The sequence below is a fragment of the Hydrogenophaga sp. genome (assembly GCF_019635465.1).
In the GTDB taxonomy this organism is placed as follows: Bacteria; Pseudomonadota; Gammaproteobacteria; order Burkholderiales; family Burkholderiaceae_C; genus Hydrogenophaga.
In genome coordinates, this window is record NZ_JAHBZK010000002.1 from 1 (window position 1) to 115,343 (window position 115,343).

Sequence of the window (115,343 nt, forward strand, 5' to 3'; positions counted from 1 at the left end):
CTCAAGCAGGCCCAGTACAGCCCGCTGCCGATCGCGCTGATGGCGTCCACGCTGTTCGCTGTGAACAAGGGCTTCCTTGACGACATCGAAGTCAAGAAGGTGCTGTCATTCGAGGCCGGCCTGCATGCCTTCCTCAAGGACAAGCACGCTGCTCTGGTGACCAAGCTGCAGAACGACAAGGCGATGGACAAGGATGCCGAAGCCCAGCTGACGGCCGCCATCACCGAGTTCAAGAAGTCCGGCACGTACTGATCGCCCCAGGGCCAACCAGGAGCAGCGATGGCAGCAGGCAAGGAAATCCGCGGCAAGATCAAATCGGTGGAGAACACCAAGAAGATCACCAAGGCCATGGAGATGGTCGCCGCCTCGAAGATGCGCAAGGCGCAGGACCGCATGCGTTCGGCCCGTCCGTACGCGGAGAAGGTGCGCCAGATCACGGGCAACCTGAGCAAGGCCAACCCCGAGTACACGCACCCCTTCATGGAGAAGAACGAAGCCAGCACGGCTGGTTTCGTGGTCGTGACCACCGACAAGGGCTTGTGTGGCGGCCTCAACACCAACGTGTTGCGCGCCTTCACCAACGAGCTCAAGGCGCTGCAGGCCAAGGGTGCCAGCGCGCAGGTCGTGGCCATCGGCAACAAGGGGTTCGGCTTCATGAACCGCATTGGCGCCAAGGTCGTCTCCAGCGTGACCGGTCTGGGCGACACCCCTCACCTCGAGAAGCTGATCGGCCCCGTCAAGGTGCTGCTCGATGCCTACACCGAGGGCAAGATCAACAGCGTGCATCTCGTTTACACCCGCTTCATCAACACGATGAAGCAGGAGGCCGTGGTGCAACAGCTGCTGCCCCTGTCGGTCGACGAGCTTCAGGACGGTGCGGGTGGTCGCGACTGGGACTACATCTACGAACCCGACGCGCCTGCCGTCATTGACGAACTGCTGGTGCGTTATGTCGAAGCGTTGGTGTATCAGGCCGTTGCCGAAAACATGGCGTCCGAGCAATCGGCGCGCATGGTGGCCATGAAGGCCGCCACCGACAACGCGGGCAACGTGATCAACGAGCTCAAGCTCGTCTACAACAAGACCCGTCAGGCCGGCATCACCAAAGAGCTGTCCGAGATCGTCGCCGGCGCCGCCGCCGTGTAATCGCACAGGCCCGCGTCAACCCGAATCCAGAGAAAACAGAAGGTACACATCATGTCTCAAGTGCAAGGCAAGATCGTCCAGTGCATCGGCGCCGTCGTGGACGTGGAGTTCCCGCGTGACCAGATGCCCCGCGTCTACGACGCGCTCAAGATGGAGGGCTCCGCCCTCACGCTGGAAGTCCAGCAACAGCTCGGTGACGGCGTGGTGCGCACCATCGCCCTGGGCTCTTCCGACGGTCTGCGTCGCGGCATGCAGGTGACCAACACCCACGCGCCGATCACCGTGCCCGTGGGCAAGGCCACCCTGGGCCGCATCATGGACGTGCTGGGCAACCCGATTGATGAGCGCGGCCCGGTCGACCAGACCCTGACGGCGTCCATCCACCGCAAGGCCCCGGCCTACGACGAACTGTCCCCCTCGACCGAGCTGCTCGAAACCGGCATCAAGGTGATCGACCTGGTCTGCCCGTTTGCCAAGGGCGGCAAGGTGGGCCTGTTCGGTGGCGCCGGTGTGGGCAAGACCGTGAACATGATGGAGCTCATCAACAACATCGCCAAGGCGCACTCGGGCCTGTCTGTGTTCGCTGGCGTGGGTGAGCGCACCCGCGAGGGCAACGACTTCTATCACGAGATGTCGGACTCCAAGGTCGTGGTGCAGGAAGATCTGAGCCAGTCCAAAGTGGCCATGGTCTACGGCCAGATGAACGAGCCCCCGGGCAACCGTCTGCGCGTGGCCCTGACCGGCCTCACCATCGCCGAGTCGTTCCGCGACGAAGGCCGTGACGTGCTGTTCTTCGTGGACAACATCTACCGCTACACGCTGGCCGGTACCGAAGTGTCCGCGTTGCTGGGCCGTATGCCTTCCGCCGTGGGTTACCAGCCGACGCTGGCCGAAGAAATGGGCCGCTTGCAAGAGCGCATCACCTCGACCAAAGTCGGCTCGATCACCTCGATCCAGGCCGTGTACGTGCCTGCCGACGACTTGACCGACCCGTCGCCGGCCACCACCTTCGCCCACCTGGACTCCACCGTGGTGCTCTCGCGTGACATCGCTGCGCTGGGCATCTACCCCGCCGTGGACCCGCTGGACTCGACCAGCCGCCAGCTCGACCCCCACGTGGTGGGCGAGGAGCACTATGGCGTGGCCCGTTCGGTGCAAGGCACGCTGCAGCGCTACAAGGAACTGCGCGACATCATCGCCATTCTGGGCATGGACGAACTGGCGCCGGAAGACAAGCTCACCGTGGCGCGCGCTCGCAAGATCCAGCGTTTCCTGTCGCAGCCGTTCCACGTGGCCGAAGTGTTCACCGGTTCGCCCGGCAAGTACGTGCCGCTGTCGGAAACCATCCGCGGCTTCAAGATGATCTCCGCCGGTGAGTGCGATCACCTGCCCGAGCAGGCCTTCTACATGGTCGGCACCATCGACGAGGCTTTCGAGAAGGCCAAGAAGATTGCAGGTTGAGCGTTTGGTGGTCGGCGTTGAGCGTGGTCTGGGTACGTCATCCGCTCGCTCAACCCTGAAACCTCAACGCTGAACGAAAGGAATCCCATGAGCACGATTCATGTTGACGTGGTGAGCGCCGAGGAGTCGATCTTCTCTGGCGAAGCCAAGTTCGTCGCCCTGCCGGGTGAAGCGGGCGAGCTCGGCATTCTGCCGGGGCACATTCCGCTGATCACCCGCATCAAGCCGGGTGCCGTGCGCATTGAGAAAGCCGATGGCGGCGAAGAGTTCGTCTTCGTGGCAGGCGGCATCCTCGAAGTGCAGCCGGACGTGGTCACCGTTCTGTCCGACACCGCGATTCGCGGCAAGGACCTGGACGAAGCCAAGGCCACCGATGCCCGCAAGCAGGCTGAGGAAGCCGTCAAGAATGCCAAGAGCGATGTCGACCTGGCCAAGGCGACCTCCGAGCTGGCGGTCATGGCTGCACAGATCGCTGCGCTGCGCAAGTACCGCCAGAAGAAGTGAAGGCGACTTGATGACCGACAAAGGACCGGCCACAGTGCCGGTCTTTTTTTGGGTGGCGGCTGTTCATGCGGATAGGCGGCCACTATGATGGCCCTCGTCTCATTGCCTGTTCTCCATGTCCTCGCTTTTTGATAGCCCGGAACTGGCCCCCGAAGAAGTGGCGGCCCGGCTGTTGGTCACGCCCACCGCGCTGGCCGACCTGACGATTGCCGACGCCCTCAAGGTGGTGGGCTACATGCGCCCCAAGCTGATCAAGGCCGGGACCATCATCATTCAAGAGGGCGAGGTCAAGAGCAACGACTACATGCTGCTCTTGCTGGAAGGCGACATTGCGGTCGAGAGCGAGCTGCCTGGGCTTCACGAAAGCATGGTGGTCAACATCATGGGGCCGGGTCACCTCATCGGTGAAATGGGCGTGCTCGATGGCGCGCCCCGCTCGGCCACCTGCACCGCCAACACCGACATCGCCGCCGCCGTGCTCTCGCGTACCGCGCTGATGCGATTGCTTCGCGAGGATCCTCGCCTGGGCGCCCGCCTGTTGCTGGCCATCTCCAAGCGGCTGGCCGACCGCTTGCGCGAAACCACCCGCAAGCTCAAGACCTTCGCCCAGATGAACAAGGCGCTCCAGCAGGAGCTGCAGGTGGTGATGAACAACCGCACGGGCACCAACCGAAACAACGGCTGATCGTCGTGACAGGCGCGTCAAACGCGCACGATGTCGTCGGGTTGCTCGTTGTGCACTGGCGCTTGCGGATCGGCCGGGAAGTGCGCCACCAGCAATGCCGACACCTCTTCGAGCGCCTGGGTCAGACCGTCCTCGGTCTGGTCGCCGTGTAAACGCTGACCCAGCCGTTCGACGATGGCTTGCCAGGTTTGAGGAGGCACCTGGCGCGCCAGGCCACGATCGGCCACAAACTCGATCGCCCGCTCGGCCAGCAGCAGGTAGATCAACACGCCGTTGTTGTGCTCGGTGTCCCACAACTGCAGACGACCGAACCAGGCCAGGGCGCGGTCGCGGATCACCGGTTGCAGATCGGCGGGTTCACGAATTCTGCGCAGATAGCCGCCAGGCAGCGAGGCCTCGATGAGCAGTCGCACCTCACCCGTATGCCGCACCTCACTGGCGCGAATGCGCATCGCCAGGCGCTCGGCCATGTCATCGGGCACAGCGCGACGGCTGTCGCTGGCGTCCATCCAGCGGTGCCTGAGCCAGCGCCGCCATCGGGCCACGATCGTCATGCGCTCACCATCCGCCCGAGGCACCGCCGCCCCCGAAGTTGCCACCGCCACCGGAGCTGAATCCACCGCCGCCACCGAACCCGCCGCCCCGGCCGCCACCCCAGCCACCCCCGTTGCCCCAGCCGTCGCGCCGACGCGACGTCCCCGAGCGCCAGTTGCCGCTGGGCACTTTGGCCATGAGGGCCACCAACGCACCAATCAGCCCCGCACCGGCGCTCACCCACACCACCGAGGTGATCACCCAGGCCAGCAGCGCGGCCGCTGAACCGGTGAGCGGCACCGCCAGCGCCCGGCCAAAGGCATTGCGCATGAAGCCGGCCAGCATGGGCACGGCGAAGACGAGGAACAACAGCGCGCCGGTCCAGTCGGGCGTTTCGTCGCGTGATGCAGTCGCGTCGGGCAGCGGCAAAGCCTCGCCCTTGATGGCGCTTTCGATGGCATCGAGCCCGGCCTCGATGCCGCCGGCAAAGTCGCCCTGTCGAAATGCCGGCGTCACCGCCTGATCGATGATGCGTTTGGCCAGCAGATCGGGGATCGCCCCTTCGAGCGCCTTGGCCGGTGCAATGCGCAGGCGCCGGTCGTTCTTGGCGATGACGAACAGCAGGCCGTCCCCCACATCCCGGCGCCCGATCTTCCAGGCGTCGCCCAGGCGTTGCGTGTAGTCGGCGATGTCCTCTGGCGCTGTGGTGGGGATCATCACCACCACGATCTGTGTGCCGCGGGCCTGCTCGAAGGCGGCCAGCCGGCCCTCGATGCGCGCTGCCGCAGCGCCATCGAGCGTCTGCGTGAGGTCGATCAGCCGGGATTGCAACTGCGGGACCGGCTGCAATGATTGCGCCCAGGCCAGTCCAGTGGCCAGCAGCCACAGCAGGGCCGCCACAACGGCCCGTTGAATCATGGTTTCTGTGTGCCCGCCGGGGTGCCGAAGTCCACCTTGGGCGGTGCACTGATGGCGGCCTCATTGGCCACGCTGAAGTTGGCCTTTGGTGTGTAGCCGAACACCATGGCCGTCAGGTTGGACGGAAAGCTGCGAGCCAGCACGTTGTACGCCTGCACCGCCTGGATGTAGCGGTTGCGGGCTACGGTGATGCGGTTCTCGGTGCCTTCCAGTTGCACGCGAAGATCCGCGAAGCCCTGGTTCGCCTTGAGGTTGGGGTACTGCTCCACGACCACCATCAGACGGCTGAGCGCGCTGCCCAGTTCGCCTTGTGCTGCCTGGAATTTCTGCAGCGCTGCCGGGTCGTTGAGCAGTTCCGGCGTGGCCTGGATCGACGTGGCCCGCGAGCGCGCGTTGACGACAGCCTCCAGCGTCGAGCGCTCGAAGTTCGCCTCGCCCTGCACCGTGGCCACGATGTTCGGGATCAGGTCGGCCCGCCGTTGGTACTGGTTGAGCACCTCGGCCCACGCCGAGCGACTCTCTTCGTCGAGTCGCTGGAAGTCGTTGTAGCCACAGCCGCCCAGCAGCGTGACGGCACCAAGCAACAGCAATTGAATCAGACGGCGCATCGTTCCCCCTCAGGTGTCGGCAAACGCCGGCCACTATACCCCTGGCCGATGTCGCGACGGCACAATGCCGGCATGCGCAAATCGAAACTGCCCCCGGGCACGCCCGACGACACCGAAGCGATGTTCTACGACGCCTTGCAGCACGCCGACATCGAGCGCCTGATGGCCTGCTGGACCGACGAGGACGACATCGTCTGTGTGCACCCTGGGGGGCCGCGCCTGCTGGGGCACGCGGCCATTCGGGCCGCCTTCGAAGCGATGTTTGCCAACGGCGCGGTGATGGCCACGCCGGAGAAGGTGCAGCGCTTCGATGCGGGCCACTGCTCGGTGCACAGCGTCGTGGAGCGCGTGGCGGTGCTCACCGATGACGGCCCTCAACACGCCTTCGTCGTGGCGACCAACGTCTATACCAAGACGGCGCAAGGCTGGCGCCTGGTGGCCCACCACGCCAGTCCGGGCTCCCGCACCGAGCCCGCCGACCCCGTCAGCAAGCCGCTCCTGCATTGAAGCCCGAACTGCCCAACGCCTTGCAGCGCCACCGGGCACCCTGGTGGCTGCCCGGTGGCCACGCCCAGACCATCTGGCCTGCGCTGTATGCCAAACGGCATTTCGGGCCGGCACCCACCTGGGCGCGTGAGCGCTGGACGGCCCCGGACGGGGATTTCATCGACGTCGATCGCGCGGTCAATGCGGTGCATCCGCGCGCTCCCCAACTGGTGCTCTTCCACGGCCTTGAGGGCAGTTCCGCCAGCCAGTACGCCGTGGCGTTTGCCGACTTCGCCCGCGAGCACGGACTGGCCTACGCGGTGCCGCACTTTCGAGGCTGCTCGGGTGAGTTGAACCTTGCGCCGCGCGCGTACCACTCGGGCGATTTCGAAGAGATCGACTGGATCCTTCGCCGCTTTTCCACTGAGTCGCCCGAGCGCCCCCTGATCGCCGTGGGCGTGTCGCTGGGCGGCAATGCCTTGCTGCGATGGGCCGCCGAACTGGGCACACAAGCCGCTTCGGTGGTGCGGGCCGTGGCCGCGGTCTGTTCGCCGCTGGACCTCGCCGCTGGGGGGCACGCGATCGGTCGCGGCTTCAACCGTCAGGTCTACACGCGCATGTTCCTGCAGACCATGAAGCCCAAGGCGCTGCGCAAGCTGGCCCAGCATCCGGGCCTGTTTGACGCCGGGGCTCTGCGCGCCGCGCCCGATCTGTACACCTTCGACAACATCTTCACGGCCCCTTTGCATGGCTTTCGCGACGCCGAGGACTACTGGGCCCGGGCGTCGGCCAAGCCGCTGCTGGCGCACATCCGTGTGCCGGCATTGGCCGTGAACGCCCGCAACGACCCCTTCGTCCCTGCAAGCTCGCTGCCGCGCGAAGGCGAGGTCGGCCCGTGCGTGACCTTGTGGCAGCCGGCGCATGGTGGCCACGTCGGCTTTGCGCAGTCGCACGGTGCGCTCGGGGTGCCCGGTCATGTGCGCGCGATGCCGGACGCCGTGGGACACTGGCTGCTCGCGCAGGTCTGAACCCATGGATGAGATCGTCAAGGCCGCACTGGCCAAATGGCCCAACGTACCGCACTGCCACGACTGGCTGGGGCTGGACGCCCGCGGCAACTGGTACATGCGCGACGACCGCACCCAGACGGCCGGGCCCTTCCCCCAGAGCAAGGGCTCGCTGCTGCGGCACGACAAACTCATCGCTTTCATCGAGCGCAACTACCTGGCCGATGAGCATGGGCAATGGTTCTTCCAGAACGGCCCGCAGCGCGTCTATGTCGAGCTCGAGGCCACGCCACTCGTGTGGCGGTTGCAGCCCGACGGCGCGGTGTGGTCGCACACCGGGCGGGTTGCGCAGGTGGCATCCAGCTGTGTCGATGAACAAGGGCGCCTGTATTTGTCCACCGATCTGGGCTTCGGCATCGTCCACAGCGCCGACATGCTGCAGGCCGCCGACCGGGTGGAATCGGGAGAATGGACGCCCGAGGATGTGTCAAGCGACGAGCTGCCCAGGCGCCACGGCTATGTGCGCAGCCCCGCGGCCATGAAAAAAGCCGGTCAGTGACCGGCTTTTGTTCGTGCGCGTGAGTGCCCTTATTTGGCCGCGTCCACCAGGTACTGCACGGCAGCGCGAATGTCTGCGTCGGAGGCGGCCATGGCGCCACCTTTGGGGGGCATGGCGCCCTTGCCCTGAATGGCGTGGGTCACCAATGTGTCGATGCCCTGCGCAATGCGCGGCGCCCATGCGGCCTTGTCGCCGGTCTTGGGGGCGCCTGCAATGCCGGCACCATGGCACACGGTGCAGGTCTGCCTGTACAGCGCTTCGCCGGCGCCGGCGGCCACGGTCGTGGCGGCAGGGGCAGGTGCAGCGGCCGGTGCGGGTGCCGGTGCGGGTGCCGGTGCGGCGGCCATCGGTGCCGGTGCAGCAGGGGCGGCGGCGGGTGCGGCCGCTGCAGCCGGTGCGGCGGCCATCTGCGGCTCCTCGAACTTCGCGCCACCGGCGTTGGCCATGTACACCACCGCGCGTCCGATTTCGGCGTCACGGAAGGCGCCACCACCCTGAGCGCCCATGGCGCCCTTGCCCTTGAGGGCCGAGTTCAGCAGCGCTTCGTAACCGGTGGCAATGCGCGGCGCCCATGCGCCAGCGTCGCCGAATTTGGGTGCGCCGGCCAGGCCCGCTTCGTGGCAGGCTGCGCACTGGGCCTTGAACACGTCTGCGCCAGCGGCCAGCGGCCGGTTGGCGTCGCGGATTTCGACCGTGCCAATCTTCTGGATGCGCGTGGCGGTGGCGATTTCCTGGTCGACCGCACCGGCGGCAGGCTTGTTGGCCGAGGTCACGTACATCACCAGGCCGATGATGGTGAACACCGGCACCACGAAGGCAAAGAACGACGTCCAGAGCAGCTGCGCAGGCGTCTTGATGGGGCCGGTGTGGGAATCGTGGGCGTGATCGCTCATGGGGTCCTCAAGGGGGGAGACAGGCGGGCCGGGCCGACCGCTGGATTCGGCCTTCAGGCAAGGCTGGCCGGGCGTCGACGGACAGCCGGCGATTATAGCCAGCGGCCTACCCCCACCAGGCCAAAGCAGAGCAAGCCGCTAGAATGGCGCTCGCCGCGCGGCTGTAGCTCAGTGGATAGAGTATTGGCCTCCGAAGGCTGTCGTCATTCGGGAACCGCGCAGTAGAACGAGTATTGGTCTTTTCCAGCCACGCGGCTGTAGCTCAGTGGATAGAGTATCGGCCTCCGAAGCCGAGGGTCGTGGGTTCGATCCCCGCCAGCCGCGCCAAATCAAGGACTTACGCGCATCGAAGCGTGAGTCAAGCACGAAACCCAGCACCTGCCGCTACCTGGAATCGCTTCGCTTCCGGGCCATGGCTGTGGTTGATGCAATGGTCTTCGAATTGCTGCGCTGCTGGCTGTGGCCCACATCTGGCCAATCGTTGGCCCAGTGGTGGGAAGAAGCTGCTGTCCACACCTGAAGAACGACCATCACCTCCAGGCCCGTGGCGTTTCGCGTGATCCGGCGACGCGGACATAGCCACCTGCCAAGTCGCAACTTCGGCGAGCCAAACGCGAGGCAAAGGCGAGGCAACGTTGTACGGCGAAGGAGCTTGTGCAGCGATTGCCAACCTCAATCGTTGGATGCGAATGTCGGCAAGACGGCGCAAGGGGGCAGCTCTGACGGGCCGACATCGCCGTAGCGCTTTTCCCAGACATAGAAGGTCGCATCGCTGATGCCCATGTTGCGACAGACCTTCTCCACGCGCGTGCCCAGCTCGGCCTGCTTGAGGGCAAGGGCGATTTTCTCCTCGGTGAATTTGCTCGTCTTCGCGACATGCTCCTGCCCCTGCGGGGCGTTCATCATGCCGGGCTTCTCTGCAACAGAACGGTTCGAATACCTAGGACGGGGTCAGTCCACGAGCTGCGAGCCGCCGCTCCCAGTGCTGTTTGCAGAGATCCAGGAAAGTCGGTAAGATATTCTTACCAACCGTAATGGTTCAACTGGAGATCCAAATGGATGCTGCTCTGATTCAGGCGACGCTGGTAGAAGTCCTGCAGAACATACAAGCGACGAGTGAACTTGAGTGCCCACCGCTTGGCGGCGCGACCAAGCCCATCGAAGAGTTGCCAAAGTTCGACAGCAAGATTTGGCCCGTAGCCATTGGCATGCTGGGTGCGAAGCTCGGGATCACAATCGCCAATGATGTAAACATCTTCCGGCAGGACGATACCTGTGTTGCGCTGACGATCGAGCAGATCGTGGCTAAGGTCGTCGCACTCGCAGAAGCGCAAGTTGCGGCAGAGCCCAAGCAGGCGAACGCGCAATGACGGACAGCCCGGATGCCCATCGCTCGGCGATCGCCGAACGCCTGCGCGAGGCCAGAAAGGCCGCAGGTCTGTCGCAGGGCCAGGTGGCCAAGTTGCTGCAGATGCATCGGCCGACGGTTTCTGAGATCGAGGCTGGCAATCGCCGTGTTTCAGCAGAAGAACTTGCGCAATTTGCGGAAACCTACGATGTCACTGTTTCGTGGCTGATTGGCGAAACGGCTGAACAGCTCGAAATGAACGATCCGCGACTCCAGCTAGCAGCGCGCGAATTGAGCAAGCTGAAGCCCGACGACCTGGATCGACTGCTGAGGCTTCTTGCGTCGATGCGCAACTCGGGCACTGATGAGGGAGAGAGGGGGAAATGAGTCCTCAGCTCTTGAACACATCGGCCGCAGGACGAAGAACCCTGGTGATGCAAGGCATGCAGGCGTCGATCGAGGCGCGCGTGAAGGCGGGTTTAGACCTCAAGAGTCCTGCCTGTATCTATGGCTTGTGCGAGGCGCACAAAGTTGCAGTTCGGTTCAACGATATCAACATGGAAGGCATGTACGACCGGGCGCCCAAGCCGCGTATCCATGTCTCTGCCCTCCGGCCCTTGGCAAGAAGAACTTTCACATGCGCGCATGAGTTAGGTCATCACGTTTTCGGGCACGGTTCAACCATCGATGAGTTGCAAGAAGATCAGGCCAATAGCGCAGATCGTCCTCCGAACGAGATCCTGGCGGATGCTTTCGCGGCTTTCGTCTTGATGCCGACGCTTGGCCTGCGGGAAGCTTTTGCGAAGCGCGGCTTGGACCCGAACCGTGCAACAGCCCTCGACATGTACGCTATCGCATGCAACTTCGGAGTAGGCCAGGCGACTCTGGTGAATCACCTCGCATATGGCATCAACATGATCAACCAAGTGCAGCGTGATCGCCTCGGGCGGATCACGCCGAAGATGATTCGTACGGAACTGCTGGGCGAAGTCGTTTCCACGCCGCTCACGGTAGCGGATCAGCACTGGAATTCAGCGACGCTCGACATGGAGCAGGACGCGCTGTTGCTCCTTCCTTCGGGCGTGGTCGTGGATGCCTCAATGCTCGTGCCTGAGCGTGATTTGGCTGCCGGGCGACTTTTTCGTGCTGCAAAGTGTGGCATCACGCGAGTGGCGATACCCGGCACACCATGGGCAACCTATGTCCGTATCGCACGGCGCCAGTACGTTGGTTTGGCTCGATTCCGCCACCTTGAGGAGACTGCAGATGACTAAGCTTCCCCATTCAATTGGCCCGCTCCTCGTCGACGAGCCTGACATTTCGCGGGCCTGGGCCAAGGCAGTGCTTCACGTCATTGATCACGCGGGTCCCGAGATATCACCTCTGATCTTGAGCGTGACTGGCTTCAATGAACGGGGTGCGGTTCCGGAAACACCGGCCATCCGCGAGGCGCTCGATACGCTGCTTGCGGCCAAACGCTTGCGAAGCGTGGACGACGTGGCGTTCACGATCTTTCCGCAGCGCTTGTGGCAGGTCGCTCAGGGCGATCGCGCCGCGCTGTTTCGGTACTACAAGGATGCATTTCCTCGCTACCAGGCGATGAATCCACGGGACAACCGCCGCGGTCTCTACTTCGAGCGAATGACCGGGTACGGGAGCGGCCCCTGCGATGGCAATCAGCTCGAATGGATCCTGTCCCAGTTTGAAGGACGGGAGGGCGTGCGGCGGTCGATGTTTCAGGCGAGCGTATTTGATCCAGCCCGAGACCACGTGGCTGACGCCCAACTCCAGTTTCCCTGTCTCCAGCACGTCAGCTTCGAACCGACCAAGCAGGGGCTCGTCATCAACGCCTTCTACGCGACACAGCAGCTGTTCGTGAAGGCATATGGCAACTATCTCGGCATTGCCCAACTGGGCGTTTTCATGGCCCATGAAATGAAAACCAAGCTTTTGAGAATGAATGTCGTTGTCGGCGTCGCGAAGTTCGAGCGCATCTCCAAGTCTGATCCGGACCTACAACCGCTGATCGGTGCAGCCCGTGCGAGTTTTCCTCTGAAGCATCAAGAGGCTGACACAGGTGATGTGCTCGCGGCAGACGTAGAGATTGCAGCGTGAGGGTTGGAGCCAGCAAGAACTGTGTGTCTTCGGAGAATGACGCCGTGGCCGTTCCAGCACCGACCGATGGTCCGTCGCACCTGCTGCCGATCAAGGTCACTCCAGTGTTTGATAGCTATTGGCGGTTCGCAGTGGAGCGGCAGAACGTGTTCTGCCAGAGGCTGATGGGCAAACCCGCGCCATGGACCAGTGATCCGGTGATCTCCGTTCACAAGTTTACGAACGCGTATCGCGCTTCTGATCGTGTCAGCCAGTATCTGATCAGGCATGTGATCTACCGAAATGATCTCCCACAGTCGCCGTCCGAGGTGCTCTTTCGCACGTTGCTGTTCAAGTTGTTCAACAAGATCGAAACTTGGGAGTTGCTTGAACACACTTTCGGTGGGATCACCTTCAAGAACTACAAGTTCGAGCACTATGACAAGGTTCTGAGCCAGGCGATGAGGGCTGGGGGTCGAATCTACTCGGCCGCCTACATCATGCCGCCCGGAGGTTCCGCTTTCGGGCATACGGCCAAGCATCAGAACCACTTGCGGCTACTGGAACGCATGATGGCTGACGACCTCGCGGGTCAGTTGGCGCAAATGAAGAAGATGCAGACCGCGTTCGAATTGCTTAGAAGTTACCCCACGATCGGGGATTTTCTGGCGTACCAGTTCGTAACGGACATCAACTACAGCGAGGTCACCGACTTCTCAGAAATGGACTTCGTCATTCCGGGCCCTGGTGCTCGCGACGGCCTCAGGAAGTGTTTCAGCGACAGCGCGGGTCTCAACGAAGCGGAACTGATTCGATTGATGGCCGACAACCAGGAGCGCGAATTTGAACGGCTAGGGATCAAGTTCCAATCCCTGTGGGGACGTCGGCTGCAGCTAATCGATTGCCAGAATCTCTTTTGTGAAGTTGACAAGTACGCACGAGTCGCCCACCCCGATGTGGCCGGCATCTCGGGGCGGACGCGCATCAAGCAGAAGTTTTCTCCCACCGGACCCTTGGACCTGCCTTGGTATCCGCCCAAATGGGGCATCAATTCGAAGATCGAGGCGGACCTTTTAGGCCGTGCCAGCTTTAAGGTGGATGAGAAATCTGCGGACAGGTCAACTGCCCAGTCAACCTTGGACTTAGGACGCTCGTAATGAACTTGAACACCTACCAGCGCGAGGCACAAAAGACTGATCGCGTTCCTTCGCGGCGAAAGAGTGGCGATGCAGGAACCGATCTCGTGGTTCCCTTGCTCGGGCTGGCAGGTGAGACGGGCGAACTACTCAGCGAGTACAAGAAGCACCTTCGAGACGGTGATTCCCATCTTCTGTTCAGGGAGCGCGTGGCGGAGGAATTGGGCGACTTGCTCTGGTACATCGCAAACGTCGCTGCGAAGTTCGATCTCAAACTGAGTGATATTGCGGACGCAAATCTGAAGAAGACCCGTGATCGTTGGGGGCCGCAGGATACCGGGGCCCGTGCTTTCGATGCCGAGTTCGAAGAGAACGAGCGACTGCCTCGACGTTTCGAAGTTGAACTCAGCGAGGTCATCGTTAAGGGGCGAACGAAGATTCGGATGCGCGTCAACGGCAAGCAGATCGGTGACGACTTGACCGACAACGCTGATGACCCTGATGGTTATCGATTTCACGACGTCTTCCATCTTGGCTACGTCGCGGTGCTCGGCTGGTCGCCTGTTATTCGGAAACTTCTGAAAAGGAAGCGCAAGAGCGATCCCCAGGTCGACGAGGTGCAGGACGGTGGCCGAGCCCAGGTTCTGGATGAAGGTGTTGCGGCGCTAGTTTTCGACTACGCGAAGGAGCATCGGTGGCTCGAAGGTGTCACCGACTTGGACTACAAGTTGCTGCGTACGGTCAAAGGCGTGACGTCGCTCCTCGAAGTGCGTGAGCGGTCGTTAGGTGAGTGGCAGCGCGCGATCTTGGTCGGATTCGAGGTTTGGCGCCAAGTCCTGAGTGCTGGTGGTGGGAAGATATTGGTTGATCAGGACGCGAAGAGCCTGACCTTTCTTGGTCCACCGAAAAGCGCTCGGCGGAAGCCTGCTCACAAGCCTTGATGGCTATTCGATTGAGCTAGTGACAGGAGGCCCTGGAATGACCGACGCGGCGCAGTTTTTGAACTTTCGGAACGTCGTTGCCCATGGCGTGGATGTTGTCGACACTGCAGATTTTGCTCGCCTCGTAAACAAACAGGCAAGCGACTTCTTGGATCGTTACTTCACGACTGCAGAATTGGCCACCGCGGATGAGGGGGGCGACAGAACAGAAAGACTTGCGTCGCGCTTTGCGGTCAAGGAGGCCGTGCTGAAAGCACTGGGCACGGGTTGGGGCGATGGCATCGCTTTTACGGATGTCGAGGTTGTCTCTCAGCGGAGCGGCGCACCGGCTGTCGTGCTACACCGCCGATTGGTGACAATTGCGAGTGAGCGGGGGATCGCCCATTGGTTGGTGAGCGCCAGTCACACGAGCTCAATTGCGATAGCGAGTGTCATCGCTTTGACTGCGTGAGTTCTGCCGGTCATGTGCTGCACGGGCGCTTTCCGGCTGCGTAAATAGTCGAAGTATTCGCAGACGGGCAGACATGGTTGAGCAGGTTATTACTGGGTCAACACAGCTACTCCCCAGGGCCGCGCTTGCTATCGTCGATCCAAGCATAGAGCACGTCTACGGTTCCCATCTACGCATCGGCGGGCGGCCAGCGCAGTTTTCCGCGGCCCACGCGCAGTGCTTCCACGAGCCTAGTATTGCCTAGCAGCCGCCCTGAGAAGAGGCTAGGTTTGGGATCGACCGCTGGCTTCTTAAACGCGGCGACCCGCTGGTAGTCGGGGGATGTCAGCCAAGTTCGTCCATCCCCCTCGTTGGTGACGATCCGATAGAGGCCGGCGGGTGGGGCGTCATCTATGTCGAGCAGACGCTTGTAGCGTTCAACGGACCACTTCTGAATGCCACTGCTCAGAGCTTCCGTTCGAAAGCGTGCCCATAGTGCAGCAGTGTCAGGCGTTGGCCAGTCGCCCGCGTCGGTGTTGGCTGTTACCTCGTCGGATTCGAGCCAAGCTCGCATCTCTGCCGGCGTGACGAAGACGGGCAGGGCGTCTTCAATGGCCGCCATGGCAGCGCGTCGTGACGGCAGGCCCGCACGGATCAGCATTGCCATCATGAACTGCGGGACACCGGTCTCGACCGCTGCCGCTGCGCCGCCCGCCACCTTGTCCGGCGACCAGCCGAGGGACATGCGGCGGGTGCGAACGGCTTCCAGCGCCCAAACCAAGCGATAGGTGAAGGCCTCTTCGATCGCTCGCATGTTCTGCGGACCGATCTTGGAAACTTCTTCGCCGGACACCCAGCGTCGAAGGATGTCCTTCCAGTTCGCTGGTAGCGCGTTCGCCTTGTCAGGGATGAAGGGGCGCATGAAGAGCAGGCGCTCGCCTAGGCCGCCGAGCGCGCTAGCGAGCTCACTGAGATCGCCGCTCAGTGCTGCGTCGTCGGCTCGATCGAGCAGTTCGGCGAGTTCATCGGCCATGGCGTCGATGGCGAGGCCAGCTTCGAGCCCAACACCCATTGCAAAATGTCCGCGCCGAGCCTGTGTCGTTGTGGTCTTCCAGATGAGGTCGGCGCGTGCTTCGAACACCTTCTTGTGCACAGGCGCGACATCCTCTTCTTCGCGAGCGATCTGACGGGCCCAAAGCGAACCCTTAAGCGCTTCGTCCAGCAGCTTCGGGAGATCGGCGCGATCGGCATCCAGCGCTTCAACTAGGCCGAACACGGTCGCATCGAGGCGCTCTACAAGCTGTGACAGTGGCTCCTCGTCGATTGTTTCCTCTTCATCGTCTTCACCGCCTTCCTCATCACTTTCACCACCGTCAGGGTCGTATTCCACGGCAGTGGCGAGGCGCTCGGCCACCTCGGCTTCTTCGTCGGGTGATCTCCAACCCTCTCGGGAGTTTGCGAGGTACTCCCATGCGTCGTCGCGATCAAGCACGCCCTCGCGCGACAAGCGCTCAAGGATCTCAGCAACGATCTGGATGAGTCCGCTCTTGAGGGTGCGTGCTTTAGCGGAGTCAACCAACTTTCTCCATTCTCTCATTCGCCAGTTGGTCCTATCGAACATGACGTGGACGATTAGGCCCTCGACATCGACGAAGGCGCGCCCGGCGCGTCCGGCGACATTCGCGAACTCCTCGCCCTTGATCTTTTCTCCAGCCCGATATAGCGCAGGCACGAGCAGAACAGCAGCGTTGAGATTGAGCCCCTGTGAGAGCGTCGGTGAAGCGACGATGACCTTCAGTACGCCATCGGAGAGGAGGATTTCAAGCTCACGTAGGAACGGACTCGGCAGGCGGCCATGGTGAATTGCGACACCGACCTTCAGGCTAGCGACGGCTGGATGATTCTCGCCCAGCCATTCTGTGCCGACCTCCAGCGCACGTGCGATTGGCGCCTCGTCCTCCAAAAGGGGTTCGAGATAGCCGCGCTTGCAGAGATCAACGACCTGCTTGCCGTAGCTCTCCACCCAGTTGGCCTGGGTGGAGAAGATTAGGGTGCGTTTGCCCTGGCCGGCGAACTCCCATGCAGCAAGGAGCGCAAGGTGCGAGTTCTTGCGCGGATAGGGATTCTTCTCCCTGCCCCGCGCGGGCCTCTCCTCGACGAACTTGTCAAGGAATGGACCGTCGTCGTCGAGGTCGAGTCGCAGCAGTGCATCCTTGCGGCGCCAGGTCAGCGCGCCGAAGCGCTGGCGCGTGGGACGCCAGTCTGAACGCACAGGTTCGCCAGGTTCGTCGGAGCGTATCCAGGCCGTGAGATCGTCAAGTTCGTCACCGCTCGGCAAGATCGCGGAGAGGCAGACGATCCGGCGTTCGGCCGCGTCTGCGCGTCGCAGCAGGCGTTGCACGAGCGTCTCATAGCGGATCTCGCGCTCGCTCGGCCCAATCATGTGGCCTTCATCGAGGACGATCAAGCCGACGTCATCGATCAAGGACGGGTCACTTCGCAGTGCGAAGTCGAGCTTTTCGGGTGTGGCGATGATGATCTCTCGGGAGCGGAGGGCGTCCTCATCGCCCGCTGACAGGCCGCTGGCCCCGTAGAGTGAGGAGACGCTGAACCCAAGTGGCGCGAAAGTCCTTCGGAAAGAACGCTCGGTCTGAGCCGACAACGCGCGCAGCGGCGTGACGATCAGGACCCGGCGTGCTGAGGACAGCGTCATCAGAGCTGCGATCTCGGCGACGCGTGTCTTGCCCGCGCTGGTTGGCAGGGCCACAACCAAGTCGTCCGTCATGTCCGTGGAACGAAGGGCGGCTTCGCGCTGCGAAGGCCATAGCTCCACTTCTGAGGTCTTCCGGGCGTAGAGCGATGAGATGAACAGCCGACGCAGATCGGGGTACTTTTCTTCCGTCCCCTCGGGTGGTTCGGTCGGCAGCCTTTGATGAAGCGAGTGCTGCCACAGGTCGTCGATGAGGTGGCTGCATAGCTTCGAAATCCACCACAAAGGGACGTTCTCGGCGTTGTCGGCCAAGCTGACAGCTGCTGCGAGCAGGTCCCGTGCACTTTCGATCGGCTCCTGTTCGCCCGTCTCAAGTGCAAAGTCGAAGAATGCTAACGCCCGGCAGATCGTCGTATTGAGGATGGTGGACAAAACCTCGTCAATGTCGGGATCGTCGCCGCCAAGGGCCTCGGCCATCTGCTTATCGCCGTGGGCCTCGTTGCCAAGCCAATCACGAACGAAACCGCGCAACTGGCCAAGGTCGCGCAAGATCAAGTGACAGATGGCCGTTTCGCCCAGCGTAGCGTTGAGCTCTTCTGCCGTCTCGTTGAAGAGGGAGTAGGCCACGGCCGAGAAGCCCGCTAAGTGATAGGCAGCGGCGGCAATGGTGCGGCGGAAACCTCGATCGGGCGCCTCAGGATCACCATTTCGAACCAGAGCTTCGAAGGCGTTGGCGGCCCGCTCGAAAGCCTTGTTCGTCAGCTCAGACGCACCGGCTTGAGTGCGCAGAGCCATGGCGCCTCGAAGTAGAGCGAAGCCATGCTCGGCGAGATCGGTTTCGATGGTCGCGCCCAAGGCAGGCGCGTTTTGCGGTAGCACGCCTGCCTCCCGCATCAGCGACCATGCCGCGCCGCGATATAGGAGGCGACCGAGAACTCCGTCGACGGTCGCAGCGGAGAGGAAAGCGGTCAGTTCGTCAGGCGTCTCCAAGATCTTCCGCCTCCTGGTACATGGCCGCGATGAAGTCTTGGTGATCCTCGACGTGGATGTTTACAACGTAGTGGTCGCGGTTGGTGCCAGCAGCGTCCAGATCGTCCTTCAAGGAAGCATGAGGGCCGTTGCCTGACACGGTGAAGAGCATGTGGTCAATCCGATCGGCGTGAAGGGAATTGAGACCCACTTCGTCGCGGAGATCGCGACCCAGCGCGTTGTCGTCAGGGTCGTCGCTTTCCAGCAGGCGATTGGCAACGAACAGCAGAGAGTCCGGCGTGCAACGGCCACTGTCACGGTCGAGCACTTTGCGAGCACTGGCGACCGTGGATTTGCCAAGCTTCTTGTTGCTTTTGGCCTCACCCTTCAGGAGCCAGACCTTCTCGCCGCGGTAGCCGGCGCCGATGAAGTCATCGCCGCGCATGGCCATGTTGCGGCCGTCCTTGTAACGGAGCCGGCGCACAGGGACGCGAAGGCCGATCTCTTCCTCGACCAACTCGGTTGCAAGGATTTCGCCAAGATCGCCCGAACGACCCTTGTCCGTCTGAGGCATTGCCGCGCTCAGAATCTTGGCGGCGACCTTGTATCCAAGTCGCTCTACGTCATCGGCAATGAGTTCGAGCCGGTCGTAGTGCGAGCGAATGGTCTCAGCGAGGTCATCGCGAATTTCGTCGCGGCCACCATCTTTCTCGACATAGGTCCAGTAGTGCTTGCGCTTGTTCTTTTCTTTGGTGGACTCGCACCACCTCTCGTATAACCCCACGGTGTCCCTCCATTAGTGGCGCCTGATCCCTGATCGGCGGATACTGCTCGCCACCGGGATGGTCGTAACGATTTTGCTAAGTCAGTATGCGCGCCTTGCGCTTTTGCGAACATTATTGCAGTTTGATGTGGCCGTGCTCGGATAGTCCAACCTGGTGGAGGAAATAAAGATGCTTTGACGCTTTAATGGGCGTGACGTCAAATCGAATGCCGCCGTCGGCCGGCCGATCAAGATCCCGAAATGCCAGCGCCCTCCGTAGCGAAGAGCGTTGGAATTAGATCGGACCTCTCCACCAAACAGCTTCAAAGGCAATCACTCGCAGTGGCTTTAGATCTACTCTGCGTAGGTGAGTGAGTTGCGCAACTTCTTATCCACCTGACACAAGGTGCACGGCACTCAATGCGCCGGCGGGAGGCGGTCCATCACGGCCATCATCACGTTGCAGGCCTGCTGGAAATTCTCCTGCTGGCCGACGATCCCGTACTGCCACTTCACGCCGTGGAACAAATTGTTCCGATATCTGTAAACAATCAGCAGAATAGCTCCGAGGATTTTGAGGGCGTCATCCTCCGCGCCGCTTATCACTCTGGCCACGAGCTCGCCGTTCTTGAGGCTACCTTCTTCGAGGTGCAGCCCCTCGAAGAAGTGCGTGAAGTGGCCGTCCTGGTAGTACCGCTGGCGGAAGTATGTCAGCGGTCCTTTAAAGACATCCATGTCCAGCTTGCCAACCTCGAGAAGCCGCTTGGGGATTCTCAAGAGTGCCAAAGGCGTCGCCCGGGTGTTGCAGACGGAATTTTCGAACGCCGACCACATCAGGGAGAACTGCTGGATGACGTGCCGCTCTTGGTCGCTCAACTGAGCGTAGCCAGGGACGCGTAGCGCGAGGAAATCGTTTGGGTTCATGAAATCGATGTTCGTCAGACGGCAACCGTACTGCAGGAGCAGATCACCTGAATGGTTTCGCAGCGCTAGTTTGGCCATTGAGCGAGCTGTGTATGCCACGAACGACCATCGATGCACGCAGTGGATGTCCGCAATGTCCATCGTGACTGCCGCGCATATCGGGCCCTTCACTTTGCACGATGACCGCTTCGTGGTGATCAGTGTGAGTTCGTCCTCGCTCAGGCGATGACCGCGAACGCTGCAAGCAAGCCTTTGAGCGCTCACTCACTGCGTGCGTCGCGAGACTCGCCTGGCGGTGGTCGACGAGTGACTCACTCCAAAGTGAGTTTCCAGATGGTGGTGCACTCCGGTTCAAGGGCATTCAAAGCGCGTCCATCAGTTCTTGAGCTAGCCCAACACGAAGCTGCCTCAGTAGCCCCCATGGTCTTCGCACCATTGGGCGCTTGTCGGACGTTAGGGTGCGACTCCATTGGCCGGCTTGATCTGCATACAGGTGTACTTGGTTTGCCTTTCGCGCTGCATGCACAAGCGCTGCTTCCGGGGGAAGCAAGATTCTTTGTAGTCGCGGGAGCTTTGCGGACATGCCCAGACCTGCAGGGTCGAAGTCAAAGTAGGCCCAGACGGATGCGCCACTGCTTTCGATGAAGCGCGCGACAACGTCGGCCCTCAAAGTCCGGTCCCCGCGGAATACCGCCAGTACGGCCTTGCCCTCGTAGTCGATCCAGCGGTTTCGCTCGAGAAAGCGCAGGCTCTCCAGGTTCTCCACCACGAGCAGAACGTCGGCGCGCACTCTGAGCGCCTGCTCCAACGTTAGCACCTGGTAACCCTGGGTGGCCACGGGAAGGCCCTCGAGGGCGCAGTGGCCGTGGGCAGCCTTTACGGCGATGGAGTCCTCGTGAGGGGCCAGTGTGCCGGCCTTTTCTCTGGCCGGGTTGTTCCGCGCGGCCTCTGCACGTCGTAGTCCAGTGCTCGGTGCCTCGATCGGGACATTGGCGTTGACCAGCATCTGGCGCGCCCGGACAGCGTCCGCCTCGGTGAAGGTGAACCGGCTTCCAATGTGCTCGCCCATGCCGTAGTGGTGGCCAAGCGACCTTGAGGTAGAGGAGGCGCTCTTCTGCCCCGAACCCTTGGCCACCAGGTCCTGCAGAAAGGCGATCTCGTGGGAGGTGTAGGTCATGAACTCAGCGATGCCGCGCCTGAAGTCAGGGGGGTGGTTGCGTGAGGATTGGTCACGATATGGGCGTAGGCATCCGTGAAGAAGTCGTTGAACTCGCCGGGTGCACGCGCTCGAGCGAGGACGTCGACCTGCAGTCCGGCGGACGCGATCTGCGCGCAGGCGTAGAGCAACCATTCCTCATCCGTCACCGAGTCTTCCAGGTCGTAGGTCTCCCCATGGCGCTCACGCCATTGGAGGAGAGACACGACTTGAGGGTCGCTGATTGCAGGGTTGGCCCGTATAAAGTCAACGTATGCATCGATGAGTTCATCGATCGGCTCGACGACGGGCTCGACCATCGCCTGCGAGGTGGCGATCACCTCGGGTGACTCGAGGGGCGCGGGTTTGGGCGCTGTGGTGACGGGTGGAAGTCGCTTGGCTGCAGAGAGTACGCCATCGGTGACCACGGGGTCGCTGTCTGCGACGTCCACGTTCCAGGTGGTGAAAAGACCCGCCGGGATGGCCAGCTTGGCAGCGACCTCCGGCTTCACATCGAGCTCGAAGCCCTCACTCATCCGGTTCTTGGACAGCCACAAGGCCACGTTTGCCAAGTTTCGCTGGCGCTGCTCCATCTGACGCAGTGAGAACAGGTTCTTGGAGACCACGCGCTGGATGTCGCCGATGCGGGCGGTCCAGTCGGCCAGACGGGAGAGGACGCGCACGTTGAGCAGGCTACGCACCTCGGGCAGGTGCAGGCCGATCGCCTCGTTCGCCATCTCCTGGACCCTCGCGTCCAAGGTCACGATCTGGCGACTGAAGCGGCCGATCTCCTTGTAGTAGAAACTGTTCTCCCGGATCTTGCCTGCAACGGACTCAACGTCACCGAAGTTCGTCGTCACCTTGGCGCCCAGCATCAGCAGGTTCTGGTCCATGAGGAAGCCGATTCGCACCACCGCCTGGTCCAGCCTGTCCATGGCCCGATCCGCGTCGCGAACTGAGCCTTCACGACGGAAGTCGCGCAGGCTGTCGAAGTCTTGGCGCAGCTGCCGGATGGGCGAATCCAGTTGCGCGAGCTGACGGAACGCTCCATAGCTGCTGACGACGTAGTCGCCGATGAACTCGCGAAGCAGTGGGTTGAGGTAGTAGGTGTCCTCGTCCACCGGCATGAGCGCGCGCATGCGGATGAGGGTCTCAACCCCCTTGTTGCGCTTCCCACCGGTGGAGACTGGGCCACGGATTGCTTCGCTCACCAGGTCGCTGTGGTCCGACAGCGCCTTAAGCAGCTGCTGGATCGGGTTGAGCGGCTCACTCACCCGAGGCTCCCCTGCGGCCACCATCTGCCGCGGCTGCGCGAAGCAGATCCACCTGGCGATCCTTGTCGTCATCCTCGTCGGCTTCCGCATCGGACAGAGCGGTGTCGGTGAGTTCGGGTACGTTTTCCACCAGGTACTGCATGACGGCATGCAGATGATCGACCTTGCCCGTGATCTGGTAGGTCTCCGTGGAGGCGTTGGAGACGATCAAGTAACCCTCGGCGCGCAGGCGCTCGAGCATCTTGCGCAGCAATTCGTTGTTGGAGAGCCGGGCATCCGCCCCCGGGATGCGCAGCTCACGCAGGCGGCTCACCAGGGTGGTGTCCTCGTTGACCTTCAGCAGAATCTCGGCGAGCTGCACATATTCGCCAGGAACCCCGCGAAACCCGTCCTTGGTCAGGCGAACCAGGTTGAGCATCTCCACGAGGAGTCCGTAGACGTCCCGAAAACGCGCCAGGTCGGTCTTGACCTTGGCCACCTGCTCATTAGTGTGCACCTGTAGTGGTGCTACGAAGAAGGCCCCGTCATCGCCCAGGCGCGCCAGGCGCCGGTCCAGGCTCTGCAACCACTGATCAACCTTCTCGGCCTCGCCAGGCTCCACCAGGTCCGCGTAGGCTTCCGGGAAGGCGTACTGGCACACGAAGTTGCCAGCGAGCAAGGTGGCGAGGGTCTCAGGCTTCATGGCCGGCTTCCGACGTCGCAACTGCAGCTTTGGGCGCGGGGCGCGCCGCCGGCGCAAAGAGCCCGATCGATCCGCGGTCCTTGAAGACATAGCGCCGGGCGAAGTGCCGGAACTCGGCGTGGGTGAGGGTGGGGGAGGCCGTCACGGGATCGATGCGGTTCTCGCGCAAGGTGTCCATAAGGCCTTTGAAGTTGCCCGGGTCGAACTTGCCCACCTCGTCACTGATCCAGGGGATGTAGAGGTCGTTGTCGCCCCGGATCATGTTGAGCATGCCCACCAGGAGGCTGATCAGGATGATCGCGTTGATGCCGGTGGAGGAGATGTGCTCCAGGTCGGCCGGCCGGCTGAAATGACGCGTTTGCCCGTTGACAGTTACGCTGCCCTTCAAGTCCACGTGGGCGGCCAGGTCGAGCTCGACTGTCGAGTCCTGGCGCAGCAGCTGCAGGAACTTGGTGAGCGCGGCCGCCGTGTCAGCCGACGGCAGCTGGGAGCGGTCGTTGACCGCCAGACTCGTCTCGTGCTCACGCGCTACCCGGTCGATAGCATCGATCTCCCGCATGAAGGAAATTTCTCCGAAGTTGGAGACGATCTCAACCTTCAGGCTCTCGATGCGGTGGAACTGGGCAACGTTGAGGCCCCTCTGGAACTCCTTGTTGAAGTTCCGAACCTCACTCTCGAAGCGCGAAATCACCCCACGGAACTGGTGCACTTGATTCAAGATGGTGGTGACATCATTGATGACGTTGGGCAGCACTTGGCGGCGGAGGCCGGCGTAGATGGTGCAGAGCTCGGCCGCACGCCCCGTGGGTGTCATGTCAGCAGGCAATGCGTCCAGGCTTTGCTGGACGTACTCGGCAACAGAGCTGGCCTGGCCAATGAGTTGATCGCGGATGGGGCCATGACGCCGGCGCACCAAGGTCTCGCTGTCTTCGACACGCGCTCGGGCGCGATTCAGGCGTGAGCGCAGCTCATCCAGACGCAAGTCGGGCTCGGGCTCCCGGGAGGTCGTCTCGCTAAGGCCGAGCTCCTCCAGGATGACCACCAGGGTGCTGACTTCTTCGTTTAGCAGGCGCTCGAGCGACTCCAGGCGGCCAACCTTCTCGGCGAGCGCAGCCCCCTCCTGCTTGGCCTTCTTCTCGTGGGCCGACAGGTCGGCCTGGGCCTTGGTCCGAGCCCCTTCCGTCTTGGTGGCGGCCGTTCTGAGGTTGGCGAGGATCTGGTCGCCGCCTTCAATGAGCCACTGGCGCCACAGTTCAACTGTGGGGCGTCGCTCGAGGATGCGGTTGATCTCCTCCTTGAGCGCCCTGGCATCACTTCGACGTGCGGCGAGCACAATAGGATCGACGCCCTCCGCCTTCAGATCGGCATCACGCTGGGCCTGCAGCGCGTCGACGCTTGCCTTGCCTTTGGCAAGCGCTTTAAGTGCGCGCTCTTCTATGGAATCTATGGCCTGCGTGGTGCGGGCCCTGAGCTGGGTAAGTTGGGCATCGAGGTCCTTTCCCACCTGCTCACGATCCGATCGATTCCCCTTCTGGGAGCGCTCGAGTTGAAGGCGGAGGGCGGCGAGCATGTCGCCAACCTCTTTGACGAGGGCGGCTCCATTTCTTTTGATCTCAGCGATCTCCTGATCGCATCTATCGCTGGCCGCCTTGGCTTCCAGTTTCGCCTTGTCGAGGCGGTTCTGTGCAACGGCCAATTCACCTTCGGCCTCGCTTCTGGCCTTCCTCGTGGCTTCCAGAGTCTGGGCTGCCGTGCCGAGTGCCCGTTTGGCTTCTGAAAGCCGGGCCTTTGCCGCAGAGTGAACCCCTTCAGCGTGCGCGAGTGCCTCGCGAAGCTGTTCGTCGTCAGACCAATCTGGCTGGGAGATTGGGGCGGTGTTGAACTGCCAGCCATACACCACCTCCTGATCCGCGCCAGGGTTGTACGTGGGTGAGAGGTCAGTGCGCGAGAGCAAGGCTGGGTCAAGGATTTTTGCGATGCTTCTTTTCCAGGCGTCGTCGGGGCTTGCTCGCAAAACGCTCAGCAGCGTGCCGTCGTCGGGGGCTAGGCGCGCCTGGGCTTGCGTCACGCGTGCTGCGGCCTCGTTAAGGCGTTGCTGCGCCTCATCGACGCTGCGCTCAGCATCATGCTGCTCGCGCAAGGCGCGTTCCCATGCCGTTTCGGCCGATGCACGTGCGCTCCTAACATCGGCGAGCCACTGCATGGCATTGATCTGGGCTTCCTGGGCTGCCTTGAGCTCCTGTCCGGCCGCTTGACTTGGCTGGGCAGCCGCGACCTGGGCCTGAAGTGTCGCCCGCTCGTCTACCAGCTCTTCGATCCGGGGCTTGAGTTCAGCCTCAATGTCACTGAGTTCAGCGGCCAAGGCGGCCTGCTGGTCCGCTGCTGCCTTTCGAAGGCCATCTGCCTCGACGTCCGATCGGGACCTCACATCTTCTTTCGACGCACGGATCTTCTCTGCCGCATCCCTGGCCGCGTCGTTCGCCTCGCCGATCAACTCGGCGAACTTGCGCTCGATACTGGAGGACTTGCCCGACATCTCGTCCGCGCTGGCCTCGAGGTGGCGCAGATCCACCTGCATCTGCTCCACACGTTCGAGGGCATTGGCCCAGTCCTTCACCTCGCTCAGATGCAATGAGTTCCTGCGTGCCTCTTCAGCACGAACCTTGTTGAGTGCATCGTTGTGTGCGAAGCTGGCTTGCTCGGCCGCGGCCAGAAGGGAATCGTTAGCCTTCTGGCTCCTGGTGTTGTGCTCGTTCAGTGCCCCTCGCGACCCTTTCAGCGCGCCATTGGTGACCAAGAGCTTTTCCCGACGCAACTTCAGAGCCGGTGCCACCTCCTGTCGCACGGCCCGAAGCGATGCCTCGGCATTGCTGAGCTGCTCCAGGGCCTCACGAAGCAGGTCTACTTCCTTCTCCATGCTGAAGGCCTTTTCCAGGGCACCGCGATCACGCAACCAGTTGGCGATCTGATCTTTACTCTGCCGCAGGGTGACCTTCTGGCGGCTAGGGGCGTCCCCATGGGTGCTCAACCGCTCCTGCACGATGGTGATGGCCAGTCGTACGAAGTCCTTGAAGTCCAGCTTTTCCTTGGCCACAGCTGCGATAAGGCGATCCAGGTTGGTCAGGCGCGAGCCAAAGCCATAGACAGTGCTCAGGCGTCGCAGCTCCTTGGCGTCCTGCGTGCGAGCCTCGGTCCCCAGGATCACCGCTCGGTACTCGGCGATGTCGAGCAGCTTGGAGCACTGAGCGCCCATGGCGATGTAGGCGTCGCGCATCTGCCCGTCGTCGCAGAAGATCTGCCGTCCCTCTTCGTTGATGCGCAGGAAAGCCTCTTCGCAAAACCCGCGGGTGATGAAGCGGTAGACCGGACGGTGGTCGTTGTCACCCCGGCGAAGCACGGCGCAGCGCACGTCGTGCTCTTCATCGCTGCCACGCTGGTACTCGAAGACGATCGCGCTGTACGGCATAGGCAGCACGAACTTGAGCATCGGCTCTCGACCACCCACGGTTTCTGTAATCTGGCTGGGCAGAGTCCCAAAGAACAACGGGAAGAGTTCCAGCGTCGTGGTCTTGCCCACCGCGTTCTCGCCGGTGATGGACGCTCCATCCCGTGGATCGATCTGGTTGATGCTGGCCGAAGTGGCGTTGCCGCTTGTGCGTGTGTTGACCAGCAGCATGCGGCGTAGACGTGACGTCAAACTAGCTCCCTCCCCTTTGCGTTGTCTACCGGCTTCTCGCTCCTGAATTTGATCTTGCTTACGCGTCGTCCGGCACGTACTCAAACAGATCTGCGACACCGACGCTGAAGTACTTGCAAAGCGCGTTGATGGCGTCGAGATCGACCCTGGTCGCAGTTTCCTGATACAGCAGCGTAATGGTGTTCCGGTGAAGGCCGGTGTCCCGCGCAACATCGCTGATCTTGAGCTTTCGCTCCCCCATCACGCGGGACAGGTGGCACTTGATCACATCACTCTCCGTGGCTTTTTTTCACTCAGGATGCAAAAAAGCACTTGACAGTGGCATTTAGGCGTCCATAATGTCGTCCAAGATGACAAAAAACGATCCATCGAGCGTTTTTGACATCTGAATTGTCGCATTGGATGAAAGGAGTGACCAGTGTCTACAGCGACCTACCTGACCACGGACGAGCTTTCTGCTCGGATCAAGTACGACAGCCGAACGATCCGCGATCGGCTCAAGGACAGCGTTCTCATTGAAGGGCGGCACTACATCCGTCCCTTTGGTGGTCGCAAGACGCTCTACATCTGGGAGCACATCGAGGCCGATATGGCGATGGCGTCATCTGGCGGCTCCGCCAACATTCCGCTTGCCAATGGAGGCATGCTCCATGGGTAGCATTCGCCGCCTCGACAGCAAGGGCACGCTGTTCCTTGACTTCCGGTACGCCGGACAACGTCTGCGCGAGTACACCGCTCTCGCGGACACGCCGATGAACCGCAAGCGCCTGCAAAAGGCCCTCGAGCGCATCGAAGGCGAAATCGCCCTCGGCACGTTTGACTACGAGAAGACCTTCGGAAAGCCGCTTCCAGCCAAGTCTGGCCAGACGGACTCCGAAGCTTCGAGCAACGACGCTGAAGCTGCTCAGCCCACCACGCGCAGCGGCACGCCCTTGTTCAAGGACTTCGCCGACATGTGGTTCGCCGAGTGTGAAGTGTCCTGGCGCCGCAGCTACCGTGTCACGCAACGGGGATCGCTGGACCAGTACCTGATCCCGTACTTCGGGGACAAAGAGGTCGGCCACATCACCAAGGCAGACGTTCTGGCTTTTCGGGCATCACTCGCCAAAGTACCCGCCCGAAAAAGCCTCTCCACGCTGTCCAACCGTCGCATCAACTCCGTGATGAAGCCGCTGCGCCAGATCCTCAACGAGGCGGCCGACCGGCTGGAGTTTACGTCCGCGTTTCGCAACATCAAGCCGCTGAAGATGAAGAGGAGCGACGTCATGCCTTTCACACTCGAGGAGGTCCAGCAGATCCTCACGACCGTGCGGGCCGACTTCCGCAACTACTTCACCGTGCGCTTCTTCACCGGCATGCGAACGGGGGAGGTGCACGGCCTGAAGTGGAAGTACATCGACTTCGAGCGTCGCCTGATCCTGGTTCGCGAGGCCATCGTGATGAAGGAGGAGGATGAGCTCAAGACCGATGGCAGCGTGCGCGACATCCAGATGACCGACCTGGTGTTCGACGCCCTGCAGGCGCAATTCAAGGTCACCGGAAAACTCTCCGAGTTCGTCTTCTGCAACCGCAAAGGTGAGCCGATCGACAACCAGAATTTTCTGAATCGGGTCTGGTCGCCGCTGCTGCGCCATCTCAATATCCCTCACCGCAGGGCTTACCAGATGCGGCACACGGCAGCCACCCTGTGGCTCGCCGCGGGCGAAGCGCCGGAGTGGATCGCGCGCCAGCTCGGCCACACCAGCACCGAGATGCTGTTTCGGGTGTACAGCCGCTACGTGCCGAATCTGACCCGCCGTGACGGCTCGGCGATGGAGCGGCTCTTGAAGCAGCACATCTCTGTCGCCCCGGTGCAGGGTCTGGTGGTGCGCCTGCCGGAAGAGGCGGCCATGCTGCCCGCGGCACAGCAGGCTGGGGCGCACGCTGCATCGGCCGAGTCCGCGGCCAGCGATGCGCTCGATCCGTCGGCTCTCGTGTCGCAGCCTGGCGCGCCGCTTCAGGATGGGCAAGCCAGCCCGGCGCCGGCGGCCAACGAGGCGCAAGCCTTCGAAGTGCTGCCTGCGCCGCGCCGCCGCAAAGGGGCATCAAGTGCGGAAAGCCGGAATCGAACCGGCACCGATCCGGGCGATGCGGAGCTTGCCGCCTTGCTCAGGCCACCCCCGCTGCCGCCGTTCCTGAGGCACGGCTCATAGCGCAGCGCTGAGCGCCCAGGCGCTTTTCTCGACCAACGAACCCTTACCAGCTGACTGATTGACCGGCCGGACCGATGTGTCCGCTGCACCGGTGAGGCGAAGCCTTGCCCGAAACAGCCCCAAGACAACGAGAACACGTCGAAACAGCCGCTCAGAACAGCCCGATCTGCGAACCCGAAACCCGACTTATCCCTTCATCACCAAGGACCCAGACCATGAACTCGAATCTCAAGACCACCGCCCAGATCAACAACCCGGCCGTTGACCAGGCAGTCCATGGCCTCACCGGCCACATCCAGCCGCACGGCGACCTGGTGGCCCACGCCCTGGCCATGCCGACCATCCTGCATGAGCTCTCCAAGAATATGGGCGAGTTCGAGAAGGAGGTGCGCAGCCAACTCTCGGCGCGCCTGAACAAGCAGGCAGCCAACGACAAGGCCAATCCCGAAAACTCCCCTCGCTCCGGCGCCAGCGCTGGCACGGACGCCGGGGGCTTCGCACCCTACGCCGTCTCCCCCGGCGAAGAGATGCCCAACCTGCTGGGTGAACTCGCCGAGCCCGGCTCGGTGTTTCGCATGAACACGCTGCTGAGCGCCGCTTTCCCGTTCGGCCCAGTGGGCCCGTACATGAACCAGAACGGCCAGATCTGCCAGCGCCGCGAGGGCAGTGTCTCGATTGCCCTGCTCGGCAGCGGTGACCAGACGCTGGTGCTGCCCACGCCCTCGGACCAGACCGAGATCGCCCAGTCTGCTTCTCCGCGTGTGCGCTGGATCCGGGCCACCAAGACCCGCGTGCCCGGTGTGCCGGCTGATGCGCTGCTGGTCACGGGTATCGATCAGCCGCGCTCGGGTCGCGGCTCCGGCCCCTGGTTGCTCGACCACCTGCGCCTGTCGGAGGGCATCACGGCCGACCTGAGCCACGCCGTCCTGAGCCTGAAACCCGCTCACCAGGCGTTCTTCATGGCGGCGATTGCCCGGGCCGACATCGAGCAGGCCCTCGTGGCGCTGCTGCCGGAGGTGCGTGCGCGCAGCGTGGTTCACCCGTTGGCCCTGGGCGTGGTCGCGGCCGAGCAGGTCAACTCTCCTGAGCTGACCCGCGACGAGACCTCCCTTGTTCGCCTGGCCTGCCTGATCGCTGAACTGGGGGCTCTGCACGCAGCACCGGATCTGGTGTCGGGTGGTGGCTATTCCTCGAGCGAAGCCCTAGCGCGTGAACGTGAAGCCGAGCGCGCTGCCCACCCGCTGACCCAGCTCACGCTGCGGAGCCTGCTCACGCGCTTCATCAACATGGAGCCGATGAGTGCTGAAGGGGATGACCAGGGGGGAATGAAGGAAGCAGTCAATGAAGGCGTCTGGCTGCAGTTGCTGCTCAGTGATACCGTGCACCAGCAGTACCGCATCGGCAGCAAGTACGGCCCGCTGGGCAAGAACCCGGTGAACCCGCGGTTTGCGCTCATGGCTCAGACCTTTGGCGATGCCATGCGGCTCGCGCGCCGCGAAGCCTATGCCCGGCTACGCGATGCTGATGCCGAAGCCCAGCAGCCGCTGCCGCTGGAGCCCGTGCCCACGCTGGTGACGGCGGCGCTGGCGCGGGCTCCAGGTGGAGTGGTTGAGCTGGGCGTGCAGGCCGATACGGCCGGCTCCGCCGACCAGGCCAACGCAGACGTCGACGAAGACCAGTTCGCGCTCGACCTGGACGAAGGCCCGCTCACCGACATGCCCGAGATCGACGACAGCGACGTCGATGACTCTGCGCGGCTGTCATCCCTGGCCATGTTCTCAGGCTTGGCCCGAGGGCCGACGCCGGTGCGCATCCCCGACCACGAACGCCGCGCCTACGAAAACCGCTCCATCCCTTGGCCTCGCCCGAGCCTGGCCTGGGCGGCCGGCATGCTGGACGGGGATGGTTGCGTGGCCATTGTTCGGCAAACGTATCCGAACCGCTCCAGCACCTACCGCTTGGTGGTGCAGGTGACCCAGAACGACCTGCAGACCCTGAAGCACTTCCGGGTGTGCGTGGGCGTGCCCGCCCCGATCCATGAAGTCAAACGCCGCATTGGCCACAACCGGCAGGTCTATGCCTTGATGTACTCCGGCCCCAAAGCCGTGCTGGTGCTGCAGCGCCTGGCAGCCCACCTGGTGCGCAAGCGTCCAGAGGCCGAGGTGGCCCTGTCCTTCATCGAGAAAGGGCAGGTAGGCCGGCGCTTCGGCGGTAGGGGTGTGCCTCCCTCGATCGAGCAGATCCGCATCAGCCACTACAACAAGCTGCGCGCGTTGAAGTGAGACCGGGGAGAGCAGACATGACCGACCCCAAGAAGACCGATCCCGAGACCCCCGACCCGATCGGACCAGGCGTGTCGATGGTTGACGCGGTGAGCCCGTACTTGCGCCCCAAGCCGGATTGGGTGCTGGCCCCGCAGGCCAGGCGCCGACCGCCCAGCTTCACCGCACCTCCTGCGCAAGGCCGCTCGCGGCTGCTGCAGGATGGCAACTTCGTGAGCCTACCCCACTTCGCCGACAACTACGAGTACGAGCTCCTGCTGCCTCCTGGCGTGGCCGAGCAGTTCAAGAAGCTCAAGCAGCGCCTGGAGAAGGAGGCGGCTGAATCGCTCGAGACCGACGAACACGGCAAGCACGTGGGTCGGCCGGAGGATCAGGCGCAGCGAGAGAGAGCGCGAGAACAAGAGCGTGAGCGAGAGCGAGAGCGACAGGAGCTTGCTGCCAAGGCAGCCGAGCGAGAGCAGCAGCAAGCCCGGGAGAAGATGCAAGCCGAACTGCGTCGCATGGGCTTCAACCCGGATCAGGGCAAGCTTCGGGCCCAGATCGAGAAACTGCCCCTGACTCAGCGCCTGCGGGTGTACAGGGAGGAGGACGTTCAGCGCATGGCGGCTTCGGCGCAGAGCGTGGATTCGGACGCGAAGAAAAGGAACGAGCCGCTGGGCTACCTGCTCAAGGCCCGGGGGCCCTGGCGGCGGATCGGAAGTCCGGCGTCGGTGGAGGCGATCCTGGCGCTGCAGGAGGATCACCCACACTTCGGTGAAGTCATCCAGTTCGTGGCGAACCATGTGGCGCTGCAGAAGATGCGCTTCGGGGCGGACGAGACCGAGATCGGGCAAGCGCTCGCGAAAGGGAAGAAGGCCAGAGCAGGGAAGGGGGCGGGCAAAGGTTCAAGCTCGAGCCTTGAGGCGGCAGACCAGGTGAAGGCGCCGGTGCCACCGGTGCGCTTACCTCCCGTGCTGCTCTACGGCCCACCGGGTGTCGGCAAGACCCACTTCTGCGAATCCCTGGCCAAGGTGCTCGGGGTGCCGGTGCGCCGCCACCCAATGGATCAGGCCGAAACCTCCGGGGCGCTGCTTGGCTCGGACGCTGTCTGGGGCAACTCGCGCTATGGGCTGGTCTTCGATCTGCTTGGCCTGGGTGAGTACGCCAACCCACTCGTGATCCTGGATGAGTTGGACAAGGCACAGACGATGGGCAAGACCTCAGGCGGGTTCTCATCGCCAACCGGGGTGCTGCACTCGCTGCTGGAGCCAGTCTCAGCCGCACAGGTGCGGGACATCAGTCTGGACCTGGAACTCGATGCGAGCCAGCTCACCTGGATCGCCACGGCTAACTACCCCTGGTGGGTGCCGGCCACATTGCGATCGCGTTTCAGGGAGTTCTTCATCATGCCGCCAGGTGCGGAGCAGGCGATTCAGCTCGCACGAAGCGTGGTGAAGAACGCGCTGACGGCGGCGGGGTTCGGGATAGGAGAGCCGGATCGGCGAATCGTGGTAGCGCTGGCGCACCTCAGTGCGCGGGAGATTTTTCAGGTCACAGTGATGGCGGCGGGCAGGGCGGCCGCCAAGGGATACACCGCGGTGCGACTAGAGCACCTGCCTGCGGCGGTGCTAGCTGAATCTGATGAGACAGGCCGTGGCGGCAACAACAGTGGCAAGGCGTCTATTCATTGATCTGACGACATCCGCTCTGGAACGCGAGAATACATAACTGGGGGCGAGCCCTACCAAGTTGAATCCACAGCGATCAGCGCGATGCTTCAGATACCAGTTCTGTTAGTGCGCACACGAGATCACCGGGAGTCCTGATTGGGTGCAACTAGTCTGGAAGCTCTCTAGTGAACCAAGGCGTCGTACTCCGGAACGCGGACGGACGCAGCAAGACGAAGGCGTTGGCTACCAGCCCTTCGTCCGTCTGCACCGAAAGCATGGCGTCTGCGGGTGGACGCCGGTTCTTCAGCAAATGCCATCGGTGCTCACCCCGAATCGTTCTGTGCCATATCAACTGGAGTCGAAGGCGCAGCGAGTCGCCAAGGACCAGGATCCGACTGCGCGGGTAAATTTGGTAGGGGACACCGGCCCTGGTCAGCAGCTTGCTGATGTCGCGTTGCAGCCGGTCCCCGCTCTTTCTTTACTTGACCCGCGTGCACTCGCGCTGCGCGCGCGCTAGATGGCCAGCTTCTTACGCAGAACCAGCAGAAGTTGTTCCTTGTCCCGATGCAGCCGTCCCCGCGAGCACAGGCTGCGCTGCCCCCTTTCCCAAAGCTCTTGAGAAACGATGGGCTCGATCAGCTTGTTCGCTCGTGTCTGAGAAGCCCTGCACTCCTGTTTGCTCGTGCTGCATCGTCCCAGACAGCGCTTCAAGCCGAGCGAGCGACATACCGTACCGGCCTTCACAGCAACCAAAATAATAAATCTTTTCTACTAAGTAAAATCCTTAGGCGATATATCGAAAAGAAGCTTGCACATATCGAAACGCGAACGTACATTGGACGCAATGAATAGTGAAGCGAGGCTTTTTGTGCAAGACATCGAGAAATCAGGTGGATCAGAGCGAAAGAGACAGGGCGGGCGATCGGATCGAGAAGAGGGCGCTGCAGTTGGGTCACTGTCTCGGGGGCTCCAGATCCTGGACGTCCTCACTCAAGCGCCCGGTTGGCTCTCGCTTTCCGACATCGCTGCAGAGACGGGCCTTGACGCCAGTACTGCGCATCGACTGCTCCAAACGCTGATCGAGAGCGGCCATGCCGTACGAGACGACGCTCTCAAACGCTACCTGCCGGGCCCTCGCACTCTGTCGCCCCTTTCGCTCTTCCACCCATTAACGCAGCTTCGTCGCGAAGCCTTGCCTGTCTTGGAGTTCCTCCAGTCGCAGATCGGAGAGACCTGTGCGTTCGTGCTTTTCCTCGGCCAGGAACGTCTGGTAGTCGACTTCGTGCGCGGTAGTCATCCGCTGTCGCCGTACTACGACACGTGGCTGAAGAGCCCGCTGCACGGTTCGGCTTCGGGAAAGCTGTTGTTGGCATGGATGCAAGAAGCCGAAAGAGCGGAGTTGTTGGGCCCAGGGCCCTACCCGGCGCATACAGCTAAGACCATCACGTCACCAGAAGAGCTCGAGGGCGACCTGAAGCTGGTGCGCCAGAGGGGGTATGCGGTTGCGCGTGAGGATGCTTACGAGAGCTTAGTCGCGCTAGGCGTCCCGCTGGCCTTTCAGCGCGATGCGCAACCGATTGGCTGCCTTGTCATCTCCGCAGCAAGCAGCTCTCTGGGCCCTGAAGCCGAGCCGAAGGTTTCAGAGCAACTTCGTGCCGCGACCACGCTGCTTATGAACGGAGCGCCGACGATGCAGGTATTTCGCCAGTGGACGGCGCGAGGTATCCGACGAGGCTCCGCCACTCTGGCTTAACCCCTTCTCGTTAGAAAGCACGATATGACACGCAACGCCGTTCAGTGGACCAGTCCCCCCCAGCTGCCTGCGGACCACTACATCGACTCGCAGGTATATACGAGCCAGGAGATATTTGACGAAGAGCGCGAAAAGATCTTCGCGCGCACTTGGAAGTTCATCTGCCACGAGAGCGAGTTACCCAACCCGGGAGACTTCAGATCTGTGGAGCATGTTGGTATCCCGCTAGTCGTGGTGCGCGGACCGGACGGCACGGTGCGCACCTTCGTCAACGCATGTTCGCATCGTGGCGCGAAGCTGGTGAATGAGCCGCGAGGCAATACGAAGCACTTCACCTGCTTCTTCCATCTCTGGTCGTACGACACGGGTGGGCGCTGTATCGAGATCACTCGCGAAGAAGGCTACAAGCACTGCGGCTTGACCAAGGACGATTGCGGGCTGCGAAAAGTTCGTACGGAAATCAAGCTCGGGATGGTGTTCATCAACATGGATGACCAGGCCGAGGATTTCGACACCCACGTTGGCAATGCCATGGACGACCTATTGGAGCCGATGGGTACCCAACCAATGGAGGTCTTCCATTTTCACCGCGTGCTTATGCATGCCAACTGGAAGCAGTGGCACGAGACCAATATGGAGCTTTACCACGAGTGGGGCCACGTAGTAAACCGCACGACCAGTGTGGCGGTTCCGGGTTACCACGATCGCAAGTGGAAGATCCATCCCAGCGGCCATGGCTCTCTGGAGCCGCTAAAGGTGCAGTACAGCAACTACAAAGGCTGGGATCAGCGCGAGAACCTGACGCTCCCGGGTCTGTCACCTGGAGAGTTCCGCGTAGTAGACCTGTTCCCGAACACCACCGTGATCGTCCGAGCGACAACGATCCGAATCGACACCAGTATCCCAATTGCCCCCGGCATCACTCTTCTCGAACAGCGTGGACTGGGTGTAAAGGGCGAGTCGGCACAAGACAGGGCGCACCGCCAGCACCACCACAACCAGTTCTGGGGCCCCTTCGGACGCAACCTGGCCGAAGACGTGATCTTCGTAGAAGCGGTAGAGCGAGCGAACCGGCACGGTGGTGCGCGTTTCGGAATCATCGCCCGACACGAAGAATTGAAGTCGCAGGACGATGAAATCATGCGCGCGTACTACCGAACCTGGGGTCGCTATATGGAGCGCGAAGCATCAAACCCGTTGGGCGCACGCGAAGGACAAGCAGTGCCTGTGGCGCGCCGCGCCTGAGAGATGAAGACCAAATGAACAGTGAAGCAATTGCACGAATGATCTATGGTGCCGCAATCAAGCTGGACGCCGAGGACTTCAAGGGGTTCATGCGCCAGTGCGGCGACGATTTTAGATACTCGATTCGTAGTTATAGCCCGGAGCTCGGTCAGGAGATGGTCTGGCTCGAGCACGATCGAAAGGGGATGCAGGACCTCTTCGCCATGCTGCCAAAGCATGTTCGTATGACAGGGCGATTCAAGCGTCATGTAAGCGTCTACTCCGTCGATAGGGATGATGACCGCCATGCCCGTGCGCACTCTAGCGTTCTGCTCGTGCATACCGATATGGAAGGCAACTCCAAGCTCTTCGCTGCAGGGCAATACGAGGACCTTATCGACACTGCAGGAGATACACCCCGCATTCTCGAGCGTGTCGTCCGCTTAGAAACCCGAAACCTCGGACCGGGCGTGCACGTGCCTGTCTAGGGAAGCCCCCGTTCCGCCTCTTCCTCCCCGCGCGCGTTCGTGTGCGCGTGCGAATCATCACACCAACGTTCTTAGGAGACAAGCATGCGCCAGACCCAACCCCTTTCCAGAGCTGATCAGGTCAACATCGCTCGACGCTTCGGACTGAAGGCTGCCCTGTTTGCAACTGCCGCGGGTGTGACCGGCGGAATTGTGCCGGGCCTTTCGAACTTCGTAATGAAGGAGGCCAATGCGCAAGAAAAGGCCAAGTATCGATTGCGCTTTGGTGCAAGCGTAATTTCGCCGACCAACGAGGCCTATCTACGCACTGGTGTTTATGACTTCGTCAAGCTCGTGGAGGAGAAGTCGAACGGCGAGGTGGCTATCCAAGTCATTGACAAGTCGCAGGGATGCGCCGAGACCACCTGCGGCGAACGCGTGATCAACAACGTCCTGCACATCGGGTCTTCATCGCCGCAGAACCTCGGTTCAGTGATGCCGTACTCAATCGCACTCGACTGGCCCTTCCTGTGGCGCGACCGTACGGAGTACCTCAACTTCCTGTTCAGCAAGGAGTCGAATCGACTCTACCGCGACGTTCTCCGCAAGGCCTACAACGTCGTCCCGCTGTATGGAAGCGGAGAGATGCGTAACGTGATGATGGGATTGAAGTACTCGGGCAAGCCAAACATCGTCAGCCCCGCCGCGTTGCAGGGCGCCAAGATCCGCATCACCAACAGCGAGATGATCTCGGGCTTCGCGCAGAGCATGAAGATGAATCCTATCCCCTTGGCGTGGACAGAGCTCCTCGAGGGCTTGAAGTCCGGGGTTGTGGATGCGGCGGAGACATGGCCTGGCGCGGCGGTGGGTTTCGGCATGCAGAGCGTCCTGGCGCAGGACGTCGGGGTGGAGTTTTCTCCAGGTTTCGAGATGGTGTTTATCTCCGCCAGCACGTTCGACAAGTTTCCAGACAAGATCAAGACCGTGTTCATGGAGGCGGCGCACGAGACCATGCGAACCGCTTACGACGGTGTCACGGAAGCGCAGAACAAGCTGGTGGGTAATGGCGCGAATCCATCAGCGGATGCTGTCTATGCCAAGAGCAACATCAAGCATTCCCGGCTAACGGAGGCACAGCGCGAGGAGTTTCGTGCCATCGGAAGCGTCGACAAGAACCCGCAGATCTACGACGCCACGCGCAAAAAGTTGGATCAAATTGCTGGTCTTGATGTCTACGGCGCGATGAAGGAATCAGCAGCAAAACTTGCTGGCAAGCCCCTTCAGCCGAACAAGTGGTGGGTTTGACTCCCATGGCGCCCATTGCAGAAGCCGCCGCGACGACAGTGGCTCCTCCGGCCGAAGGTCAGCAAGAGGGAAGGGGCTTGGCAGGCGTGATTTCACGAATCGATCGCGTGCTCGGGCAAGCGGAGAGTGGAGTCATCCTAGTGAGCTACGCGACACTGATCGTCATTGTCGGCGTCGAGACATTGCGGCGTGCGCTCATTGGCGCACAAGAGGTATGGGGCCCGGAGATCGCGCTCTATGCATTCGTTTGGCTCTCCTGGTTTTCCATGGCCAAGCATGGGCGATATGGGACACACCTGTCATTCTCAGAGCTTCGGCAACGCTTGCCGAAGAACGGGCAGCGGGCGCTCGAGCTCATCGACTGCGCGCTCTGGGTCGCAATCGGGGTGATCATTATCGTGACCTCATGGGGTGTGGTTGAGAATCAGATCAAGATGGGGCAGACGGTATTTGGCACGCCGATTCCGCTCGCGGTGGCAAGCCTCGCTGTACCGGTTGGCTGGGCTTTCTCGATGGTTCGCATCCTCCAGCGAGCAGCCATGGTCCTATTCGCATGGGACCGACTCAAGGCTGAGCGTGGTGGCTTTTTGAACCTGTAGGACTTGGCAGGACAAAACCATGACTCTCACCCTAATCTCGCTCGCCGCGGTCCTGATGTTCGCACTGGGAACGCCAATAGTGTTGCTAATTGCGCTTTGGGTTGCTGCAACATCCTACTGGGTGATCGACTTCCCGCTAACCAACATGGGGCTCTCGGCACTCGACTCACTGAAAAGCTTCGCGTTCCTAGCGGTCCCGCTATTCATCTGCACTGGTGATTTCCTAACCGCGGGCGGTCTTTCGCAGCGCCTTGTCGGATTGTCCAAAAGCTTGGTTGCGTTCCTGCCAGGGCGCACCGCTGCCACTGCCGTACTTGCCAGCGGCATGTTTGCCGCGGTGAGCGGATCCAATGCGGCCACAGCCGCAACCATGGGTCAATTGGTTGGGCCGGAGATGAAGAAGGCTGGTGTCGCGCCTGGTCTGGCGGGGGCGATCGTGGCAGCCGGCGGGACCCTGGGCGTGGTCATCCCGCCAAGCACCATCTTCATCATCTATGGCATCACCATGGGCGTATCGCCGGTTGATCTCAACCTTGGGGGCTTGCTCCCCGGTGTTCTCATGATGGTACTCATGATGGTTTTCTGCGTATGGCTCACACGCCGAAGTGAACTCGCAGACCGCTTCGTGCCCCTGACCTTGTTGCGCAACATCGGCCGCGAAGCGGCAGGCGCTTCGCTAGGCTTGGTGGCCGTCGCGCTGCTCTTCTTCGGACTGTATCTAGGCTGGTTCAGCTCCACCGAGGCGGCGGGGGTAGCCACCATCTACTGCCTGCTGGTGGGCCTGTTCGTGACGCGCAAGATCGGCTGGCGCAACATTCCGAGAATTCTGCAGGCCAGTGCCGCCGTCACAGGAATCATCGCGCCTATGGTGGCCTTCTCGCTGCAGTTCCAGCAGATCCTCTCGGTACTCGAGATCCAGAGTGCCGTGCAGGAACTCCTCTCAGGGCTGGCCGCGAGCCATGGGCCGGCCATGACCATGGTCGCCATGATGGCAATCGTGTTGGTGGTTGGGTGCATTACGGAGTCCGTCGCAGTTGTCCTGATCCTGGCGCCGATTCTCGGTCCTGTCGCTCTGAGCTTGGGCATGGACCCGATTCAATGGGGCGTTGCGTTTGTCATCGGCACTTCCATTGGTTTCATCACGCCACCGTACGGTCTCAATCTCTTCGTCACGTCAGCCACTATGGGCATTCCTTACGGTCAGCTTGTCAAACGCATCTTGATCTTCCTGGTGCCGCTGCTGATCGCCTGGGCTGCCATTGTGTCCTTTCCGGCACTCACGCTGTCTTTCCTGCCGAACCGTTGAATTGGAGTAACCAATGAGTGAAAGTCAAACGCGCAATGTTCGCCAACGCATTCCCGTCGCCATCCTGGGCTCGGGCAACATCGGCACCGACCTGATGTACAAGATCTGCCGTAACAAGGCGTTCGACCTGCGCCTGCTGGCTGGCATCGATCCTGAATCCGAAGGCCTTGCGCGAGCCCGTGAACTCGGCTGCCGGACGTCTACGGATGGTGTCGAGGCGATCTTCGAAGAGGAGGGTGTGCAGATTGTCTTCGAAGCCACTTCGGCGCGAGCGCATATCGCCAATGCACCGCGGTACAAGGAGGCGGGCATCTTCGCGATCGACTTGACACCCGCCAAAGTCGGGCCAAGTGTGGTCCCCTGCGTCAACGGGGACAGCCGCTTCGACGCGCACAACGTCAACCTGATCTCGTGCGCAGCGCAGGCCACCATTCCGATCGTGCACGGCGTCAACCGCGTTGCGAACGTGAAGTACGCTGAGATCGTCGCCACAGTTTCGAGCCGAAGCATCGGACCGGGGACCCGGCAGAACATCGAGGAGTTCACCCTGACCACGCAGAAGGCGCTTGCTGAAGTGGGTGGAGCAGGTAGGGGCAAGGCCCTGGTCGTGGTCAATCCTGCCGATCCGCCGCTCATGATGCGTAACACCGTCTACACCATGGTGGACGGTGACGTGGACGAGCAGGCTGTGACGAACTCCGTGTTGGAGATGGTCAAGGCAGTGCAGAAGTATGTGCCCGGCTACCGTCTCACCGTGGAACCTTTCCGCCGTGGTGATCACTTCATGATCGGCGTTGAGGTCGAAGGCGCTGGCGACTTCCTGCCGGCCTACGCCGGCAACCTGGACATCATCAACGCGGCGGCCGTAGCTGTCGCGGAACGCTTCGCGGCGACTTTGAACTGAGGAGATGTAGTTGGCCAAGATCACATTTGTTGACGTCACGCTTCGCGACGGCAACCATACCTATCGACACCAATTCACGCCGGAGATCGTCGCGGCGACGGCGGCGGCACTGGATCGGGCAGGCGTCGACATCATCGAAGTTGGCCACGGCGATGGCCTGGGTGGCAGCAGCCTGCATGTGGGCCGGGCAGCAGCGAGCGACGAGGAGCTGCTTCGTGCGGCCTGCCGAGTGGTGAAAAGGGCGAGGATCGCGATTCTGCTGGTTCCGGGCTTCGGCCTCTTCAATGACTTGGAAATGGCGGCAGACGCTGGCGTGAAGGTCGCTCGCGTAGCCACTCATTGCACCGAAGCCGATATCACCGAGCAGCATCTTCGACGGGCGAAAGACCTGGGAATGTTCACAGTCGGCTACCTCATTTCCGCCGGGATGGCGTCGCCTGAGCAACTCGCCGAAGAGGCACGCAAGCTTGAGTCTTACGGCGCCGACTACGTGAACCTTGCGGAGTCGCAGGGCCACCTGGTGCCGACCGAGGTCGCTGCCCGGGTGCGCGCCGTGCGCGGCGCGGTCAAGATTCCCATCGGCTTTCACCCACACAACAACCTGGGCCTCGCCATCGGAAACATTCTTGCCGCGGTGGAGGAGGGTGCCAGCTTCATCGATGGAAGCCTCAAAGGGTTTGGCGGTGGCGCTGGCAACGCGCAGACCGAGGTGGCGATCACTGCGCTAAAGCGTGCCGGTCACGAGGTCGGGGCCGACATCTTCGGCATCATGGATGCGGCCGACGTCTTCAGCAAGCAGGTGGCGCCGCAGCCGATGCCCGTGATCGACAATGATTCGATCCTCATGGGTTATGCCAACGTTTACGGCGGCTACATCCACCCGGTCAAGCACGCGGCGGAGCGTTACGGATGCGATCCACGAAAGCTGGTCCTGCGTCTGGGCGAGCGCAAGGTGGTCGCGGCCCAGGAGGACGTGGTGATCGAGGAAGCCCAGCGGCTCGCCCACGGCATCCGCAAGGCCGCGTGATTTCCCCGAGGTACGGCCGCGATGGGACACACGGTGGAGATTCGCAACGACAGCGGCTCGCAATTGTTCACCTGCGTTTCGGGTGAACGGCTGCTGTACGCGGGGTTGAGCGGCGGGGCCGACCTGCCCTACGGTTGTGCTACTGGCACCTGTGGGAACTGCAGGGCAACGCTGCTGTCGGGGGAGGTCGAAACCTTGTGGAAAGAGGCTCCCGGCAGTCGTGCACTGAAGAAGGAAGGGGAGATCCTGCTTTGCCAGTCGACGCCGCTGAGGAATTGTGTCCTGGAGGCAAGAGCGGGAGACTCTAGGCATCAGCGGGACACCCCGATGACGCACCAAGCTTCCGTGTCCTCGGTAGCCCGCGATGAGGATGGGCTCGCCTGGGTCGTGCTTAAGTTGCAGAGGCCCATGCGCTTCCTGGCGGGCCAGTTCGTGCTCGTTTCGATTCCAGGCGTGGAGGGCTTCCGGGCGTATTCGCCAGCTCATGACGGCGCAGACGTTGTCGAGCTCGCCCTGCTCGTGCGTGAGAAGCCAGGGGGAGGCGTATCGCCACTTCTCTGCGGGCAGCAGCAGGTGGGCACACAGGTTACGGTCTTCGGGCCGCTTGGAACGGCGCACGTTCATCCCGCGCAGGACCATGACATGGCTGTCCTTGTCGGTGGATCCGGCGCGGGCGTCGCGTTGTCGCTGCTCGATTGGGCGAAAGCCACAGGGCATCTTTCGCGGCACCGCTTGGACGTGGTGTGTGGCCTGCGGACGCTGCGTTCCCAGCAAGTGATCGAGAGGCTGGTCGAAGCAGCGAAAAGTGCTTCTGAGAACTTGCGCGTCGTGGTGGCGCTATCAGATGAGCCGGCGGACGCGGACTTGCCTCAGGCGATTCCGGGGCTGACCTACGAACGTGGTTTTGTACACGAGCTGGCGTCTGAGCTTCTGAGCACCGAAGAGTGGAAGAAACGCGCCGTCTTCGTCGCCGGGCCGCCTCCCATGGTCGAAGCCAGCATGCGCATGTTGCTCCTACGCGCAAAGCTGAGTCCGACCAAGATCCGATATGACAGTTTCTCCTAATCCCAAATCATGGAACCAGATAGCACACAAGAGGACTGGCAGGTTGCCTGCGATGCCGACGAGTTCGAAGGCGAGGAGTTGCTCGAATGCCACTCGGGCGGCCAGCAGATCCTGTTGGTTCGCACCGAAGTCGGCGTGGTCGCGTGCCCCGCGATCTGTCCGCACATGGAGGAGCGGCTCGCCCACGGCATCGTGGACGGCAACGTTCTTACATGTTCCAAGCACCTTTGGCAGTGGAACCTTCTCAGTGGCGAACCGGTCGGGCTCGCAGAAATGCCGCTTCAGGTCGCCCCAGTTCGTCTGGAGGCGGGCAAGTACGTTGTCAATGTCCAGAAACTCAAGCGCTTCGGCGACTCCTCGTGCAGCTGACACGTAGCGAAGAGCCGCTTCCTGGTTTGTCCGTCAAGGCGGTAGAGGAACCCTCTATCCAGAGTGCATATGGGTGGTGGGTTGCCTTCGTTACGCTCGTCATCGCTTCGATCAGTTTCGGTGCGGTGACCAGCATTCCGGTTCTGCTCAAACCGCTCTCGAGTGACTGGCAGGCAGGGGCCAGCACGATCGCACTGATCCACACCTCTGCGATGTTCGGTGCAGGTGCGGGCAGTCTGCTGCTCGGGCGCATGTTGGATCGGTTCGGCTTCTTCTGCATCGCGGTGGTGGCTGCGCTGGCCACCGGGATAGGCTTGGTGGTCGCCGCACGGGCTGAAAACCTACTGACACTTCATCTGGCCTATGGCCTGCTCGTAGGTGGTATCGGGCAGGGCGCCTTCTTCAGTCCTCTGGCGGCTGCAGTGAGCCAATGGTTTGACCGACACCGGGCGCTGTCGATTGCGATCGCCGCATCTGGTCAGAGTGTCGGCGGGCTGACACTGCCGCCTCTGCTGCGCTGGAGTGCGGAGCAGTACGGATGGCGCCAGGCCATCGAGGGCTATGGGATTGTTGCTGGGGTGATCCTCCTGGCCTGTGCGTTCGCATTCCGCCGGGCACCGCCGCAACCCGCCTCGCATGGCAGGACCGCAGAAAAAGGTGTCGTCAAAATCGACCGTGCGGGATTCGCACTCCTGGGACTGTGCATGGCACTCTTTAACCTCGCAACCTTCATTGCGATCGGCCACTTGACTGCCTTCGGCGAAGAGATCGGCCTTGCGCCCGCCACGGCGGCTGTCTTTGTGTCGGTCATGCTGGGCGTGACGTTGCTGTCCCGTCTGTCAATGGGGCAGCTTTCCAACCGGTTCGGTCACTACCGAATGTTGGTTGCAGTGTCTGTGCTGCACCTCACCGGTGTGATCCTGTTGGCCGGCTCCACTGGCCCTGCGTCGACTTTCGCAGCGGTCGTCCTGATAGGCCTGGGATTCGGTGGCTATGTCCCCGCATACGCGGTATTGGTGCGAGAGTTGTTTCCGGCTTCCGAGGCGGGTCGCCGGATTGCCGAGATCTATTTCTTCGCCTTCCTGGCCGCAGGGATAGGTAGCTGGTCGGGAGGGTTGGTGCGCGACATGAGCGGCGGCTACGCCGCTTCATTCGGCTTGGCAGGTGGTGCCGCTTGTGTAGGGGCGTTGCTGCTGCTTTACCTCTCGCGACGGCTGCGGAGCATTTAGCCCTTTCGCGGTAGCTCAACGTCGTCGGCCTGGACTCCCCGGAGAAGGGCGGTTTTTTCCATTGTCCTTATCTCTTTTCGAGAGTTGAAGAGAAGTTCGCCCAGTGCCAAGCCAGTTTGGCAGGCATCGCGCCTGTTGAGCTTGGAGCGCTCGTGTGTGCGTTGATCGCGATGTCGGCGACGTATCTGCCCGACTACTAAGGCACCGGGCCACTTCTGGAACTTTCTGCTTGCTCTGCGGGCGTTCATTCCGGTGCTAGTGAGGCCTCTGCTTGCGTGGGCGGGTTTGCTTTACTGTGGGCGCCTCGCCGGGCAAGGAGTTGCGCCAGCAGGCCTTGCAGTGCTCGCCCGCTGTGGTTCGAAAAATAGGCCACAATCTTTAGCGGTACCTCGCTGCCCACCGATTGAACCTCCCGCAGCTTCCCCTCCTGAAGGTCTTGCGCGATCAGGTTTCGTGGCAGCCACGCAGCGCCCTGATGAATCAGCGCCATTTCCCGAAGACCCAGACTGAATTCGCTCACACACTGAATGGTGATCAACCGGGCGTGCATCAATTCGGGCAGTGCATGGGTACGGATGGCTTGCCCGAAGAAGCTCTCCGGGGGAAAGCACAGTAACGGCAGGGGCCGCTTCGGGTTCGTGAAGTCTTCCGATTTGCACAGCCTGGCGCTGGCCACCAGCACCAGCGCGTCCTCGCCCAGTTGGCAGCATGTGGCGAGCTGCGGCGGAACGTCGCTTTGGGTCTGCCGTGTTTCGTAGGTCAGCAGGATGTCGGCATGGCCACGCGCCAGCAGCGCCACGCTTTCGTCACGATTCTCGGAACGGATCCTGAAGCGCTGGTCGGGCATCAAGGAACGAAGCTCTTCCAGAAAGGTGGGCAGGTACCAGGCGGCCAGGCTGTGTTGGGCGGCCATCACAAGACCGGGTGTCTGATTGGCGTCGGAGCGCAACGTGGCCTGAAACTCGTAGATCTGCGTGGCGAGGCTACGGAAGGCCGCCTCGTGCTTTGCAGCCAACGGCGTGAAGCGCAACGGCTTGCGTGAGCGGTCGATCAGCGAAACCCCCGCCCAGTCTTCCAGCTGCTGGATGCGCCTCGAAAACGCGGGTTGGGAGACATGCCGCTTCTCGGCTGCTGCCGAGAAGGAGCCTGTCTCTATCAAGGCAAGGTAGTCGTCCAGCCACTTCAGTTCCATGCAAGCCCCCGCGCGCTGCAAACAGATGGCACGAGTTTAGGCAGCTTCGCGGTCGAGCGCCGGGGCAAGGCCCTCACCTGCCCGGCCCTGTCTGCATGGGCTGGTTGGCAGGCCCGAGCAGGAAGTCCGCCACCAACCGATGGAACAACTCGGGATATTCCAGGTGGAGTGCATGCGAACAATGCGGAAGCACCGCGAGCGATGCGTTGGGAATCTGCCGCCACAACTGCTCCACTTGCGGCCACTGGTAGCTGCGGTCGTGGTCGCCCCAGACGATCAGGGTTGGCTGGGTGATGTGGGGCAGGTTCGGCCGCCCGTCCCAACGCTCCATGGCCCAAAGACCGGCTTCGGCCGCCTGAGCGCTGGCCTGCGCCGCCAGATCGCCCAGCGCTGCGGCGTGGGGCGATTGTTCGCGGTGCAACAGCCAGGTGGCGCTGATGCGGCGTGCGGTGGCGTCCACGCCATCTTCGGCCAATCGTTCGCGCGACCGCGCCATGGTCTCGAAGCGGCCCGGCAGCAAGCCCAGCGGGCCGGTGCCATAAAGCACCAGGCGGTCCACACGCGTTGGCGCCAGGCGAACCATCTCCTGCACGATCATGCCGCCCATGGAGTGGCCGAGCAGATGGAAGCGCTGCACGCCCAGGTGGTCCAGGGCTTGCAGCACCGCACTGGCGTACCCCTCGATCCGGTCGGGCGAGGTCAGGTGTCGGCTTTTGCCAAAGCCCGGCAGGTCGGGCGCGATCACGTCCAGCTGCTGGCCCAGGGCCTGCAGCTCGGCAGCCCACTGGCTGGACCCACCCAGATACCCATGCACCAGCACCAGCGGCTCGCCTTTGCCGGCCCGCGCCACATGCAGCACTTCAGAAGCCATCGCGTTCGCTGTCATTTCATGATCGAGGGCAGCCACAGGGCAATGCCGGGAATGGCGATCACCATGGCGATCAGCAACACCATGCAGGCCAGGAACGGCAGGCAGCCCTTGATCACGTCACCGATGGGAATGGTGCCTCGGCTGATCCCCTGAATGACATACAGGTTCAAGCCCACCGGCGGTGTGAGCACCGCGATTTCCATGGTGATGGTGTAGACAATGCCAAACCAGATCAGGTCATAACCCGCTGCTTGCATCAGCGGGTAGATGGTGGGCAAGGTGATGAAGGTCATCGACACCGGTTCCAGGAACATGCCCAGGATGACGTAGAACACGATCACCATGGCCAGCACCATGACGGGGCTGAGGTTGTAGGACAGGAACAGTTCGCTGACTTCCTGCGGCACCCGGTAGTACGTCAGCACGAAGCCGAAAAGGATGCCCGCCGACAAGAGCAAGCCCAGGTAGCCCATGGTGCGCATGGTGGCAAACAAGGCTTCGTTGAAGCCTCGCACGGTCAGGCCCCCTACGGCAAACGCGAGGATCGTGGTCAGCAGCGCCGACACCGCCGCGGCTTCCGTGGGGGTGGCAATGCCGGCGTAGATCGAAACGGTGATGACCAGTCCGATGAGAAAAATCGGGCCGAAAGCAATCAGGAATTCGCGCACCGAGGGGCGTGGTGCGTTGTCCGCGCCGGGGATGTGGCTGGGGTACATGCGCCCCCAGATGAAAACGGTCACGGCGAACAACAGCGTCAGCAGCAGACCAGGGATGACGCCCGCGATGAACAGCTCGCCGATCGAGGTGTCGGTGACGATACCGTAGAACAGCAGGATCAGGCTGGGCGGAATCAGCACGCTGAGGGTGCCCCCCGCAGCCAGCACACCACTCGACAGCCGCTTGTTGTAGCCGAGCTTGGTCATCTCGGGCAGGGCCACACCGCCGATGGTCAGCGAGCCCACCATCGACGAGCCACACACCGCGCCGAAACCGGCGCACGCCGCGATGCTGCCATACGCGGCTGAGCCCTTCACCCGCACACCCCGGTGCATGAGCTGGTAAAGGTTGGCCCCGATGTTGGACCGCCCGATCAATTCACCCAGGAAAACAAACAGTGGGACGGCCAGCAAGACGTAGTCGATCCAGACACCCCACAGTTTGAGCTCCGTACTGACCAGGGCGGTGGACCAACCCTGGATGTGCAGTAGGAAAGGCATGGAGGCCAATGCCAGCGCAAAGGGAATGGGCAATCCAATCCCGATGAAGACAACCAGCAGAGCCAACAGCCCCAGTCCGACGTGGTACCACTCCATGAAAAACCTCTACCGTTGTTGAGGAGCGGGCTGCGGCGGGCTGGAGAGCACCGACACAAGGCGCACGCAGGCATACACAGTGAACACCACCAGTGCGAGAGCGCCAGGCGCCCAGAAGAGGTAGCGCGGCCAAAGCAGGATCTCGGACGCGGTGCCAGACTCGTAGGCTCGGAAAGTGGCTTCTATACCGGCGATGGAGAAGAAGATCCCCACGGCGATCATGAGCACCAAATTGACCGCCGTCAGGAGCTGTCGACCGCGCGGCCCCAGCGCATCGATCAGGAACGACACCTTGGGGTAGGCGTCCTCCCGCAGGGCAAACGCCAGCCCCAGCAAGGCGGCGGGAAACAGCAGCAAGGCAGTGGCTTCTGTCACCGTGCCGTCAGGCTTGCCGACGACGTAACGCATGAAAACGCCGTAGGAAATCCAGACGGTCTGCACCACGATGATGATGGCGCCTGCGGCGGCCAGCCAACCGGCCAGCCGCTCCAGGCCCCGTTCAATCGTTGCCAACATGGGCTTCAGAGCGAATACTGCTTGAACAGGGCGCGAACCTTGCCAGCCAACTCAGGCCCGCAACCGGTGTCCACCTCGCCCGTCCACTTGCCGACTACGCTGTCCAGCAGGGCCTTGCGCTTCTCGGCGGTGATCTTGGTCACGGTGCCGCCCTGCTTCACAGCGTCGGCCATGCTCGCGTCCACCCAGGCTTCGTAGCGCGGCTTGAGCCACACCTCGGACTCGGTGGCGGCCGCCTGGAGCGCCTTCTGGTCGGCAGGCGACAGCGCATCGAACTTGCGCTTATTCATCATGTACTGGATGTTGCCGTAGAACAGGTTGGACTGGACCATGTGCGGCATCACGCCCCAGAGCTTCCAGGCGCTGTAAGTGGCCACACCCATGTTGATGCCGTCCACCACGCCGCGCTCGGCCGACTGGAACACTTCCTTGGGCGCAATGAACACCGGCTTGCCACCCCAGGTCTCGATCATCATCGACACCATCGGGCCTATGGAGCGCACGAGCTTGCCGTCGAGCTTGGCCAGGTCGGTGTTGGGATTCTTGAACCACCACTCCTGGTCGTAGGAATAGTTGGAGTTGATGAGCGGCACCAGTCCCGCCTTGTTGGCTTCGGGTGCCATCAAGGCGGCGTAGGCAGCGTCCAGCTCGATCTGCTTCTTCATGTCCACCGCCATCGGGTAGAGCGAGGTGACCCGGTAGCACGGCAGTCGCTTGTCGGCCGACACCCAGCTGATGTCGGCAACACCGCCCTGCATGGCGTCCACGCCCTCGCTCCAGCCGTGCAGCGTGGAGGAGCCAAAGATCTGCACCTTGACCCGGCCAGAGGTCTTGGCATTCACCAGCTCGGCAAATTTCTTGAAACCCTCGTATCGGACGTCAACTTCGTTCACATAGGTGGACAAGCGCAACGTGGTTTGTGCATGGGCAGTGGTGGCCATGACGGCGGCGGCACCCGCCAAAAGGGAATAACGCAGCAGCGTGCGAACCGTGGTCTTTTTCATTTAGATGTCTCCTGTTGATGAACCATGAACAAATCCCGAACCCGATCGTCTGCACCCCTCGGGGGAGCGGCCGATCAGCTGACCTGCGCTGGCTTGAGCCCCAGCGACTCACCGTAGCCGAACAGTGCAACCGACCCTCCGGTGTGCAAGAAGACCACGTTGTGTTTCGGCTGGAAATATCCCTTGCGGATCAGATCGATCAGCCCCGCCATGCCTTTGCCGGAATACACGGGGTCCAGCAGGAGCCCCTCGGTGCGCGCCAGCACTTCGACCGCTTCCTGCATGCCTGGCGTGGGAAGGCCGTAGCCCGGGCCAACGTAGTCGCAATTGGCCACCACCAACTCGCGTGGAACGCCACCGCGCATGCCCATGTGCTCGGCCGTGCGGCAGGCCAGGTCGTGCACCATCGACTCCTGCTTTTCCCGCGGTGCGCGCACGCCGATGCCCAGCAGCTTGATGTCGCTGTTGATGGCATGCAGCCCCGCCACCAGCCCGGCCTGGGTGCCCGAGCTGCCGGTGGCGTGCACCAGATAGTCGATCTTCATGCCCTGCGAAGCAGCTTGTGCCACCAGCTCGAAGGCTGCATTCACGTAGCCCAGCGCCCCCACCGGGTTTGACCCGCCACCAGGGATGACATACGGTCGCAACCCGTCGGCACGCAGTTTCTCGGCCACCTGTTCCATTTCGCGTTGCATGTCGGCACCGCCCGGACGCCGTTCCACCGTGGCGCCGTGCAGGCGATCCAGCAGCACGTTGCCGTTGTCGGTGTAGTCCGGGTCGGTGCTGCCGGTGCGGTCCTCCAGCAGGATGTGGCACTTCATGCCTAGCCGGGCAGCCGCCGCAGCAGTCTGCCGAGCATGGTTGGACTGGGTAGCCCCCTGGGTGATGACCACGGTGGCGCGGGCCGCCACGGCTTCGGCCATGAGGTATTCCAGCTTGCGGGTTTTGTTGCCGCCGGTGGAGAGGCCGGTGCAGTCGTCACGCTTGACCCACAGGCGCGGCCCGCCGAGCAGCGCCGAGAGGTTGCCCATGGGCTCCAGGGGGGTGGGGAAATGCCCCAGACGGATGCGCGGGAAGAGGGAGAGGTCCATCGTTAACTTTCAAAATTTGATGCTTTTGAAAGATGATGTGCCCGGAATAAGAGGGTGTCCAATCGATTTTTCGACTCTTATTTTTCGTTTTCTGCATACTGAGAAAAACGTCAACCCAAACCCTTGCAATTTCGAGACCCGGTGTTTTCGGCGACTTTCGACACCAAAATGGTGTCTGTCCAGCGCGCTCGGCCGATGCCTTGAGAAGCATCGCGGAACGCTCTGCCGCGACGGCCCAAGGGGCTTTGCATGCCGGCGCGATGGACTGTGCTTCCCCGTTGCGGCGTGCCTGTTCAAGCGCGCATGCAATGGCGCAAGAAGCCATTGGCGGTCTCGCCCAGCTTCTTCGCCCGGTGCAGCACAATGGATAAGGTGCGCTGCATCGCCGGGAGCGTGGTGTGCAGTTCGACCAGCCACCCCTCGGCAATCGCTTCGTGCACGGCCAGGCGCGACAGGCAGCCCAGACCCAGCCCCGCAGCCACCACACGCTTGACCGCTTCGTTGCTGCCCAACTCAAGCTCGACCTCCATTTGCGTCAAATGGGGAATCAGCCAGCGGTCAGAGGCCTCACGCGTTCCTGAACCAGGTTCACGCAGTACCCACGTGGCCTGGGCCAGCTGTCGCGCACTGACCCGACGCCCCGCCAACGGGTGGTCGGGAGCGGCAACCACCACGATTTCGTCGCTGCGCCACTTGCGCACCGTGAGTTCGGGATGGCTGTGGGTTCCCTCGATGAAGCCCATGTCGGCGCGAAACGACACCAAGCGTTCGAACACGTCGTGCGTGTTGGCGATATCCACCAGCACCCGGCAGTGGGGGTGATCGCTTTTCCACCGCGCAATGAGTTCCGGCAGCAGGTATTCGCCAACGGTGTAGCTGGAAGCAAGCCTTAGCGGTGCGGCGTGCTCGGCCGTGAACAGCATCTCGGTGTCCGCCGCCTGTTCCAGCACCGTGGCCGCACGTGGCAGCAAGGCACGCCCGTTCTCGTTGATCACCAGCTTCTTGCCCACACGGTCGAACAACTGCACCCCCAGCGCCGACTCCAGCTCGCCCAGCGCGTTGCTCGCGGCCGATTGGGATCGGGAGATTTCGTCAGCGGCGGCTCGCGTGGTGCCACCCCGTGCAACGGCCGCAAAAACCTCCAGCTGGCGCAGCGTAAGCCTCAGTCGTTGATCGATTTTTTGGTTCACGGCGAGCGAAATTATCCGATACGCGAATTTGCAGGCTGCCTAGCATAAGCCCATGTTCAAGTTCCTCTCAAGCGATCCGGTGCACAACCCAACGGCCAGCAGCACGGCCGATACCGAGGTAAAAACCACCACCTGCTACATGTGCGCGTGTCGCTGCGGCATCCGGGTGCACCTGCGCGACGGGCAGGTCCGGTACATCGATGGCAATCCCGACCACCCGCTAAACAAGGGGGTGATCTGCGCCAAGGGCAGCTCGGGCATCATGAAGCAGGTGTCGCCGGCCCGACTCACCCAGCCACTGCTGCGCAAGCCGGGCAGCGAGCGCGGCAAAGGCGTGTTCGAGCCGATTTCGTGGGAGCGCGCTTTCGACATTCTGGAGAAACGGCTGTCCCACCTGCGCGCCACCGACCCCAAGAAATTCGCGCTGTTCACAGGTCGCGATCAGATGCAAGCGCTCACCGGCCTGTTTGCGCGCCAATTCGGCACCCCCAACTACGCTGCGCACGGCGGCTTCTGTTCGGTGAACATGGCCGCCGGCATGATCTATTCGGTAGGAGGCAGCTTCTGGGAGTTCGGAGGCCCGGACCTGGACCACGCCAAGCTGTTCGTGATGATCGGCACCGCCGAAGACCACCACAGCAACCCGATGAAGATGGCGCTGGGAAAGTTCAAGCGCGCGGGTGGTCGCTTCATTTCCATCAACCCCGTTCGCACCGGCTATTCAGCCATAGCAGACGAGTGGATTCCGATTCGACCGGGTACCGATGGCGCGCTGTTCATGGCGCTGCTGCACGAGCTGATCGCGCACGATCTGGTTGACCGGCCCTTCTTGCAACGCTTCACCAACGCCCCGCAGCTGGTGGTGCTGGACGAAGGAGAGCGAGAAGGTCTATTTGCCTTCGATCCTGCCGCCGGTGTGCCGGGCGATGGGCGCAACCCGCACAACAAGCTCGCATGGGACCTGACCAGCGGGCGCGCGATTCAGGCCTACCCCGAAGGCGTGGAAGAGGGCCGATCGCTGGCCCTGGAAGGCCACTACACCTTGCCGGACGGCACCCGGGTGGCTCCGGCGTTTCAGTTGCTGCGCGAACGGGTGAGCCAGCACACACCCGAGTGGGCCGAGGCCATCACCGGCATTGCAGCTGAGCGCATTCGCCAGCTGGCGCGCGAGATGGGTGAGACCGCGCTGCATCAGGCCTTTGAGCTGCCGATTCCCTGGACCGACGCCTGGGGCAAGCAGCACCCAACCACCCAGTCCAGGCCCGTGGCGTTCCACGCCATGCGCGGGCTCGCAGCGCATTCCAACGGCTTCCAGACGGTGCGTTCACTGGCGGTGCTGATGAGCTTGCTCGGCACCATCGACGCCCCTGGCGGCTTCCGCCACAAGGCGCCCTATCCGCGGCACATCGTTCCGAATTACCGGGCCTTCAACGACCCGGACATGATCAAGCCGAACACGCCGCTCAACGCCGCGCCGCTCGGGTTTCCAGCAAACCCCGAAGAACTGGCGGTGCGCGCCGACGGAACGCCCCTGCGCATCGATCACGCCTTTTCCTGGGAGCATCCACTGTCGGCCCACGGACTGATGCACAACGTGATCACCAATGCCGTCCGGGGGGATCCCTACAAGATCGACACGCTATTGATCTTCATGGCGAACATGGCCTGGAACTCCACCATGAACACCATGGAGGTGCGCAAGAAGCTCAACGCGCGCGGCGAAGACGGCGAGTACCTGATTCCGTTCCTGGTGGTGTGCGATGCCTTCCAGAGTGAGACCGTGGCCTTTGCCGACCTCGTGCTGCCCGACACCACCTATCTGGAGCGGCATGACGTGATGAGCATGCTCGACCGACCGATTTCCGAGTTCGACGGACCGGTGGACTCGGTACGCGTTCCCGTGGTGGAGCCCACCGGCGAGTGCAAGCCATTTCAGGAAGTGCTCATCGAGCTGGCTTCGCGCCTCAAATTTCCGGCATTCACCAACGAAGACGGCTCGCGCAAGTTCAAGGACTACCCCGACTTCGTGGTCAATTTCCAGGCCCAGCCCGGTGTGGGTTTCCTCATGGGGTGGCGGGGCAAGGACGGCACTCAGCATCTGCGCGGCGAGCCCAACCCCAACCAGTGGGAGATGTACGCGAAGAACAACTGCGTGTTCCAGCACCACATGCCCAAGGACCAGCAGTACATGCGCAACTGGAACCGGCCTTATCTGGACTTCGCCAAGGAGAAGGGCTGGCGTCAGAAGAACGATCCGGTGCAGCTGGCCATCTATTCCGACACGTTGCAAACCTTCCGGCTGGCCGCGCAGGGAAAAAGCAAAGGCCGACAGCCGCCAGACCACCTGCGCGAACGCATCGCCACTTATTTCGACCCGCTGCCGTTCTGGTACGAACCGCTGGAAAACGCTTGTGTGGACACACAGCAGTTTCCGTTGGCCGCCATCACCCAGCGGCCCATGGCGATGTACCACTCCTGGGATTCACAGAACGCCTGGCTGCGCCAGATCCACAGCCACAACTACCTGCACGTGAACCCCGTGACGGCCAAAGCGGCCGGCGTGGAAGACGGCGGCTGGGCCTGGGTCACCAGCGCCTGGGGCGAACTGCGCTGCATGGTGCGCCATAGCGACGCAGTGGAACCCGGAACGGTGTGGACCTGGAACGCGATCAGCAAGGCGTCTGGCGCGTGGCAACTGGCGCCTGGAGCCGATGAGTCGCGCAAGGGATTTCTGCTGAACCACCTCATCACGGAGGAGTTGCCGTTCGCAGGCGGCCAGATCAGCAATTCGGACCCGGTCACCGGTCAGGCCGGCTGGTACGACGTTCGCGTCAACCTCCGGCCTGCCCACCCCGAAGAGCCGGCCGAGAGCTTTCCACAGTTGGACGCGGTGCCAAGCGTTCCGGGTCTGCTGCGCAGTGGCCGCCGGTTCATGACCCACATCCTGTCGAAAAAGCCATGAGCGAACTCCCGAACGAACCCCAGACGCTGGCGATTCAGCTCGCCTTGGTCATCGACCTCAACGTGTGCGTGGGCTGCCATGCCTGCGTGACCTCCTGCAAGGAATGGAACACCTCGGGGGCTGCGGGTCCGATGACCGACCAGGACGCCTACGGTGAGCAGCCCACCGGCACATTCTTCAACCGGGTGCAGACCTTCGAGGCCGACAGCTACCCTGACACGCAGACGGTGCATTTCCCGAAGAGCTGCCTGCATTGCGAAGAGCCTCCCTGCGTGCCGGTGTGTCCCACCGGTGCCAGCTACAAGCGCAAGAGCGACGGCATCGTGCTGGTGGACTACGACAAGTGCATTGGCTGCAAGTACTGCAGTTGGGCCTGCCCTTACGGCGCCCGTGAGTTCGATGAAGAGCGCAAGGTGATGACCAAGTGCACCCTGTGCGTGGACCGCATCTACGACGAACTGCTCCCGCCGCAGGACCGAAAGCCCGCCTGCGTGAAGGCCTGCCCCACCGGCGCGCGGCTGTTCGGCGATGTTAAGGACCCGGATTCGGAGGTGTCACAAGCGATCCGGGAGCGCGGTGGCTATGCCCTCATGCCGGAATGGAAGACCCAGCCCGCCAACCAGTACCTGCCCCGTCGGGTGACAAAGCAGCCGCCGTCCGATGCCGCTCGCGCGGAAAAGGATCGACCGTGAAGCCGGCGCTGTCCATCATCCTGTTCACCACCACCGCTGGCACCGCCCAGGGGCTCATGGTAGTACTGGCAGTGACCACCTTGGCCAACCGGCCGCCTGTTGAGGGGCTGTTGCCCATGCTATGGACGGCCACGGCCATGCTGATGCTGGCGCTTATTGCCTCTTTCTTCCATCTCGGCCATCCGATGCGCGCCTGGCGCGCGGTACTGATGTGGCGCACCTCCTGGATGTCCAGGGAGGTCATCGTCCTGCCGGCGTTCATGGCGCTGGCGGGCGGCTGGGCTGTGTGGGCGACGCTGGCGGATCCTCCCACTGCCGCGGCCGCAGCACCGTGGCTGGCGGCGCTGGTTATTCCGGGTGCCTTGTTGCTGTGGTACTGCACCGCGATGATCTACGCCTGCATCCGGTTCGTGCAGGAATGGGCTCATCCACTCACCGTTGTGAACTACACGCTGTTGGGCCTGGCCTCGGGCCTGGTAGCGTCGGGTGCGCTGTGTGCGCTGGCAGGCGACAGCGCATTTGCAGGCAGCGTGACGGGCTGGGCCATGGCCACGACGGCACTGGCCTGGTTCACCCGGGGGCTTTCGCTACGCCGCAACGCCCGTCTCAAGCCGAAGTCCACGCCACAGTCCGCCACGGGCATCCAGGCGGCACGCGTTGTGCAGAAGTCGATGGGCATGACCGGTGGGTCGTTCAACACCCGCGAGTTCTTTCATGGCGCCACTACGCAGGTCATGCGCAAAACGCCCCTGGCCTTCCAGGCGCTGGCCTTCGGAATTCCGTTGTTGCTGCTGGGGTGGGCATGGGCCACCAGCTCCCCACCCATCTGGCCTTTGGCGTTTGCTTCGCAGGCCACAGGGTTGCTGCTCGAGCGCTGGTTCTTTTTTGCGCAGGCACGCCACCCACAGAACATCTACTACCAGGCCGTGTCGTGAAATCGATGCTGCCGTTCACCCGCTGGCCACCAATTTGACAGCAAAGGGAGGTGTTGCGGGCAGACCTCATCGCGGTTCTCCGCCCTTCAAAGATCAACCGGGCATTCTTGTGGTTGTTCGTCCGACGGGTTTCCTCTGTGAGTGCTGAAGCGTCGTAGCTCCAGTCTCCCAGATGCCGTGGGGTGAACAGCCGCCACGGAAGCAATCGATTTTGCGTGTTAGCGAAAGCAGGAATAAGCGTACCGCCAGTTCGGCGCTAACTATATGCAGTTCAAACTGAGCGCTGACCTCCAACCGACCGTCCGCCTGCCATTTGAGCCTTGCGAGGCCCAGGCGTTGACCTGGCTGCCGCTGGCAGTGCGCTACAAGCTGGATCAGGCATCGCTCAAGCTGCCGCTCAAGGACTGGCAGAGGCTGCCGCGCGAGGACCGCGAACGGCTGCTTGCGCTGCCGGCCGGTTCGGCATTTGAGGCACACGCGGTCTCTGCGGGCGCATTTCACAAGCCGTCACGGGAGCGGATCCCCAGTACCTTCGTGGACTACGTTTCACGTAAGGTCCGCGAGAAACACGCCCGTACATTGCAAGCTTACCCGGAACAGTGCGCACAATCCGAGCCTTGCTGAAGTCGATGATCCAAGGCGTGTCCGTAGCGCATTGCGAGCTTTACTACCAAGGCTCGTTTGCGATCGACCATGATTTACCCGAGGCCGCCGAGATCCCCGAGAACTAATAAGGCCAGGTTTGGAACTCGATATTGGTCAGCGGTTCGTTACCTATGCGATCCGAGTCCAGTGCGACATCGGCGCTATTTCAGCCAATGGCTATCTGTCGAAGCCGAGCGAACCCTTCGCTCGGCCCACTGCAAACTGATCTGTTTCAATTTGCCTCGATACCCATGACCCGCTGGCAGCGCCTGTTTCCCTTTCTGCAATGGCCGCGCCCGGACGCGGCCCTGCTGCGCGGCGAGGCACTCGCTGGCCTCACGGTGGGCCTGATGGTGATTCCGCAGGGCGTGGCCTACGCCGCACTGGCGGGCATGCCGCTGATCGCGGGCATCTACGCGGCGCTGCTGCCGGCGCTGATCGCGGTGCTGTTCTCGGCTTCGCCGCGCCTGTCGGTGGGACCGACGGCACTGACCTGCCTGCTGGTGAGCGCCTCGCTCACGCCGCTGGCCACGCCCGGCAGTGCCGAGTGGGTGCAACTCGCGGTGTGGCTCGCGCTGCTGTCGGGTGCGTTGCAGGTGCTGCTGGGCGCGGTGCGCTTCGGCTGGCTGCTCAACCTCGTCAACTCGCCGGTGCTGATGGCCTTCACGCAGGCCGCGGCGGTGCTCATCCTGGCTTCGCAAGTGCCCGCGCTCACGGGCTTTCGCAGCTGGCACGCGGTCGCCGAGGGCTCGGGCTGGCACGCGCCGGGCCTGGGCTTCGGTCTCGCGGCGCTCGCCGCGCTGGTGGCAGCGCGGCGCCTGCGCCCGGGCCTGCCTTCGGTGCTGGCGGTGGTGTTGGCCAGCGCGGCCGTCAGCCGCGCCACCGGTTTCGAGGCCTGGGGCGGCGCCGTCATCGGCGCGCTGCCGCAGGGCCTGCCCGCGGCCTATGTGCCCGCGTGGCCGGGTTGGGATCGTTTCAGCGCGCTGCTGTTGCCCACCTTGATGATCACGTTGGTGAGCTTTCTGGAAACAGCCAGCAGCGCCAAGGTGGACAACGGCCGGCGCGGCGTGCGTTGGGACCAGGACCAGGACCTGATCGGCCAGGGTCTGGCCAAGCTGGCTGCCGGCTTCACCGGCGCCATGCCCACCAGTTCGTCGTTCTCGCGTTCGGCACTCAACCTGTACGCGGGTGCGCGCACCGGCTGGGCCACGGTGTTTTCGGTGGCGGTGGTTCTGATCGCGCTGCTGGTGGCCATGCCGCTGCTGCACCACGTGCCGCTGGCGGTGTTGGCGGCCATCGTGGTGCTGCCCATCTGGGGCCTGCTGCAGCCGCGCAGCTTCACGCGGCTGTGGCGCCTCTCACGCGTGGAGGCGGTGATCGCGGCCAGCACCTTCGCGATCACGCTGGTGGCCGCGCCACGCCTGTATTGGGGCGTGCTGGCGGGCGTGGTGATGGCGCTGAGCCACTTTCTCTACCTGCGCCTGCACCCGCGCATCATCGAGGTCGGCCTGCACCCCGATGGCAGCCTGCGCGACCGCCACCTGTGGCAACTGCCGCCACTGGCACCCAAGCTGTACGCGCTGCGCATGGACGCCGCGCTCGACTTCGCCACCGCCAGCGGTTTCGAGCGCGCCATCGCCGAGCACCTGCAGGCCCACCCCGACACCGAGGGCGTGATGCTGATCGCCCACCCGATCAACTGGATCGACGCCACTGGCGCCGAGGCCTTCGGCAGCGTGCGCGAGCAACTCGACGACAGGCGCATCCACCTGCACCTGGTGGGCATCAAGCTGCCGGTGGAGACGGTGTTGCGCGACGCCGGTCATCTTGCTGAAAGTGAGCGATTGCACCTTTACCGCACCGAGGGTGAGGCCTTGCAGGCCCTGGCGGCGCCGGGCTGACCACTGCAAAGGCTGTCGGCGTTTACTCTGGGAAGCTGCTTCTCTTCAAGCAAAGTAGTCAACGCAACTAGTAAGTGATAACCGTGGGGGGTAACGGCCACGTTGCGCTCGCGCTCCAAGGAGTTCCTGATCATGCCGCCGGATGCAGCGCAGGCAATTCAGCTCGCGAAAAGTGTCGTGAAGCACGCGCTGAAAGCGGTGGGTTTCGGGGCAGGTGAACCGCCCCGGATTTCGTGGATGCCGGTTGGTTTAAGTCAGGCCGCCGCCATGTTAGCTCGTGCCCCAAGTTCGTCTGCCATAGTAGCCCTTTGATGCATCGGGTCGAAATGCAGGCGGGGGGCAGTTCATGAGGCAGTTCGCGACAAGGAAGTGGCCTCTCGGGTCAGCGCGAAACCGTATTCCCACGCATCCTCAAGCTTGGGCACCAGGTCTTTCGGCATGCGCTCATCGTGTCTGATGAAGGACAAGGTGGCTGCCATGGCATCCACGGCTTTCAGTATGAATTCGCGCGGTCGATCGACACCACATGCTCGCCGGCCGAAGTCGAGAAGCTCTTTGGGCAACGGATACGTTCTTGTCCTGTCGCCCTTTCGAAGCTTCAGCGCCATGGTCCGATCCTCGATCTCCTCGCCTGTGCCGAAGCGGGTGTACTTGTAGATCGAGGTGGTCAGCACGTCGAACATCGGGGCCAGACGGATGTCGGTCTCATTGGAGTACAGGACGCCAAAGTTCTTCAGGTGGGCGTCGCCATTTCTCACGAGGATGGAGAAGGCGACCTGTTGAAAGAATTTCTCGAGTTCAGGCTGAGGAAGACCCAGCTGATTCCGCAGTAGATCGGCGATCAGCTCGTAGCTACCGTGATACTTGCGCTCGTCCAGCTTGTTGCGTACCTGCATGCCCAGCAGGGACGGGATGTCCTCGAAGCCCAGGCGTGAGCCGTCGGCACCGATGTCAAAGCGATCGAGCACCAGCAGGCCACCATCGGCACTGAGGTCAAAGCCTGAGACCTCGATCCCCGCCCGCTTCGCAGCGCTCAGCGCGATGAACTCATTGGCCGAGAGTCCAGGGTAGTACTCCGGGCCACTCTTCACGATGAGGGTCGGCACCGGAATCGAAGCGCGATCGGGCAGCATGATCTTGGGCTGCACACCGGAGACGCCGGCGCCACTGGCGAGATAGGCATCCACCAGCTCAGGGAACAGCGCCTGGCTGTTGGTGCTGTTCAGCAGAGTTGCGCGATCGATCGTCGGTCCGCCCATCCGCGCAGGCGCCCCAGGCAATCGCGCGCTGTTGCGGCCAATGCTGTTGGTACCGACGGCCAGCAGCAGATGCATCTCGGTGATGTTCTGCTTCGGAAACCGCGCGCGGATCTGCTCGTACAGGTAGCCCTCAGGCAGGTTCATGTCCAGCACAGGGAACATGCCATTGCTCTGGTAGACCGCCGCCTGATCCGGATTCATGAGCAGGCTGAGCCAGGGGCCGCGGTAGGCGCCGCTCTGATCAGGTTTGTAAGTGAACACAAACTGTGAGGCGCGTGCCAGCAGCCCGGCCGGCTTGGCCCCGATGTCGATCTCGAGCGCCTTGATGCGCTCGGGCATCTCCAGCTCAGCGCTCACCGGATTCCCCTAGCTCGCGCGCGGCGTACTCCTGCATGTCCGTCAGGCTTGGCAAGCCCCTCTTCTCCAGCCGGATCGAGTAACCCATGGCCCGCAGGGCATCAAACAGGGAAGAGACGTAGACGTCATCTCCTTGCTCCAGGCGATTGAGCACGTCACGGCTGCGGCCGCTGTCTTTGGCCAGCTGCACGGACTTGATGCCCAAGCGCTTTCGCAGGGCGCGAAGTTCGCGACCCAGGTCGACAGGATTGTTGATTTTGTCCACGATACCAGGCATTCTGACCTCCATGGCAAGAAATGTCCATGATTTAGGACGACTGACTAGGTTGCGCGAAACTGCGGTAAGTCAGGCCGGGCTGGGTAGGGGGCGCAGCTCACGCTGCGGTGCGAGACAGCAAAAACCGGTTTGGTGAATGTGGTGAGGCGGATTCTTTAGGTGAAAAGGACTAACCGCCATCACCGACAGCCCGTCTCGTGACTTAGTTGGCGAGTCCAGTTTGGTTTGGCTGAGCAAATCGGACATGTTGTATTGAGCAATCTTGCTATGCAACCATCCGAGAGTATTGAAGTGACTGCTCACATTGAAAATGAACTCAGCCCTGCCCATGAAGACACCGATCGTCTCAGCCCGCGCGATAGCTCGGTGTCGGGCAAGGGTGAGCAACCCAGGCCCCCCCGCACCGTTTTTCGGCAAATCGTTGGCAATCCCTTCCAGTGCGAGTGGGACGCAGGGCCTGGTGAGCCGCGGTATGTGGAACCGGCGGAAGATGAGTTCGAGGACCACGGGGCGAAGCGGTTCTTTACCCAAGTTCAGTTTCTCGTTCTGAAACGCAGCCCTGATCTGAAGCATCTGATGCGGATTCGCCCTCGCATTGAGGAGACTCAGCACGGGATTGGGCGGCGATGCGTAGTACTGGTGCTTGATGCCGCTCCTGACAGCGAATCGGCGCAACTGGTCCGCTACGTGATCAATGCATTGAAGGTTGAGATGGAGAGGGTGGATGCCACCGCGCCTAAGTTGGAAGGTGGCGCTTCACCTGAATCGCGGGGCGACTACGGTGCGTCGGGGGGAGGAGCGCCAGCACTTGTCCTGCAGCAACCTGCAGGGCAGGCTGGGCACGGCGAAGACGTGCCTTGCGAGATCGAGGGGGCGATGAACTCAAGGATCGTGGTCCAGTCCGCTGAACCGGTCGCCTGTGAGGACCATGCCACAGAGATGAGACTGCATGACCAAGCTGCAAGCCGAGTCGCTGAACCACAACCCGATCCACTCGCGCATCTCGCCGACTTTGCGCCGGAGATTCAAGCGCAGGTCAAGAAGAAGGCTTCGGCTTTGGCAAGCATGCTTTCGGGGGATAGGGGTGAGGTCATCCGAATCGATGACGGCAAGAACAATACGCTCTTCGAACTCAACGTTCCTGCAAAGCAGCCAGTTGAACCTATCGACGAGCCACTACCTGAGGCGCAGTACCAGTTCCTGGCCATGGATCGACACGGCAGAACCATCAAGTTGGAGACTACAACCAAGCCCGCAAAAAAACTCAAGGTCGCGTTCGAGGCGGCAAAGTTCCTCGAACCTCTCGAACACGCGTTCCTGCGGCTAAAGGACCTAGGCGGTGGCAGATTCGAGCGCGACCACAGCGCTGCAGAGAGGGCAGGATTTCCGCTGATCAATGCCGTCTTGGAAGAGGTTCGAAACGGAAACAAGATCGAGCGATACAAGCTCGCGCGATTCGACGTGGTCCGTACTCCGGCGCCTCAACCGGGCGCAGTGTCGAGCACTAGGTAGCCAGGTGCAAGGCCAGCCAGATCAGAACGAACTCGGGGCGTGAGACGGCCTTGTCGCTGCACGCTTCAATGGGCTCGTCATTTCGTGTCGCCGGAACGATGGCGAGCCGATCTATTTGGTCCAGCAGCCGAGGCTGGCCCTTGATGCGCACCTTGGCCACTTCAACCTGAAAGACAGGCTCTACGCGCTGGCTTGCAACACCAACGACCGCAGGGATCGCTTGCTTCTTCTTGCTACCTTGCGCGGGCTTCGTGTCCTCGCTCTTCTCGTCCTTCACCTTCTTTGGCTTCTTTCCAGAGCGGTCGCGGCCAACGATGACCTTGAACCCGTGGGCTCTGGCCGCAGCAGGCATAGTCAGCCCGTACCCGTCCGGTTCATAGACATCGACGTCATCTTTCGACCAACCGATGCAAGCGAGGAAGCGATTGATCTGAATGAGATGCTCATCGCTGAAAACCAGAATCTGCCGAGCGTCAGCCACCTGATCGCACGGGTGCGACTCCGGCGTCCCGAGTGGTGCGCGAAAACCAACCAGTGCGTCAATCCGATTCCAGGAAGTTTGAGGGCGGTTCAGCACCAACCGCGCGTACTGCGAGCGCGGCTCGCGAGGGCGTGCCGCCTTTGCCTTACGCACCAGATCTGGCTTGCGGGTAGGCTTGTGGGCCTGCAGCGCCGTAAAGGCCTCTTGCAAGCGCGCAGAGCTCAGCGGGGAAAGTCGAAGCTGCCAAGCGACCGTCTCAAGCTTGACCGCCCTGCCACAGAGCTTCATCGCATCGAGCGCTACTCTCGGCGTCAATTGCGCGTACACGGCGGCCGCGCGCGGCGGCGGGGCCAAAGGGTATGCGGGATCCGCATCACAGCGCTCGATATCGAACTTGCGCTCGGCAATCCGATGACGCACCTCGGCCTCAAACGCGCGCGGATTGGCCTTCTGGCAATGGACATTGGCCCAGTCGTGTAGGAGGTGCGTGTAGTGATGGAAGGTGGTTTGCGGGTGTGCGTGTCCAAGCGTCGCTGCCAGCGCCCATGCAGCGCGGCGGGTTGGCTTGTCGTGCTTCAAGAGTTGCAGGGAAGTCTGGCGTGCATCCCAAAGCTCGTCGAACGCGAAAGCGGGGTATGTGTCCAGCAATTCGGGAAAGATCAAGCGCAGTGCGAGCAGGTTGGCAAAAGAGTGCCGCGCGTGGTGGAAGGTCACGCTGTCATTGCTGCAAACGGCGCGCAGTGTGCTCACGATGCGTGTGCGATGAGGCTGCACCTGCGTCGGGATCTTGGGGTTGACCTCAGAGAAGAACAATGGGGCGTTTGGGTCCTTTGGAGCGAAAAGCTCCCAATGCTTGAGCCAACTTTCAACAATGAGCTGTTCATGATCAGAGAACGTACCCATCAGCGGAATCTGGCGCCGCCCAGCGAACGACTTGGTGCTTCGATGTCTGGCGCTGATCACCACGACGCACGCGCCAGAGGTTGTCACCCAGTCCGAGCGAGCAAGCGAAATCGCCTCGGAAGCACGAAGACCGAATCGGTAGCCAAGCAACAGTACGAACGCATCCAACGTTGCCTCGCGATCGAAGGTCACCGAGCGCGGGCACAGGCTCTGCAGCGCGAGGTGGTATTCCGTCGGTGTGATGACATGTGCGGAAACCATGGAACCAGTCAGATCCGCACCCAAAGCCGACCAGTCCGGTGAGTCAACACCGTACTCCTTCTCGGCGAATCGATGAAAGTCCATCAAGCGCGCCAGGATGTAGCGCTGATTCTTCAGGCGCTGGGTCAATGGCTCCTTGTCGTTGGACCGCTTTGTGACATGTGGCCTTCGCAGGACGCGGTCATAGAACATCTCGATCTCAATCTCGTCCGCGTTGAAGAGATCGAGCTCGCAGGAGTATTCGACGAAGCCAACGGAGAGCGCGTCCAAGTAGCGCAACACAGAGCGGGCTTTGAGCCATCTCCCGCTGGCGCGTTTGTTGCACAGCAGCTCCAGAATCCAGGCGACCAGGATCTGCGCAGCGCTGGAGCAGTCCTTGCCATGAATCTTCAGGGCTTCGCTGATTTTCCCCGCAACGCTGGCGCGATGGCCGCTGATGACCTCGCTGGTGGGGCTCTTGTCTTTTGGGATCGCGACTTTGAACCCAGCGAACGCCTCTCGCACTTTCCGCAGCAATGTCCGGGTGACTTCTTCGCTGCCGCGGCCGTCGTGGACATAGGGGTAGGAAAAATCGTAGGGCTCTTCTTGGTTCTCCTCCGTCGAGGCTTCGACGCCGGAGCTGTAAAGCTCCGCGACGTCTTCCGCAGGATCTTCATCCTCTTCTTCCTCGTCTTCGGGATCCTGGACGTCAGCGCTGGCCGCCACGTCAGATAGCGGAGCAATGAGCCGACCGAACTGGACGCGGGCGAGCTCTTGTGCCGACAAGGACCATGATGGGAGGCGCGAACTTCTTGATGCTGCAGCGATTCCAGGAAGAACGATGGCGTTCTCACACTCGACCAGGTGCGCGATAGCCTCGATGGCCCTGACACGGTAGTCCCCGGTCGCTTTAACGCCAAGTTCGTTCAGGAATGGTGCGAGCAAACCCTTTGCCGCACTCGAATCACGACTCGATTGCTCCCCTTCCTTGAGCTTGAGCAATATCCCAAAGGACCGCTCGGGCAAGATGAACCACGCGAATGGAAGGCCATCGTCATCGGTCCGCTCGGGGTGAAATCCGATGTAAGCGACGTTCTTGCGGATGTGATAGCGAAGCCGGCCACTGTTCTTCGAGGTCAAGCGAAGCAGAAAACGAGAGTCGGTGACACGTGCGCTGAGGCACAGATCGAATGCCAGCAGCAGCTCCTTGAGCGAGTGCGACATCTTGGACGCGGGCGGCGCGCTCTTGAACGCTTCATCTAATGCGTTTCTCAGCTTGCCGAGTCGTTTGGTGATGCCAATGCAATCTTCATGAAAGGCGGGGCGCTCGAGCAGATGCTGGCGCGCCGCGAACTTCGAGCGCAAGCGCACACGGTAGCGTTCGTGAATTCGCTCGGCCAGCTCCTCATAGGCTTCATACCAGATGGACGCGTTGGCGCGAGGCGTGTCCTTGTCGTTGAAGAGCATACGGCGACCGAGTTCGGTCCACCGCTCGGGATCGATGCTCTTGAGGAATTCGGCTCGGTCGAGGGGTAAAGCCTCTTCGTCCGACGCACCTTTCTCGGGCTTCCCGTCGGCAGCGTGTGCCAGCTTTGGGTCATCTGCCCACTCGGAGAGTCGCCGCAGCAGGTAGGTCCGGGCTTCCCGTAGCGCCTGGCGTCTCGTGTCCTGTCGCGCCCGCAGACGCTTTGCCGAGCCAAAATTTGACAAGAGGGCGACGCGCGCAACGGACGTGATGGGGATTCGAGTCTGACTCGATGTAAACGTCGGTGGTTCGATGCGCAGTGGCGCGATGGCGTTCGCTAGCTTCTCGCGCCATGGCGTCTCGTCCTGCTCCCAACAGCGAGTGGAGAAGTCACCATACGTGGCGGCGCCGGACTCGGTGTGGCCCAGTTGTGCCGCGACCAGTTCTTCATCCAGCCCGAACGAGCGCAGCCGAGTGGCCATCCGGTGTCGAAACAGGTTCCAGGGCAGTGGCCAGTCGAACAAGGCACCTTCCGCCAGCCCGCTTTCATCCACTTCTCGGATTTCGAGTGCGCCGTCGCGCACCTGGCGCAAGTGAAAGAAGTAGGGCAACGCGCAATCCGGCTTGCCCTGAAGTTGACCGTCGATGGCGTTGATTAATGGCTGAAGGTGAATCTGCCCAGTCGAGCGCAAGCTTTCGAGCAGCGCGTACAGGTACGGGCGGTACAAGCCCTCGATTAACTTTTTGACCAGGCCTGGTAGCGGAACGAGCCTGCCCCAGCGATCCTGCTTGTGATTCGAGATGGCCTTGTCATCAACGAAGAGCCTGCCACGCTCAAGATCGAAGTCGGCAGCTCGCTCGAACACGGAGCTCACCGGGCGAGCGCCTGTGCATGCCAGCAAGACGACAACGCTGTAGGTGGTGATCTGGTTGTGCAGCTCTATCCAGCCGCCGGGACCGTTGCCCGCCATGACGTTTATCAGGCTGTCCTGCGCCTGGGAAAATGCCGCGCGCAGCCGCTCGTCGTCAGGATCGATGCCACTTCCCAGACCATTGTGGTCATCGCCTTGGGAAGGCGTGGTGACTACCCCGCCGGGTGCGATGCAGGCCATCGCCCGGTTGGCTTCTCCCAAGCTCCAGGATGCATACCATCCGGCGGCTGGTTTCACAGCGTGTGCCGGCACCAGCAGCATGCGAGCCATGACGGCGCTGTTCGTCTCATCGAAGACGACCTGCTCTGCCGTGTGACCCAGCAGACCTTGTGTAACGCGTTCCAGACCACGCGTCTTGGCGCACCGTTGGTTGAACGCAGTCCATGGAGCCGTTTCCTCTTCTTCGGTAGGCCACAACTTTCCAAGTGCAAGTGCATTGGGTTTGGCCGCTAACGCTTGCCGAAGCGGTACGACGAGCGCAGGTGAAAGGTCTAGGACCTGGACGTTGGCCAAGGGGCGGATCCAGCCTGGGTAGGGCTTGCGCAGTGGCGGTTCCTTCTCCGCCGCGATGGATCCCTCAGTGGGTTGGACGATGCGGCGCAACAATCGGGCGCCTTCGATGTCGAGCGTCCAGGCAGAAGTCGTGGCGTCGCTGCCGAGCACCATATTGGAGACTGTCTCGATCGAGCAGCGTGCAAGCAAGGCCAAATGTGCGAAGGCGCCAAGCAGAGCGTCCTCGGCGCTTCCTAGCAGTTCGGCCAGCAGCACGCGAAGTCCGTCGATTTCGTCGGGCCGCAGCCGATTCCATGCGTACGGTAGGAGATTTCGATCTGCTTGCGTCTGCAGCATGTGGCCTTTGCCGAGCCGGTATTGCAGTTCAGGCGGGACGGGCCGGTCGTACTCGGTGACCTCAATCCCTGTTGGCTCTTCATCGCCCGAATTCTCCAGATCGTCGGCCTTGGCGGAAACGATGGGGGCCCATGGGATTTCTACGTCGAGCGGCCCCAAATCGATGCGGGCCGGCAGGACCGGTGGCTTTATGAGGTTGACCTCATGCGACCTGTTATCCAGGGGGATTGGGTCGCCAAGGTGGCCCGCAGCCAAGTCACGAATTCGCCGAAGTGTCTTTCTTTCAGTGGATTCACCTGCGCCGGATAGCTCTTTCAACTCGGCGATCTGGAGCTCCGCATCGTTCGCAAGCCCGGCGCAATAGCTCGAAAAGTCAGCGCTGAAGTTCGGCAGCTTTAGAAAGAGCGCGAGCTTTTCTGGATCATTTGCTTTGCTGTCGAGTGCCAAGCGCATCTGCGTTGACACGTCATTGATCACGGGGCCCGCCGCATATCGTTGTTCAGCTTGGGCGAGCGCTCGAATCAACAGCAGCACCCTTTGTGCTGCTAGCGCGAGCAACCCTGCTGGATTCCCAGCAATGTCAGGCGCCGGGCAGGCCAACAAGAGGGCGAGGGGGCAGCTCTTGAGTTCTGCGTTGAAGGTCGCCTTGACCCGCCCTGCGACCTCCGGCTTTGGCAGAGGCGGGAATTGACGTTGCGCAGCGTGGCTGACCCTGAGCAGACGTCCTGCCTGATCGGAATGACCCTTCCAGGCGAGCAGTACAGCTTGCGTGTCCGCCTGCACAAGAAACTCAAAGGTGTGCGAAAAAAGTGCTCTTCTAGGCGAGCTGGTCGCTAGCCAGAGGTGGTGGGTGAGGGTCGGAACTCGATGCCGGAGTGCCCAGGCGTCGAGTTCGAAAACGGGCGGAGAGGTGATCAAGGGCGGGCCAAAAAGAGGGTTGTGGTCCCCTTCTGGTGCAGCGCCTGGGCGGCGCAAGTCCGCGGTAAGCGTCATGGCGTCCGCAAGGGTCCTCCTCGTGCGGGCGCCATTTCGGGGTTCACTTTCCGCCTTATCGGCACTCAACGCGACTACTTAAATCGCGACGACATGATTATGGGAACGCCCTCCGAAGCCGATCCCCGCCAGCCGCGCCAAACCTTGTCTCCTCGGTGAGTAGCCAATCACAAAGGCAGTTGATTGGCTTCTACCTAGTTGACCCCAGCATGCCTTCGTGGGCACAGCGTGCATTTTGGCCAATGGTCGCAATGGTTGCCGCAGGTCTTCTTGTGCCTTGGCTGTGCCCGACATGTGCCAACACTATATTGCTCTATGGCCCGTTTCGACCCTTGCCCCGTGCCAGGACGCTTCTGCAATACCTGCGCCTTTCGTGGCGAGTTCCTACAACTGATCGCGTAGGTCTCTTTCGCAACGGTTTCTGCCTCTCGACCGTTAGAACTGATCGGTTGCACCCAGCCCAAAGCGAGCATTGCACCCTCATCCAAGATGCACACTTCGCACAACCAAGTCGCGCTTCATTGACCGGCCAGGCTCCAACGCGGGGCCAGCGTTGCGACGTTAGAGATGTTCCAGCCAAGTTGACTTGAACATCCTTCACATCGCCGCGCCGACGGGTTTCGCTACCACAATGATCGGAACGCAGTCTGTTGTTATGCGTACCAACAGCACGACTGCTGTTCAGCTCAATGGGACTGGGTGCATTCTTCGAGAGTTCGTCCAGTAGGCTCTATCGCGGGCGACCACGAATAGGTCTAGTGAACGAGCCAAAACATGTCTTCGCTGCCGGTAGGTTTGGCATCAACCCGGCCAAGCATTTGTAGTCGCTGCGTCATCGAGTTCGAGCCGGTCTCACGCTATCAGTGTGCGATCCAATGTGAGCGGCACAAACATCAGTCGCAAGACAGACAAATCAAAGCCTAGTTCGATCCCAGCAGTCCTAGATGCTTGCGATAGATGTCCGCAAGCTCCTGTTCTTCCCTCTCGCCTTCCTTCGAGTCATCAATGTCCGAAGAATCCGTGAACTCCAGTCGCGGGTTCTCCTTGATGAAATCATCTACGATGGCATTGACTTCCGCCAACATTCGCTCGTTGGCTTGGCTAGCCGGCGTTGCCTTCGTCTTCCTTGCTCTTTTCATCAATCGGTTCTCCTTTCGCAGACTTGGCGGGACGATTCCTGAAGAAATGTTCGTTGAACTCGGGTTGGAAGTAGTGCTTTCGATCGATCCAGACAAAGCCATCACCTTTCGAAATCACTGCCACGTCGATTGGCCCACCGACAGTCTCATCTTCCCCGGTCGTCATGCGTTTCTGAAACGAGCTCAAAGTCACAAGGGAAGCCGCCACGTGCGCAAGCTCCTTTTTCGGCAGATGCACGACCGACTGGAGGATCGGCATTCTGTGGTTTCGCTCTTTGAACCCCGAGAACTCCTCGATTGCACTCTTCGCAGCCTTCACGGACACAGCGCTCAATTGAGCCTTGTAGGCTTCCTTCCTGACTTTGGAGACGCCAGGGAACCCGTCAATGATGGCCTCGGGCGTCTGTACGTATGCTTTCGCAAGTGCCCGGACCACCTGAATCTCAACCTTTGGACTGATGCCCTCCAAGAAGGTCTGGGCCATAGAGGATTGTGCAAATGGCTTGATCACGGACGTTTTGTCCTTGCTGATCTCCCAGGTCTCCACGAGCTTGTGTTTCAGTTCGCCCTCGAAAACCCCACCAATCTCGTACTGCTGCATGACTGGGAAGTGCTCGGCTTCCCCGTATCCGGCAATGACCAATCCTGTCAAGGACTCCATGACAATCTCGTCCTTCTGGACAACCAGCTTGGCCAGCTCGTACAAGTCGGGCGTCAGCTTGTGCAGAACTGCGGGCTTCAACCCTTCGAAGACCTTCATCGTCAAGCCGGAGATTAAACCCGACTGCTTGGACTTCAAATCAGTCGCCACGTCCTTCTTGAAGCAAGCAGCCTCTTTCTTGGCTTTCCACTCCTTCAAAGCATTTGTCACCACAGCGGTGGGAATGGCTTCTAGGTCCTGTTGGGTAATGCCTTCCCCGTTGTTGACCAAGGCGTCGAATCGCTTCTTGATGCCATGCGCAATCCCAGTGAAGAACGTGCCGATGAGAAGCTTGTAGTAGTGCTCCTGCACGTCGAGCGGAAACAGCTGAAGGTTGTCAGTCAGGAAGGCAATGAGATCGGCTGCGTAGCCCTTCAGATGTGGGAAACTTTTTTCGCCGAGCTTGGCGCGGTACATCTTGAAGATGACCTCCCACGGAACACCCAAGAGCGAAGAGTTGTTGTAGACCATCACGCCGACGGGATGAAAGCTCGAAAGCATGAACAGCTTGTCTGCGTGAAAGAACTTCGCCTTGCCATTGGAACGCACGGTCGCCGCGCTGTCGCTGGCTAGCGCGATCCCGAGCCGGTTCATTACCACCACTTCTGCCGTCACGTTATTCCCTCCCAGCGGCCGACAGGCCTTGACCTCTATTTTCTTTGCTGCTTGTTCGAGATGATGCGCGCGATGTCATCAATAAGAGAGTCAAAGTCAGACTGACGAGAGTCATCTCCCTCAAACGCAGCCGCCCCCTGCAACCCCACATCAGACGGCGGGTTGAGCAAGGCCCGCAACTCGCGCAGCTTGACGGCCGGGGTCGCCCGAGATCTGCTGAGCCGTGCCATCTGGGGCTTGGCCTCCAAGTTCGCCCGCGCAGTGCTGGCCGCCAAGACCAGTCGCATCGACTTCGCGAGATCGGCTCGTTCCATAGCGGGCATGGCGTGCGGGGACTGAGCTGCCAAGACTAGGTCTTCCAGACCATCTAGCAGGCCTTCGAGCTGCTGCGCGGCGTTTAGCTTCCTACTCATCGCTTGTCCTTCCAAACTTACGCGCCAAGGTGCGCTGGATCCGCTTTTGGGCGCTCGCATACTGCACTGGGTTCATTCCTGCGCGCGCCTGTGTTTCGGTGGGTGTTAGCCCTTCAGCCAGTCCATGGATCACATGCAAGGCTTGAGGGTCAGCGGAGAACAGCGCTTCCACTTGCCGGATGGCTTGACGGGCCGCCAACTCCGTTTCCAGTGTCTGCTCGCCGGCCACAGTTTCTACGGCGCTGGGCCCCTCGTCATCGGCCCCAATCGCAGCCTGCTCAATCGGTTCGTTGGCGGTTCGAGCGCGTACCTCGCTGGCAATGCTGCGCATGGTCTGTGCTAGGAAGGCGACCAAACTGACGCTTAGTGGCCAAAGGCGTGCTCCGGCCAGCGCTCGGTAAAGCGCTTCGTGCAGCAGATCTTCCCAGCTCATGGAGGGCAGGCCGAGCGCGCGCAGCTTGGCAATCTGTCGCAAGGACTGTTGCTCACCAGGAGACAACATGGAGAAGGCCTCCGCCACCTGATGGGGGGAGGCCACTTCTCTTGGCTGCGGTGCAAAGCTGGTCATCTCAAGAATGTATGCGCGCCCGCAAGCGGGTTGCGGACATGTCCCTCACAAAAGATTTCTGTCTGGTTAGGGTGTGCTGGTGCGCATATCTAGTTGAGCGGCCAATCACCGCGAACCCAGAAAGGCAATAGGTACACCATGACAGCTGAAAACACTTCCGCCGCTAAGGACTCGGACCGTAAGCAGGTCTACAAAATTACGATCGACAAGGTGCATTTTGATGTGCTCCAACCCTTGATCTCCGGCGCCGCCTTGCTGCAGCTTGCAGGAAAGGTGCCGGTAGATCAGTTTGGTGTCTATATCAAGCGCAAGGGCGCCCAGCCCGAGCGAATCGGCTTGGACGAGGACGTTGACCTACGCGAGCCGGGCGTAGAGCACTTCGTCACTTTGCCCCTAGATCAGACGGAGGGTTGAGGCATGCGCAGGGAGTTCTCGCTGCCGGCGGAGGATATGGAGTGGCTCGACGGCTGCGGCTACGCCTATGACCTAGCCGAAGAGGCCAACGTTCTGCGTGTAGTCCTACACAACTTTCCAGTGCCCGCCGGCTACAACGTCTCGACCGTTGATGTCAATGTGCGGATCGAGCCGGGCTACCCCGACGCCCAGATCGACATGGCCTACTTCTTACCGGCACTGACACTTCAAAGCGGGCGCGCGATCCGCGCGACCAGTTCGGACAGCTTCGCCGGCCAGGAGTGGCAGCGCTGGAGTCGGCACCGCACGCCTTCGAACCCTTGGCGTCCCGGCATCGACGGCTTGGGCACCCATTTCGCGCTTGTCCAGGAATGGCTGGCGCAGGAGCTCAAGAAGGTCTGAACATGAACATGGGCATGTCGTTGACGTTGGCGCAGTTCCAATTCGAGGAGTTGGCCTCTCACCTTTTTCCGCCAGACGGCTGTGAAGCCGTCGCTATCGTGTTGTGTGGGCGCGCAGAGTCTGCCTACGGTCATAGGCTGGTAGCGCGCAAGGTCGTGCTTGTGCCCTACAGCCAATGTAGCGTCCGCAGACCCGACCGTGTGACGTGGTCCACAGCAATTCTGCTGCCGCTGCTGGCAGAAGCGAACAAGCACAACATGTCGCTCGTGAAGATCCACGGACACCGGGGTTTTGATCAATTCTCTGCGATCGATGATGAGTCCGATCGCGAATTGTTCTCCAGCATCTATGGCTGGATGGATCAGGACCAGCCCCATGGCAGTGTGGTGATGATGGACGATGGCCGCTGTTTCGGCCGTGTCGTGGCGCCCGATGGCAGCTTCGAGGCACTGGCGAGAGTGACTGTCGTAGGAGACGATATCCGAGTGTTCGATGCGCCACGTGCAAATCAGGGCGTTCCGGAGCAAGGTCACAGGATAGCGCAGACCTTCGGTAAGGGCACCTACGAAAAGTTAGCTCACTTGCGCGTCGGCGTTGTGGGGTGCTCGGGAACGGGAAGCCCGGTTATCGAGCAACTAGCACGCAACTGCGTTGGTTCGCTGGTTTTGGTCGACCCTGACGTCGTCGAGCGCAAAAACCTTAACCGGATCCTGAATTCAACGATGGCCGACGTCGCCGCTCGGCTGCCCAAAGTCGAACTCGCCCGGCGAACTATCTCTCAGCTGGATATGGGCACAGAGGTGCTGGCATTCCAGAGCACCCTATTCAACCGCGAGGCGGCGCGAGCGCTGGCGAGTTGCGACGTCCTCTTCGGCTGTATGGACTCAGTAGACGGCCGGTTTGCGCTGAACAAGCTAGCCTCGTTTTACGCCATTCCCTACTTCGACCTGGGGGTGCGCATCGACGCCGACGGGGCCGGTGGTGTCGACCAAGTGTGCGGTACGGTTCACTACATCCAGCCTGGCGGATCGAGCCTGCTGAGCCGCCACCTATTCACCATGGAGCAGGTCCGCGTCGCTGGGCTGTATCGAACGGATCCCGGCGAATACAGCAAGCTCCTGGGCGAGGGCTATATCAAGGGCGTCAATGAAGATCAGCCAGCTGTTATTCAGTTGAACATGCTGATTGCGAGCCTGGCGATCAACGAGTTCCTGGCGCGACTGCACCCTTACCGTATTGAAGCCAACGGAGACACTGCGGTTTTTCGAGTCAGTCTGTCGCATGGCATATTCGCGGGCGAGCCGGACGGCCTACCTTGTCCGGTTTTCAAGCGCCACGTGGGCAAAGGAGACGTCGAACCCATGCTCGACATGCCCGAACTTAGCGTCGGAGAGAGATGATGATTTGGGGTCGTCTCGCGCGTGCCTTCAGGCTGGTACTTGACCCGCGCCTGAAGTACGTTTACGAGTGGGCTGAGGATCCGCCGCCTGTGACCCGTCCCGGCTTCGTCTACTTGATCGGGGACCAACCGAAACCTTGGTCCGCGCAGTTCATCTGTCCTTGTGGATGCGGTGACGTCATCACGCTTAGTTTGATCGAGAACGATAACCCGAGATGGCGGCACGCCATCCACCCGCTGGGTTCGATTTCTTTGTGGCCGTCTGTTTGGCGGACAAAGGGCTGTCGCAGTCACTTCTACATCAGAAACGGAAAGGTGCTATGGGCCTATCCAGATGACTCGTAGATCGTCGATGACAGCGCGCGTACTCACTGGACGAGTGATCGCGCAGAGCGCAGAGAGTTGCGCGCCAGAGAACGGGCGAATGTGTATATACGAACTAGGAACATGGGGCGGATCAACACGTTGATCGCTGGTATCGCCTAGGAATAGGCGCGCTTTGGGTCAGAGACCGTCTTTCCCGTTGACATCGTCGAACGGCCGCCCCAGTCGCAACTTGTCATTGAATAAGACCAGCTAGCGCGCCGAACGGCGCACGCGCTTCCGGTAGACGCCAATCGCTGCTTCTGAGGCTGAACAACTCGTTTGCCCTCTTTCGAGGCGGTTTGATGGCTGAGTGAGTCGACTCGAACAGCCTCAATTGGTTAGGCGTTTCAATCGCTCCGATGCCACCCCAATCCAATACGGGCAGGCGGTGACCCGGGCGGCGGTAGATGACTGCCCATGCCCGTACCTCAATCCAAGGAATGCCCGCCGATTGGTATGCCAAGCGTTTGATGGTGGACACAGCATGTGTATGCCAGACCTCTATGGCCAAGAGGAGGCGACCTGAAATCGCGCAGTGCACCACCAGGTCGGGTATGTATCGCCGTCCGGCAGCCTTCAGTGGAGCTTCCGCCCGAACAGTCACGTGCACCCCTTTCTGTATCAAAGGAATCGCACCCCGCCACGTCACGCCACCGTGGAACCACCCGTACAAGATGTGGCCCGTTTGAAGTTGTTCTCGAAGCAGGTTGATCGCCATCCGGTGAATGCTGACGAGGCCCCTAGACTTGGTTTGCCGCCGCTTTCCCGAGCGCTTGCGCGCATTGCGCACCGCGCGAGACCGCGAATATTGCTTCTTGCTCATGTCACACCTCAGTTGGTTCGGGTGCGGGTAAGCTGCCAGTGATGAAGTCAGATTTGCAGTCCTCAAACCTCCATGTACCGTCCGAGTCTGCGTTGACGCAGGCTGGTAAGGTGGCGCTCACATTTCTGGAAGTTACCGGTCAGACTCAGCGAAATCAAGCTGTCCAAGTATTCCGCCACATGGCCCACATCGCAGCTGAGCGGGGTCACGAACTAGCGACCATCGAGTTCGAAACGGTGGCGTTGAAAGAAATCGTGGCGGCCAATGCTGTCAAAGGGGCGAGTGCGTGGATGAGCCCGTTGTGGAAACAGTTGGAGGGTCTCGAGGAGAGCTGGGGCCCAGGTCTGAGATCGACCGCGATTCAAATGGGCTACAGGTTTACGCCCAAACTCAGGAAACTCCATGGCTCACCCGCCAAGTACCAGCTGACCGCGGAGCCCGTGGAGATGGATCCTGGCGACATGCATCCGACACCCACCCCGGACGGAGGGATCAGGTACACGCCCGCGGCCGTGGCGGCTCCAGGGGCAGTGATATCGGCTGGATTGCGTGGCGGAGTTGTGCGCCACACCCTTCCACTAGTCGCTTCCACAAGCGCTTTTGTTGCTATCGCAATCCTTCTGCTTTCGTTCAGCGCGTGGTGGATGGTGGTCACGGGGCTTCGCTCAAACAGTCCTCTATCTACCGCGCACGTTTCCTACGCGGTCATGTGGAGCTTCGCCTCATGGACTATGTGGGGTCTATTTAAATTTCTGAGTCAGCTTGCCGACCTCGGGATTGTCATGGCTCCGGACTTCCTGGTTCCCCTCAAAGAAGACCACGTTACCTTGGAGCTGCGACCCAGAGAAGGAAACAAGAAGGGAGCGTTCGCATTCGTGCGATACACCGCCACCTGTCCCCAATGCAAAGGGCGTGTCTTGCTACACGACGGAGGCGAAGAGTTTAAATGCCGAATCGTAGGTCGCTGCGGCAACTCCCCGAGGGAGCACGTGTTCTCGTTTGATCAAAAGTTGCATGTTGGCCGTCCAATGCGCGGCTAGGCTCAGAGGCTGTTCAAGACTGGGTGCTGCCGACCGGCACATTTCAATCGATAGCTTGCTTGAGGCAAACGCTGAGATCCTCTGGCGCTGAAAAGTAATGCTGGTCTTTTGTTGGTACACCGATTCGAGTGGTCGAACGGCTGTTCTGAGAACATGAGATTGCGCAGGAACAGAGAGGGAGCACATCATGGTTAAGCGCAGCAACACCGCGTCATGGGTCGATGAACGCTACGCCAAGCAGTTGGCGCGGCAGGCAGTCGATACGCTTGATGCAGACCGCGGTAACAACACCGCAATGATGACGCTTTCGACAATGCGGAAGTCGTCGCTATTCCTGCGCGAAGAGCGGGTGCGCGTAGGCCCTGGATTCAAAGTGGGCACGCGCGTCTGGTGCCTGGACACTCCAGTCTCGCAAGCGAGAATCGACAGGCTTGCGCCCGGTCGCAGGACTCTTGAAGGGATCAAGGTGTTTGCCATCGACTACGACGACAAAGGGCGCGTTCGATTGGGCAACCTCAAATCACGCCCGCCTCTGGCGAATATCAGTCAACACGCACTAGGGCGTCTTTTCGAACGGCTACGCACCAACGCGCTCGATGATGTGGTGCGCGAAGCATTGATCCCAGTCTCGTTACTAGCCCAACCGATGCTCGACGCGGTCGGAGAAGAAGTGGAGATCGCACTTCTGGGGCTTGGTCGCATGCCGGCGGTGGTGCAAGGAGCGTGCGACGTCGTCGGTGCGCCCATCGGCGCTTTCTGGCAGGTCAAGACTTTCATTGCATTGCCGTTGACATAGCCTCGCTGCGAACAACGGCCAGAAGTTAGGCGTGTCCGTCGCATTACCCCAGATGAGTGACGAACGAACGAGTCAGACAGGTTGCTGTCGACCAAGTAGTCCGTTCCAAATTGCCGCGGGTGTCCCGAGAGACAGTCATTCGTGCGCCCATGCGCGGGTCGCCCAATCTAGTTAGGCGTGTGCAGCAGGACCGTCAACGTCTGAGTGAACAAACGCGACGGCGTTTGCCCTCTTGGCGAGCAAGTGCGGACCGTCGAACTTCAACAGTGGTCCAAGCTCATCGAAAGAAAATTCAGCGCTCCATGAGCCTGCGGCATAGCCACCCAGTGTGTAGGGGGGAAAGTACACGCTGATGCCGGTCGCGCTGAGTGAGAAGTGGAGGTAGGTCGACCATTCGGGAGGGAACGATCGTGCAATCTCCTCGCGATCGTCAGCGCTTGGCGGGGTTTCGAACCGCGCTTCCCACTCCTTCTCAATCTTCTGAATACAGAGCTCTGTTAAGTGCTGACAGGCCGAATATGGATCAGAGAAGAAGTCCTCCAACCGCAACTTCACTAGACCATCGTCCTTTGCAACGAAGTTGTGCGTGGTCGCGCCCTGAAATCCATGCGCGGCGCCAGCGAAGTATCCGAACTCGTAACGGATCATGCTGATGATCGACTCGCCAACAAGCACCGGCTCTAAAGAGAAGCTGAAGGAGCTTGCAGCGAATTCACTATCGGTACCGACCCAATGCTTGAACCGCTCTGGATCCTGCTCCAACTTCGTTCGCCGTGCTTCAAGGAGGCAATCGAAGCGCATTGCGGTCACGTACTCGTTCAACTCAAGAGCGATATTCGAAAGTGTGGATGACTCAAAGTGCGGGAAACGAAGCTCGAGCGAATAGCCGGGTAGTCCAGACCACTCAAGAACTTCTTTGCGTGGGTAGACCAAAAATGGTCCCAAGGGCAAACCGTCATTGACGGCAATCTCGCGTTGCTGCGCTGCCAACGAGAGTGACTCGACCACCTTGTGCCATTCGTTTGGAAGTCTGATGTACTGAAGCACTTGAGAAATTTGGTGCGGGACTTCGCACTCCTCAAGCATCAATGGAATCACACCGATGTCGCCGGGTAGAAGTGACTTCAACCGCTCCAGTGCATCGTGGATCTCCCGCTGAACGTAGCCGCGTTTGCGAACGCTTCGTGGCGTCATGAAGATGAGAACTACATCAGACGAATAAAAGGCGCGCTGAATTTCTTCATCCCAGCGCTGGCCTGGCAGCAGCTTCCTGTCGATCCAGGGCTCATGCCCAAGCGCCCTGAGTTTTTCAAAGTAAGGCAGGACAAGCGCCCTGTCCTCCGATGCGTGGTTCAGAAATACCTTGAGCACGTTCGCTTTCTTGGCGGATGCTTGACCGCTGTGGTGTGGTGTAGTGAATGGGTCGCCGGGGACATTAGGACCTCCCTCCACATTGAGCATCCGGTTCCCCCCGGTTGATTCCACCGTGGGCGGCGATCCTCTGTTCGCGAAGTATGACCGGCGGCAACCGCTGCGAAAGGGAAGCCTGGTCAGACGAGGCCGCCCCGAAAACTGACGTCGAACATTCGCCCATGGCGTGTGAGTGAACGTGCACGCCGGTCACCAGTCCGACGACGTCGGACCTAGCCCGTATGCAACGCGGACTGCATGGAGTCACTGGAATGTGCCCTTCCGCGTATCGAACGTTGCGCTGCGCACTACTGCCTACGCCCTCCGAGCCATCAGACGCCTTCAGGCGACTATGAGCTAGTAGACCACGGGACCGAAATGCCCCACGTAGCCGATCTGGGTGAGGACTAATCGATTGATGCAATGCACACTCACCGACCGTTTCTCGATTGGGCGCCCGAAGAGTGCGAAGTTCGGAATCGTGAAGGTGCGGCCGTACTCCTCAGCCTGAGGATGAAATCGACGCAGCGAAAGCCCGTAGGCAGTTTCGAAGGGACGCCCGCCCGTGCGGATCAAGCTGAAAAACGAGGGATAGATTACTCCATCGAAGCCTGCATCCCTCGCTGACAACGCAATCGCGCGGGAGATCTCGTAGGAGTGAGAGCGTGCAAGGAACAGCATGTGAATCGCCATGTCCAAGCTTTCGAACTCCGTCACATCCTCCTTGAGAACGTGCGTCAGATCCAACAACCTCATATCCCGCTGCGGCTTCAGCGTCGCGACGAAGATCTCATCCTCGGCGGTTGCTCGGCACTCGTGAATGCAGATATCGATGTCCTGCGAGCCGTACAGAACGGGGAAGCTGACTGAGTCAAGCCGCCCTTTGCCTGCCAGTTCAGTTGGCGGGCTGTCGTACTCACTGGGGTCTGCAGGTTGTCGAGGTCCGACACGGAGGCGATAAAAGGCGGAGCCCTTCGCTAGCGTCTTCTCAGGATACTCTCTCAAAACGCGCGCGATGACCTGAAGACGCTTTGCCGGATCTTCAAGATCCCTTAGAGGCTCGACTTCTCCTACCATCCAGAGACGGGGCCCGTAGTGGAAGAACCCGATCTTCGCTGCGTCCTCGATCAGCTTGATGTCACCCTTCAACCATTGCGATGGGGAGATGTCGCTCCTGCCATAGTGGTACTCGTTGAACTGGATGACCGGAGCGCCGCCATATGGTCCCCGAATTGTCGTGCCACTCACAAAGAAGCGCCAAGCTAGAGCTTCAATGTGATTCTTGGTGAGCTTCCGGCCATTCGGACTCTTGCAGTTTGGGCAATCGCCCTCCTTCTCAAGGCCGTGCTTATAAGCGTCGATACGGAGACCCTCATCCACAAAGCAGTCTGAGCAGAGAAGATGGGGACCGCTGTCGTTGCTAGTCGTCGTCATCTCGAGAATCGGCGATGCCCGCGGCGTTGAGGTTTGAGAGGTAGCGCATTGCCCCACGCTGATTCTCAGCGCGGGCGGCAACGAAAGACTGCCTTGTACCAGTCAGCACACATACCGGTTTGCGCCGCGATTGGCTGCAATCGCTGCTCAACTGCCCCTCGAGCTGGACAAGAATCGCGAGCTACTACGCCACTTCCGGTGGGACCAGACCTATCCCGACGTCTGGTCTGAGTTGACCCGTTCAAGCAGATCACTGATATCGATCTGAAAGTACTCGCAAAGTCGATCGAGTACCTCCAGTTCAATCCGCTCCGCTGTCTCGTAGTACAGCCTGGTCAGCGTTCCCCGATTGATCCCCGTGTCGCGCGCGACGTCCGCGATCTTGAGCTTGCGCTCCCCCATCAGGCGGGCGAAATGGCAGCGGATCATGACCCCGTTTGTCAGAAAATGATCTATAGAAGATCAAAAAGGGTTGTTGTGGGTCAAAGCATGGGATATAGTGATCTACAGGAGATCAAAAACACCTGTTGCTTCGCAAACTGGTCTCCCAGTGTAACTGCTCAAGAAAGGAGAGCCAAACATGCAAGTCCCTATCGCGGCCGGGCCGCATCAGACCTACCTAACGACCGACGAGTTGTCGGCGCTGATCAAGTACGACAGCCGAACGATCCGCGATCGGCTGAAGGACAGCGTGCTCATCGAAGGGCGGCACTACATCCGCCCCTTTGGTGGCCGCAAGACGCTCTACATCTGGGAGCACATCCAGGAGGACATGGCGCGCCACTCGCGGGTGATGAGCTCCGGCATCCCCATGAGCAGCGGAGGTGCGCTCCGTGGGTAGTATTCGCCGCCGCCCTGAGTCCGGGCTTCTGTTTCTGGACTTCAAGTATCTCGGCCAGCGTCTGCGCGAGCAGACCGCATTGCCAGATACCGAGACCAACCGCAAGCGCCTTCAAAAGGCCCTCGAGCGCATCGAAGGCGAAATCGCCCTCGGCACGTTCGACTACGAAAAAACCTTCGGCAAGCCACTTCCCACCAAGCCTGGTGAAGGGATCGCCGAAGCTTCGATCAACGACGCTGCAAGCATTCAGCCCACCACGCGCACCGGCACGCCCTTGTTCAAGGACTTCGCCGACATGTGGTTCGCCGAGTGTGAAGTGTCCTGGCGCCGCAGCTACCGCGTCACGCAACGGGGATCGCTGGACCAGTACCTGATCCCGTACTTCGGGGACAAAGAGGTCGGCTGCATCACCAAGGCAGACGTTCTGGCTTTTCGGGCAACGCTCGCCAAAGTACCCGCCCGCAAAGCTTCTTCCACGCTGTCCAACCGCCGCATCAACTCCGTGATGAAGCCGCTGCGGCAGATCCTCAACGAGGCGGCCGACCGTCTGGAGTTCACTTCAGCGTTCCGCAACATCAAGCCGCTGAAGATGAAGCGCAGCGACGTCATGCCCTTCACGCTCGAGGAGGTCCAGCAGATCCTCACGACCGTGCGGGCGGACTTTCGGAGTTACTTCACCGTGCGCTTCTTCACCGGCATGCGCACCGGAGAGGTCCACGGTCTCAAGTGGAAGTACGTCGACTTCGAGCGTCGCCTGATCCTGGTTCGCGAGGCCATCGTGATGAAGGAAGAGGATGAGCTCAAGACCGACGGCAGTGTGCGCGACATCCAGATGACCGATCTGGTGTTCGACGCCTTGCAGGCGCAGTTCAAGGCCACCGGAAAACTCTCCGAGTTCGTCTTCTGCAACCGCAAGGGTGAGCCGATCGACAACCAGAATTTTCTGAATCGGGTCTGGTCACCGCTGCTGCGCCACCTGCAGCTGCCGCACCGTCGCGCTTACCAGATGCGCCACACGGCGGCGACGCTGTGGCTCGCGGCAGGCGAGGCGCCGGAGTGGATCGCGCGCCAGCTCGGCCACACCAGCACCGAGATGCTGTTTCGGGTGTACAGCCGCTATGTGCCCAACCTGACGCGCCGCGACGGCTCGGCCATGGAGCGCCTACTGAAGCAGCACATCTCGGTCGCGCCGGTGCAAGGCCTGGTGGTGCGTTTGCCGGAAGAGGGCGCCATGCTGCCTGGCACCAGTCAGTCCGGCGCACGTGCAGCCTCATCTGATACAGCCTCATCTGATGCCGCCGTCAACGACGCGCTTGATCCCACAACGCTCCAGGTCGATTCGGGTGCGCCGCTGCAGGCGGTAGAGGCGAGCACGGCGGCAGTCAACGACGCGCAGGCGTTTGAGGTGTTGCCTGCACCGCGGCGTCGAAAGGATGCGGCGGGAACCAGCGCGAAGAAACGGGTCGGCGGGGGACAAGCCGATGCCGAGATCGCGGCGCTGTTCAAGCCCCCGCCCGAGCCACCGTTCCTGAGGCAGGGATGACGCTCATAGCCCGTTGAGAACCGGTAGAGCGCCCAGGCGCTTCGCTCGATACCTACACGACCTGCGGAACACCCGCTGAAGGTCCACGGAAGACCCCGGAGGACCCACTGAAGACGTTCTGAACCGGCCGGACCGATGTGTCCGCTGCACCGGTGAGGCGAAGCCTTGCCTGAAACAGCCCAAGCGCACCGAAACACGACTTCGAACGACCCGATCTCCGAACCCAAAACCCAGTTTTCCCATTCGCGAAAAGGACACCACCATGAACACGAACCGCAAGACCGCCGCCCAGTGCACCCAACAACTGATCGCTCAAACCACCGCCCGCGCTGCCGCGCAGTTGGTTGACCAAACCGACGGCACTGGTCACATCAAGCCGCATGCCGACCCGGTGGCCCACGCCCTGGCCATGCCCAACGTCCTGCGTGAACTCTCCAAGAACATGGGTGAGTTCGAGAAGAGCGTGCGCAGCCAGCTCTCGGCGCGCTTGGCCAAGCCCGCGGCCAACGATGGTGGTCGCGCTGAAGGCTCGGATCGCTCTGACCTCAGCACCGGCTCGGGCACCGGTGGCTTTGCCCCCTATGCCGTCTCCCCCGGCGAAGAGATGCCCAACCTGCTGGGTGAACTGGCAGAGCCCGGCTCGGTGTTTCGCATGAACACGCTGCTGAGCGCTTCTTTCCCGCTCGGCCCCGTGGGCCCGTACACCAACCAGCACGGCCAAATCTGCCAGCGCCGAGAAGGCAGTGTCTCAATCGCCCTGCTCGGCAGCGGTGACCAGACGCTCGTGCTGCCCACGCCCTCGGAGCAGGCCGAGATCGTCCAGGCGGCTTCTCCCCGCGTGCGCTGGATCCGAGCTACCAAGACCCGCGTGCCGGGTGTGCCTGGTGATGCTCTCCTGGTCACGGGTATCGACCAGCCGCGCTCGGGCCGTGGCTCGGGCCCCTGGTTGCTCGATCACCTGGGCCTCTCGGGTGGCATCACGGCCGACCTGAACCACGCCATCCTGAGCTTGAAACCCGCTCACCAGGCGTTGTTCATGGCCGCGATCGCCCGGGCCGACATTGAGCAGGGGCTAATGGCTCTGCTGCCGGAGGTGCGTGCGCGCAGCGTGGTGCACCCACTGGCCCTCGGCGTGGTCGCGGCCGGGCAGGTCAATTCGCCTGAGCTGACCCGGGATGAAACCTCTCTCGTTCGCCTGGCCTGCTTGATTGCCGAACTGGGGTCTCTGCGCGGGGCACCGGATCCGGTGTCGGGTGGCGGCTATTCGTCCAGCGAAGCCCTGGCCCGAGCGCGCGATGCCGAGCGCGCCGCGCACCCGCTGACCCAGCTCACGCTGCGCGGCCTGCTCACCCGCTTCATCAACCTGGAGCCGATGAGCAATGCGGCCGATGGCCAAGGAGGCATGAAAGATGCGGTGAACGACGGTGTCTGGCTGCAGTTGCTGCTCTCGGACGCGGTTCACCAGCAGTACCGCATCGGTAGCAAACACGGACCCCTGGGCAAGAACCCCGTCAACCCGCGCTTTGCGCTCATGGCGCAGACCTTCTGTGATGCCATGCAGCTGGCACGCCGCGAAGCTTCTGCCCGACTGCGTGATGCCCGTCCTGATCCTCAACAGCCGCTGCCGCTGGAGCCCGTGCCGACGCTGGTGACCGCGGCGCTGGCCCGGGTCCCTGGGGATTCGGCTGAAGTGGGTGCAGGCGCTGAGGATGCTGCGGACGCCGAGCACGAGTCGGACCGCGACCCGCAGGATGGCGCCCAAGGCGATCTTGACCTGGCGTACGAGCCCGACGAGGGGCCGCTCACCGAGGAGCCCGAGATCGACGACGGCGAAGACGACGTTTCTCCTTTGCTGATGGCCATGATGGCGCTCCCGCCTGAGCCGCTGCGAGCGGACGAATCCCGCACTGGCCTCGGCTCCGATCCTCGGCGGGCGTCTGGGCGAGAACCCGAGCGTGATCTCTACACCTACGCGGACCGCAAGCTTCCCTGGCCACGCCCGAGTCTGGCCTGGGCGGCCGGCATGCTCGATGGCGACGGCTGCATCAGCATCGTCAAGCAGCGCTACCCGAACCGAGCCGCCACCTACCGCCTGGTGGTGCAGATCACGCAGAACTGCCTCAAGACCCTGGAGCACTTTCGGGAGTGTGTGGGGGAGGTCGGCCCGATCCACGAGGTGACCCGGCGCATCAGCCACAACAAGCAGGTCTACGCCCTGATGTACTCGGGTCCCAAGGCGACTCTCGTGCTGCAGCGCCTGGCCGCGCACCTGGTCCGCAAACGCGCCGAGGCCGAGGTGGCGTTGTCCTTCATCGAGAAGGGGCAGGTGGGCCGACGCTTCGGTGCGCGGTGCGTGCCAGTCGAGATCGAGCGCATCCGCATCAGCCATTACAACAAGCTACGCGCGCTGAAGTGAGGTCCAAGATGACTGACCTCAAGAAGGACGCCGATCCGAGCGCACCGGCGAGCGCACCGGCGAGCGCACCGGCGAGTGCACCAGTGAGCGCATCAGCGAGCGCACCCGTGAGCGCATCAGCGAGCGCACCCGTGAGCGCACCAGAGAAGACCAAGCGCCGCCCGGCCAGCTTCACCACCAAGCCCGCCGAAGGCCGCACGCGTCTGCACAGCGAAAAGACCTTCGTTGTCTACCACCGGTTTGCCGACGACTACAGGCTGGATCTCATGCTGCCCCCGGGTGTGGGTGAGCAGTTCGACGCCCTGAAGGAGCGCCTGAAAAGGGAGGGGGACGAGGAGAGGGGCGATGAGAGGGACGAGGCAGGGGCCGGGGAGGAGTCTCAACCCGACCCCGCGGAAAGTAGGGCACGCATTCGCAGGATCCGAAAGGAGGAGGAAGAACGGCGCCAGCTGGAGCAAAAGAAGCTTGCGGCCGAGCGCGCCGAGCGAGAAGAGAAAGAGAAGCAGGTAAAGATCCAGGCGCGCCTCAAAAGCATGGGGATTGACCCGGACCAGTCCGGATTCCGGAAACAGGTCGCCAAGCTGCCAGCTTCCCGGCGACTGCGGGTTTGCCGAGAAGACGACGTGCAGCGCATGGCGAGCACGGCGCAAAGCGTGGACTCGGACGTGAAGAACAGGAATGAGTCTGTGGGCTACCTGCTCAAGGCGAAAGGGCCCTGGCGGCGCCTGGGGGCGCCCGAGTCGGTTGAGGCCATCCTGGCGCTGCAGGACGATCACCCGCACTTCGGTGAGGTGATCCAGTTCGTGGCCAACCACGTGGCGCTGCAGAAGATGCGCGGTGAGGCGCCAGGGCAGCCGAGCGCGAAGCCCGAAACGGACGCCGAAGCCCGCGGCACAGGAAAGAAGGTTCGGGCAGGGAAGGGCAGGTCCAAGAAGGCCAGCAAAGACAGAGGCGCGCCAGGAGAGGAAGAAGTCTCGCCGCCCGTGCGCTTGCCGCCCTTGCTGCTCTTCGGCCCTCCCGGAGTGGGCAAGACCCATTTCTGCGAATCCCTGGCCAAGGTGCTTGGGGTTCCGGTGCGTCGCCACCCAATGGATCAGGCCGAAACCTCGTCAGCCCTGCTGGGCTCGGACATCACCTGGGGCAATTCCCGCTACGGGCTTGTCTTCGATCTACTGGGCATGGGCGAGTACGCCAACCCGCTGGTGATCCTGGATGAACTGGACAAGGCGCAGGTCATCAACAAGAGCTCGGGCGGGCTGTCCTCGCCAACTGGTGTGTTGCACTCGCTGCTCGAGCCGGTGTCGGCGGCCAATGTGCGTGATATCAGCCTGGATCTGGAGATGAATGCGAGCCAGATCACCTGGATCGCCACAGCCAACTACCCGTGGTGGGTGCCAGCGACACTGCGCTCGCGCTTCAAGGAGTTCCTGATCACGCCGCCGGATGCGGAGCAGGCGATTCAGCTTTCACGAAGCGTGGTGAAGCACGCACTGAAGGCGGCCGGGTTCAGAGAAGGGGAGCCGGACCGGCGCATCGTGGTGGCGCTTGCGCACTTGAGTGCGCGGGAGATCTACCAGGCAACACTGGGCGCGTCAGCCGCCGCGGCTCGCAGCGGATCAAATCTGGTGGCGGTACACCATCTGCCTCGCGAGGTCCTACTGTCCGATGTAGATGGCAATCGCGCAGCGACTTGGCTCCACTAGCAGGGCGCTCAGCCATATGACCTTGCATACGAAAGGTGTCATTCACCTTGGAGGCAAGAATTCTGGCTCCGGTAGTTGCGTGAGGCTTCGCACGAGATCATGATGCGTGCGCTCAAGGGGGAACTGTGCCAAGCGGAGAAGCGCAGACTTGGGGGTCCCATGGACGAGTCAGCAAAAGAAGAATCACCGTTGAACCTGTTGCCACTGCCCCTGGTGACGGTGTTTCTCGATTTCGATGGCGTTCTTCACCCGTTGGGGGCGCCAACCGAACGCTTGTTTGAGCGAGCGGATGTATTGGAGCTCACGCTCAAGGAACTGCCCAATGTGGAAGTGGTGGTATCCAGTACATGGGCGGCCTACCACTCACTTGCCCATATCCGAGAGTTCCTGGAAGTCTGGCCGACGCTGTATGAGCGCGTCGTTGGGGTCACCGCGCAGTGCCGGCAGCTCCCAAGTCACTATCCAGAAGTTCCCAGCCGAGAAACGCAATGCAGGGACTGGTTGATCGCGAACAAGCGCTCACTGTTGCACTGGTGCGCGATTGACGATGAACGATTGAACTTTCTCACTCACGAGCGGGTGATCTACACAAACTCCAAGAAGGGGTTTACGGCTTGTGATGCTCACAGGTTGAGAGAGCTGATTCACACGCTACGGCTCGGCTAAAGGTGTGCAGACTGCCAACTACTAGCGGATTCACCTTAACAGGGTGTATTCAAAGCCGGTAGCAGCCCAGTAGGAGCCGAATATGCGGGTTCCTTCACGAGTCGACCATGGTCTCATGCGTCCGAATTGAAGTGGCACTTTGGCATGCGTATGGGCACAGACAATATGTCAACCGCGCAGTGCCGGCAGCTCCCAAGTCACTATCCAGAAGTCCCCAGTCGAGAAACGCAATGCCGGGACTGGTTGATCGCGAACAAGCGCTCACTATTGCACTGGTGCGCGATTGACGATGAGCGACTGAACTTCCTCACTCACGAGCGGGTGATCTATACGAACCCGAGGAAGGGCTTCTCGGCGTGCGATGCTCACAACCTGCTCGAGCTGATCCGGTCGATCAGATCTGGCTAAGGCTGGTTCCAACGCCTGTTTCCCTACTTGGCTGGCTGGAACATGATGAGTCCCATCCCGAGCAGTGCGACCGCAACGCCTGTCACGTCCCAGGCCGTTGGTCTTACCTGGTCCACAACCCAAAGCCAGCCAAGCGCCACGCACACGTAGACGCCACCATAGGCCGCATAGACCCGCCCGGCCGCAGTTGAGTGCAAGGTCAGTAGCCAGACGAATGTGACCAGACTGAGTGCGCCGGGGATCAAAAGCCAGACCGGCTTTCCTTGTTTCAACCAAAGGTAGGGCAGGTAGCAGCCCAGGATCTCCGCGAGAGCGGTTGCAACGAAGAGCAGCAGGGTTCTCATGGAAGCATTTTGATCGAGGTAGCTCGATTCCCACTGAGAGCAGTGCAAGGTTCAGGTCGTAAGGCCGCTTGGGAGTCAACGGACCTCAGAGCTGAATGAACTTACCCAGAGAGCATTCATTCGACTTTCCGAGGTGCAGGACCGATGGAGGGAGCACGCGGCTGTCTGCGTCTCCTGCGTACTCTGACGGGTCGCGACGTTGATCTGCGTCAAATGGCCTGCGGAACCCGTGCCTAGAATAGAAATCATCCATCCATGATCACCATGGCACCGATCCGCCGACCCAGAACCTTGCGCCGAATCGCAACCGCGATGCTGGTGTTCTGGCTGTTTGCCATTGGCGTATCTTGGGCGAACGCCTGCGTCCTTCAGGAGCGGCAGACTCATGCTCACGCCGACGCGGGCAGCGACGCCCTGACGGCAGCCATCCTGATGGCGGGGCACGGGGGTGCCGTGCCCTCGCATGGCAATGACGCTGGGCCAGATGATCTGCTGTGTCTGGATCTCTGCGACGCCACGTTGCAGACCCGGGTGCAACCCGACGCCACGCCGGGTGCAGTCGACCTTACCCATGTGCCGCTGCTTCTGCTGTCGGCAGCGTGGACTTCGAGCGTCGCAAGTTTGGCGGACGATCCCGTCGCCGCCACGATGCCGATCCCAGCCGCGATCCCGCCGCGCACTCGCCTCTCGCGTCTGGCGCTATAGCGCCTCGTCTTCGCGTCCGTCCCGGAGCATGGGGCGGCGTGAGCACGCCCTTGTGCATCCCGTCGTCCTTCGCATGCCAACAATCGTTATCCGCTTGTTGCCCGCACGACACCGTACGCAGGTACGGCCACGACATTGATATCCGACCAGATCTTTCCGAATCACTTTCGTTCGACAGGAGCTTTCCATGACAACCGTTCACAAGATCACGATCATTGCTGGCGCAACGCTACCCCTGCTGGCCGCCTCGGCTTTTGCAGCTGGCAATGACGAACATGACACCCATCACCCTGCGGCATCGGCTGCGCAGCGCGTGGCCCAGGCGCAGCAGGTTCCGCAAGGCATGGGCATGTCCGGTACGGCTACAGGGTCCTCTGGCTACGCCGAGCAGATGAAGGCCATGCAGGCGATGCACGACAAGATGCTTGCGGCCAAGACGCCGGAGGAGCGAAATGCGCTGATGGCGGAGCAGATGAAGCTGATGCAGGACGGCATGGCCATGATGGGTGGCATGGGCATGGGCATGGGCATGGGCATGGGCATGGGCATGGGCGGCGGCGCAATGGCGGGCGGCAATCGTCCCGGAGCCGCACCCGCTCAACCTGGCGACATGGCGTCGCGCCAGCAGATGATGGAGCAGCGAATGGACATGATGCAGTCCATGATGCAGATGATGATGGACCGTATGGCGCCGCCACCTGCAAGCAAGTGAGGGGCAACAGATGAGCTACGGTTTCCACTGCGACCTACCCGACAGCGAATTTGATGCGGTCGTCGAGCGCGTTGTCGAGGCGCTCAAGGTCGAGGGCTTCGGGGTGCTGACTGAGATCGATGTGCAGGCCACGATGAAGGCCAAGCTCGGTGTCGACGGCCGTCCCTACCGCATCCTCGGCGCCTGCAACCCGCCCTTGGCGCACCGCGTGCTGATCGCAGAACCCGACATAGGGCTGCTTCTGCCGTGCAACGTAATCGTGCGAGAGGAGGCCGACGGCCGCCTCGTTGCCGGCTTCATGGATCCGGTGGCCGTGCTGCAGCTCACCGACGACCCCGAGGTCGCCAAGGTGGCTATCGAAGTTCGCGCACGGTTGCAGCGCGTCCGCAGCGCCCTCATGGCGCCGAACCAAGGTTGAAGGAGATGTATATGTATTACGACGGCGGATGGTTCATGGGCGGCATGCACTTCCTGTGGTGGATCTTCTGGGTCGGCATCGTTGCGGCATTTGTCTGGGCACTGTGGGGTCGGACGGGTGAGCGCACGAGCGATGCGGGTCGCATGACTGGGCGGCGCGAGACGCCGCTCGAACTGCTGCAGCGGCGCTTGGCCAGCGGCGAATGCACACCCGAGGAGTACGAGAAACGCAGGGCGCTTCTGCAACGCGATCGCGCGGCAGGCCCTTGACATTGACCCGTTGTCAGGGTCTACGCTGAGTACGAGCAATCGAGCTCCGCGAGGCATCACGAAAGGACGACACGATGAATACGCATGACCACTCGCACGGTTCCCTGCAAGGCCTAGATTCGCGGCCTGCCCCAGATATGAAGCGGTCCTCCTCGAGCCTGGGCAGGCCGCTGAAGACGGCCCTGCTGATGGTGGCGCTGGTGGGCGGCTTCTACCTGCTGCGCGAGCACTGGAATCATGTCGCTGGCAACTGGATCTACTTGCTGCTGCTGGCCTGTCCGCTGATGCACCTGCTCCTCGGTCATGGGGGCCATGGCGGGCACGGCGGGTATGGTGGCCAGAGCGCCGGTCCACGCAACGACAGCGACAAGGGTTGAGACCATGGATATGCCCCAACAACGCCTCCGTGACCACGACGAGCGATCGACCGGACAGGTCGCAATCGATGCCGTGACGACCTATACGTGCCCGATGCACACGGAGGTCCAGCAGGATTCCCCCGGCAGGTGCCCGAAGTGCGGCATGTTTCTGGTGCCAAAGGATCAGGTCTCGGCCGACGCCCATGCTGTTCATGGCCATGCAGGCCATGCGCACCACGATCACGCAGGTCACGGTCAAGCCGCGCATGCCGCGTCGACACCTGCCAAGGCAACAGCGGCCAGCGCCTATGACAAGGTGCCAGCCGACTGGCGCGGCAGCGTCTACACCTGCCCCATGCACCCGGAGGTGCGCCAAACCGGGCCCGGTGCCTGCCCACTGTGCGGCATGGGACTTCAGCTCGAGGGCGTCTCGGCCGCGGCTGACGAAGGCCCGAATCCTGAGCTCGTCGACTTCACGCGCCGCCTTTGGGTTGCAACTGTGCTGACGGTGCCTTTGCTCGTGTTGACGATGTCGCCCTTGTTCGGCATCACCGCAGTGCGCAACTTTTTCGGTGAGCACAATGCAATGTGGATCGAGCTCGCGCTTTCCATACCAGTGATCATGTGGTCCGGCTGGCCCTTCTTCGAGCGCGGCTTAACCTCATTCCGCACGTGGAATCTCAACATGTTCAGCCTCATCGGCATGGGCGTGGCGGCGGCGTTCATCTACTCGGTGGTAGCGCTGGTCGCGCCAGGAATCTTCCCGGCCGGATTTCGCGACCCAGCAACCGGCACGGTTGGCGTCTACTTCGAGGCCGCTGCGGTCATCGTCACACTGGTGCTGCTTGGCCAAGTGATGGAGCTTCGAGCTCGGGAAGGCACCGGCAAAGCGATTCGCGCGCTGCTCGACCTTGCGGCAAAGACTGCGCGCGTGATCCGCCCCGACGGCACCGAAGAGGAGATCCCGCTCGAGCAGGTGCAGGTCGGCGACCACCTGCGCGTGCGCCCGGGTGACAAGGTGCCGGTGGACGGCACCGTGGTCGATGGCCGCTCTTCAATCGACGAGAGCATGATCACCGGCGAGCCGGTACCGGTGGAAAAGGTGGCCGGCGACAGGCTCACCGGCGCCACGCTCAACGGCACCGGCAGTCTGGTGATGGAAGCCACGCGCGTTGGCGCCGACACCCTGCTGGCGCAGATCGTGGACATGGTGGCCAGCGCGCAGAAGAGTCGTGCGCCGATCCAGAAGTGGGCCGACATGGTGGCTGGCCGCTTTGTGCCGGCCGTGATCGGCGTTGCGGTGCTCTCCTTCATCGCATGGGCGATCTGGGGCCCGTCGCCGGCACTGGCCTACGCACTGGTGTCGGCCGTAGCCGTGCTGATCATCGCCTGCCCCTGCGCGTTGGGGCTGGCAACGCCGATGTCGATCATGACCGCTACTGGCCGTGGTGCACAAATGGGTGTGCTGATCAAGAACGCCGAGGCGTTGGAGCGCTTTGAGAAGGTCGATACCCTGATTGTTGACAAGACCGGCACGCTCACCGAGGGCAAACCGAAGCTGGTGGTAGTGATGCCGGAGCCGGGGCACGACGAGGCCGAAGTGCTGCGCCTGGCCGCGACACTGGAAAAAGGCTCGGAGCACCCACTGGCTGAGGCCATCGTTAAGGGTGCCGAGGAGCGTGGCGTCAAGCTGGTCGAGGCGCAGGACTTTGAGGCGGTCACTGGCAAGGGCGTCAAAGGCCGCGTCGACGGTAAGTCGGTGGCATTGGGCAACCTCAAGCTGGTCAAGGATCTTGGCCTCGACGGCGCGGCGCTGTCTGCCAAGGCCGATGCCGCACGCGACGAAGGCCAGACGGTTATGTTTGTGGTGCTCGACGGCGCCGTTGCCGGTTTGGTGGCGGTGGCCGACCCGGTCAAGGCAAGTACGCCGGAGGCCATCAAGGCCCTTCACGCGCTGGGCCTGCGGGTCATCATGGCCACCGGCGACAACGAGCGCACGGCCAGGGCGGTCGCCGCGCGTCTGGGCATCGACGAGATCCGCGCCGACGTCCTTCCTCAGGACAAGGCCCGCATCGTCCAGGAGCTGCAAGCCCAGGGGCGCAAGGTGGCGATGGCCGGCGACGGCGTCAACGACGCGCCGGCGCTGGCGCAGGCCGACGTGGGCATCGCAATGGGCACCGGCGCAGATGTGGCCATCGAGAGCGCCGGCTTCACGCTCGTCAAGGGCGACCTGACCGGCATCGTGCGCGCACGGCGTCTGGCGACCGCGACAATGAGGAACATCCGCGAGAACCTTTTCTTCGCGTTGATCTACAACGCCGCCGGGGTGCCGGTGGCCGCGGGTGTGCTCTACCCCTTCATCGGCCTGCTGATCGGGCCGATCTTCGCGGCCTTCGCGATGAGCGCCTCTTCGCTGTCGGTGGTGCTAAACGCGCTGCGGCTTCGCTCGGCGCGGGTGTAAAGGCAGGGCCGTGGACATCCTCGCGCACGCGCTCTGCGCTCTGGGCTGGCCTCGGCACCACCTGGCCGGCACGGCGGCGGCGGGACGTCACGTGCAGGACCTCGACGGCGACCATGGCGCTGGGCGCGCTGCCCGGCGTGATCCACATGCTCCCGGTGCTGGCGTGGTGGGCGCCGGCAAGTGGAGCGCCGTACTGGCGATGGCCTTGGCGATGCAAGACCACGAACCGGTCATACCGGGTTGTGGGACTGGGTAGTCTCACGCCATGCTTTGCACGACCTGTGATGGCGCAATACCTGCGGGAGTGACTGTGGTTCTTCGGTCCAGTAGGCGCACGCTGTACCTGCCGCTGCCAGGCTTGTGATCGTTTATCGTGGTGGGGACATTGAAGGTCTGCGCCAAACAGGCTGGGGGCCAAACCGCGGCCGATCCAGTCGAACTGGTGCCGCACTGTTAATCGCATCAGAATGGAGCTCCAACCCCTGCTGAACTTGCTCCCCTCACGCGCTGGGGACCGGAGTAAGCCGCCGCGCAGCCCCGCTCTCGAGGGAGTCCCACGACACTGGATTGCACATCAAGAGGTTCAGTCTTCGGAAATCGAGGATGCCCCCAAGATCTGGGTATGTCTATCGCCGTTCGCGCATCAGCCGGTATACCACTGGCACCACGAACAATGAAAGCAATGGTGCACTGAGCATGCCTCCGACCATTGGGGCAGCAATTCTCTGCATCACCTCGCTGCCAGTTCCCGAACTCCACATGATGGGCAATAGGCCTGACACGATGGTAGCCACCGTCATGGCTTTCGGGCGCACGCGAAGTACCGCACCTTCACGGATCGCATCCAGCAACGACTGTGCGTCAAGTTGACCCGCATTGACTCGCTCCTGCCATGCTTGCTTCAAGTAGACAAGCATGATCACGCCGAACTCGGCTGCCACGCCGGCCAGTGCGATAAAGCCAACGGCACTCGCCACCGACAGGTTGTGTCCCAGTGCCCACAAGAGCCAAACCCCGCCCACCAATGCGAACGGCAGTGTGGCCATGATGAGCAGGGCCTCGTCGAACCGCCGAAAGGTAATGAACAGCAGCACGAAGATGATCAGCAATGTGAAGGGAACCACCAGTTGCAGTTGCGCGGCTGCACGCTCCAGGTACTCAAACTGCCCCGACCAGGAAATCGAATAACCAGCGGGCAAGGCTACGCTGCTCGCCACCGCGCGCTGCATTTCCAGCACGGTGCTGCGCAGATCGCGCCCGCGCACATCGACGTAAACGAACCCCGCCAGACGCCCGTTCTCGCTGCGCAGCATCGGCGGACCACTGGAGATGCGCAGATCGGCCACGTCGCCCAGCACCAGACGTTGACCATCGGGCGCCACCATGGGCAGGCTGCGCAGCGCGGGTAGGGAGTCGCGCATGTCGCGTGGGTAGCGTAGGTTGATGCCGTAGCGTTGTAAGCCCTCCACCGTTTCACCGATGACCTGTCCGCCAATGGCACCTTCCACCACGGCTTGCACGTCGGCGATGTTCAAGCCGTAGCGCGCGGCACGCGCACGGTCAATGTCCATGTCAATGTAGCGGCCGCCGGCCACGCGCTCTGCCAGGGCGCTGCTCACGCCGGGCACGGTTTTGACGGTCCGTTCCACTTCGGCCGCGAGTTTCTCTATCGTCGACAGGTCGGGGCCGGCCACCTTCACACCCACCGCGCTCTTGATTCCGGTGGCTAGCATGTCGATGCGATTTCGGATCGGTGGCACCCAGATATTGGACAAACCGGGTACACGCACCGTGCGATCGAGTTCCTCCACCAGCATGTCCATGGTCATGCCGGGTCGCCACTCGTCGCGCGGCTTGAAGCGTACGGTTGTCTCGAACATCTCCAGCGGAGCCGGGTCGGTGGCGGTCTCCGCGCGGCCTGCCTTTCCATAGACGCTCTGGACCTCAGGGATGGTCTTGATGAGCCGGTCGGTCTGCTGCAGCAACTCGGCCGCCTTGCCGATGGACAAGCCGGGCAAGGCGGTGGGCATGTAGAGCAAATCACCTTCGTCCATTGGCGGCATGAACTCACTGCCCAGTTTGTGCAGGGGCCAGGCGGTTGCCAACAGCAACATCGTCGTGAGTGCCAGCGTCAGCTTTGGCCAAGCCAGCACCGCCTCGAGTGCCGGACGGTACAGCGCAATCAGCGCGCGGTTGATTGGATTTCTGTTCTCGGCAGCCACCGGCCCGCGGATCAGGTACCCCATGAGCACCGGGATGAGGGTCACTGCCAGGCCTGCAGACGCCGCCATGGCGTAGGTCTTGGTGAAGGCCAGGGGCGAGAACAGCCGGCCCTCCTGAGCCTGCAGCGTGAACACAGGAATGAAGCTCAGCGTGATCACAAGCAGCGAGAAGAACAATGCCGGACCCACCTCGGCCGCGGCATCCCCCATCAGCTTCCAACGCGCTTCGCCGCGCAGCACTTCCCCCGGGTGTTCGTGTTGCCAGCGCTCCAGCCACTTGTGGGCGTTCTCGATCATCACGATGGCCGCGTCCACCATGGCGCCGATGGCGATGGCAATACCGCCCAGCGACATGACGTTGGCGTTGATGCCCTGCTGCTGCATGACGATGAAGGCCACGAGCACGCCCAGCGGCAAGGTGACGACGGCGACGACAGCGCTGCGCAGGTGAAATAGGAACGCCAGGCACACCAGGCCCACGACGAGGAACTCCTCCATGAGCTTGGTGCGCAGGTTATTCACCGCGCGCCCGATCAGGTCGGAGCGGTCGTACACCGGCACCAGCTCCACGCCCGCGGGAAGGCTGCGTTGCAGGTCGGCCAGGCGCGCTTTGACCGCCGCAATGGTGGCGAGCGCGTTCTCGCCGCTGCGCATGACCACGATGCCGCCAGACGCTTCGCCTTCCCCGTTCAGCTCGCCGACGCCGCGGCGTGCCTCGGGGCCGATCTGCACCTGTGCCACATCGCCCAGGGTGACCGACACACCAGCGGCCGTGCCGCGCAAGGGAATGGCGCGAAAGTCGTCGAGCGAGCGCAGATAGCCGTTGGCGCGCACCGCGTACTCGGCCTCACCGAGTTCGAGGACCGAACCACCAGCCTCCTGGTTGGCGCGCGAGACCGCATCACTCACATCCCGCTGCGTGATCCGGTAGGCCGCCAACCGGTCGGGATCGAGCACGATCTGGTACTGCCGCACCATGCCCCCCACGCTGGCCACCTCCGCCACGCCAGGCACGGTCTTGAGTTCGAAGCGCAGGAACCAGTCCTGCAGCGCGCGCAGTTGCGAGACGTCCTGCTGGCCGCTGCGGTCGACCAGTGCGTACTGATAGATCCAGCCCACGCCTGTGGCGTCGGGCCCGATGGAGGAGCGTGCCGCCGTGGGCAGGCGGGACTGGACCTGGTTGAGGTACTCCAGCACGCGCGATCGCGCCCAGTACAAATCGACGCCGTCCTCGAACAGGATGTAGACGAAGCTATCGCCGAACATGGAGAAGCCGCGCACTGCGCGCGCGCCCGGCACCGACAGCATGGTGGTGGTCAGCGGGTAGGTGACCTGGTTTTCCACAATCTGCGGCGCCTGACCGGGCCAGCTTGTGCGCACCACGACCTGCGTGTCCGACAGGTCGGGCAGCGCGTCCAGCGGCGTACGCAGCAGGGCGATCGTTCCCCAGGCGGCGGCGATGAGCGTGCCGATGAGCACCAGCAGCCGGTTCGCGATGCTCCAGTGGATCAAGTGGGCGATCATCGCGGTGCTCCCGGTGCCGCGCGCCTGAGATCGAGGATCAGCGGCAACTCGCCGTCTTGCTCGCGGAACTCAACCTGCACGCGCTCGCCAGTCACCAGGTTTCGCGGTAGGCGGTCGGGCGGTGGCAGGCGGAAATCCATCACCATCGCAGGCCACTGCAGCGAGGCGATCGGCGGGTGGTCCAGCGTGATGAGCCCGTCCTTGAATCCTGCGATGCGTGCTTCGGTGCGATGGGCAGCGCCAACCGTCTGGACGGGTTGGGCCTCCTGGTTCAAGCGCGCTTGCAGCCCTCGCAGGCTGGCTTCCGAGTCGACCAGGAACTGCCCAGAAACCACCACGCGCTGGCCCACCTGCAAACCGGCCAGCAACTCCACTTGGCCATCGGATTCGCGGCCGAGTTCGACCTCCACCGGTCGAAAATGTCCATCTGCTTCGGCCAGCATTACCACGTTGCGTTGGCCGGTTCGAATGAGAGCATCGCTCGGCAGCAGCAGGCGTGTCTCTCCTTCCTCGGAGTGAAAGCGCATTTGCGCAAGCTGTCCCGCTACCAGTCGCTCGCGTGGGTTGTCCAGCACGAGCCGGGCGCGCTGCGTGCGCGTGCCGGCGTCAAGCACGGGCAGCAGGGCTTGCAGTTCCCCCTTGAGGGTTTCGCCGGGAAGTGCTGGTGTGGTGGCAGTCACGGCCATACCCGCGTGCAATCCGGCTGCCTGGCTTTCGGGGACCTCGGCCTCTGCCCAGACCTGGCGCGTGCCTTGCAGGCGCAACAGGGGCATGCCGAGTGTCACCGTGACGCCCTCGCGCACGAGCAGTTCGCTGACGAATCCAGCGTGCGGCGCGCGCAGCGTCAAGCGCGGTTGCAACTGGCCAGCGCGCACCACCGAGTCGATCTGTTCGTTTGACATGCCGGCCTGTCGCATGCGCACCAGCGCGCCTTCACGCAGCGACGCCGCCCCCGGCCCCTGCATGCGCAGGGCGGCAAGGTAGTCTTCTTGCACGGCCACCCAGTCGGGCACGTACAACTCCAGCAGGGGCGCACCCCGGGCCACACGGTCCAGCTCCGCGCGTACGTGCAGCCGCTCCACAAAGCCGGTCGCGCGCGCGCTCAGCAGGGTTTGCTCGCGCTGGCTCCAGGCAATGTTGCCCACGGCCAGCACTTCGGTCTTGAGGCGCCCTTCGCCAACCACCACCGTGCGCAAGCCCAGGTTCTGCTGAATGCGTGAGCTCACGTTCACGCTGCCGCTGTCAGCGCCCTCGCTGCCGGCGTAGCGGGGTACCAGCATCATGTCCATGAAGGGCGATTTGGCCGGTGCGTCGAATTGCCTTCCAGGCACCATGGGGTCGTGGTAATACAGGATGCGCCGGCCCGTTTGCGGATCCTGGTCGCCGGCTTTCAGGCCATCGCGCAGGTGGCGCCGGGTGGCCGCTTCGCCCTGAGCGATGCTCCACTGGCCAGGATCCTGTGGCGCACCGGCCGAGGTTGAGTCGACCAAGGTCTGCGCCGCAGGCCCAACGCCTTGTCGGCCCACCCACCAACCGACCATGGCCACCGACACCAGAACCAGCGCGCCGATCAACCAGCGCACCAGGCGATGCAAAGCATGGGTTTTCATGGGCGATCTCCCGCGGCTGTGACCAACTGACGTGACGAAGGCAAGGCAAAGGCCAGCGCGGACCATGCGCGCGCGGCGGAAAGCTCCACATCGATGCGTTCAAGCGCCAGCGCCAGGGCGTCCTGCTGGGCTTCGATGACCGATGCCATGGGTTCCTGACCCGTGCGGTAGGCGGCGAACACCGCCTGCACACGTTGGCGCGCCAGGGGTTCGCGTTGGCTGTCGATGAGTTCGCGCCGGGCCAGTGCCGAGCGCCACTGCGACCGCCAGGTCTGAAATTGCCGCGCCAGTTCGCGCTGCACGTCCTCAGCCTCTGCTTCGCGCGCATCGGCCTCGGCCAGGCGTGCGGCCAGCTCGCGATCCTGCCGATGTGCCCGGTCCAGCGTGAGCGGAATCGACAGGCCCACCGAAACCATGTCGGTGTAGCGCGAGCCCCGCCGGCTGTACATGAGCTCGACGCTCCAGTCGGGCGATCGCTCTGCATCAGCCAGACTGGCCATGGCCCGCGTGGCGGCTGTTCGGGCCTGCGCGACCAGGCCCTCAGGGTGCTGAGTGAGCAAGGTGGTGTCTGTGGGCAATTCGGTATCGATCGCTGGCGCCTCGGGCAGTTGTTCGGGCACGACTTGCGTCCAGCGTTTCAACGCCGTACGCGCTATCTCCTGCTCCTCGATTGCTGCAAGCAAAGCCTGTTGCAGCCGCAGCCCATCATCGCGCGCCGCGATCAGCGCGCTGGCGCTGCCACGCCCACCACGCCACGCTGCCTCGGCGGCCAGCAACAGATCGGCGGCGTGTATGGTCTGCGCCTGAATGGCCTGGCGGCGCAGGCCCGCAGCGCGCAGGTCCCACCAGGCCCAGGCCGCCTCACGGCGCGCAGTGGCAGCCTGCGCGGCGGCCTGGGCAAGCTGCGCGTCGGCCTGTCGATCACGTTCGGCCCGGCGCGCCTCCCGCTTGCCGCTCGACGGCAGGGCCTGTTCGACTCCGACCGAGCGCATGGTCATGAAGTCCCGCGTGGTACTCCAGCGGTCGGTGCCATTGACAGGCAAGTTGTTCAGCGACAGCCGCAGCATGGGGTCCGGCCGGGTACCGGCTTGAACGGCCAGCTCGCGAAGCGCGCGGGCTTCGCTTTCGCTTGCCGCCACGGCGGGCGAGCGCATCTGCGCGAGGGCGACCGCTTCGTCCAGTGTCAGGGCATGGAGGACCGGGGAACCGGACCAGAAGAAAAGTCCCGCCAGGGGGGGCAGTGCGGCGCGCAGCGCCCCGCGCAGCCCATTGCGGCTGCAAGGTGAGGAGACCATGGAAAACCTCCGGAGATATGGCGAAAAAGGCGGCGCGCGAACGCGCCACCGCTGAGTGCGAAAGCCTCAGCCCGCCGTGGGCGGTCGCCAGATACCGGAGGGATCGAAACGGGGCGCCTGCCACGCTGGCCAGGGCGGCGTTGGCCAAGTGAGAGGAGAGGGCAGGGCCGGGATGAAGGTGGTCAGCGCGGGCCAGACGCTGGCTGGCATACACACGGTTCCGGCCTGGCAGGCCAGGCCGGTGCGCGCCCAGGTGGCGAAGTCGTTGCAACAGTCGCTGCTGGCGTCAACCATGCCGCCGTCACCGGCGTCTGCTTCGGTGGCCATGGCTTCCTCGCCCATCGCGCAGGGCATGCTCCACGAGCCCGTGCTGGCCAGGGCCTGCCAGGGCAAGGTCATCAAGAGCAGGAGGGCAATCCAGCGACGCATCCGGGAATGCTAAGGCATTTGAGGAGCCCGCGATGAGGCACCCGATGCGCCAACCGAGGTCAAGGCTTGATGGCCTTGATCGACTCGACCAGCATCTGCCCCTTCTCGTTGACGGCGGTGAATTGCACCTTGTCGCCCACAGCGATGCCTTCGAGCATGGCCTTGTCGCGCGCGGTGAAGACCATGGTCATCGGCGGCATGTCCATATTCTTGATGGCGCCGTGTTTGAGGGTTACCTTGCCGTTCTCTTTGTCGACTCGGCGCACCTCGGCGTCGACCATGGGCAGATCCTGGGTCATGCCCATCTTGCCGTGGTCCATGGTCTGAGCCATCGCAGGTTGGGTGAATGCTGCCAGGGAAAGACTGGCCACCGCGAGAATGGAAGTGAGTTTCATGTTCTTTGTCCAAGTGGTTGAGAGGAGCGGAGTGACTTACTTGGCCACGACTTTGATCTTGCCGACCATGCCGGCTTCGTAGTGGCCAGGCAACAAGCAGGCGAAGTCGAACTCGCCTGCGCGGTTGAATCGCCAGACGATTTCGCCGCGCTTGCCTGGGGCGACGTGAGACATGTAGGGCTCATCGTGCTCCATGCCGGGGAACTTCTTCATCAGTGCGGCGTGTTCGTCGAGCTCCTGTTTGGTACCCAGCACAAACTCGTGCATCACCTTGCCCGAGTTGGTGTGGACGAAACGCACCGTTTCACCTTCCCGCACTTCCAGCTTGTCCGGCGTGAAACGCATGGCGTCGGTCATACCGATCTCAATGGTGCGACTCACCGCCTTGGCGTTGCCGGCAATGCCCCAGGGCTTTTGCTCCATCTTGACCGGTCCGGCCTTCTTGTGCTCCTCGTTGCCATGGGCGCTCGCGAGGGTGGTGATCGAGGCCAGTGACAGGAGCAGGGCCGCAGTGCGAAGTTTCATGAATGACTCCAGAAGGGTGAGATGTCGTACGAACGGAACTGAATGCGAGGCATCAGTGGTGCTTGGCGCTGTGCGAGGGCTTCACCGCCGTTGCGTCGGCCTTGCCGCTACTACTGACGGTGGTCGAACGTGGCGCGGTCGGAGTAGCGCCTGACCACTCATAGGCAACGGTGCCTTGCGGAAACTTGTAGGGGCCGGGATCTTTGTAGTCTCCCGGCTTCTGGTCTTTGCGGACCTTGAACACACTGAACATGCCGCCCATTTCGATGGGACCGAACTGGCCGGTACCGGTCATCATGGGTGCTGTGTTGTCAGGGATGGGCATCTGCATCTCGCCCATGTCGGCCATGCCTCGCTCGCCCATCACCATGTAGTCCGGCGCCACGCGCTGGATCTTGTTTACCAGACCACGGTGGTCCACTCCAATCATCGTGGGTACATCGTGACCCATGGCGTTCATGGTGTGGTGGCTCTTGTGGCAATGGACGGCCCAGTCGCCTTCTTCGTCGGCAATCAGCTCGATCTGGCGCATCTGACCGACTGCTACATCTGTGGTCACCTCGTACCAGCGCGTGGAGGGTGGCGTGGGTCCACCATCTGTGCCGGTCACCAGGAATTCATGGCCGTGCAAGTGGATGGGGTGGTTGGTCATCGTCAGGTTGCCCACGCGGATGCGCACGCGATCGTTCAGGCGCACGTTGAGGGTGTCGATGCCCGGGAAGATGCGACTGTTCCAGGCCCAGATATTGAAGTCGGTCATGGTGTTGACCTTGGGTGTCTTGCTGCCGGGCTCGACGTCGAAGGCGTTGAGCAGGAAGCAGAAATCGCGGTCGACGTCGCTGATGTGCGGATGCTTGCCTTTGGGGTGCGTGACCCAGAAACCCATCATTCCCATGGCCATCTGCACCATCTCGTCCGCGTGTGGGTGGTACATGAAAGTGCCGGGGCGACGCGCCTCAAATTCGTAGACGAAGGTCTTTCCCACTGGAATGGCGGGCTGGTTCAGGCCACCGACGCCATCCATGCCGCTGGGCAGGCGCTGGCCGTGCCAATGGATGGTGGTGTGCTCGGGGAGCTTGTTGGTTACGAAGATGCGCACGCGGTCGCCTTCAACGACCTCAATGGTCGGTCCAGGGCTTTGTCCGTTGTAGCCCCACATATTGACCTTGAACCCGGGCGCCATCTCCCGCACCACGGGCTCGGCCACCAGGTGGAACTCCTTCACGCCATTGTTCATGCGCCAGGGGAGGCTCCAGCCATTGAGCGTGACCACCGGGTTGTATGGGCGTCCGGTGTTGGGAACCAGGGGCGCCGCCGTGTCAACAGAGGTCTGGATGACGGGCTCGGGGAGGGCGGCCAGCGCCGATCGTGCAACGGTGAGACCGGCCATGGTGGCCGCGGCGCCCGCAAAGAATTGACGTCGATTGCTCATTTTTTGGATGGTTTGTTGGGTTCAATGTCCGGCGGCAGCAGCGCCCTCACCGGCGGATGCGCCCGGCGTGACGAAGGAGGTGGGTTCTCCGCCTTGAAGTACCCACAGCAGGTCGGTTTCCGCGAGCCAGTAGTCGCGTACTGCGTTCACGGTGTTACGTTGCGCTTGGGTTCGGGCCTGGACCTCGGCTAGCAGCTCCCAAACGCTCTTGAGCATGCCGTTGTACTGGAGCACGCTCTCGTCGACGAGAAAATTGCGTTGGACCATCACCTCATTTCGGTACGCGCGAGCGACGCCCAACGAGGCCTCCCACGCACCAACGGCGAGACCAAAGTTGATTTGTGCCTTGGATTGATTGACGATGGGAAGTTGAGCGGAGATCTCTCGCAATTCGGCATCCAGGCGCTCGGCGCTTGGTAGGTCCTTGGGCAGATCGGGCAGTGTCTCGGGCAGATCCAACCGCTGATATACGCCGTTGAGGCGCAGCAGTTTCAACAGCGCTTGTTCCGACTGCCCCGCGGCGACACGGGCCTGGAGTAGAGCCGTCTTCTCAGCAGAGAGCCCCAACTCAACGCGGCTTTGCTGGTAGGCACTCCAGTTGCCCACCTTGACCATGCGACGCCCCAGTTCGGTGGCTGTCTGCGCCGCGTCTAGAGATTCCTGTTGCAGGCGCAACGCCTGTTTCGCGGCAACAGCGTTCAGCCATGCCTTACGGGCATCCACCGCAACGTCCAACAATTCGTCGAACCCGCCCACGCGACGTTGGTGACGCGCATCGACGTCCAACCATTTTCCTGCTGCAATGCGGTCAGTGTTCTCCTGGCCCAGGCGAGACATCACGCTGCGAAGTTCCAGGTGTGGCTTCCAGGCCGCTCGAACAACGCTCTCCATCGTGGGTAGCGGGAAGCCGGGTTCGAGCTTCGGCTCGGCAACTGGGGCAGGGGCGTTCTGCGCCTCCCACTTGAGGATGTCGGCGTGCCCTCGTTTGAACTGGCCGACCGCGTCGTTCGCAGAGCGCCAGTCCGACGACTGTTCGGCTGCGGTGCTTTGAGCGGCAACCAAGCCCGCGGACGCCATCGCCGCGAGGAGGACCAACCCCTGCGTTTTCCATCGAACTCTCTTCACGTGGACTCCTTTGCTGATCGATGGGGGCATTGTTCTGAATGCCCGCACACAGGCGTCTGTCCGTTTCATTACAGAGTTGTCATGTTGGGCCTGCACAAGCGGCGTGGCAAACTGCCCTTGATTGGAGATTTGCTGCGTGAAGATCCTCATCATCGAAGACGAAGCCCACACGGGCGAATACCTCAAGCAAGGGCTGAGGGAGGCTGGATACTTCTGTGAGTTGGCCCGCAACGGTGTCGACGGATTGCACGAGGCCACCGAGGGCGACTACGGCCTCGTGATCCTGGATGTCATGTTGCCAGGCATCGACGGTTGGTCTGTGCTGAGCTCTTTGCGGCGCAAGAAGAGCCAGTTGCCGGTGCTGTACCTGACCGCCCGAGATAGCGTGGAGGATCGCGTCAAAGGCCTGGAGCTGGGCGCCGACGACTACCTGATCAAACCGTTTTCGTTCTCCGAGTTGCTTGCCCGCATTAAGACGCTGCTAAGGCGTGGCGGCCAAATTCAAGATACGACGTCCTTGCAGATCGCAGACTTGCAGCTGGATCTTGTCCGTCGCCGCGTCACGCGGTCAGGTCGGCGCGTAGACCTGACCGCCAAGGAGTTCGGGCTACTGGAGCTCTTCATGCGACGCCGCGGTGAGGTTCTTCCTCGGACGCTGATTGCGTCACTGGTGTGGGACATCAATTTCGACAGCGACAGCAATGTGATCGACGTGGCCGTGCGGCGACTGCGCGCCAAGATCGACGATGGCTTCGACACCAAGCTCCTGCAGACGGTGCGAGGCATGGGCTACGTTCTCGACGAACCCGATCACTGATTGCAGGGAAGCATGTCACTCACCGCGCGTCTGACCATTCTGTTCGCGGGTGTCGTTGCACTCGTTCTGGCCGGTTTCTCGACGCTCGTGCTTCGGGAAACAAGCGCGCATTTCGTCGAGCTGGATCGCTCGCTGTTGATGAGCAAGGTGCACCTTGTGGAAGAAGCGGTTCAGGCAAGCCAAACCGAGGACGATTTGCGCCGTCAACTGGCCACGAGCACACATGGTCACGATGGCCTGTATCTTCGTGTCAGCGGCAGTTCAGGCGTACTGCTAGAGCAGGGTGATTTCATTGTGCCTGGCGTCGTGCTCGAAGGGTTGGAGACAAGCTCCCAAGGCCTGTCCTGGTACGACGCCAATGGCAGCCTGTATGCCCAGCGCTTCGAGCTGAACCTGGTCGGAAACGCGCCCGGGCAGATATCGGTGACCGCGGCCGTCGACACGAGCCATCACCGGCACTTTCTCGATGACTTGACGCGAAAGATCGCGGTCTACGCTCTGATCGCTGTGCTGGCCGGCACCTTGCTGGGGTGGATGGCGAGCCGGGGCGGTCTTAAACCGCTTACAGCCATGAAGGCGCGGGCCGAACGCCTGAGTGCCCAGCGTCTGGGTGAGCGCATGCCTGCCGAGAGCGTTCCTCGGGAAATGCGCGAACTTGCCTTGTCGCTCAACGACATGCTGAATCGCCTGCAAGCTGACTTCGAGCGGCTCAGCACGTTTTCATCGGACCTGGCGCATGAGATGCGCACGCCAGTGAGCAATTTGTTGACCGCGGCACAGGTCACGCTCGCACAGCAGCGAACGCCGCAGGACTATCGCAGCAGCCTCGCCACCATCTCGGAAGAACTTCAGCGTCTGGCTCGCACGATTTCCGACATGCTGTTGTTGGCCAAGACAGAGAACTTGCACGAGCTGCCTTTGCGCGAGGCCGTGAACCTCGTGACAGAGGCTCGTTCGATTGTGGAGTTCTATGAGGCGGTCGCCAGCGACAAGAACCTGGCCATCGGTGTGGACGGTGAGGGCGAGGTGTCGGGCGACCGCTTGATGATTCGCCGTGCCATCAGCAACCTGCTATCCAACGCCGTTCGGCACGCCGACAAGCACACCACGGTGTCCATCGTGGTGAGTCCGTCCGAATCCGGTGTGACGCTGTCGGTCAGCAACCGCGGTTCGCAGATTCCGGTTGCTTCCCACCAGCAGCTGTTTGATCGCTTCGTGCGCCTGAGCCCCGGCCGAAGTCGGGACGTGTCCGAGGGGGTTGGTTTGGGGCTTCCCATCACCAAGGCCATCATGCACGCTCACCACGGCGAGGTGACAGTGCGCTCAGCAGACGGAGTCAACACGTTCGCTCTCGAATTCGTGACTCGCTAGCGTGATCGCCGGTGATGGGGTCAGTGGCTGCTGTGTCCCTTGCTTGGCAGATGCGAAAGGCGTGCGACTTCGTCGCTCGTAACATGGACCGTCTTGTCAGTCGCCGTCGGAATCCAGACCGTCAAGGTATGCAGAACACCCGCCGCCCCCTGTGCGGCCAGCGCGTAGTGGAGGGAAGCGAAAAGCCGGTTCTGCTTCAAACTGGCCACAGTGTCTTGCGGCAGCATGCGTACCGAAGCGGGGTCCGTAAGGTCTCCCTTCAAGAGGGAAATTTGCGCGCTGCTGCCAGCCACTTCGGCACCCGTACACCTTGCGTTGTCCAATTCGGCATTGACCAGGGATGTGGCGTCGTTGATGCCATCGCTAGCCATTGCCAGCAAGCGCTCGGCAATCTCCTCGTTGCTGAGACAAACTGATTTCGACGCTAAAGTAAGTTAGTTCGCCGACTTGCGGCAGATCGAGTCTAGGAGGCTCCGATGCAATCTAAGGAACACTGGGAACAGGTCTACACCACGAAGTCTGAGAACGAGGTCAGTTGGTTCCAGGAGCATGCAGGCCAATCGGTTGAGCTTATCGGACGTGCGGGTGTGCCGAAGACGGCAAGCGTTATCGATGTTGGCGGAGGCGCTTCGACATTGGTGGACGATCTGCTCGTCAACGGCTATCAATTTGTCACTGTCCTCGACCTGTCGGATGCTGCGATTGCTGCATCGCGTGCTCGGCTTGGCATGCGAGCATCTGGTGTAAGTTGGCTGGTCGGTGACATCACGAAGCTTAAACTTTCACGCCATGCCTACGATGTCTGGCACGATCGCGCCGTCTTCCACTTCCTCACGACTCGAGAAGAACGCGAAGCCTACGTCAACGCTGTCCTGCGTGCCGTCAGGCCGGGTGGCTACGTTATCGTTGCGACATTCGCCGAGGACGGGCCGGAGAGGTGTAGCGGGTTGCCCGTCAAGCGCTACAGCGCCGACGGCCTGCATGCAGAGTTCGGAGCCCCATTCACGCTTTTGCAGCAGGAGCGCGAAGAGCATCACACTCCTATGGGTACCGTCCAGAAGTTTATCTACTGTCTATGCCGCAAGGACTTGAACTGATCGGCAGTGCTGTCCAGCGATGAGGTGGCGGTTCGTCGATCCGGCTGCCCCCGCGGGGCGTTCATCATGCCGGGCTTTTCCGTAACAGAACAGTTCGAGAACCTGGGATGGGGTCACACGGGCGTTCAGACCGTCCGATTGCGTCGCACTCAGAGCGTGCCGTGGTGCACCTGGACGCCGCGCATCCAGGCCATCAGATCGATGTGGCCGGAGCCCGCTGTGCCTGCCTCGCTGTCCTTGGCATGCGCCTTCTTGAGTTGCGGCTTGTGGCGTGGCTGGTGCTTGTCGAGGCTGTGCTGCGACAGCGTGTCCAGGATCGCGCAGTGAGGATGATCGTCGCCCTGGCAGGCTTGCACCAGCTCCGACAGGCCCGCCATCATCTGTTCGATTTCGCGGCGCTTCTCCTCGAGGCTGGCCAGATGGCGCTCGGCCACGGTCTTAACTTCGCGGCTGGAGCGCGCCGAGTCGCTCCACAAACCAATGAGTTCGGCGATTTGCGCGATCGAGAAGCCCAGGTGGCGCGAACGCCCGATGAAGCGAAGCACCGACACCTCGCGTTCGCTGTAGAGGCGATAGCCTGATTCGTTGCGGTCGGCCTCGGGCAACAGGCCGATGAGCTCGTAGTGACGAATCATCTTGGGCGAGACGCCCGCGGCGGCGGCGGCCTGGCCGATGTTCATGAGCGTGGACATGGAGTTCTCCAGAGAAGGCGCAACGGGGTGAAGCTTGAACCTTCACCCCGCGGTAGGGTCAAGTGCCGGCCGAGGTCGGGCCGACGAGCGGTTAGGCGGCCGGCGGATAACCCGCATCGGTCAGCGCTTCGATCAGCGCATCGCGCTCTTCGCTGCTCTTGACCTGAACCTTGCGGTTGGCGACGTCGACCGAGACATCGCAGGTGGGGTCAACCAGTTTGAGCGTGAGGTTCACGGTGGAGGCGCAGTGACCACAGGTCATGTCGGGAAGCTGAAATTCGTGCATGGAAGGCTCCTAAAGGGTTGAGGAGCCGCGAGCGTGAGGCTTGCCACGGTGACAAGCGCAAGGCGGCGCAGGGCAACCCACGGTGTTTGACCTTGACAACGTGTCAAGCGAAAACATTCGCAGCTCCAACCTCTACCGGAGCACCTCCATGTCCACTGCCTGCCTTTTGCCGCATACCGGCTTCGGCCCCTTCACCGCCAGCGAATGGCAGCTCTCGCCCGAACACAGCCTGATGCTGCCCGTGCAGCCGGGCGATCTTCTGCAATCCACGCAGGGCACCGTCTGGATCACCGTCGACGGCGATCCCCGCGACACCCTGCTCGCCACCGGCGATGTGCACACCGTGTGCGAAAACGCCGTGTTGCGCCTGAGCGGCTTCGACGCCCCGCGCGTGAAGGTCCTAAGCCGCAAGCCCGTGCAGGCGCGCGTCTGGCGCGACACGCAGGGCTGGAGTCACTGGTTGCCGATGGCGCGCGCCTGGGCCCATCGCCGGCTGCAGGCCGGCGCCCTCTGACCTTTGACCTTGCCCTCGTGGCAAGGCCGAGCATCCATCGAACCCCCTAAAGGAGACCCAGCATGAACACTTCAAGCACCCTTGTAGCGCACGAGTTCCCAATCGCGGGCATGACTTGCGCATCGTGTGTCGTCCGCGTCGAGAAAGCCCTCAAGTCGGTTGCGGGCGTAGCGAGCGTCGACGTCAACCTGGCCACCGAGCGTGCCACGGTCAATGTGACCGCAGGCACATCCGGCGCGCAGCTGATCGCCGCCGTCGACAAAGCGGGCTACAGCGTGGCTGCAGAGGACTTTGAGTTCTCGATCGAGGGCATGACCTGCGCCTCCTGTGTGGCGCGGGTCGAGAAAGCCTTGAAGGCCGTAACCGGCGTGCAAGAGGCCTTCGTCAACCTGGCCACGGAGCGCGCCAACGTGAAGGCCGTCGGGGTGTCGGTGGACGCGCTGATCGCCGCAGTCGAGAAGTCGGGCTACCGCGCCGTCGTGTTTGAAGAGAACACCTCGCGAGCGGCCGCTGCCTCCCAGGGCGAACCGCTGTGGCCGGTGCTGCTGGCCGCGGCCCTGTCGGTGCCGCTGGTTCTGCCCATGTTCGGCATGCTGTTCGGCATTGAATGGATGCTTGACGGCTGGTTGCAACTGGCCCTGGCCACGCCGGTGCAGTTCTGGCTGGGCGCGCGTTTCTACCGCGCCGGCTGGCGTGCGGTGCGCGCCGGTGCCGGCAACATGGACCTGCTGGTGGCCCTGGGCACCAGCGCTGGCTATGGCCTGAGCCTGTACCTCATGTTCAAGCACGCCGCACACGGCACGCCGCACCTGTATTTCGAGGCCTCGGCCGTGATCATCACGCTCGTGCTGCTGGGCAAGTGGCTGGAGTCGCGCGCCAAGCGCCAGACCACGGCCGCCATTGCCGCACTCAATGCCCTCAAGCCCGAGGTGGCTCGCGTACGCACCGACAACGGTGATCTGGACATGCCCCTGTCGCGCGTGAAGGTGGGTGACATCGTGGTGATCCGCCCGGGCGAACGTGTGCCGGTGGACGGCCTGGTGACCGAAGGCGCGAGCCAGGTCGATGAATCGCTCATCACCGGGGAGAGCTTGCCGGTGGCCAAACACGAAGGCGACAAGGTCACCGGGGGCGCGATCAACGCCGAAGGCCTGTTGCTGGTGCGCACGACGGCGGTGGGTGCGGAGTCCACCCTGTCGCGCATCGTGCGTATGGTCGAGTCGGCGCAGGCGAAGAAGGCACCGATCCAGCGCATCGTGGACCGCGTGAGCGCCGTGTTCGTGCCGGTGGTGCTGGTGCTGGCCGCGCTCACGCTGCTGGGTTGGGGTCTGGCCACGGGCGACTGGGAGCAAGCCATTCTGAACGCAGTGGCCGTGCTGGTCATTGCCTGTCCGTGTGCATTGGGTCTGGCCACGCCCACGGCCATCATGGCCGGCACCGGCGTGGCGGCGCGCCACGGCATCCTGATCAAGGACGCCGAGGCGCTGGAAGTGGCGCACCGCATCGACACCGTGGCCTTTGACAAGACCGGCACGCTGACCGAAGGCAAGCCCACGCTGGTGGCTGCGGTTCCCGCGGCGGGCCACGAGTCGCACCTGCTGGCCTGGAGCGCGGCCATCCAGGCGGGCAGCGAACACCCGCTGGCTCGCGCAGTGATGGACGCCGCACAGCAGGCGGGCGAGCCGCTGTTGTCGGCCGCCAAGGTGAGCGCGGTGGCGGGCCGTGGCATGTCGGCCGAGGTGCAAGGCCGTTCCCTGCGCTTGGGCAGCCCACGCTACATGCAGGAGCTGGGTGTGGACACCTCGGCCCTGCGCGGGCAGGCCAACGCCTTGCAGGACGACGGTCGCACGGTGTCCTGGCTGGCCGATGTCACCGAGAAACCCACGCTGGTCGGCCTGCTGGCCTTTGGCGATGCGGCCAAGGCCAGTGCGGGCCAGGCCATCGAGCGCTTGCGCGCCATGAACGTGCGCTCGGTGATGGTGACCGGTGACAACCTGGGCAGCGCCACCGCGGTGGCCAGCCAGCTTGGCGTCGATCACGTCGAGGCCGAAGTGCTGCCAGCCGACAAGGCCGCCATCGTGAGCCGCCTGAAAGAAGGCAATCGCACGGTGGCCATGGTGGGTGACGGCATCAACGATGCGCCTGCGCTGGCGCAGGCGGATGTGGGCATCGCCATGTCCACCGGCACCGACGTGGCCATGCACGCGGCCGGCATCACGCTCATGCGTGGCGACCCGGCGCTGGTGGCCGACGCGATCGACATCTCGCGCCGCACCTACCGCAAGATCCGCCAGAACCTGTTCTGGGCCTTTGCCTGCAACGTGGTCGGCATTCCGCTGGCGGCGGCCGGGCTGTTGAACCCGGTGGTGGCCGGCGCGGCCATGGCGCTGAGCAGCGTGAGTGTGGTGAGCAACGCGCTGCTGCTGCGCGGATGGCGGCGCTGAACCCGACGCAGTTCGCAAGCGATCTGATCAGGCGGGCGGGGCCATGGGCCCCGGCCCGCCAAACACCGTGGTGGCCACTCATTCGCACACTCGCCGCGCGAGGTTGGGTGATGTGGTCTGCTGCGGATGGGGTACTGCAGCTGGGCTACCGGCTGCAGCCTCCGGATGTCCTGCTCGCTCCGGCGAAGCGTCGCATCTTCCAGCAAGGGCGCGGACTTGTCTTGCGATAGCGGTTGCGCCGCCAGCCATTGCACGCTGCATTGCGCCAGGCTTCGCAGCTGACGATGGTAGTGACAGCTGGCGGTGTCGGCCTGCGTTGCATTATGAGATGCACGCCGTTGGCAGACGAAATCGATGACTGCGAATCGGATCCTAGGCTGATCACCCGTCCGGGATCTCGCCTTCTGTGCCGGGTGTGCATGGTCTAGGCGCAGCTAGCGCAACGGCTGAAGCTGCCTCAGGACCGTCGATCCGGGATCTTCAAGGTCCGCCCTGTATTCAGGTTTCGCACTGCTTCCTGATGCCGAAGTCCCTGGACCTTGACATCGTGGGCACCACGAGCATGCGAGTTCTCTCCGGCTTCAAGGCGTACCGCCATGTTTGCATTGGCTCCCAGAATACCTGCCGACTTCGGCAATCGCCATTTCAGCGAATGGCACCTCTCCAGCGAACACAGTCTGCTTATGCAGGTTCAGCGCGGGGATTTGTTGCGTGCGGAACGCGGAACGGTCTGGATTCGCCTGAATGAAAGTCCCACGGGGTTGGCATTGCGCCAGGGAGAGATGTGCGCCGTGCCACACGACGGCATGCTGTGCATGACTGGCGCGGATCAGCCTCTTATCACGGTGGCTAGCCGTGTGCCGATCACGTCACGCGCGCAAGCCGACTACGGCGGATGGCGCCATCAACCACCCGTACCGCCCACCTATAGCAAGTCGCGCCTGCCGCGTTTGCTGGATCGGTGGTTGCGACGACCAGTGCGAATAGACAGCGATCACACGCACGCTTGAGCTTGCCTTTGCCATCGTGGCAAGGGCCAGCATCCAGACCTCCCCAATCGCTGCGAGGCTTCACATGTCCGGACATCCCCTCCCCATCAACGCGTTGAAACGCAACACGATTGCGGCCGCCGCACTGCTGGCTGCTGCCCTTGGGCTGACCCTGGTTGTGACCAGTGGCGACCTGTTGACCTATGCCACTGCTGCCGAACCAATGGCAACCGCGCTTGACCTTCCCACGGTGGCGGTCACCGCGGTGGAATCTCGAGCTGTCGCGCCAGAGTCAACATTCATTGCGCGTGCTGAGGCAGCCGAGCGCGTGGCGCTGCGCCCGCGCGTGGCAGGCCACGTGGAAGCCGTGCTGTTCCAGGATGGGCAGTTCGTGAAGGCGGGCCAGCCTTTGTTCACCATTGATGCCCGCGCATTCGATGCCGCCCTGGCCAGTGCCCAAGCACAGCTCAAGTTGGCACAGGCGCGCGAGCAGCGGGCCGTCGGCGAAGCCCGCCGCGCGCGCGAGTTGCTGGCATTGGATGCCATCGCCGCCGAGGAAGCAGAGCGTCGCAGCGCCGCGCTGGCTGAAGCACAGGCCCAGGTAGCGGCCGCTCAGGCCGCGCTGCGTGCGGCCAAGCTCGATCGCGAATTCGCTACCGTGCGCGCGCCGATCGATGGGCGCATTGGCCGCGCGCTGGTGACCACCGGCAACTACGTGGACGTGGGTGCGTCCCAGGCACCGTTGGCGGTGCTGCTGTCCAGCCAGTCGCTGCAGGTGCACTTCGACGTCGCCGACCCCGCAATCCAGGCGCACCTGGCGCGCGCACGCAAGCCCGATGCAATGAAGGTAACGCTGGTCGGTGAGCTGTCGGAGCAGCCGCTCGGCACGGCCACGCTCGACTTCGCCGACAACGAAATCGAACCCGGGACCGGTACGTTACGCCTGCGAGCGCGCGTCAACGCACGCGACAGTGGCCTGCTGCCCGGCGCCTTCGTGCGCGTGCGGCTGGCCCACCCCAAGGCTGGGACCACTTTGCTGGTGCCCGACGCCGCCATCGGCACCGACCAGGGGCGTCACCACGTGCTGGTGGTGGATGAAGAAGACACAGTGCAGTACCGCGCGGTGCAGCTCGGTGATCGCCACGGCGATTTGCGCGCGGTCATTGGCGGCGTTCAGGCGGGTGAGCGCGTGGTGGCCTCAGGCCTGATGCGCATCAAGCCCGGAATGAAGGTGCGTGCCGCCGAACGTGCGGCCAACGCTGGCTGAACCCGGAGATCGCCATGAACCACGCCACAGCCCCTTCGTCGGCATCCTGGGTCGATCGCTTCATCGAGCGACCGGTGCTGGCCATCGTGCTCTCGCTGCTGATCGTGCTGGCCGGTGCGCTCACGCTGGGCAAGCTCCCGCTGACCGAATACCCCAACGTCATGCCCACCACGGTAATGGTGCGGGCCGGCTACCCAGGCGCCAACCCGCAGGTCCTGGCACAGACCGTGGCCACGCCGCTGGAGACCGAACTCACCGGCCTGCCGGGTCTGCAGTACATGAGCTCCAGCGCCTCGGGTGATGGGCGCTACGCGCTCACGCTCACCTTCGCTGCGGGCACCGACCCGGCGCGCGCCGAGACCGAGGTGCAGAACCGCGTCACGCGCACGCTGTCGCGCCTGCCCCCCGAGGTGCAGCGCGCTGGCGTGGTGACCGAGCAGATGGCGCCCGACATCCTGATGGTCGTGCACCTGCTTTCCCCCGGTCAGCGCTACGACCTGCTGCATCTCTCCAACTTCGCCCAGCTGCAGGTGCGAGACGCCCTGCTGCGCGTGCCCGGTGTGAGCAAGGTGGTCGTGTGGGGCGCGGGGGAATACAGCCTGCGTGTCTGGCTCGACCCGGACCGCATGGCTGCGCGCAGCCTTACAGCAGGTGACGTCGTCGCTGCCATCCGCACACAGAACCTGCAGGTCGCGGCGGGCTCGGTGGGCGCATCGCCGGACGCCGCATCGGCGCGCCAGATGCTACTAGCGGTTTCCGGGCGCCTGCAATCGCCCGAGGCGTTTGGTGAGATCGTGGTGCGCACTGGGCCAGATAGCCAGGCGCTGCGCCTGAAGGACCTGGCGCGCATCGAGATCGGTGCCAGCCAGTACGCCATGCGCAGCCTGCTGGACAACACACCGGCAGTGGGCATCCAGATCGTGCAGGACCCGGCCGCCAGCGCGCTGGAGGTATCGGCCGCGGTGCGCGCGGAGATGCAGCGCCTGCAGGCCAGCTTCCCGCAAGACATCGAACACCGCATTGCCTACGACCCCACGGTGTTCGTCAAGAAGTCGATCGGCAACGTCGTGCAGACGCTGGTCGAGGCGCTGGTGCTCGTGGTGCTGGTGGTGCTGCTGTTCCTGCAGAGCGCGCGTGCGGCGGTGATCCCCATCGTGGCGGTGCCGGTGTCGCTGATCGGCACGCTCGCGGTGATGCACCTGGCGGGCTTCACGCTCAACACGCTGAGCCTGTTCGGCCTGGTGCTGTCCATCGGCATCGTCGTGGACGACGCCATCGTGGTGGTGGAGAACGTGGAGCGCCACCTGGCGCGCGGGCTCTCGCCGCACGACGCGACGCGCGCCGCGATGCGCGAGGTGACGGGCCCCATCCTCACCATCACCGCGGTGCTGGCCGCGGTGTTCATTCCCACGGCGTTCATGGGTGGCCTCTCCGGGCAGTTCTACCGCCAGTTCGCTTTGACCATCGCCATTTCCACGGTGATCTCGGCCATCAACTCGCTCACGCTGAGCCCGGCACTGGCCGCGATGTGGCTGCGCCCGCACGCCGCCACCCCCAAGGGCTGGCTCGGCCGTGCCCTGGGCGCGTTCAACCGTGGCTTCGAGGCCGGCGCCGAGGGCTATGCCCGCACCAGCCAGCGCAGCCTGAGCCGACCCTGGCGCCTGGGCGTGCTGTACGTGGGCCTGCTGGCCCTCACGGTGTGGGGCTGGAAGGCCATCCCGTCCGGCTTCGTGCCGGCGCAGGACAAGTACTTCCTCGTGGGGATCGTGCAACTGCCGCCGGGTGCTTCGCTGGATCGCACCGAGACGGTCACCCGCGAGGTCACCCGCATTGCGCTGGAGCAGCCCGGCGTCGAAAGCGTGGTGGCGTTTCCCGGTCTGTCAATCAACGGCTTCGTGAACAGCCCCAACAGCGCGGTGATCTTCACCATGCTCGACCCCTTCGAACAGCGCCGCGACGCCTCGCTCATCGCCGGCGCCATCGCGGGCCAGCTCAACGGGAAGCTGCAAGGGATCGACCAAGCTTTCGCCGCCATGTTCCCGCCGCCCCCTGTGCCAGGCCTGGGCCAAGCCGGTGGCTTCAAGCTGCAGATCCAGGACCGCCAGCAACAGGGTCCAGCGGCGCTGAATGAGGCGCTGGGCCGTGTGCTGGCGGCCGCCGCCAAGGAACCGCGTCTGATGGGCCTGTTCTCGGGCTACCAGGTCGGCGTGCCCCAGTTGGCTGTAGACATCGATCGCGACAAGGCGCTGGCCATGGGTGTTCCGCTGGAGCGCGTGCACGAAGCACTGCAGGTGTACCTGGGCTCGTACTACGTGAACGACTTCAACATGCTGGGCCGCACCTGGCAGGTCAACGTGCAGGCCGACGCCCCCTACCGCGACGACGCGCAGGCGCTGCAGCGGCTGTGGACGCGCAACGACGCCGGCCACATGGTGCCGCTGGCCGCGGTGGTGAGGGCCACGCCCTCGGTCGGGCCCGACCCGGTGGTGCGCTACAACGCCCACATGGCCGCCGACATCTCGGGCATGGCCGCGCCGGGTGTGAGCACGGGAGACGCCATGGCGGCGATGGAAGCCATTCTGGCGGCCGAGCTGCCGCCCGGCTTCGGCTACGAATGGACCGATCTCGCGTACCAGCAAGCGCGCGAGGGCAGCAGTGGCCTGTGGGTGTTCCCGCTGGCCGTGGCGCTGGCCTTCCTGATCCTTGCGGCCGCCTACGGCAGCTGGTCCTTGCCGCTGGCGGTGCTGGCCTCGGTGCCCGCGGTGGTGCTGGGCGCATTGGCCGGTGTGTGGCTCAGCGGCGGCGACAACAACCTGTTCACGCAGATCGGCCTCGTGGTTCTGGTGGGGCTGGCCACCAAGAACGCCATCCTGATGATCGAGTTCGCACGCAGCCGCCAGGCCGAGGGGCTGGACGAGCGTACTGCCGTGATCGAGGCGGCACGCCTGCGCTTGCGCCCCATCCTGATGACGACGCTGGCCTTCGTGATGGGCGTACTGCCCCTGGTGTTCGCCAGCGGCGCAGGCGCCG

103 protein-coding genes, 1 tRNA gene and 3 pseudogenes (1 of these 107 running past the window's edge) are annotated in these 115,343 nt (G+C 62.4%); 64 read left to right on the forward strand and 43 right to left on the reverse strand.

Annotated elements, in window-relative coordinates; all coding sequences use genetic code 11:
* The 5 genes and pseudogenes from KF871_RS01700 to KF871_RS01720 all read left to right on the forward strand — a co-directional run.
* A pseudogene (locus tag KF871_RS01700) lies at positions 1-252 on the forward strand (F0F1 ATP synthase subunit alpha); the annotation flags it as partial.
* A 27-nt stretch (positions 253-279) separates the two neighbouring features.
* A complete protein-coding gene (gene atpG / locus KF871_RS01705; protein ID WP_291137416.1) occupies positions 280-1,146 on the forward strand; it encodes a F0F1 ATP synthase subunit gamma in 867 nt (288 codons plus the stop codon).
* 51 nt (positions 1,147-1,197) lie between these two features.
* A complete protein-coding gene (atpD, locus tag KF871_RS01710) occupies positions 1,198-2,607 on the forward strand; it encodes a F0F1 ATP synthase subunit beta (protein WP_291137419.1) in 1,410 nt (469 codons plus the stop codon).
* Between the two features lie 87 nt (positions 2,608-2,694).
* Positions 2,695-3,111, forward strand: a complete 417-nt coding sequence (locus KF871_RS01715; protein WP_291137422.1) for a F0F1 ATP synthase subunit epsilon — start codon at positions 2,695-2,697, stop codon at positions 3,109-3,111.
* A 115-nt stretch (positions 3,112-3,226) separates the two neighbouring features.
* Complete coding sequence (locus KF871_RS01720) at positions 3,227-3,796, forward strand: cyclic nucleotide-binding domain-containing protein (RefSeq protein WP_291137424.1); 570 nt, start codon at positions 3,227-3,229, stop codon at positions 3,794-3,796.
* A gap of 17 nt (positions 3,797-3,813) precedes the next feature.
* Here the strand turns inward: KF871_RS01720 and KF871_RS01725 are convergent, their stop codons facing one another.
* From KF871_RS01725 to KF871_RS01735, 3 genes are read right to left on the reverse strand one after another with little or no spacing between them, the layout of a single operon-like run.
* Positions 3,814-4,350: a TPM domain-containing protein gene (locus KF871_RS01725; protein WP_291137426.1), complete on the reverse strand. Its 537-nt coding sequence runs from the start codon at positions 4,348-4,350 to the stop codon at positions 3,814-3,816.
* 4 nt (positions 4,351-4,354) lie between these two features.
* Entirely contained in the window at positions 4,355-5,248 is an 894-nt protein-coding gene (locus KF871_RS01730; RefSeq protein WP_291137429.1) for a TPM domain-containing protein, read from the reverse strand.
* The gene (locus KF871_RS01735; protein WP_291137432.1) at positions 5,245-5,856 is read right to left on the reverse strand and encodes a LemA family protein; all 612 of its coding nucleotides are present in this window, start codon (positions 5,854-5,856) and stop codon (positions 5,245-5,247) included. The genes KF871_RS01730 and KF871_RS01735 overlap by 4 nt, the downstream gene beginning before the upstream one ends.
* 72 nt (positions 5,857-5,928) lie before the next feature.
* On the opposite strand from KF871_RS01735, the gene KF871_RS01740 reads away from it, so the two are divergent.
* From KF871_RS01740 to KF871_RS01750, 3 genes are read left to right on the forward strand one after another with little or no spacing between them, the layout of a single operon-like run.
* Positions 5,929-6,363: a nuclear transport factor 2 family protein gene (locus tag KF871_RS01740; RefSeq protein ID WP_291137435.1), complete on the forward strand. Its 435-nt coding sequence runs from the start codon at positions 5,929-5,931 to the stop codon at positions 6,361-6,363.
* Positions 6,360-7,370 carry an alpha/beta fold hydrolase gene (locus KF871_RS01745; RefSeq protein ID WP_291137438.1) on the forward strand — a complete coding sequence of 337 codons (1,011 nt, stop codon included), beginning with the start codon at positions 6,360-6,362 and terminating at the stop codon, positions 7,368-7,370. Before KF871_RS01740 ends, KF871_RS01745 begins: the two co-directional genes overlap by 4 nt.
* A 4-nt stretch (positions 7,371-7,374) precedes the next feature.
* Complete coding sequence (locus tag KF871_RS01750; RefSeq protein WP_291137441.1) at positions 7,375-7,908, forward strand: DUF2946 family protein; 534 nt, start codon at positions 7,375-7,377, stop codon at positions 7,906-7,908.
* A 29-nt stretch (positions 7,909-7,937) separates the two neighbouring features.
* On the opposite strand, the gene KF871_RS01755 is transcribed toward KF871_RS01750, so the two are convergent.
* Positions 7,938-8,801 carry a c-type cytochrome gene (locus KF871_RS01755; RefSeq protein ID WP_291137444.1) on the reverse strand — a complete coding sequence of 288 codons (864 nt, stop codon included), beginning with the start codon at positions 8,799-8,801 and terminating at the stop codon, positions 7,938-7,940.
* A gap of 251 nt (positions 8,802-9,052) precedes the next feature.
* Between KF871_RS01755 and KF871_RS01760 the strand changes: the two genes are divergently transcribed.
* A tRNA-Arg gene (locus tag KF871_RS01760) sits at positions 9,053-9,128 on the forward strand.
* Between the two features lie 387 nt (positions 9,129-9,515).
* Here the strand turns inward: KF871_RS01760 and KF871_RS01765 are convergent.
* Positions 9,516-9,704 (reverse strand): annotated as a pseudogene (locus KF871_RS01765) (transposase); the annotation flags it as partial.
* A gap of 152 nt (positions 9,705-9,856) precedes the next feature.
* Here KF871_RS01765 and KF871_RS01770 point away from each other — a divergent pair.
* From KF871_RS01770 to acpS, 7 genes are read left to right on the forward strand one after another with little or no spacing between them, the layout of a single operon-like run.
* Entirely contained in the window at positions 9,857-10,171 is a 315-nt protein-coding gene (locus KF871_RS01770) for a hypothetical protein (protein WP_291137447.1), read from the forward strand.
* Positions 10,168-10,536, forward strand: coding sequence for a helix-turn-helix transcriptional regulator (locus KF871_RS01775; protein ID WP_291137450.1), 369 nt, complete (start codon positions 10,168-10,170; stop codon positions 10,534-10,536). The genes KF871_RS01770 and KF871_RS01775 overlap by 4 nt, the downstream gene beginning before the upstream one ends.
* Positions 10,533-11,423 carry an ImmA/IrrE family metallo-endopeptidase gene (locus KF871_RS01780; RefSeq protein ID WP_291137452.1) on the forward strand — a complete coding sequence of 297 codons (891 nt, stop codon included), beginning with the start codon at positions 10,533-10,535 and terminating at the stop codon, positions 11,421-11,423. Before KF871_RS01775 ends, KF871_RS01780 begins: the two co-directional genes overlap by 4 nt.
* Entirely contained in the window at positions 11,416-12,264 is an 849-nt protein-coding gene (locus KF871_RS01785) for a thymidylate synthase (protein ID WP_291137455.1), read from the forward strand. Before KF871_RS01780 ends, KF871_RS01785 begins: the two co-directional genes overlap by 8 nt.
* 44 nt (positions 12,265-12,308) lie before the next feature.
* Positions 12,309-13,400, forward strand: coding sequence for a nucleotide kinase domain-containing protein (locus tag KF871_RS01790; protein WP_291137458.1), 1,092 nt, complete (start codon positions 12,309-12,311; stop codon positions 13,398-13,400).
* Positions 13,400-14,320 carry a nucleoside triphosphate pyrophosphohydrolase family protein gene (locus tag KF871_RS01795; protein WP_291137461.1) on the forward strand — a complete coding sequence of 307 codons (921 nt, stop codon included), beginning with the start codon at positions 13,400-13,402 and terminating at the stop codon, positions 14,318-14,320. Before KF871_RS01790 ends, KF871_RS01795 begins: the two co-directional genes overlap by 1 nt.
* 37 nt (positions 14,321-14,357) lie before the next feature.
* Entirely contained in the window at positions 14,358-14,771 is a 414-nt protein-coding gene (acpS, locus tag KF871_RS01800) for a holo-ACP synthase (protein WP_291137464.1), read from the forward strand.
* 169 nt (positions 14,772-14,940) lie between these two features.
* Here the strand turns inward: acpS and KF871_RS01805 are convergent, their stop codons facing one another.
* The 8 genes from KF871_RS01805 to KF871_RS01840 form a co-directional block, all read right to left on the reverse strand.
* The gene (locus tag KF871_RS01805; RefSeq protein WP_291137467.1) at positions 14,941-18,450 is read right to left on the reverse strand and encodes a DEAD/DEAH box helicase; all 3,510 of its coding nucleotides are present in this window, start codon (positions 18,448-18,450) and stop codon (positions 14,941-14,943) included.
* Positions 18,437-19,213, reverse strand: a complete 777-nt coding sequence (locus tag KF871_RS01810; RefSeq protein ID WP_291137470.1) for a DUF1837 domain-containing protein — start codon at positions 19,211-19,213, stop codon at positions 18,437-18,439. The genes KF871_RS01805 and KF871_RS01810 overlap by 14 nt, the downstream gene beginning before the upstream one ends.
* Before the next feature lie 396 nt (positions 19,214-19,609).
* Positions 19,610-20,116: a hypothetical protein gene (locus tag KF871_RS01815; protein ID WP_291137473.1), complete on the reverse strand. Its 507-nt coding sequence runs from the start codon at positions 20,114-20,116 to the stop codon at positions 19,610-19,612.
* A gap of 361 nt (positions 20,117-20,477) precedes the next feature.
* Complete coding sequence (locus KF871_RS01820; RefSeq protein ID WP_291137476.1) at positions 20,478-21,293, reverse strand: hypothetical protein; 816 nt, start codon at positions 21,291-21,293, stop codon at positions 20,478-20,480.
* On the reverse strand, positions 21,290-22,585 hold the full coding sequence (locus tag KF871_RS01825) for a hypothetical protein (RefSeq protein ID WP_291137480.1): 1,296 nt from the start codon (positions 22,583-22,585) through the stop codon (positions 21,290-21,292). Before KF871_RS01825 ends, KF871_RS01820 begins: the two co-directional genes overlap by 4 nt.
* A complete protein-coding gene (locus KF871_RS01830; protein ID WP_291137483.1) occupies positions 22,578-23,267 on the reverse strand; it encodes a hypothetical protein in 690 nt (229 codons plus the stop codon). Before KF871_RS01830 ends, KF871_RS01825 begins: the two co-directional genes overlap by 8 nt.
* The gene (locus KF871_RS01835; RefSeq protein ID WP_291137486.1) at positions 23,257-26,943 is read right to left on the reverse strand and encodes an ATP-binding protein; all 3,687 of its coding nucleotides are present in this window, start codon (positions 26,941-26,943) and stop codon (positions 23,257-23,259) included. The genes KF871_RS01830 and KF871_RS01835 overlap by 11 nt, the downstream gene beginning before the upstream one ends.
* Before the next feature lie 79 nt (positions 26,944-27,022).
* Positions 27,023-27,232, reverse strand: coding sequence for a helix-turn-helix transcriptional regulator (locus KF871_RS01840; RefSeq protein WP_291137489.1), 210 nt, complete (start codon positions 27,230-27,232; stop codon positions 27,023-27,025).
* A 150-nt stretch (positions 27,233-27,382) separates the two neighbouring features.
* Here KF871_RS01840 and KF871_RS01845 point away from each other — a divergent pair, with 150 nt between their 5' ends.
* The 16 genes and pseudogenes from KF871_RS01845 (at position 27,383) to KF871_RS01915 (ending at position 44,335) form a co-directional block, all read left to right on the forward strand.
* The gene (locus tag KF871_RS01845) at positions 27,383-27,622 is read left to right on the forward strand and encodes a hypothetical protein (protein ID WP_291137492.1); all 240 of its coding nucleotides are present in this window, start codon (positions 27,383-27,385) and stop codon (positions 27,620-27,622) included.
* Entirely contained in the window at positions 27,615-29,156 is a 1,542-nt protein-coding gene (locus KF871_RS01850) for a site-specific integrase (RefSeq protein WP_291137495.1), read from the forward strand. The genes KF871_RS01845 and KF871_RS01850 overlap by 8 nt, the downstream gene beginning before the upstream one ends.
* A gap of 215 nt (positions 29,157-29,371) precedes the next feature.
* Positions 29,372-31,438 carry a hypothetical protein gene (locus KF871_RS01855; RefSeq protein WP_291137498.1) on the forward strand — a complete coding sequence of 689 codons (2,067 nt, stop codon included), beginning with the start codon at positions 29,372-29,374 and terminating at the stop codon, positions 31,436-31,438.
* Between the two features lie 17 nt (positions 31,439-31,455).
* Positions 31,456-33,108 (forward strand): AAA family ATPase, encoded by a 1,653-nt coding sequence (locus KF871_RS01860; protein WP_291137501.1) that lies wholly within the window; start codon positions 31,456-31,458, stop codon positions 33,106-33,108.
* Between the two features lie 823 nt (positions 33,109-33,931).
* A pseudogene (locus tag KF871_RS18730) lies at positions 33,932-34,180 on the forward strand (helix-turn-helix domain-containing protein); the annotation flags it as partial.
* A gap of 108 nt (positions 34,181-34,288) precedes the next feature.
* Positions 34,289-34,840: an IclR family transcriptional regulator C-terminal domain-containing protein gene (locus KF871_RS01865; protein WP_245981139.1), complete on the forward strand. Its 552-nt coding sequence runs from the start codon at positions 34,289-34,291 to the stop codon at positions 34,838-34,840.
* 24 nt (positions 34,841-34,864) lie between these two features.
* Positions 34,865-36,085, forward strand: a complete 1,221-nt coding sequence (locus KF871_RS01870; RefSeq protein WP_291137508.1) for an aromatic ring-hydroxylating dioxygenase subunit alpha — start codon at positions 34,865-34,867, stop codon at positions 36,083-36,085.
* Between the two features lie 14 nt (positions 36,086-36,099).
* On the forward strand, positions 36,100-36,552 hold the full coding sequence (locus KF871_RS01875) for an aromatic-ring-hydroxylating dioxygenase subunit beta (protein WP_116960935.1): 453 nt from the start codon (positions 36,100-36,102) through the stop codon (positions 36,550-36,552).
* A gap of 84 nt (positions 36,553-36,636) precedes the next feature.
* Positions 36,637-37,836: a TRAP transporter substrate-binding protein gene (locus KF871_RS01880; RefSeq protein ID WP_291137516.1), complete on the forward strand. Its 1,200-nt coding sequence runs from the start codon at positions 36,637-36,639 to the stop codon at positions 37,834-37,836.
* A gap of 5 nt (positions 37,837-37,841) precedes the next feature.
* Positions 37,842-38,435, forward strand: a complete 594-nt coding sequence (locus tag KF871_RS01885; protein WP_291137520.1) for a TRAP transporter small permease — start codon at positions 37,842-37,844, stop codon at positions 38,433-38,435.
* A 19-nt stretch (positions 38,436-38,454) separates the two neighbouring features.
* Complete coding sequence (locus tag KF871_RS01890; RefSeq protein ID WP_291137523.1) at positions 38,455-39,741, forward strand: TRAP transporter large permease; 1,287 nt, start codon at positions 38,455-38,457, stop codon at positions 39,739-39,741.
* A 13-nt stretch (positions 39,742-39,754) separates the two neighbouring features.
* On the forward strand, positions 39,755-40,645 hold the full coding sequence (locus KF871_RS01895; RefSeq protein WP_116960931.1) for an acetaldehyde dehydrogenase (acetylating): 891 nt from the start codon (positions 39,755-39,757) through the stop codon (positions 40,643-40,645).
* A gap of 10 nt (positions 40,646-40,655) precedes the next feature.
* Positions 40,656-41,672, forward strand: coding sequence for a 4-hydroxy-2-oxovalerate aldolase (gene dmpG, locus KF871_RS01900; RefSeq protein ID WP_116960930.1), 1,017 nt, complete (start codon positions 40,656-40,658; stop codon positions 41,670-41,672).
* A 33-nt stretch (positions 41,673-41,705) separates the two neighbouring features.
* Positions 41,706-42,737 carry a 2Fe-2S iron-sulfur cluster binding domain-containing protein gene (locus KF871_RS01905; protein ID WP_181936584.1) on the forward strand — a complete coding sequence of 344 codons (1,032 nt, stop codon included), beginning with the start codon at positions 41,706-41,708 and terminating at the stop codon, positions 42,735-42,737.
* A 9-nt stretch (positions 42,738-42,746) separates the two neighbouring features.
* A complete protein-coding gene (locus KF871_RS01910) occupies positions 42,747-43,106 on the forward strand; it encodes a Rieske 2Fe-2S domain-containing protein (protein WP_116960928.1) in 360 nt (119 codons plus the stop codon).
* Entirely contained in the window at positions 43,097-44,335 is a 1,239-nt protein-coding gene (locus KF871_RS01915; protein ID WP_116960927.1) for an MFS transporter, read from the forward strand. Before KF871_RS01910 ends, KF871_RS01915 begins: the two co-directional genes overlap by 10 nt.
* 244 nt (positions 44,336-44,579) lie before the next feature.
* Here KF871_RS01915 and KF871_RS01920 read toward each other — a convergent pair whose 3' ends face one another.
* The 7 genes from KF871_RS01920 to KF871_RS01950 form a co-directional block, all read right to left on the reverse strand.
* A complete protein-coding gene (locus KF871_RS01920; RefSeq protein ID WP_116960926.1) occupies positions 44,580-45,527 on the reverse strand; it encodes a LysR family transcriptional regulator in 948 nt (315 codons plus the stop codon).
* Between the two features lie 73 nt (positions 45,528-45,600).
* On the reverse strand, positions 45,601-46,398 hold the full coding sequence (locus KF871_RS01925) for an alpha/beta hydrolase (protein ID WP_116960925.1): 798 nt from the start codon (positions 46,396-46,398) through the stop codon (positions 45,601-45,603).
* An 11-nt stretch (positions 46,399-46,409) separates the two neighbouring features.
* Positions 46,410-47,711 (reverse strand): TRAP transporter large permease, encoded by a 1,302-nt coding sequence (locus KF871_RS01930; protein WP_116960924.1) that lies wholly within the window; start codon positions 47,709-47,711, stop codon positions 46,410-46,412.
* A gap of 9 nt (positions 47,712-47,720) precedes the next feature.
* Positions 47,721-48,227 (reverse strand): TRAP transporter small permease, encoded by a 507-nt coding sequence (locus KF871_RS01935; RefSeq protein ID WP_291137541.1) that lies wholly within the window; start codon positions 48,225-48,227, stop codon positions 47,721-47,723.
* Positions 48,228-48,232: 5 nt separating this feature from the next.
* Positions 48,233-49,231, reverse strand: a complete 999-nt coding sequence (gene dctP, locus KF871_RS01940; protein WP_116960922.1) for a TRAP transporter substrate-binding protein DctP — start codon at positions 49,229-49,231, stop codon at positions 48,233-48,235.
* A 74-nt stretch (positions 49,232-49,305) separates the two neighbouring features.
* Entirely contained in the window at positions 49,306-50,322 is a 1,017-nt protein-coding gene (locus KF871_RS01945; RefSeq protein ID WP_116960921.1) for a D-cysteine desulfhydrase, read from the reverse strand.
* 293 nt (positions 50,323-50,615) lie between these two features.
* Positions 50,616-51,512, reverse strand: coding sequence for a LysR family transcriptional regulator (locus tag KF871_RS01950; RefSeq protein WP_291137547.1), 897 nt, complete (start codon positions 51,510-51,512; stop codon positions 50,616-50,618).
* Between the two features lie 52 nt (positions 51,513-51,564).
* On the opposite strand from KF871_RS01950, the gene KF871_RS01955 reads away from it, so the two are divergent.
* The 6 genes from KF871_RS01955 (at position 51,565) to KF871_RS01975 (ending at position 58,647) form a co-directional block, all read left to right on the forward strand.
* Entirely contained in the window at positions 51,565-54,474 is a 2,910-nt protein-coding gene (locus tag KF871_RS01955) for a molybdopterin oxidoreductase family protein (protein ID WP_291137550.1), read from the forward strand.
* A complete protein-coding gene (locus KF871_RS01960; protein WP_291137553.1) occupies positions 54,471-55,166 on the forward strand; it encodes a 4Fe-4S dicluster domain-containing protein in 696 nt (231 codons plus the stop codon). Before KF871_RS01955 ends, KF871_RS01960 begins: the two co-directional genes overlap by 4 nt.
* Positions 55,163-56,101 (forward strand): DmsC/YnfH family molybdoenzyme membrane anchor subunit, encoded by a 939-nt coding sequence (locus KF871_RS01965; RefSeq protein ID WP_291137556.1) that lies wholly within the window; start codon positions 55,163-55,165, stop codon positions 56,099-56,101. The genes KF871_RS01960 and KF871_RS01965 overlap by 4 nt, the downstream gene beginning before the upstream one ends.
* 264 nt (positions 56,102-56,365) lie before the next feature.
* Entirely contained in the window at positions 56,366-56,725 is a 360-nt protein-coding gene (locus KF871_RS01970; protein WP_291137559.1) for a nitrate reductase associated protein, read from the forward strand.
* A gap of 5 nt (positions 56,726-56,730) precedes the next feature.
* Positions 56,731-56,832: a hypothetical protein gene (locus tag KF871_RS18735; protein WP_367172014.1), complete on the forward strand. Its 102-nt coding sequence runs from the start codon at positions 56,731-56,733 to the stop codon at positions 56,830-56,832.
* A 165-nt stretch (positions 56,833-56,997) separates the two neighbouring features.
* Positions 56,998-58,647 carry a SulP family inorganic anion transporter gene (locus tag KF871_RS01975; protein ID WP_291137562.1) on the forward strand — a complete coding sequence of 550 codons (1,650 nt, stop codon included), beginning with the start codon at positions 56,998-57,000 and terminating at the stop codon, positions 58,645-58,647.
* Between the two features lie 344 nt (positions 58,648-58,991).
* On the opposite strand, the gene KF871_RS01980 is transcribed toward KF871_RS01975, so the two are convergent.
* Both KF871_RS01980 and KF871_RS01985 read right to left on the reverse strand, forming a co-directional pair.
* Positions 58,992-60,263, reverse strand: a complete 1,272-nt coding sequence (locus KF871_RS01980; RefSeq protein ID WP_291137564.1) for a type II toxin-antitoxin system HipA family toxin — start codon at positions 60,261-60,263, stop codon at positions 58,992-58,994.
* On the reverse strand, positions 60,253-60,528 hold the full coding sequence (locus KF871_RS01985; RefSeq protein WP_175442893.1) for a helix-turn-helix transcriptional regulator: 276 nt from the start codon (positions 60,526-60,528) through the stop codon (positions 60,253-60,255). Before KF871_RS01985 ends, KF871_RS01980 begins: the two co-directional genes overlap by 11 nt.
* Positions 60,529-60,807: 279 nt before the next feature.
* Here KF871_RS01985 and KF871_RS01990 point away from each other — a divergent pair, with 279 nt between their 5' ends.
* The gene (locus KF871_RS01990) at positions 60,808-62,052 is read left to right on the forward strand and encodes a hypothetical protein (protein ID WP_291137568.1); all 1,245 of its coding nucleotides are present in this window, start codon (positions 60,808-60,810) and stop codon (positions 62,050-62,052) included.
* On the opposite strand, the gene KF871_RS01995 is transcribed toward KF871_RS01990, so the two are convergent.
* The 5 genes from KF871_RS01995 to KF871_RS02015 form a co-directional block, all read right to left on the reverse strand.
* The gene (locus KF871_RS01995) at positions 62,045-67,840 is read right to left on the reverse strand and encodes a site-specific integrase (protein WP_291137570.1); all 5,796 of its coding nucleotides are present in this window, start codon (positions 67,838-67,840) and stop codon (positions 62,045-62,047) included. The two genes, KF871_RS01990 and KF871_RS01995, sit on opposite strands and share 8 nt — an antisense overlap.
* 995 nt (positions 67,841-68,835) lie before the next feature.
* On the reverse strand, positions 68,836-69,057 hold the full coding sequence (locus KF871_RS02000; protein WP_291137573.1) for a hypothetical protein: 222 nt from the start codon (positions 69,055-69,057) through the stop codon (positions 68,836-68,838).
* Positions 69,017-70,369: a hypothetical protein gene (locus KF871_RS02005; RefSeq protein ID WP_291137575.1), complete on the reverse strand. Its 1,353-nt coding sequence runs from the start codon at positions 70,367-70,369 to the stop codon at positions 69,017-69,019. The genes KF871_RS02000 and KF871_RS02005 overlap by 41 nt, the downstream gene beginning before the upstream one ends.
* Before the next feature lie 35 nt (positions 70,370-70,404).
* Entirely contained in the window at positions 70,405-70,683 is a 279-nt protein-coding gene (locus tag KF871_RS02010) for a hypothetical protein (RefSeq protein WP_291137577.1), read from the reverse strand.
* Between the two features lie 91 nt (positions 70,684-70,774).
* Positions 70,775-71,350, reverse strand: a complete 576-nt coding sequence (locus KF871_RS02015) for a hypothetical protein (protein ID WP_291137579.1) — start codon at positions 71,348-71,350, stop codon at positions 70,775-70,777.
* Positions 71,351-71,488: 138 nt separating this feature from the next.
* Between KF871_RS02015 and KF871_RS02020 the strand changes: the two genes are divergently transcribed.
* From KF871_RS02020 to KF871_RS18740, 4 genes are read left to right on the forward strand one after another with little or no spacing between them, the layout of a single operon-like run.
* Positions 71,489-71,764 (forward strand): multiubiquitin domain-containing protein, encoded by a 276-nt coding sequence (locus KF871_RS02020; RefSeq protein WP_291137581.1) that lies wholly within the window; start codon positions 71,489-71,491, stop codon positions 71,762-71,764.
* Between the two features lie 3 nt (positions 71,765-71,767).
* A complete protein-coding gene (locus KF871_RS02025) occupies positions 71,768-72,166 on the forward strand; it encodes an E2/UBC family protein (protein ID WP_291137585.1) in 399 nt (132 codons plus the stop codon).
* Positions 72,167-72,168: 2 nt separating this feature from the next.
* On the forward strand, positions 72,169-73,566 hold the full coding sequence (locus tag KF871_RS02030) for a ThiF family adenylyltransferase (RefSeq protein ID WP_291137587.1): 1,398 nt from the start codon (positions 72,169-72,171) through the stop codon (positions 73,564-73,566).
* Positions 73,566-73,910 carry a DUF6527 family protein gene (locus KF871_RS18740; RefSeq protein ID WP_367171995.1) on the forward strand — a complete coding sequence of 115 codons (345 nt, stop codon included), beginning with the start codon at positions 73,566-73,568 and terminating at the stop codon, positions 73,908-73,910. Before KF871_RS02030 ends, KF871_RS18740 begins: the two co-directional genes overlap by 1 nt.
* Before the next feature lie 214 nt (positions 73,911-74,124).
* On the opposite strand, the gene KF871_RS02035 is transcribed toward KF871_RS18740, so the two are convergent.
* Positions 74,125-74,754: a hypothetical protein gene (locus tag KF871_RS02035; protein ID WP_291137589.1), complete on the reverse strand. Its 630-nt coding sequence runs from the start codon at positions 74,752-74,754 to the stop codon at positions 74,125-74,127.
* 1,227 nt (positions 74,755-75,981) lie between these two features.
* Here KF871_RS02035 and KF871_RS02040 point away from each other — a divergent pair.
* A complete protein-coding gene (locus tag KF871_RS02040; RefSeq protein WP_291137591.1) occupies positions 75,982-76,590 on the forward strand; it encodes a hypothetical protein in 609 nt (202 codons plus the stop codon).
* A gap of 171 nt (positions 76,591-76,761) precedes the next feature.
* On the opposite strand, the gene KF871_RS02045 is transcribed toward KF871_RS02040, so the two are convergent.
* The 3 genes from KF871_RS02045 to KF871_RS02055 all read right to left on the reverse strand — a co-directional run bounded on the left by KF871_RS02045 (position 76,762) and on the right by KF871_RS02055 (position 79,863).
* The gene (locus tag KF871_RS02045; RefSeq protein ID WP_291137594.1) at positions 76,762-77,961 is read right to left on the reverse strand and encodes a TIR domain-containing protein; all 1,200 of its coding nucleotides are present in this window, start codon (positions 77,959-77,961) and stop codon (positions 76,762-76,764) included.
* Positions 77,962-78,357: 396 nt separating this feature from the next.
* Positions 78,358-79,434, reverse strand: a complete 1,077-nt coding sequence (locus KF871_RS02050) for an RES family NAD+ phosphorylase (RefSeq protein WP_291137596.1) — start codon at positions 79,432-79,434, stop codon at positions 78,358-78,360.
* 210 nt (positions 79,435-79,644) lie between these two features.
* Positions 79,645-79,863 carry a helix-turn-helix transcriptional regulator gene (locus tag KF871_RS02055; protein WP_291137598.1) on the reverse strand — a complete coding sequence of 73 codons (219 nt, stop codon included), beginning with the start codon at positions 79,861-79,863 and terminating at the stop codon, positions 79,645-79,647.
* 151 nt (positions 79,864-80,014) lie between these two features.
* Between KF871_RS02055 and KF871_RS02060 the strand changes: the two genes are divergently transcribed.
* The 6 genes from KF871_RS02060 (at position 80,015) to KF871_RS18745 (ending at position 87,011) form a co-directional block, all read left to right on the forward strand.
* Positions 80,015-80,275: a hypothetical protein gene (locus KF871_RS02060; protein WP_291137601.1), complete on the forward strand. Its 261-nt coding sequence runs from the start codon at positions 80,015-80,017 to the stop codon at positions 80,273-80,275.
* Entirely contained in the window at positions 80,268-81,818 is a 1,551-nt protein-coding gene (locus tag KF871_RS02065; protein ID WP_291137603.1) for a site-specific integrase, read from the forward strand. The genes KF871_RS02060 and KF871_RS02065 overlap by 8 nt, the downstream gene beginning before the upstream one ends.
* A 262-nt stretch (positions 81,819-82,080) precedes the next feature.
* On the forward strand, positions 82,081-84,234 hold the full coding sequence (locus tag KF871_RS02070; protein ID WP_291137605.1) for a hypothetical protein: 2,154 nt from the start codon (positions 82,081-82,083) through the stop codon (positions 84,232-84,234).
* Positions 84,235-84,365: 131 nt separating this feature from the next.
* Positions 84,366-85,937, forward strand: a complete 1,572-nt coding sequence (locus tag KF871_RS02075; protein ID WP_291137608.1) for an AAA family ATPase — start codon at positions 84,366-84,368, stop codon at positions 85,935-85,937.
* A gap of 159 nt (positions 85,938-86,096) precedes the next feature.
* The gene (locus KF871_RS02080) at positions 86,097-86,603 is read left to right on the forward strand and encodes an HAD domain-containing protein (protein ID WP_291137611.1); all 507 of its coding nucleotides are present in this window, start codon (positions 86,097-86,099) and stop codon (positions 86,601-86,603) included.
* Between the two features lie 165 nt (positions 86,604-86,768).
* Complete coding sequence (locus tag KF871_RS18745) at positions 86,769-87,011, forward strand: HAD domain-containing protein (protein WP_367171996.1); 243 nt, start codon at positions 86,769-86,771, stop codon at positions 87,009-87,011.
* A 23-nt stretch (positions 87,012-87,034) separates the two neighbouring features.
* Here the strand turns inward: KF871_RS18745 and KF871_RS02085 are convergent, their stop codons facing one another.
* The gene (locus KF871_RS02085; RefSeq protein WP_291137613.1) at positions 87,035-87,355 is read right to left on the reverse strand and encodes a YnfA family protein; all 321 of its coding nucleotides are present in this window, start codon (positions 87,353-87,355) and stop codon (positions 87,035-87,037) included.
* 255 nt (positions 87,356-87,610) lie between these two features.
* On the opposite strand from KF871_RS02085, the gene KF871_RS02090 reads away from it, so the two are divergent.
* From KF871_RS02090 to KF871_RS02115, 6 genes are all read left to right on the forward strand, one after another.
* The gene (locus KF871_RS02090; RefSeq protein WP_291137616.1) at positions 87,611-88,060 is read left to right on the forward strand and encodes a hypothetical protein; all 450 of its coding nucleotides are present in this window, start codon (positions 87,611-87,613) and stop codon (positions 88,058-88,060) included.
* 187 nt (positions 88,061-88,247) lie between these two features.
* A complete protein-coding gene (locus KF871_RS02095; RefSeq protein WP_291137619.1) occupies positions 88,248-88,772 on the forward strand; it encodes a hypothetical protein in 525 nt (174 codons plus the stop codon).
* 10 nt (positions 88,773-88,782) lie between these two features.
* On the forward strand, positions 88,783-89,190 hold the full coding sequence (locus KF871_RS02100) for a DUF302 domain-containing protein (RefSeq protein WP_291137621.1): 408 nt from the start codon (positions 88,783-88,785) through the stop codon (positions 89,188-89,190).
* An 11-nt stretch (positions 89,191-89,201) separates the two neighbouring features.
* Positions 89,202-89,459 (forward strand): SHOCT domain-containing protein, encoded by a 258-nt coding sequence (locus KF871_RS02105; RefSeq protein WP_291137623.1) that lies wholly within the window; start codon positions 89,202-89,204, stop codon positions 89,457-89,459.
* A gap of 137 nt (positions 89,460-89,596) precedes the next feature.
* Positions 89,597-89,836 (forward strand): DUF2933 domain-containing protein, encoded by a 240-nt coding sequence (locus KF871_RS02110; protein WP_291137625.1) that lies wholly within the window; start codon positions 89,597-89,599, stop codon positions 89,834-89,836.
* 4 nt (positions 89,837-89,840) lie between these two features.
* The gene (locus tag KF871_RS02115; RefSeq protein WP_291137628.1) at positions 89,841-92,279 is read left to right on the forward strand and encodes a copper-translocating P-type ATPase; all 2,439 of its coding nucleotides are present in this window, start codon (positions 89,841-89,843) and stop codon (positions 92,277-92,279) included.
* Positions 92,280-92,905: 626 nt separating this feature from the next.
* Here KF871_RS02115 and KF871_RS02120 read toward each other — a convergent pair.
* The 8 genes from KF871_RS02120 to KF871_RS02155 all read right to left on the reverse strand — a co-directional run bounded on the left by KF871_RS02120 (position 92,906) and on the right by KF871_RS02155 (position 102,986).
* Complete coding sequence (locus KF871_RS02120; protein WP_291137630.1) at positions 92,906-96,025, reverse strand: efflux RND transporter permease subunit; 3,120 nt, start codon at positions 96,023-96,025, stop codon at positions 92,906-92,908.
* Positions 96,022-97,635 (reverse strand): efflux RND transporter periplasmic adaptor subunit, encoded by a 1,614-nt coding sequence (locus KF871_RS02125; RefSeq protein ID WP_291137633.1) that lies wholly within the window; start codon positions 97,633-97,635, stop codon positions 96,022-96,024. Before KF871_RS02125 ends, KF871_RS02120 begins: the two co-directional genes overlap by 4 nt.
* Positions 97,632-98,930: a TolC family protein gene (locus KF871_RS02130; protein WP_291137635.1), complete on the reverse strand. Its 1,299-nt coding sequence runs from the start codon at positions 98,928-98,930 to the stop codon at positions 97,632-97,634. Before KF871_RS02130 ends, KF871_RS02125 begins: the two co-directional genes overlap by 4 nt.
* A 66-nt stretch (positions 98,931-98,996) precedes the next feature.
* On the reverse strand, positions 98,997-99,359 hold the full coding sequence (locus KF871_RS02135; protein ID WP_291137637.1) for a hypothetical protein: 363 nt from the start codon (positions 99,357-99,359) through the stop codon (positions 98,997-98,999).
* Between the two features lie 59 nt (positions 99,360-99,418).
* A complete protein-coding gene (locus KF871_RS02140) occupies positions 99,419-99,754 on the reverse strand; it encodes a copper-binding protein (RefSeq protein WP_291137639.1) in 336 nt (111 codons plus the stop codon).
* Between the two features lie 36 nt (positions 99,755-99,790).
* Positions 99,791-100,279 carry a cupredoxin family protein gene (locus KF871_RS02145; protein WP_291137642.1) on the reverse strand — a complete coding sequence of 163 codons (489 nt, stop codon included), beginning with the start codon at positions 100,277-100,279 and terminating at the stop codon, positions 99,791-99,793.
* Between the two features lie 52 nt (positions 100,280-100,331).
* Positions 100,332-101,711: a copper oxidase gene (locus KF871_RS02150; RefSeq protein WP_291137644.1), complete on the reverse strand. Its 1,380-nt coding sequence runs from the start codon at positions 101,709-101,711 to the stop codon at positions 100,332-100,334.
* A gap of 21 nt (positions 101,712-101,732) precedes the next feature.
* The gene (locus KF871_RS02155) at positions 101,733-102,986 is read right to left on the reverse strand and encodes a hypothetical protein (RefSeq protein ID WP_291137646.1); all 1,254 of its coding nucleotides are present in this window, start codon (positions 102,984-102,986) and stop codon (positions 101,733-101,735) included.
* On the opposite strand from KF871_RS02155, the gene KF871_RS02160 reads away from it, so the two are divergent.
* Both KF871_RS02160 and KF871_RS02165 read left to right on the forward strand, forming a co-directional pair.
* Positions 102,973-103,653, forward strand: a complete 681-nt coding sequence (locus tag KF871_RS02160) for a heavy metal response regulator transcription factor (protein ID WP_070400928.1) — start codon at positions 102,973-102,975, stop codon at positions 103,651-103,653. The genes KF871_RS02155 and KF871_RS02160 overlap by 14 nt on opposite strands.
* 12 nt (positions 103,654-103,665) lie before the next feature.
* Complete coding sequence (locus KF871_RS02165; protein WP_291137652.1) at positions 103,666-105,024, forward strand: heavy metal sensor histidine kinase; 1,359 nt, start codon at positions 103,666-103,668, stop codon at positions 105,022-105,024.
* A 20-nt stretch (positions 105,025-105,044) separates the two neighbouring features.
* Here the strand turns inward: KF871_RS02165 and KF871_RS02170 are convergent, their stop codons facing one another.
* Positions 105,045-105,404, reverse strand: a complete 360-nt coding sequence (locus KF871_RS02170) for a hypothetical protein (RefSeq protein ID WP_291137655.1) — start codon at positions 105,402-105,404, stop codon at positions 105,045-105,047.
* 96 nt (positions 105,405-105,500) lie between these two features.
* Here KF871_RS02170 and KF871_RS02175 point away from each other — a divergent pair, with 96 nt between their 5' ends.
* Positions 105,501-106,121 (forward strand): class I SAM-dependent methyltransferase, encoded by a 621-nt coding sequence (locus tag KF871_RS02175; protein WP_291137658.1) that lies wholly within the window; start codon positions 105,501-105,503, stop codon positions 106,119-106,121.
* A gap of 149 nt (positions 106,122-106,270) precedes the next feature.
* Here KF871_RS02175 and KF871_RS02180 read toward each other — a convergent pair whose 3' ends face one another.
* Together KF871_RS02180 and KF871_RS02185 are read right to left on the reverse strand one after the other, a co-directional pair.
* The gene (locus KF871_RS02180) at positions 106,271-106,813 is read right to left on the reverse strand and encodes a MerR family DNA-binding protein (protein WP_367171998.1); all 543 of its coding nucleotides are present in this window, start codon (positions 106,811-106,813) and stop codon (positions 106,271-106,273) included.
* A 91-nt stretch (positions 106,814-106,904) separates the two neighbouring features.
* On the reverse strand, positions 106,905-107,099 hold the full coding sequence (locus KF871_RS02185) for a heavy-metal-associated domain-containing protein (RefSeq protein ID WP_291137661.1): 195 nt from the start codon (positions 107,097-107,099) through the stop codon (positions 106,905-106,907).
* Between the two features lie 148 nt (positions 107,100-107,247).
* Here KF871_RS02185 and KF871_RS02190 point away from each other — a divergent pair, with 148 nt between their 5' ends.
* The 5 genes from KF871_RS02190 to KF871_RS02210 form a co-directional block, all read left to right on the forward strand.
* Complete coding sequence (locus tag KF871_RS02190; RefSeq protein ID WP_291137664.1) at positions 107,248-107,613, forward strand: DUF2917 domain-containing protein; 366 nt, start codon at positions 107,248-107,250, stop codon at positions 107,611-107,613.
* Positions 107,614-107,675: 62 nt separating this feature from the next.
* Entirely contained in the window at positions 107,676-110,057 is a 2,382-nt protein-coding gene (locus KF871_RS02195; protein WP_291137667.1) for a heavy metal translocating P-type ATPase, read from the forward strand.
* 596 nt (positions 110,058-110,653) lie between these two features.
* Positions 110,654-111,067 carry a hypothetical protein gene (locus tag KF871_RS02200; protein ID WP_291137670.1) on the forward strand — a complete coding sequence of 138 codons (414 nt, stop codon included), beginning with the start codon at positions 110,654-110,656 and terminating at the stop codon, positions 111,065-111,067.
* A gap of 94 nt (positions 111,068-111,161) precedes the next feature.
* Positions 111,162-112,313, forward strand: coding sequence for an efflux RND transporter periplasmic adaptor subunit (locus KF871_RS02205; protein WP_291137673.1), 1,152 nt, complete (start codon positions 111,162-111,164; stop codon positions 112,311-112,313).
* Between the two features lie 14 nt (positions 112,314-112,327).
* Positions 112,328-115,343 carry the 5' portion of an efflux RND transporter permease subunit gene (locus tag KF871_RS02210; protein ID WP_291137676.1) on the forward strand. Its footprint extends 143 nt past the window's final position, so 3,016 of the gene's 3,159 nt are visible here — the first part of the coding sequence; it begins with the start codon at positions 112,328-112,330; its stop codon lies off the right edge, out of view.

Excerpts from the sequence above, each read along its gene's own strand:
- atpG (WP_291137416.1), top strand. The coding sequence starts at position 280 with ATGGCAGCAGGCAAGGAAATCCGCGGCAAGATCAAATCGGTGGAGAAC.
- atpD (WP_291137419.1), top strand. The coding sequence starts at position 1,198 with ATGTCTCAAGTGCAAGGCAAGATCGTCCAGTGCATCGGCGCCGTCGTG.
- KF871_RS01715 (WP_291137422.1), top strand. The coding sequence starts at position 2,695 with ATGAGCACGATTCATGTTGACGTGGTGAGCGCCGAGGAGTCGATCTTC.
- KF871_RS01720 (WP_291137424.1), top strand. The coding sequence starts at position 3,227 with ATGTCCTCGCTTTTTGATAGCCCGGAACTGGCCCCCGAAGAAGTGGCG.
- KF871_RS01725 (WP_291137426.1), bottom strand. The coding sequence starts at position 4,350 with ATGACGATCGTGGCCCGATGGCGGCGCTGGCTCAGGCACCGCTGGATG.
- KF871_RS01730 (WP_291137429.1), bottom strand. The coding sequence starts at position 5,248 with ATGATTCAACGGGCCGTTGTGGCGGCCCTGCTGTGGCTGCTGGCCACT.
- KF871_RS01735 (WP_291137432.1), bottom strand. The coding sequence starts at position 5,856 with ATGCGCCGTCTGATTCAATTGCTGTTGCTTGGTGCCGTCACGCTGCTG.
- KF871_RS01740 (WP_291137435.1), top strand. The coding sequence starts at position 5,929 with ATGCGCAAATCGAAACTGCCCCCGGGCACGCCCGACGACACCGAAGCG.
- KF871_RS01750 (WP_291137441.1), top strand. The coding sequence starts at position 7,375 with ATGGATGAGATCGTCAAGGCCGCACTGGCCAAATGGCCCAACGTACCG.
- KF871_RS01755 (WP_291137444.1), bottom strand. The coding sequence starts at position 8,801 with ATGAGCGATCACGCCCACGATTCCCACACCGGCCCCATCAAGACGCCT.
- KF871_RS01770 (WP_291137447.1), top strand. The coding sequence starts at position 9,857 with ATGGATGCTGCTCTGATTCAGGCGACGCTGGTAGAAGTCCTGCAGAAC.
- KF871_RS01775 (WP_291137450.1), top strand. The coding sequence starts at position 10,168 with ATGACGGACAGCCCGGATGCCCATCGCTCGGCGATCGCCGAACGCCTG.
- KF871_RS01780 (WP_291137452.1), top strand. The coding sequence starts at position 10,533 with ATGAGTCCTCAGCTCTTGAACACATCGGCCGCAGGACGAAGAACCCTG.
- KF871_RS01785 (WP_291137455.1), top strand. The coding sequence starts at position 11,416 with ATGACTAAGCTTCCCCATTCAATTGGCCCGCTCCTCGTCGACGAGCCT.
- KF871_RS01795 (WP_291137461.1), top strand. The coding sequence starts at position 13,400 with ATGAACTTGAACACCTACCAGCGCGAGGCACAAAAGACTGATCGCGTT.
- acpS (WP_291137464.1), top strand. The coding sequence starts at position 14,358 with ATGACCGACGCGGCGCAGTTTTTGAACTTTCGGAACGTCGTTGCCCAT.
- KF871_RS01815 (WP_291137473.1), bottom strand. The coding sequence starts at position 20,116 with ATGAACCCAAACGATTTCCTCGCGCTACGCGTCCCTGGCTACGCTCAG.
- KF871_RS01820 (WP_291137476.1), bottom strand. The coding sequence starts at position 21,293 with ATGACCTACACCTCCCACGAGATCGCCTTTCTGCAGGACCTGGTGGCC.
- KF871_RS01830 (WP_291137483.1), bottom strand. The coding sequence starts at position 23,267 with ATGAAGCCTGAGACCCTCGCCACCTTGCTCGCTGGCAACTTCGTGTGC.
- KF871_RS01835 (WP_291137486.1), bottom strand. The coding sequence starts at position 26,943 with ATGCTGCTGGTCAACACACGCACAAGCGGCAACGCCACTTCGGCCAGC.
- KF871_RS01850 (WP_291137495.1), top strand. The coding sequence starts at position 27,615 with ATGGGTAGCATTCGCCGCCTCGACAGCAAGGGCACGCTGTTCCTTGAC.
- KF871_RS01855 (WP_291137498.1), top strand. The coding sequence starts at position 29,372 with ATGAACTCGAATCTCAAGACCACCGCCCAGATCAACAACCCGGCCGTT.
- KF871_RS01860 (WP_291137501.1), top strand. The coding sequence starts at position 31,456 with ATGACCGACCCCAAGAAGACCGATCCCGAGACCCCCGACCCGATCGGA.
- KF871_RS01870 (WP_291137508.1), top strand. The coding sequence starts at position 34,865 with ATGACACGCAACGCCGTTCAGTGGACCAGTCCCCCCCAGCTGCCTGCG.
- KF871_RS01875 (WP_116960935.1), top strand. The coding sequence starts at position 36,100 with ATGAACAGTGAAGCAATTGCACGAATGATCTATGGTGCCGCAATCAAG.
- KF871_RS01880 (WP_291137516.1), top strand. The coding sequence starts at position 36,637 with ATGCGCCAGACCCAACCCCTTTCCAGAGCTGATCAGGTCAACATCGCT.
- KF871_RS01885 (WP_291137520.1), top strand. The coding sequence starts at position 37,842 with ATGGCGCCCATTGCAGAAGCCGCCGCGACGACAGTGGCTCCTCCGGCC.
- KF871_RS01890 (WP_291137523.1), top strand. The coding sequence starts at position 38,455 with ATGACTCTCACCCTAATCTCGCTCGCCGCGGTCCTGATGTTCGCACTG.
- KF871_RS01895 (WP_116960931.1), top strand. The coding sequence starts at position 39,755 with ATGAGTGAAAGTCAAACGCGCAATGTTCGCCAACGCATTCCCGTCGCC.
- KF871_RS01910 (WP_116960928.1), top strand. The coding sequence starts at position 42,747 with ATGGAACCAGATAGCACACAAGAGGACTGGCAGGTTGCCTGCGATGCC.
- KF871_RS01920 (WP_116960926.1), bottom strand. The coding sequence starts at position 45,527 with ATGGAACTGAAGTGGCTGGACGACTACCTTGCCTTGATAGAGACAGGC.
- KF871_RS01925 (WP_116960925.1), bottom strand. The coding sequence starts at position 46,398 with ATGGCTTCTGAAGTGCTGCATGTGGCGCGGGCCGGCAAAGGCGAGCCG.
- KF871_RS01930 (WP_116960924.1), bottom strand. The coding sequence starts at position 47,711 with ATGGAGTGGTACCACGTCGGACTGGGGCTGTTGGCTCTGCTGGTTGTC.
- KF871_RS01935 (WP_291137541.1), bottom strand. The coding sequence starts at position 48,227 with ATGTTGGCAACGATTGAACGGGGCCTGGAGCGGCTGGCCGGTTGGCTG.
- dctP (WP_116960922.1), bottom strand. The coding sequence starts at position 49,231 with ATGAAAAAGACCACGGTTCGCACGCTGCTGCGTTATTCCCTTTTGGCG.
- KF871_RS01945 (WP_116960921.1), bottom strand. The coding sequence starts at position 50,322 with ATGGACCTCTCCCTCTTCCCGCGCATCCGTCTGGGGCATTTCCCCACC.
- KF871_RS01955 (WP_291137550.1), top strand. The coding sequence starts at position 51,565 with ATGTTCAAGTTCCTCTCAAGCGATCCGGTGCACAACCCAACGGCCAGC.
- KF871_RS01960 (WP_291137553.1), top strand. The coding sequence starts at position 54,471 with ATGAGCGAACTCCCGAACGAACCCCAGACGCTGGCGATTCAGCTCGCC.
- KF871_RS01970 (WP_291137559.1), top strand. The coding sequence starts at position 56,366 with ATGCAGTTCAAACTGAGCGCTGACCTCCAACCGACCGTCCGCCTGCCA.
- KF871_RS18735 (WP_367172014.1), top strand. The coding sequence starts at position 56,731 with ATGATCCAAGGCGTGTCCGTAGCGCATTGCGAGCTTTACTACCAAGGC.
- KF871_RS01975 (WP_291137562.1), top strand. The coding sequence starts at position 56,998 with ATGACCCGCTGGCAGCGCCTGTTTCCCTTTCTGCAATGGCCGCGCCCG.
- KF871_RS01990 (WP_291137568.1), top strand. The coding sequence starts at position 60,808 with ATGCAACCATCCGAGAGTATTGAAGTGACTGCTCACATTGAAAATGAA.
- KF871_RS02010 (WP_291137577.1), bottom strand. The coding sequence starts at position 70,683 with ATGGAACGAGCCGATCTCGCGAAGTCGATGCGACTGGTCTTGGCGGCC.
- KF871_RS02015 (WP_291137579.1), bottom strand. The coding sequence starts at position 71,350 with ATGACCAGCTTTGCACCGCAGCCAAGAGAAGTGGCCTCCCCCCATCAG.
- KF871_RS02020 (WP_291137581.1), top strand. The coding sequence starts at position 71,489 with ATGACAGCTGAAAACACTTCCGCCGCTAAGGACTCGGACCGTAAGCAG.
- KF871_RS02025 (WP_291137585.1), top strand. The coding sequence starts at position 71,768 with ATGCGCAGGGAGTTCTCGCTGCCGGCGGAGGATATGGAGTGGCTCGAC.
- KF871_RS02030 (WP_291137587.1), top strand. The coding sequence starts at position 72,169 with ATGAACATGGGCATGTCGTTGACGTTGGCGCAGTTCCAATTCGAGGAG.
- KF871_RS18740 (WP_367171995.1), top strand. The coding sequence starts at position 73,566 with ATGATTTGGGGTCGTCTCGCGCGTGCCTTCAGGCTGGTACTTGACCCG.
- KF871_RS02035 (WP_291137589.1), bottom strand. The coding sequence starts at position 74,754 with ATGAGCAAGAAGCAATATTCGCGGTCTCGCGCGGTGCGCAATGCGCGC.
- KF871_RS02040 (WP_291137591.1), top strand. The coding sequence starts at position 75,982 with ATGGTTAAGCGCAGCAACACCGCGTCATGGGTCGATGAACGCTACGCC.
- KF871_RS02050 (WP_291137596.1), bottom strand. The coding sequence starts at position 79,434 with ATGACGACGACTAGCAACGACAGCGGTCCCCATCTTCTCTGCTCAGAC.
- KF871_RS02055 (WP_291137598.1), bottom strand. The coding sequence starts at position 79,863 with ATGATCCGCTGCCATTTCGCCCGCCTGATGGGGGAGCGCAAGCTCAAG.
- KF871_RS02060 (WP_291137601.1), top strand. The coding sequence starts at position 80,015 with ATGCAAGTCCCTATCGCGGCCGGGCCGCATCAGACCTACCTAACGACC.
- KF871_RS02070 (WP_291137605.1), top strand. The coding sequence starts at position 82,081 with ATGAACACGAACCGCAAGACCGCCGCCCAGTGCACCCAACAACTGATC.
- KF871_RS02080 (WP_291137611.1), top strand. The coding sequence starts at position 86,097 with ATGGACGAGTCAGCAAAAGAAGAATCACCGTTGAACCTGTTGCCACTG.
- KF871_RS18745 (WP_367171996.1), top strand. The coding sequence starts at position 86,769 with ATGTCAACCGCGCAGTGCCGGCAGCTCCCAAGTCACTATCCAGAAGTC.
- KF871_RS02085 (WP_291137613.1), bottom strand. The coding sequence starts at position 87,355 with ATGAGAACCCTGCTGCTCTTCGTTGCAACCGCTCTCGCGGAGATCCTG.
- KF871_RS02090 (WP_291137616.1), top strand. The coding sequence starts at position 87,611 with ATGATCACCATGGCACCGATCCGCCGACCCAGAACCTTGCGCCGAATC.
- KF871_RS02095 (WP_291137619.1), top strand. The coding sequence starts at position 88,248 with ATGACAACCGTTCACAAGATCACGATCATTGCTGGCGCAACGCTACCC.
- KF871_RS02100 (WP_291137621.1), top strand. The coding sequence starts at position 88,783 with ATGAGCTACGGTTTCCACTGCGACCTACCCGACAGCGAATTTGATGCG.
- KF871_RS02105 (WP_291137623.1), top strand. The coding sequence starts at position 89,202 with ATGTATTACGACGGCGGATGGTTCATGGGCGGCATGCACTTCCTGTGG.
- KF871_RS02110 (WP_291137625.1), top strand. The coding sequence starts at position 89,597 with ATGAAGCGGTCCTCCTCGAGCCTGGGCAGGCCGCTGAAGACGGCCCTG.
- KF871_RS02115 (WP_291137628.1), top strand. The coding sequence starts at position 89,841 with ATGGATATGCCCCAACAACGCCTCCGTGACCACGACGAGCGATCGACC.
- KF871_RS02120 (WP_291137630.1), bottom strand. The coding sequence starts at position 96,025 with ATGATCGCCCACTTGATCCACTGGAGCATCGCGAACCGGCTGCTGGTG.
- KF871_RS02125 (WP_291137633.1), bottom strand. The coding sequence starts at position 97,635 with ATGAAAACCCATGCTTTGCATCGCCTGGTGCGCTGGTTGATCGGCGCG.
- KF871_RS02130 (WP_291137635.1), bottom strand. The coding sequence starts at position 98,930 with ATGGTCTCCTCACCTTGCAGCCGCAATGGGCTGCGCGGGGCGCTGCGC.
- KF871_RS02135 (WP_291137637.1), bottom strand. The coding sequence starts at position 99,359 with ATGCGTCGCTGGATTGCCCTCCTGCTCTTGATGACCTTGCCCTGGCAG.
- KF871_RS02140 (WP_291137639.1), bottom strand. The coding sequence starts at position 99,754 with ATGAAACTCACTTCCATTCTCGCGGTGGCCAGTCTTTCCCTGGCAGCA.
- KF871_RS02145 (WP_291137642.1), bottom strand. The coding sequence starts at position 100,279 with ATGAAACTTCGCACTGCGGCCCTGCTCCTGTCACTGGCCTCGATCACC.
- KF871_RS02150 (WP_291137644.1), bottom strand. The coding sequence starts at position 101,711 with ATGAGCAATCGACGTCAATTCTTTGCGGGCGCCGCGGCCACCATGGCC.
- KF871_RS02155 (WP_291137646.1), bottom strand. The coding sequence starts at position 102,986 with ATGAGGATCTTCACGCAGCAAATCTCCAATCAAGGGCAGTTTGCCACG.
- KF871_RS02165 (WP_291137652.1), top strand. The coding sequence starts at position 103,666 with ATGTCACTCACCGCGCGTCTGACCATTCTGTTCGCGGGTGTCGTTGCA.
- KF871_RS02175 (WP_291137658.1), top strand. The coding sequence starts at position 105,501 with ATGCAATCTAAGGAACACTGGGAACAGGTCTACACCACGAAGTCTGAG.
- KF871_RS02180 (WP_367171998.1), bottom strand. The coding sequence starts at position 106,813 with ATGTCCACGCTCATGAACATCGGCCAGGCCGCCGCCGCCGCGGGCGTC.
- KF871_RS02185 (WP_291137661.1), bottom strand. The coding sequence starts at position 107,099 with ATGCACGAATTTCAGCTTCCCGACATGACCTGTGGTCACTGCGCCTCC.
- KF871_RS02190 (WP_291137664.1), top strand. The coding sequence starts at position 107,248 with ATGTCCACTGCCTGCCTTTTGCCGCATACCGGCTTCGGCCCCTTCACC.
- KF871_RS02195 (WP_291137667.1), top strand. The coding sequence starts at position 107,676 with ATGAACACTTCAAGCACCCTTGTAGCGCACGAGTTCCCAATCGCGGGC.
- KF871_RS02200 (WP_291137670.1), top strand. The coding sequence starts at position 110,654 with ATGTTTGCATTGGCTCCCAGAATACCTGCCGACTTCGGCAATCGCCAT.